Origin of the sequence: Pseudomonas sp. GL-R-26, from assembly GCF_019947365.1 — a bacterium.
Taxonomy (GTDB): Bacteria; Pseudomonadota; Gammaproteobacteria; order Pseudomonadales; family Pseudomonadaceae; genus Aquipseudomonas.
This window is the reverse complement of record NZ_JAGYGI010000007.1, coordinates 1-115,343: the sequence shown is the minus strand read 5'-3', so window position 1 is coordinate 115,343 and position 115,343 is coordinate 1. Positions and strand designations below refer to the sequence as shown.

Annotated in this window: 99 protein-coding genes and 1 pseudogene (1 of these 100 running past the window's edge); 40 read left to right on the top strand and 60 right to left on the bottom strand. The window is 60.0% G+C overall.

Annotated elements, in window-relative coordinates; genetic code table 11:
• The 4 genes in view from KGA96_RS09775 to glgA are tightly spaced (at most 12 nt apart) and all read right to left on the bottom strand, a layout consistent with a single transcriptional unit that may run on beyond the window.
• Positions 1–208, bottom strand: the 5' portion of a protein-coding gene (locus tag KGA96_RS09775) for a malto-oligosyltrehalose synthase (RefSeq protein ID WP_223512597.1). It extends 2,588 nt beyond the left edge of the window; only the first 208 of its 2,796 coding nucleotides appear in the window; its start codon is at positions 206–208; its stop codon lies beyond the left edge, outside the window.
• On the bottom strand, positions 205–2,283 hold the full coding sequence (malQ, locus tag KGA96_RS09770; RefSeq protein WP_046037111.1) for a 4-alpha-glucanotransferase: 2,079 nt from the start codon (positions 2,281–2,283) through the stop codon (positions 205–207). The genes KGA96_RS09775 and malQ overlap by 4 nt, the downstream gene beginning before the upstream one ends.
• Complete coding sequence (treZ, locus tag KGA96_RS09765) at positions 2,280–4,076, bottom strand: malto-oligosyltrehalose trehalohydrolase (protein WP_223512595.1); 1,797 nt, start codon at positions 4,074–4,076, stop codon at positions 2,280–2,282. Before treZ ends, malQ begins: the two co-directional genes overlap by 4 nt.
• Positions 4,077–4,088: 12 nt before the next feature.
• Complete coding sequence (gene glgA, locus KGA96_RS09760) at positions 4,089–5,672, bottom strand: glycogen synthase GlgA (protein ID WP_223512593.1); 1,584 nt, start codon at positions 5,670–5,672, stop codon at positions 4,089–4,091.
• 558 nt (positions 5,673–6,230) lie between these two features.
• Here glgA and KGA96_RS09755 point away from each other — a divergent pair.
• A complete protein-coding gene (locus KGA96_RS09755; RefSeq protein ID WP_223466990.1) occupies positions 6,231–7,043 on the top strand; it encodes a crotonase/enoyl-CoA hydratase family protein in 813 nt (270 codons plus the stop codon).
• A gap of 6 nt (positions 7,044–7,049) precedes the next feature.
• Positions 7,050–7,880, top strand: coding sequence for an NAD(+) diphosphatase (nudC, locus tag KGA96_RS09750; RefSeq protein ID WP_046037107.1), 831 nt, complete (start codon positions 7,050–7,052; stop codon positions 7,878–7,880).
• Here the strand turns inward: nudC and KGA96_RS09745 are convergent.
• The 3 genes from KGA96_RS09745 to KGA96_RS09735 form a co-directional block, all read right to left on the bottom strand.
• Positions 7,848–8,627, bottom strand: a complete 780-nt coding sequence (locus KGA96_RS09745) for a TSUP family transporter (protein WP_046037106.1) — start codon at positions 8,625–8,627, stop codon at positions 7,848–7,850. The genes nudC and KGA96_RS09745 overlap by 33 nt on opposite strands.
• Before the next feature lie 189 nt (positions 8,628–8,816).
• Positions 8,817–9,293: a DUF1348 family protein gene (locus tag KGA96_RS09740; RefSeq protein WP_046037105.1), complete on the bottom strand. Its 477-nt coding sequence runs from the start codon at positions 9,291–9,293 to the stop codon at positions 8,817–8,819.
• A gap of 55 nt (positions 9,294–9,348) precedes the next feature.
• On the bottom strand, positions 9,349–9,912 hold the full coding sequence (locus KGA96_RS09735) for a TetR/AcrR family transcriptional regulator (RefSeq protein WP_223512591.1): 564 nt from the start codon (positions 9,910–9,912) through the stop codon (positions 9,349–9,351).
• A gap of 214 nt (positions 9,913–10,126) precedes the next feature.
• On the opposite strand from KGA96_RS09735, the gene pssA reads away from it, so the two are divergent.
• Positions 10,127–11,470: a CDP-diacylglycerol--serine O-phosphatidyltransferase gene (pssA, locus tag KGA96_RS09730; protein WP_223512589.1), complete on the top strand. Its 1,344-nt coding sequence runs from the start codon at positions 10,127–10,129 to the stop codon at positions 11,468–11,470.
• A 126-nt stretch (positions 11,471–11,596) separates the two neighbouring features.
• Complete coding sequence (locus KGA96_RS09725) at positions 11,597–12,613, top strand: AraC family transcriptional regulator (RefSeq protein ID WP_046037102.1); 1,017 nt, start codon at positions 11,597–11,599, stop codon at positions 12,611–12,613.
• 35 nt (positions 12,614–12,648) lie between these two features.
• Here the strand turns inward: KGA96_RS09725 and KGA96_RS09720 are convergent, their stop codons facing one another.
• From KGA96_RS09720 to arnB, 13 genes are all read right to left on the bottom strand, one after another.
• Positions 12,649–13,119 carry an LEA type 2 family protein gene (locus tag KGA96_RS09720; protein WP_046037101.1) on the bottom strand — a complete coding sequence of 157 codons (471 nt, stop codon included), beginning with the start codon at positions 13,117–13,119 and terminating at the stop codon, positions 12,649–12,651.
• Between the two features lie 57 nt (positions 13,120–13,176).
• Positions 13,177–14,649, bottom strand: coding sequence for a nucleobase:cation symporter-2 family protein (locus KGA96_RS09715; RefSeq protein WP_046037100.1), 1,473 nt, complete (start codon positions 14,647–14,649; stop codon positions 13,177–13,179).
• A 97-nt stretch (positions 14,650–14,746) separates the two neighbouring features.
• Positions 14,747–15,454: an HPP family protein gene (locus KGA96_RS09710; RefSeq protein ID WP_046037099.1), complete on the bottom strand. Its 708-nt coding sequence runs from the start codon at positions 15,452–15,454 to the stop codon at positions 14,747–14,749.
• A gap of 158 nt (positions 15,455–15,612) precedes the next feature.
• A complete protein-coding gene (locus KGA96_RS09705; protein WP_046037097.1) occupies positions 15,613–16,824 on the bottom strand; it encodes an MFS transporter in 1,212 nt (403 codons plus the stop codon).
• Between the two features lie 56 nt (positions 16,825–16,880).
• Positions 16,881–18,464, bottom strand: coding sequence for an ArnT family glycosyltransferase (locus KGA96_RS09700; protein ID WP_185754720.1), 1,584 nt, complete (start codon positions 18,462–18,464; stop codon positions 16,881–16,883).
• A 5-nt stretch (positions 18,465–18,469) separates the two neighbouring features.
• Positions 18,470–19,849, bottom strand: a complete 1,380-nt coding sequence (locus KGA96_RS09695) for a UDP-glucose dehydrogenase family protein (protein ID WP_046037094.1) — start codon at positions 19,847–19,849, stop codon at positions 18,470–18,472.
• On the bottom strand, positions 19,846–20,247 hold the full coding sequence (gene arnF, locus KGA96_RS09690) for a 4-amino-4-deoxy-L-arabinose-phosphoundecaprenol flippase subunit ArnF (protein ID WP_046037093.1): 402 nt from the start codon (positions 20,245–20,247) through the stop codon (positions 19,846–19,848). Before arnF ends, KGA96_RS09695 begins: the two co-directional genes overlap by 4 nt.
• A complete protein-coding gene (arnE, locus tag KGA96_RS09685) occupies positions 20,244–20,588 on the bottom strand; it encodes a 4-amino-4-deoxy-L-arabinose-phosphoundecaprenol flippase subunit ArnE (RefSeq protein ID WP_046037092.1) in 345 nt (114 codons plus the stop codon). Before arnE ends, arnF begins: the two co-directional genes overlap by 4 nt.
• The gene (gene arnT, locus KGA96_RS09680; protein WP_046037091.1) at positions 20,585–22,234 is read right to left on the bottom strand and encodes a lipid IV(A) 4-amino-4-deoxy-L-arabinosyltransferase; all 1,650 of its coding nucleotides are present in this window, start codon (positions 22,232–22,234) and stop codon (positions 20,585–20,587) included. Before arnT (KGA96_RS09680) ends, arnE begins: the two co-directional genes overlap by 4 nt.
• Positions 22,231–23,115 carry a 4-deoxy-4-formamido-L-arabinose-phosphoundecaprenol deformylase gene (gene arnD / locus KGA96_RS09675; protein ID WP_223466995.1) on the bottom strand — a complete coding sequence of 295 codons (885 nt, stop codon included), beginning with the start codon at positions 23,113–23,115 and terminating at the stop codon, positions 22,231–22,233. Before arnD ends, arnT (KGA96_RS09680) begins: the two co-directional genes overlap by 4 nt.
• Positions 23,115–25,106 carry a bifunctional UDP-4-amino-4-deoxy-L-arabinose formyltransferase/UDP-glucuronic acid oxidase ArnA gene (arnA, locus tag KGA96_RS09670; protein WP_046037089.1) on the bottom strand — a complete coding sequence of 664 codons (1,992 nt, stop codon included), beginning with the start codon at positions 25,104–25,106 and terminating at the stop codon, positions 23,115–23,117. The genes arnD and arnA overlap by 1 nt, the downstream gene beginning before the upstream one ends.
• Complete coding sequence (arnC, locus tag KGA96_RS09665) at positions 25,103–26,122, bottom strand: undecaprenyl-phosphate 4-deoxy-4-formamido-L-arabinose transferase (RefSeq protein ID WP_046037088.1); 1,020 nt, start codon at positions 26,120–26,122, stop codon at positions 25,103–25,105. The genes arnA and arnC overlap by 4 nt, the downstream gene beginning before the upstream one ends.
• Positions 26,119–27,267 carry a UDP-4-amino-4-deoxy-L-arabinose aminotransferase gene (arnB, locus tag KGA96_RS09660; protein WP_046037087.1) on the bottom strand — a complete coding sequence of 383 codons (1,149 nt, stop codon included), beginning with the start codon at positions 27,265–27,267 and terminating at the stop codon, positions 26,119–26,121. Before arnB ends, arnC begins: the two co-directional genes overlap by 4 nt.
• 392 nt (positions 27,268–27,659) lie before the next feature.
• Between arnB and xerC the strand changes: the two genes are divergently transcribed.
• Entirely contained in the window at positions 27,660–28,598 is a 939-nt protein-coding gene (xerC, locus tag KGA96_RS09655; protein ID WP_046037086.1) for a tyrosine recombinase XerC, read from the top strand.
• A gap of 4 nt (positions 28,599–28,602) precedes the next feature.
• Here xerC and KGA96_RS09650 read toward each other — a convergent pair whose 3' ends face one another.
• The 9 genes from KGA96_RS09650 to KGA96_RS09610 form a co-directional block, all read right to left on the bottom strand.
• A complete protein-coding gene (locus tag KGA96_RS09650; protein ID WP_223512586.1) occupies positions 28,603–29,673 on the bottom strand; it encodes an ABC transporter ATP-binding protein in 1,071 nt (356 codons plus the stop codon).
• The gene (locus tag KGA96_RS09645; protein ID WP_223466996.1) at positions 29,670–31,268 is read right to left on the bottom strand and encodes an ABC transporter permease; all 1,599 of its coding nucleotides are present in this window, start codon (positions 31,266–31,268) and stop codon (positions 29,670–29,672) included. The genes KGA96_RS09650 and KGA96_RS09645 overlap by 4 nt, the downstream gene beginning before the upstream one ends.
• A 4-nt stretch (positions 31,269–31,272) precedes the next feature.
• On the bottom strand, positions 31,273–32,286 hold the full coding sequence (locus KGA96_RS09640; RefSeq protein ID WP_046037084.1) for an iron ABC transporter substrate-binding protein: 1,014 nt from the start codon (positions 32,284–32,286) through the stop codon (positions 31,273–31,275).
• 437 nt (positions 32,287–32,723) lie between these two features.
• Positions 32,724–34,445, bottom strand: coding sequence for a lipid IV(A) 4-amino-4-deoxy-L-arabinosyltransferase (gene arnT / locus KGA96_RS09635; protein ID WP_223512585.1), 1,722 nt, complete (start codon positions 34,443–34,445; stop codon positions 32,724–32,726).
• Between the two features lie 176 nt (positions 34,446–34,621).
• Positions 34,622–35,278 carry a histidine phosphatase family protein gene (locus KGA96_RS09630; RefSeq protein ID WP_223512583.1) on the bottom strand — a complete coding sequence of 219 codons (657 nt, stop codon included), beginning with the start codon at positions 35,276–35,278 and terminating at the stop codon, positions 34,622–34,624.
• A 284-nt stretch (positions 35,279–35,562) separates the two neighbouring features.
• The gene (locus KGA96_RS09625; RefSeq protein WP_046037081.1) at positions 35,563–36,120 is read right to left on the bottom strand and encodes a membrane integrity-associated transporter subunit PqiC; all 558 of its coding nucleotides are present in this window, start codon (positions 36,118–36,120) and stop codon (positions 35,563–35,565) included.
• Between the two features lie 17 nt (positions 36,121–36,137).
• Entirely contained in the window at positions 36,138–37,814 is a 1,677-nt protein-coding gene (locus KGA96_RS09620) for an intermembrane transport protein PqiB (protein WP_046037080.1), read from the bottom strand.
• Entirely contained in the window at positions 37,795–38,451 is a 657-nt protein-coding gene (locus KGA96_RS09615; protein WP_046037079.1) for a paraquat-inducible protein A, read from the bottom strand. Before KGA96_RS09615 ends, KGA96_RS09620 begins: the two co-directional genes overlap by 20 nt.
• Complete coding sequence (locus KGA96_RS09610) at positions 38,448–39,044, bottom strand: paraquat-inducible protein A (RefSeq protein ID WP_046037077.1); 597 nt, start codon at positions 39,042–39,044, stop codon at positions 38,448–38,450. Before KGA96_RS09610 ends, KGA96_RS09615 begins: the two co-directional genes overlap by 4 nt.
• A gap of 370 nt (positions 39,045–39,414) precedes the next feature.
• Between KGA96_RS09610 and KGA96_RS09605 the strand changes: the two genes are divergently transcribed.
• Positions 39,415–41,067 (top strand): arylsulfatase, encoded by a 1,653-nt coding sequence (locus KGA96_RS09605; protein WP_223512578.1) that lies wholly within the window; start codon positions 39,415–39,417, stop codon positions 41,065–41,067.
• Between the two features lie 94 nt (positions 41,068–41,161).
• Here the strand turns inward: KGA96_RS09605 and KGA96_RS09600 are convergent, their stop codons facing one another.
• The 3 genes from KGA96_RS09600 to KGA96_RS09590 all read right to left on the bottom strand — a co-directional run bounded on the left by KGA96_RS09600 (position 41,162) and on the right by KGA96_RS09590 (position 45,051).
• Entirely contained in the window at positions 41,162–42,463 is a 1,302-nt protein-coding gene (locus KGA96_RS09600) for an NAD(P)/FAD-dependent oxidoreductase (RefSeq protein ID WP_223512576.1), read from the bottom strand.
• Positions 42,460–43,548, bottom strand: a complete 1,089-nt coding sequence (locus KGA96_RS09595; RefSeq protein ID WP_223512572.1) for a polyamine ABC transporter substrate-binding protein — start codon at positions 43,546–43,548, stop codon at positions 42,460–42,462. Before KGA96_RS09595 ends, KGA96_RS09600 begins: the two co-directional genes overlap by 4 nt.
• A 144-nt stretch (positions 43,549–43,692) precedes the next feature.
• The gene (locus KGA96_RS09590; protein WP_046037073.1) at positions 43,693–45,051 is read right to left on the bottom strand and encodes a glutamine synthetase family protein; all 1,359 of its coding nucleotides are present in this window, start codon (positions 45,049–45,051) and stop codon (positions 43,693–43,695) included.
• A 162-nt stretch (positions 45,052–45,213) separates the two neighbouring features.
• Between KGA96_RS09590 and KGA96_RS09585 the strand changes: the two genes are divergently transcribed.
• The gene (locus tag KGA96_RS09585; protein ID WP_046037072.1) at positions 45,214–46,146 is read left to right on the top strand and encodes a helix-turn-helix domain-containing protein; all 933 of its coding nucleotides are present in this window, start codon (positions 45,214–45,216) and stop codon (positions 46,144–46,146) included.
• Here the strand turns inward: KGA96_RS09585 and KGA96_RS09580 are convergent.
• Both KGA96_RS09580 and KGA96_RS09575 read right to left on the bottom strand, forming a co-directional pair.
• Entirely contained in the window at positions 46,143–46,739 is a 597-nt protein-coding gene (locus KGA96_RS09580; protein WP_046037071.1) for a cupin domain-containing protein, read from the bottom strand. The two genes, KGA96_RS09585 and KGA96_RS09580, sit on opposite strands and share 4 nt — an antisense overlap.
• Before the next feature lie 165 nt (positions 46,740–46,904).
• Entirely contained in the window at positions 46,905–48,866 is a 1,962-nt protein-coding gene (locus tag KGA96_RS09575; RefSeq protein WP_046037070.1) for an FAD-dependent oxidoreductase, read from the bottom strand.
• A gap of 187 nt (positions 48,867–49,053) precedes the next feature.
• Between KGA96_RS09575 and KGA96_RS09570 the strand changes: the two genes are divergently transcribed.
• The 17 genes from KGA96_RS09570 (at position 49,054) to aspT (ending at position 70,898) form a co-directional block, all read left to right on the top strand.
• A complete protein-coding gene (locus KGA96_RS09570) occupies positions 49,054–49,842 on the top strand; it encodes a class II aldolase/adducin family protein (protein ID WP_046037069.1) in 789 nt (262 codons plus the stop codon).
• A gap of 244 nt (positions 49,843–50,086) precedes the next feature.
• Entirely contained in the window at positions 50,087–50,734 is a 648-nt protein-coding gene (locus KGA96_RS09565) for a TetR family transcriptional regulator C-terminal domain-containing protein (protein WP_046037068.1), read from the top strand.
• A 92-nt stretch (positions 50,735–50,826) separates the two neighbouring features.
• Entirely contained in the window at positions 50,827–51,543 is a 717-nt protein-coding gene (locus tag KGA96_RS09560) for a response regulator (RefSeq protein WP_046037067.1), read from the top strand.
• 5 nt (positions 51,544–51,548) lie between these two features.
• Complete coding sequence (locus tag KGA96_RS09555; protein WP_046037066.1) at positions 51,549–52,322, top strand: substrate-binding periplasmic protein; 774 nt, start codon at positions 51,549–51,551, stop codon at positions 52,320–52,322.
• Positions 52,319–54,574 carry a hybrid sensor histidine kinase/response regulator gene (locus KGA96_RS09550; RefSeq protein ID WP_046037065.1) on the top strand — a complete coding sequence of 752 codons (2,256 nt, stop codon included), beginning with the start codon at positions 52,319–52,321 and terminating at the stop codon, positions 54,572–54,574. The genes KGA96_RS09555 and KGA96_RS09550 overlap by 4 nt, the downstream gene beginning before the upstream one ends.
• A 208-nt stretch (positions 54,575–54,782) precedes the next feature.
• Positions 54,783–56,195 (top strand): amino acid permease, encoded by a 1,413-nt coding sequence (locus KGA96_RS09545; RefSeq protein WP_046037064.1) that lies wholly within the window; start codon positions 54,783–54,785, stop codon positions 56,193–56,195.
• Between the two features lie 331 nt (positions 56,196–56,526).
• Entirely contained in the window at positions 56,527–57,318 is a 792-nt protein-coding gene (locus KGA96_RS09540; protein ID WP_046037062.1) for an enoyl-CoA hydratase/isomerase family protein, read from the top strand.
• A 40-nt stretch (positions 57,319–57,358) separates the two neighbouring features.
• On the top strand, positions 57,359–58,519 hold the full coding sequence (locus KGA96_RS09535) for an acyl-CoA dehydrogenase family protein (RefSeq protein WP_046037060.1): 1,161 nt from the start codon (positions 57,359–57,361) through the stop codon (positions 58,517–58,519).
• Positions 58,520–58,537: 18 nt separating this feature from the next.
• The gene (locus KGA96_RS09530; protein WP_223467011.1) at positions 58,538–60,637 is read left to right on the top strand and encodes an acetate--CoA ligase family protein; all 2,100 of its coding nucleotides are present in this window, start codon (positions 58,538–58,540) and stop codon (positions 60,635–60,637) included.
• Positions 60,638–60,647: 10 nt separating this feature from the next.
• Entirely contained in the window at positions 60,648–62,255 is a 1,608-nt protein-coding gene (locus KGA96_RS09525) for a 5-guanidino-2-oxopentanoate decarboxylase (protein WP_223467063.1), read from the top strand.
• Positions 62,256–62,279: 24 nt separating this feature from the next.
• Positions 62,280–63,470, top strand: coding sequence for a pyridoxal phosphate-dependent aminotransferase (locus KGA96_RS09520; RefSeq protein WP_223467012.1), 1,191 nt, complete (start codon positions 62,280–62,282; stop codon positions 63,468–63,470).
• A complete protein-coding gene (locus tag KGA96_RS09515; RefSeq protein WP_223512571.1) occupies positions 63,463–64,878 on the top strand; it encodes an aldehyde dehydrogenase family protein in 1,416 nt (471 codons plus the stop codon). The genes KGA96_RS09520 and KGA96_RS09515 overlap by 8 nt, the downstream gene beginning before the upstream one ends.
• Positions 64,879–64,965: 87 nt before the next feature.
• Positions 64,966–65,676, top strand: coding sequence for an NAD(P)H-dependent oxidoreductase (locus KGA96_RS09510; protein ID WP_223512570.1), 711 nt, complete (start codon positions 64,966–64,968; stop codon positions 65,674–65,676).
• 488 nt (positions 65,677–66,164) lie between these two features.
• A complete protein-coding gene (locus tag KGA96_RS09505; RefSeq protein WP_223467015.1) occupies positions 66,165–66,527 on the top strand; it encodes a DUF6124 family protein in 363 nt (120 codons plus the stop codon).
• A 276-nt stretch (positions 66,528–66,803) separates the two neighbouring features.
• Positions 66,804–67,259, top strand: coding sequence for a YMGG-like glycine zipper-containing protein (locus tag KGA96_RS09500; protein WP_046037420.1), 456 nt, complete (start codon positions 66,804–66,806; stop codon positions 67,257–67,259).
• 311 nt (positions 67,260–67,570) lie between these two features.
• The gene (locus tag KGA96_RS09495; protein WP_223467018.1) at positions 67,571–69,181 is read left to right on the top strand and encodes a mechanosensitive ion channel family protein; all 1,611 of its coding nucleotides are present in this window, start codon (positions 67,571–67,573) and stop codon (positions 69,179–69,181) included.
• A 25-nt stretch (positions 69,182–69,206) separates the two neighbouring features.
• Positions 69,207–70,898: an aspartate-alanine antiporter gene (gene aspT / locus KGA96_RS09490; protein ID WP_046037050.1), complete on the top strand. Its 1,692-nt coding sequence runs from the start codon at positions 69,207–69,209 to the stop codon at positions 70,896–70,898.
• Between the two features lie 154 nt (positions 70,899–71,052).
• Here the strand turns inward: aspT and KGA96_RS09485 are convergent, their stop codons facing one another.
• From KGA96_RS09485 to KGA96_RS09445, 9 genes are all read right to left on the bottom strand, one after another.
• Positions 71,053–71,553: an outer membrane beta-barrel protein gene (locus KGA96_RS09485; RefSeq protein ID WP_046037049.1), complete on the bottom strand. Its 501-nt coding sequence runs from the start codon at positions 71,551–71,553 to the stop codon at positions 71,053–71,055.
• A gap of 70 nt (positions 71,554–71,623) precedes the next feature.
• Positions 71,624–73,219, bottom strand: coding sequence for an EAL domain-containing protein (locus KGA96_RS09480; RefSeq protein WP_223467022.1), 1,596 nt, complete (start codon positions 73,217–73,219; stop codon positions 71,624–71,626).
• Positions 73,220–73,483: 264 nt separating this feature from the next.
• The gene (locus KGA96_RS09475) at positions 73,484–74,497 is read right to left on the bottom strand and encodes a helix-turn-helix domain-containing protein (RefSeq protein WP_223512568.1); all 1,014 of its coding nucleotides are present in this window, start codon (positions 74,495–74,497) and stop codon (positions 73,484–73,486) included.
• A 127-nt stretch (positions 74,498–74,624) separates the two neighbouring features.
• A complete protein-coding gene (locus KGA96_RS09470; RefSeq protein WP_046037046.1) occupies positions 74,625–74,957 on the bottom strand; it encodes a hypothetical protein in 333 nt (110 codons plus the stop codon).
• Between the two features lie 177 nt (positions 74,958–75,134).
• The gene (locus tag KGA96_RS09465) at positions 75,135–75,425 is read right to left on the bottom strand and encodes a hypothetical protein (RefSeq protein ID WP_046037418.1); all 291 of its coding nucleotides are present in this window, start codon (positions 75,423–75,425) and stop codon (positions 75,135–75,137) included.
• A 192-nt stretch (positions 75,426–75,617) separates the two neighbouring features.
• On the bottom strand, positions 75,618–76,100 hold the full coding sequence (locus tag KGA96_RS09460) for a hypothetical protein (RefSeq protein ID WP_046037045.1): 483 nt from the start codon (positions 76,098–76,100) through the stop codon (positions 75,618–75,620).
• Positions 76,097–76,918, bottom strand: a complete 822-nt coding sequence (locus KGA96_RS09455) for a transcriptional regulator (RefSeq protein ID WP_046037044.1) — start codon at positions 76,916–76,918, stop codon at positions 76,097–76,099. Before KGA96_RS09455 ends, KGA96_RS09460 begins: the two co-directional genes overlap by 4 nt.
• A gap of 684 nt (positions 76,919–77,602) precedes the next feature.
• Positions 77,603–78,064 (bottom strand): YMGG-like glycine zipper-containing protein, encoded by a 462-nt coding sequence (locus KGA96_RS09450; protein ID WP_080925220.1) that lies wholly within the window; start codon positions 78,062–78,064, stop codon positions 77,603–77,605.
• Positions 78,065–78,178: 114 nt separating this feature from the next.
• Positions 78,179–78,859, bottom strand: a complete 681-nt coding sequence (locus KGA96_RS09445) for a DUF3313 domain-containing protein (protein ID WP_046037042.1) — start codon at positions 78,857–78,859, stop codon at positions 78,179–78,181.
• Positions 78,860–79,145: 286 nt separating this feature from the next.
• Here KGA96_RS09445 and KGA96_RS09440 point away from each other — a divergent pair, with 286 nt between their 5' ends.
• Together KGA96_RS09440 and KGA96_RS09435 are read left to right on the top strand one after the other, a co-directional pair.
• Positions 79,146–79,967: a hypothetical protein gene (locus KGA96_RS09440; RefSeq protein ID WP_046037041.1), complete on the top strand. Its 822-nt coding sequence runs from the start codon at positions 79,146–79,148 to the stop codon at positions 79,965–79,967.
• A 34-nt stretch (positions 79,968–80,001) separates the two neighbouring features.
• On the top strand, positions 80,002–80,394 hold the full coding sequence (locus KGA96_RS09435; protein WP_223467026.1) for a GFA family protein: 393 nt from the start codon (positions 80,002–80,004) through the stop codon (positions 80,392–80,394).
• 11 nt (positions 80,395–80,405) lie between these two features.
• On the opposite strand, the gene KGA96_RS09430 is transcribed toward KGA96_RS09435, so the two are convergent.
• Positions 80,406–80,828: an MAPEG family protein gene (locus KGA96_RS09430; protein WP_223467028.1), complete on the bottom strand. Its 423-nt coding sequence runs from the start codon at positions 80,826–80,828 to the stop codon at positions 80,406–80,408.
• A 78-nt stretch (positions 80,829–80,906) separates the two neighbouring features.
• Positions 80,907–81,860: a diiron oxygenase gene (locus KGA96_RS09425; protein ID WP_223512566.1), complete on the bottom strand. Its 954-nt coding sequence runs from the start codon at positions 81,858–81,860 to the stop codon at positions 80,907–80,909.
• Positions 81,861–82,059: 199 nt separating this feature from the next.
• On the opposite strand from KGA96_RS09425, the gene KGA96_RS09420 reads away from it, so the two are divergent.
• Complete coding sequence (locus KGA96_RS09420) at positions 82,060–83,016, top strand: AraC family transcriptional regulator (RefSeq protein WP_046037037.1); 957 nt, start codon at positions 82,060–82,062, stop codon at positions 83,014–83,016.
• Positions 83,017–83,070: 54 nt separating this feature from the next.
• On the opposite strand, the gene KGA96_RS09415 is transcribed toward KGA96_RS09420, so the two are convergent.
• Both KGA96_RS09415 and KGA96_RS09410 read right to left on the bottom strand, forming a co-directional pair.
• Complete coding sequence (locus tag KGA96_RS09415; RefSeq protein ID WP_223467034.1) at positions 83,071–83,742, bottom strand: DUF4157 domain-containing protein; 672 nt, start codon at positions 83,740–83,742, stop codon at positions 83,071–83,073.
• 165 nt (positions 83,743–83,907) lie between these two features.
• Positions 83,908–84,729, bottom strand: a complete 822-nt coding sequence (locus KGA96_RS09410; RefSeq protein WP_223512691.1) for a helix-turn-helix transcriptional regulator — start codon at positions 84,727–84,729, stop codon at positions 83,908–83,910.
• A 96-nt stretch (positions 84,730–84,825) separates the two neighbouring features.
• On the opposite strand from KGA96_RS09410, the gene KGA96_RS09405 reads away from it, so the two are divergent.
• Together KGA96_RS09405 and KGA96_RS09400 are read left to right on the top strand one after the other, a co-directional pair.
• Positions 84,826–85,782, top strand: a complete 957-nt coding sequence (locus KGA96_RS09405) for a threonine dehydratase (protein WP_223467035.1) — start codon at positions 84,826–84,828, stop codon at positions 85,780–85,782.
• 111 nt (positions 85,783–85,893) lie between these two features.
• Entirely contained in the window at positions 85,894–86,589 is a 696-nt protein-coding gene (locus tag KGA96_RS09400; protein WP_317850342.1) for a tRNA (adenine(22)-N(1))-methyltransferase, read from the top strand.
• 30 nt (positions 86,590–86,619) lie between these two features.
• Here the strand turns inward: KGA96_RS09400 and KGA96_RS09395 are convergent, their stop codons facing one another.
• Positions 86,620–87,033 carry a helix-turn-helix domain-containing protein gene (locus tag KGA96_RS09395; protein WP_046037032.1) on the bottom strand — a complete coding sequence of 138 codons (414 nt, stop codon included), beginning with the start codon at positions 87,031–87,033 and terminating at the stop codon, positions 86,620–86,622.
• A gap of 194 nt (positions 87,034–87,227) precedes the next feature.
• Between KGA96_RS09395 and KGA96_RS09390 the strand changes: the two genes are divergently transcribed.
• A complete protein-coding gene (locus KGA96_RS09390) occupies positions 87,228–88,019 on the top strand; it encodes a cysteine hydrolase (protein ID WP_185754719.1) in 792 nt (263 codons plus the stop codon).
• A 124-nt stretch (positions 88,020–88,143) separates the two neighbouring features.
• Here the strand turns inward: KGA96_RS09390 and KGA96_RS09385 are convergent, their stop codons facing one another.
• On the bottom strand, positions 88,144–89,577 hold the full coding sequence (locus KGA96_RS09385) for a DUF2252 domain-containing protein (protein ID WP_223512564.1): 1,434 nt from the start codon (positions 89,575–89,577) through the stop codon (positions 88,144–88,146).
• A 714-nt stretch (positions 89,578–90,291) separates the two neighbouring features.
• On the opposite strand from KGA96_RS09385, the gene KGA96_RS09380 reads away from it, so the two are divergent.
• The 4 genes from KGA96_RS09380 (at position 90,292) to KGA96_RS09365 (ending at position 94,526) form a co-directional block, all read left to right on the top strand.
• Positions 90,292–90,942, top strand: coding sequence for a hypothetical protein (locus KGA96_RS09380; protein WP_080925219.1), 651 nt, complete (start codon positions 90,292–90,294; stop codon positions 90,940–90,942).
• 587 nt (positions 90,943–91,529) lie between these two features.
• On the top strand, positions 91,530–91,982 hold the full coding sequence (locus KGA96_RS09375) for an Ohr family peroxiredoxin (protein WP_046037030.1): 453 nt from the start codon (positions 91,530–91,532) through the stop codon (positions 91,980–91,982).
• Positions 91,983–92,109: 127 nt separating this feature from the next.
• On the top strand, positions 92,110–92,568 hold the full coding sequence (locus KGA96_RS09370; RefSeq protein WP_008051025.1) for a MarR family winged helix-turn-helix transcriptional regulator: 459 nt from the start codon (positions 92,110–92,112) through the stop codon (positions 92,566–92,568).
• A 449-nt stretch (positions 92,569–93,017) separates the two neighbouring features.
• Positions 93,018–94,526, top strand: coding sequence for a multiheme c-type cytochrome (locus tag KGA96_RS09365; protein ID WP_046037029.1), 1,509 nt, complete (start codon positions 93,018–93,020; stop codon positions 94,524–94,526).
• Positions 94,527–94,585: 59 nt separating this feature from the next.
• Here the strand turns inward: KGA96_RS09365 and KGA96_RS09360 are convergent, their stop codons facing one another.
• The gene (locus KGA96_RS09360; RefSeq protein WP_223467037.1) at positions 94,586–95,611 is read right to left on the bottom strand and encodes an AraC family transcriptional regulator; all 1,026 of its coding nucleotides are present in this window, start codon (positions 95,609–95,611) and stop codon (positions 94,586–94,588) included.
• Between the two features lie 108 nt (positions 95,612–95,719).
• Between KGA96_RS09360 and KGA96_RS09355 the strand changes: the two genes are divergently transcribed.
• Positions 95,720–96,757, top strand: coding sequence for an alpha/beta fold hydrolase (locus KGA96_RS09355; protein WP_223512562.1), 1,038 nt, complete (start codon positions 95,720–95,722; stop codon positions 96,755–96,757).
• Positions 96,758–96,819: 62 nt separating this feature from the next.
• Here the strand turns inward: KGA96_RS09355 and KGA96_RS09350 are convergent, their stop codons facing one another.
• The 5 genes and pseudogenes from KGA96_RS09350 to KGA96_RS09325 form a co-directional block, all read right to left on the bottom strand.
• Complete coding sequence (locus KGA96_RS09350; protein WP_223467046.1) at positions 96,820–97,299, bottom strand: 2,4'-dihydroxyacetophenone dioxygenase family protein; 480 nt, start codon at positions 97,297–97,299, stop codon at positions 96,820–96,822.
• Between the two features lie 107 nt (positions 97,300–97,406).
• The gene (locus KGA96_RS09345) at positions 97,407–98,279 is read right to left on the bottom strand and encodes a TauD/TfdA dioxygenase family protein (RefSeq protein ID WP_223467066.1); all 873 of its coding nucleotides are present in this window, start codon (positions 98,277–98,279) and stop codon (positions 97,407–97,409) included.
• Between the two features lie 545 nt (positions 98,280–98,824).
• The gene (locus tag KGA96_RS09335) at positions 98,825–101,743 is read right to left on the bottom strand and encodes a multicopper oxidase domain-containing protein (protein ID WP_223512688.1); all 2,919 of its coding nucleotides are present in this window, start codon (positions 101,741–101,743) and stop codon (positions 98,825–98,827) included.
• Between the two features lie 454 nt (positions 101,744–102,197).
• A pseudogene (locus tag KGA96_RS09330) lies at positions 102,198–102,323 on the bottom strand (LysR family transcriptional regulator); the annotation flags it as partial.
• Positions 102,324–102,908 (bottom strand): isochorismatase family protein, encoded by a 585-nt coding sequence (locus KGA96_RS09325; RefSeq protein ID WP_046037025.1) that lies wholly within the window; start codon positions 102,906–102,908, stop codon positions 102,324–102,326. It abuts the pseudogene before it with no gap.
• A gap of 108 nt (positions 102,909–103,016) precedes the next feature.
• Between KGA96_RS09325 and KGA96_RS09320 the strand changes: the two genes are divergently transcribed.
• The gene (locus KGA96_RS09320) at positions 103,017–103,898 is read left to right on the top strand and encodes a LysR family transcriptional regulator (RefSeq protein WP_046037024.1); all 882 of its coding nucleotides are present in this window, start codon (positions 103,017–103,019) and stop codon (positions 103,896–103,898) included.
• Positions 103,899–104,269: 371 nt separating this feature from the next.
• Positions 104,270–104,971, top strand: a complete 702-nt coding sequence (locus KGA96_RS09315) for a response regulator (protein ID WP_046037023.1) — start codon at positions 104,270–104,272, stop codon at positions 104,969–104,971.
• Here the strand turns inward: KGA96_RS09315 and KGA96_RS09310 are convergent.
• Both KGA96_RS09310 and KGA96_RS09305 read right to left on the bottom strand, forming a co-directional pair.
• The gene (locus KGA96_RS09310; RefSeq protein ID WP_223512559.1) at positions 104,968–106,455 is read right to left on the bottom strand and encodes an ATP-binding protein; all 1,488 of its coding nucleotides are present in this window, start codon (positions 106,453–106,455) and stop codon (positions 104,968–104,970) included. The two genes, KGA96_RS09315 and KGA96_RS09310, sit on opposite strands and share 4 nt — an antisense overlap.
• Positions 106,456–106,630: 175 nt before the next feature.
• Positions 106,631–107,548 (bottom strand): LysR family transcriptional regulator, encoded by a 918-nt coding sequence (locus tag KGA96_RS09305; RefSeq protein ID WP_223467054.1) that lies wholly within the window; start codon positions 107,546–107,548, stop codon positions 106,631–106,633.
• An 83-nt stretch (positions 107,549–107,631) separates the two neighbouring features.
• Between KGA96_RS09305 and KGA96_RS09300 the strand changes: the two genes are divergently transcribed.
• A complete protein-coding gene (locus KGA96_RS09300) occupies positions 107,632–109,422 on the top strand; it encodes an acyl-CoA dehydrogenase C-terminal domain-containing protein (protein WP_223512556.1) in 1,791 nt (596 codons plus the stop codon).
• Positions 109,423–109,490: 68 nt separating this feature from the next.
• On the opposite strand, the gene KGA96_RS09295 is transcribed toward KGA96_RS09300, so the two are convergent.
• The 3 genes from KGA96_RS09295 to KGA96_RS09285 form a co-directional block, all read right to left on the bottom strand.
• Positions 109,491–110,756 (bottom strand): MFS transporter, encoded by a 1,266-nt coding sequence (locus KGA96_RS09295; protein ID WP_223467057.1) that lies wholly within the window; start codon positions 110,754–110,756, stop codon positions 109,491–109,493.
• A 51-nt stretch (positions 110,757–110,807) separates the two neighbouring features.
• Complete coding sequence (locus KGA96_RS09290; RefSeq protein WP_223512554.1) at positions 110,808–111,878, bottom strand: sugar phosphate isomerase/epimerase family protein; 1,071 nt, start codon at positions 111,876–111,878, stop codon at positions 110,808–110,810.
• Between the two features lie 112 nt (positions 111,879–111,990).
• Positions 111,991–113,499 (bottom strand): PLP-dependent aminotransferase family protein, encoded by a 1,509-nt coding sequence (locus tag KGA96_RS09285; RefSeq protein WP_046037015.1) that lies wholly within the window; start codon positions 113,497–113,499, stop codon positions 111,991–111,993.
• A 330-nt stretch (positions 113,500–113,829) separates the two neighbouring features.
• Here KGA96_RS09285 and KGA96_RS09280 point away from each other — a divergent pair, with 330 nt between their 5' ends.
• The gene (locus tag KGA96_RS09280; protein WP_046037014.1) at positions 113,830–114,702 is read left to right on the top strand and encodes a DNA/RNA non-specific endonuclease; all 873 of its coding nucleotides are present in this window, start codon (positions 113,830–113,832) and stop codon (positions 114,700–114,702) included.
• Positions 114,703–114,901: 199 nt separating this feature from the next.
• A partial coding sequence (locus KGA96_RS09275) for an Orn/Lys/Arg decarboxylase N-terminal domain-containing protein (protein WP_317850341.1) occupies positions 114,902–115,343 on the top strand: 442 nt, incomplete at its 3' end.

The window sequence follows — 115,343 nt, the reverse complement described above, 5'->3', positions numbered from 1 at the left end:
CCAGCTCCGGGTTGACCCTGGTCGGGTCCACCACGTCGTAGCCATGCATCGATCCGGCGCGGGCGCGAAGCAGCGGGGAGGCATAGACATGGCTGATGCCGAGACGGGCGAAATACGGCACCAGTGGCACCGCATCTTCCAGCGTGAAGCCTTTGTGAAATTGCAGGCGCAAGGTGGCGCGCAGTGGACGGGGCGGCACCTGGGTCATCGATCACGCTCGGCCGCCTGGAGTCGCGCACAGGCGAGCAATTCCAGGCGTCGCGCGGCATCCGCTCCGTCGAGCAGGGCTTCGCTGTAGCCCGGCAAGCGCCGCGACCAGTTGGGGTGGGTGTCGATGGTGCCGGGCAGGTTGGCCTGTTGTTCCACACCCAGGGCATCCTCCAGCGGCAGCAGCACCAAGGGGGCCCGGGTATGACCGAGGAAGCGCACGCTGGCATCGAGCACCTGGTCGGTTTCGTGGGACTCTTCGCGAAAGTTCTGCGGGTCCTGGCTCAACGCCCGGCGCAGGCCTTCACGCTCGCGTTCGCGGTGCTGGCGCCATTCGATTTCACCGCTGGCATCGACCATGCCGAGCCGGGCGTTCCAGTCTATATCGCGACCATGCCACCAGCCGTTGAGGGTGGGCAGGTCATGGGTGCTGGTGGTGGCCAGGGCGTTGTCCGGCCAGTCGAGGATTGGCTTGAAGTGCGTGTTGTCCTGTTCGAACAGCAACACCCGCATGCCGAGTATCGAACGGGCGATGAGTTTTTCCCGCAGGCCATCCTGCACGGTGCCGAGGTCTTCGCCGAGGACGATGGCCTGGTGACGATGGGATTCCAGGGTCAGCAAACGCAGCAGATCGTCCACCGGGTAGTACAGGTAGGCGCCGTCGGCCGGCGGCGAGCCATTGGGGATTACCCACAAACGTTGCAAGCCCATGACGTGATCGATGCGCAAGCCACCGGAGTGGGCGAAGTTGGCCCGCAACATTTCGATGAAGGCCCGGAAACCATTGCGCACCAGGCCTTCAGGGGAGAACGCGGAAATCCCCCAGCCCTGGCCCGTGCGGTTGAGAATATCCGGCGGCGCACCGACGGTGAGGGAGGCGAGCAGTTCGTCCTGACGGCTCCAGGCCTGGCTGCCGCCGCCATCGGCGCCAACGGCCAGGTCGGCGATCAGGCCGATACTCATGCCGCTGGCGCGGGCGGCGGTTTGCGCGCGCTCCAGGCAGCGAGTGATCAGCCACTGACAGAAGGCGAAGAAGCCGATGCGCCCGGCATTCTCTTCGGCGAATGCCGCCAGTTCGGCGCTGCGCGGATTGCGCCAGGGTTCGGGCCACTGCCGCCAGTCGAGGTGTTCACCCCGGGCGGCGCGCGCCTCCTGGATGGCTTCGAAGCGACAATGATTTTCCAGCGCTTCGCCGGCGGCGTGACGAAAGCTGCTGAAGTCTTCGTGCAACGGGTGTTCGCCCTGGACGAAACCTTCGTACAGCGACTGCAACAGCCGATGCTTGGCTTCGGCGGCGGCCGGCCAGTCAATCAGCGGACGCTCTTCCAGTGCCTGGAGTTCAATGGCCAGTCCGGTTGCATCGATGGCGGTACGCAGCGCGCGCTCGCCAAGAATGGTGCCGGGGGCGCAGTAAAGGCTGTTGAGAAACAAACGGCTGGACGGCGAATACGGGCTGTAGCGTTGAGTGTCACTGGAAAACATCGCGTGCAAGGGGCTGATCGCCAGTGCCTCGGCGCCACGCTCGCCGGCCACCCGGGCAAGGTCCTCCAGCGCCTGGGTGTCACCAAAGCCGCCATCGCCGGCGCGGCGCAATCCATATAACTGCACGCTCAGGCCCCAGGCACGCGGGATGGGGTTGTTCACGGCATCGGCCACGCTGTAGCAACGAGCCGGGGCCACGGCCAGGGTGAAGTTTTGTCCGTCGATGCTGACCTGTTGATAGCCGACCGGTACCAGCCCTGGCAGCACCGAGTTGGCGTCCAGTTTCAGGTTGAGCCGCGAACCGTCTTCGAGGTGGATTTCGCAAGGGGTCCCGGGCTCGAAAAAACGCGCCAGGTCCAGGCCCTTCCCGACATCGGCGGTGATCAATGGCGGCAAGTGATGGGTCTGTTGCGTCTCTTGCAATTCCAGCAGGCTGGCATCGATTTCCTGAGCGCCGCCGGCCGGGTGGCCAAGGCCGGTCAGCACGTTGCGCAACACGGACGGCGCGACTTTTTGCGGGCGGCCGTTGGCGTCGATCCAGTCGACGGCGAGGCCGGCACGGCTGGCCAGGATTTCCAGTTGCGCATCACTCATGGACGCTCTCCAAACGAGGTAGCAAAGGGGGCTGCGGCGGCGAGGCTGACGAGCGCGCAATACGGGGCAAGGGTGTTCGGGGCCGGCAGGTCGGGATTCTGTGGCGGGTATTCGAACAAGGGCATGGCACCGGTCTGTGAGGTGTGGACTACGGGCCTGGCGCCGAGGTTCAGGTCAATGCGCAGTTGGCTGCCATCGCCCAAGCGCCAGGAGGCACTGATCGCGGCTTCGCCCAGCACGTCGGTGCCCAGTGCCTGGGCGCCCGGCAGGCGCGGGATGATGTGCCGGTGACGGATCTGCAACAGTCGGCGATACAGGTCGTACATCTCGCAATGGCCGGTCGATGGCAGGACCGGGCGGGACGCTGCAAACGTCTGCGGATCGTTCGGGTCCGGAATGTATTCACGCTGCAGCTGATCGGTAAAGGCGCTGAACGCCGCGAACTCGTTGCGCCGGCCGTCGCGAACCTGTTTAGCCAGTTCACCGTGATGGCTGGTGAAAAACAGAAAGGGTTGCTCGACGGCAAACTCGTCGCCCATGAACAGCAGCGGAATCATCGGTGACAACAGCAGCAACACCGTGGCGGCCCGCAGCGCTTGCGGGTGGGCGAGTTGATGCAGGCGCTCGCCGAAGGCCCGGTTGCCGATCTGGTCGTGGTTCTGCAAAAACAGGATGAATGCACTGGGCGGCAGATGCCCGCTGGGTTCACCCCGCGCCACACCATGGCGGTTGAGATGGCCCTGGAACACGAAGCCCTGGCTCAGGCAGCGCGCCAGTTGTTCGGTGGGGTTTTGCGCGTAATCGGCGTAATAAGCCTCGGTTTCGCCGGTCAGCAACACATGCAGGGCGTTGTGGCCGTCATCGTTCCACTGCGCGTCGTAACCCTGTTCAAGCAAGCTGGCCTGGTTGTGTTCGTTCTCCACCATCAGCCAGACATGCCGCGCCGGTCCGGTCTGCTGGCGCACCCGTCGCGCCAGTTCCTGGAGGAAATCCGGGTCTTCGATCGCGTGTACCGCGTCCAGGCGCAAACCGTCGAAGCGGTATTCGAGCAGCCACATCAAGGCGTTTTCGATGAAGAAGTCCCGCACTTCGCGACGGCGCAAGTCGATGGCCGCGCCCCACGGCGTGTGCTTGTCTTCGCGAAAAAAGCCCTTGGCATAACGATGCAGGTAATTGCCGTCCGGGCCGAAGTGGTTGTAGACCACGTCGAGAATTACCGCCAGGCCGTGGCCGTGGGCGGTGTCGATCAAGTGCTTGAGCTGCTCGGGGGAGCCGTATGACGCCTGTGGCGCGTAGGGCAGGACGCCGTCATAACCCCAATTACGCTCGCCGGGAAACTGCGCGACGGGCATCAGTTCGATGGCGGTGACACCCAGTTCGACCAGCCGCGCCAGATGCTGCTCGACGGCGCTGAAGCCGCCGAGCGCACCGACATGCAATTCGTAGATCACCGCCTCGTTCCACGGCCGCCCCAGCCAGGCGCTGTGTTGCCACGCATAGGCCAGCGGATCGACCACCACGCTGTGCCGGTCGATGTCGCCGGCCTGAGCACGGGAGGCCGGGTCGGGCACTTCCAGTTCGCCGTCGATGCTGTAGCGGTAACGCGTGCCCGCCGCGCATCGGATGTTGCTCACGAACCAGCCGTCGGCCTGGGGCAGCAACGGCAAGGACTGTCCATTTTCCAGTTCGACACTGACGTAGAACGCATCTGGCGCCCACAACGCGAATCGCGTGTGCTCTGCGTCCAGCATGATTGCGCCGTGGGGCCAGGTCTCAAGGGTCCGTAACGGCATCTTGAAAGCCTCTTACTGTTTGTTCGATTTCCCCAATGCTTTCGCCACAAGCTGTTCGTAGAGCTCGGCGTAGGGTTCGACCGCCTTGCACCAGTTGAACGGCGCCGCCATGGCCCGGCAGCGCATGGCGTGCAGCAGGTCGGGAAAGGCGAACACCTTGAACGCGCGGCTCAGGGCTTCCTGGTAGCTCTGCACCGTGGATTCATCGAACAGGAAACCGGTCAAGCCGTTTTCGATGGTGTCGGCCAGGCCGCCGGTGTTGCGGGCCACCGGCAACGAGCCGAAGCGCTGGGCGTACATCTGGCTCAAGCCGCATGGCTCGTAACGCGAAGGCATCAGCAGGAAGTCGCTGCCGGCGAACATGCGCCGGGCGTCGGTTTCGTTGAAGCCGATGCGCACGCCGATCTGCCCGGGGAAACGCAGGGCCAGTTCGCGCATCGACTGTTCTTCTTCCGGCTCGCCACGGCCGATGATCGCGATCTGGCCGCCGTTTTTGACGATGTACTCGGACACCGCCTCGGTGAGGTCCAGGCCTTTCTGATAAACCAGCCGCGAGACCACCGCAAACAGGGGACCTTCGGAGTCTTCCAGGCCGAACAGCTCGCGGACATGGGCGGCGTTCACGGCCTTGCCATCCCAGTCGCCGATGTTGAACGGGCAGAACAGGTGCGGATCGGTCGCTGCATCCCAGCTTTCATCGATGCCGTTGGGAATGCCGCTGAGCAGGCCTTGCTGGGTCTTGGCTGCAAGAAAACCGTCGAGACCGCAGCCGAAATCCGGGGTGGTGATTTCCTGGGCGTAGGTCGCGCTAACCGTGGTGATGTGGCTCGAATAGGCCATGCCGGCCTTGAGGAACGACATCTTGCCGTAGAACTCCATGCCTTCCTGTTGCAGCGCGTGATGGGGAATGCCCAGTTCGGGGCACGAGCCCAGGCTGGTCACGCCTTGATACGCCAGGTTGTGAATGGTGAACAGCGTCGGCGTGCGCTGCCCGCGCCAGTGCATGTAGGCGGGGGCCAGTCCGGCGGGCCAGTCGTGGGCGTGCACCAGGTCCGGGCACCAGTGGATCTGCGCGAGGTTGGCGGCAATATCGGCAGCCGCCAGGCCCAGGCGGGCAAAACGGATATGGTTGTCCGGCCAGTCGCGGCCGTTGTTGGCGCCGTAGGGCGAACCTTCGCGCTCGTAGAGTTCGGGGCAGATCAGTACGTAAATGACCAGGCCATCGGGCATGTCCATGCGCCCGATCTTGCACGGTGGCAGCGCAGCATGACCGCCAAGCTCGCCGATGATATGAATCGGGTTTTCGCTGTGCAGCACCTGCGGGTAACCGGGGATCAACACCCGTACATCGTGCAGATGGGCCATGGCCCGTGGCAGCGCTGCGGAAACGTCGCCCAGGCCACCGGTTTTCACCAGGTCGGCAATTTCCGAGGTGACGAACAGGACTTTTTTACGGTTCGGATTCTGGTTGGCTGCCGGGGTCAGGGTCCTGGTGCCTGGAACGCTGACGGGTTGGGTGTTTGCGGCAGTAACGGCGCTCGATTCGCCGACCTGATGAGCACGCTCTCCCTGTATTTCCAAAGCCGTACTGATCATATGAATCTCCCGTGTTGTTGATCTAATTCTTAGGTCTGGCAAACGGTGTTCCATGGCCAATTCCCGTGGCCGGCGCAAACGCGCTGCGCATCAGTGAGCAAGCGCTGCCCAATGCGTCGAAGCAAAAGGGTTGAATCAGCCGTTGCAAAGATTGCACCAGTCGCAACGCACCTTCTTGTCAGAGGACCGATCGGGATTGGAAAAAGTTTCGACTATTTTTCCATTTTGTGACCGACCGGTTTCGCTTTGAGAAAATGAGTCTAGGCCAGAACTTAGAGCGGTAAAGGGCAGATGGCAAAATTGTTCGACAATCGGTTTGTAGCGGTACGGACGTGCCTGATCGAGGTGCAAACGCCCCGACGAAGTGCATGTTTTTTTGCGTTTTGGCCTCAAAAAGTCACTGGGCAGTCACATAAATGTGCGACGTGATTTATCAGGTGTGCACTGTTATGGTGCGCATCATTGAGTCCCGCATTTGGCCGAACCGCTGCCTTACTGCCCACCTTGGTGCCTTGTTATAGTTCGGGCCTCATTTTTGCCCGCTAAAGGATCACTGGCATGTCTCAGTACACTGCGTTCAACGTCGAACTGGCCGATAAAATCGCCCATGTGCAGATCAACCGCCCGGAGAAGATCAACTCGATGAACGCGGCGTTCTGGAGCGAGATCGTCGAGATCTTCCAGTGGATCGACGACACGGATGAAGTGCGCGTGGTAGTCCTCAGCGGCGCAGGCAAGCATTTCTCCTCGGGGATCGACCTGATGATGCTGGCCGGTGTGGCCAATGAACTGGGCAAGGACGTGGGCCGCAATGCGCGCCTGTTGCGGCGCAAGATCCTCACCCTGCAAGCGTCGTTCAATGCCGTCGATAACTGCCGAAAACCGGTGCTTGCGGCCATTCAGGGTTACTGCCTGGGGGGCGCCATCGACCTGATTGCAGCCTGCGACATGCGTTATGCCGCCGAGGATGCACAGTTCTCGATCAAGGAAATCGACATCGGCATGGCCGCCGACGTCGGCACGCTGCAACGCTTGCCGCGAATCATCGGTGACGGCATGCTGCGTGAACTGGCTTACACTGGTCGCACGTTTGGCGCCGACGAAGCGCGGAGCATGGGCCTGGTCAATCGCGTCTACAGCGACAACGCCAGCCTGCTCGACGGCGTCATGGGCATTGCCTACACAATCGCCAGCAAGTCGCCGATTGCCGTCACCGGCACCAAGGAGATGATCAGCTACATGCGTGACCATCGCATCGATGACGGCCTCGAATACATCGCCACCTGGAACGCCGCCATGCTGCAATCCACCGATCTGCGCGTGGCCATGGCCGCCCATATGAGCAAACAGAAACCCGAATTTCTGGATTGATTAACCATGATTCCTCGCTGGACCACCGCAGTACTGGACACCGATCAACCCGGCGGCTGGGCTATCGCGCGCAGCCCCGAAGGCTTTCTGTTCGATGACAATGGCGCACTGTTCGCTCGCGAATGGCTAAAACGTCAGGACCTGTCGATTCTTGCCGAACATGGCATCGGTCATCTCGATGGCGAGCCGGTCTATCTGCTGGAGCTGCGCAGTCACAGCGAAGTGCCGGGTTGCAACTGGAAAGGCCTGCGGGCGTTCATGCTCGAAGGCGATCACACGCTCTACAAAGTGCTCGGTTACGCCGCACAGATCGGCACCTGGGCCCGCGAGCACCGTTTTTGCGGTAACTGCGGTCAGGCCATGACCCAGGTGCCACGCGAACGGGCGATGTATTGCCAGCCGTGCGATCTGCGCAGCTATCCACGGATTTCGCCGAGCATGATCGTACTGGTGACCCGAGGTGATGAAGTGCTGTTGGCACGCTCACCGCGTTTTGTCAGCGGTGTCTACAGCACGTTGGCGGGGTTTGCCGAGCCGGGTGAATCAGCCGAGGACTGCCTGATTCGCGAGGTTCGTGAAGAGGTGAGCATCGAGGTCAGGAATATCCAGTACATGGGTAGCCAGTGCTGGCCGTTCCCGCACTCGATGATGCTCGGCTTTCACGCCGAATATGCCGGTGGCGAGATTGTCTGTCAGGAAGACGAGATCGAGGACGCCCAGTGGTTCAACGTGCACGAGCTGCCGCCGTTGCCGGCGTCACGCTCGATTGCCCGTTACCTGATCGACGTCTATGTGGCCCGGCGTTTAGGCCACGCTGAACCAGTGCTGCCAGGCTAGGCGCACGGTCAGGCCCAGCACCACGGTGATGAACACCGGACGAATGAATTTCGCGCCGCCGCTGATGGCGGTGCGGGCGCCGAAGAAGGCGCCGACCATCAACGACGAGCCCATGCACAGGCCGATGATCCAGTCCACCTGACCGGAAAAGATGAAGATCGACAGCGCCGCCACGTTGCTGACAAAGTTCATGCTGCGCGCCACACCGCTGGCTTTCACCAGGTCGATGGGGTAGAGCAGCAGGCTGCTCACGGTCCAGAACGCGCCCGTGCCCGGACCGGCCACGCCGTCATAGAAGCCGAGGCTGAAGCCTTGGGTCGACTGCCACTTTTTCTTGATCGGTGCGTTGCTGTCCAGTGGCGCTTTCGGCGTGCCGCCAAACAATAGATAGACACCGCAAGCGAAAACGATCACCGGCAGCATTTTGTTCAGCCATTCCGCTGGCAGGTAATGGGCGACCACGGCACCGGTCAGCGCGCCGACCAGGGTGCCGACGATGGCGTGCACCCATTGCTCGGGGTGGAACAGCTTGCGGCGATAGAAGGTGTAGCTGGCAATGGCCGAGCCGAAGGTCGAACTGAGCTTGTTGGTGCCCAGCACCAGGTGCGGCGGCAGGCCGGCGGTCAGCAAGGCCGGGGTGGTCAACAGGCCGCCTCCGCCAGCGATGGCGTCGATGAAACCGGCAACAAAAGCGACAAGGGCCAGGATGGCCAGGGTGGAAAGGTCAACACTGAGTTCGAAAGGCATGGGGTCGGCTTATTCGGCGGGTGCAGAAAGAGGCTGCGGGGAAGGGCTGCATCTTAACCACCTGCACAACACAAAACCATTGTGGGAGCGGGCTTGCTCGCGATGGCGGTGTGTCAGCCACATCAATGTTGAATGTGCCGTCGTCATCGCGAGCAAGCTCGCTCCCACAGGGATTAGTGCGAATTCAAACTACAGGCCCAGATCCGACAGCCCCGGATGATCATCAGGCCGACGCCCCAGCGGCCAGTGGAACTTGCGCTCGCTTTCCTTGATCGGCATGTCGTTGATGCTGGCGAAGCGGTGGGCCATCAGGCCGTCCTCGTTGAACTCCCAGTTTTCGTTGCCGTAGGAGCGGAACCAGTTGCCCGAATCGTCGTGCCATTCATAGGCATAACGCACGGCAATGCGGTTGCCGGTGAACGCCCAGAGTTCCTTGATCAACCGATAATCCAGTTCCTTGGCCCATTTGCGGGTCAGGAAACCCTTGGCTTCTTCGCGGTTGTGGGCGAACTCGGCGCGGTTGCGCCATTGGGTGTCCAGGGTATAGGCCAGGGACACACGCTCGGGGTCGCGGGAGTTCCAGCCGTCTTCGGCCAGGCGAACTTTTTCAATGGCCGATTCACGGGTGAAAGGGGGTAATGGCGGACGAACTTCGGCATTAGACATTTCAAGTCTCCGTATCAAGTTAATGATTAAACAACTGTCGAGCTTGATTGAGTTGCTACAGGTCCAATAACTTTCGCGCCATGCATTGCGCATTATCGGCGGCACTGTGATCACCCATTACAAGCGCCACGGTAATGGCACCGTCGATCAGGATCAGCAGCTGTCTGGCCAGCAGCTGCGGATCCTCGGCGCCATGTTCGGTACACAGCTCGCACACGTAGTCGAGCAGCTTCTGTTTATGCTCTTTGGCGACCAGGCGCACCGGGTCCTGCGGGTCGCCGGTTTCGCCACTGGTGTTGATGAAGGCGCAGCCACGGAAACCTTCCGAGGCGAACCACGACTTGAGTACGGTAAACAGGTTGAGCAGTCGCTCGGCCGGGGTTTCTGCCTGGCCGACTGCGCCTCTGTACCAGTGCATCCAGCGCTGGTCGCGGCGTTGCAGGGCCGCCACCACCAGTTCGTCCTTGTTGGCGAAGTAGCGGTAGATGCTTTTTCTGGAGACGCCGGCGGTTTTCACCAGAAGATCCATGCCAGTGGCGGCTATGCCACTTTTGTAGATCAACTTTTCGGTGACATCCAGAATAATGTCGCGTGTGTCATTGCTGGTGATTTCGTTCATGTGGCAAACAGTAGAACGATCGTTCTCCTTGGTCAAACGGTTTTTGTGGTGTTTGACAAAAGGTCTTCGCGAGCAGGCTCGTTCCCACATTGAAATGCATTCTCCTGTGGGAGCGAGCCTGCTCGCGAAGGGGACATTACAGACGGTAACAAGACCCGAACCTTTGCATGGTGTAAGCTCTCGGGTTCTTCGGATTCGACCCATTGCGAGCCCTATGCCGTCGCTTTTCAAACGCTCCCTGCTGCCCAAGTTGCGCAGTTTTCCGCTGGCGGCCGATGCCGTTGGCGTCCTCTCCGGCGCTGCAGAATTCCGTCATTGCCTGCTGGAGAAAATCGCCAGCGCGACCCGGCGCATTTACATCGTTGCGCTGTACCTGCAACAGGATGAAGCCGGCCAGGAAATTCTCGATGCCTTGCACGCGGCCAAACTGGCGCGTCCGGAACTGGATGTGGTGGTGGTCGTAGACTGGCTGCGCGCCCAGCGCGGCCTGATCGGTGCCGGCAAGCAACCGGGCAACTCCGCCTGGTATCAGGAAATGACCCGCACCCATGCCAGCGAAGTGCCGATCTACGGCGTCCCGGTACAAACCCGCGAACTGTTCGGTGTGTTGCACCTTAAAGGCTTCGTGATCGATGACTGCGTGATCTACAGCGGCGCGAGCCTGAACAACGTCTATCTGCACAAGTTCGACAAGTACCGTTACGACCGCTATCACGTGCTGCACAATCGTGAACTGGCCGATTCGATGCAGCACCTGGTGCAGCACGGCCTGGTGGCGTCCAAGGCGGTGCACCGCCTCGACCTGCCGAACCTGCCGACCACCCGCAGCCTGCGCAATGACATCGGTGACCTGCGCAGCCGCCTCAAGCACGCGGCGTACGACACCACGCGGGGCACCACCGACAGGACCGGTTTGTCCGTCAGCCCGCTGCTCGGCGTCGGCAAGAACAATCCGCTGAACCGGGTGATCTGCGAACTGATCGCCAGCGCCCAGCAGCAACTGACCATTTGCACCCCGTACTTCAACCTGCCGCTGGCGATCATCCGCGAGATCAACCGCGCGCTGGCCCGTGGGGTGAAGATCGACATTGTGGTCGGCGACAAGACGGCCAACGACTTCTACATTCCGCCGAGCGAACCGTTTCGGGTCATTTCGGCGCTGCCGTACCTGTACGAAATCAGCTTGCGCCGGTTTGCCAAGCGTCATCAGCGCAACATCGACAGCGGGCAGTTGAACCTGCACCTGTGGCGTGATGGTGACAACACCTATCACCTCAAGGGCATGTGGATCGACCGGCGTTACACCTTGCTGACCGGCAACAACCTCAACCCGCGGGCATTTCGACTCGATCTGGAAAACGCCTTGTTGATCGATGATCCCCATGGCGAACTGCTGGAGCCGCGTCGCAAAGAGCTGGCAGAGATCTTTCAGCACACCCGTCGCATCGAGCACTTCCAGAACCTGGAAACCCTGGCCGAGTACCCGGCGGGCGTGGCCAAGTTCCTCAAGCGCGTGAGTCGTGTGCGTATCGAGCGGCTGCTCTATCGCATTCTGTAAAGTCGGTGGATCTCAGGAAAGCCATCGCGAGCAAGCTCGCTCCCACAGGGTTATTCGATCAGCGTTGAGCGGGTGGTTTCAGCTAATATGCCCCCACTCGAACAAGAACAGGGCTTGCCGCGATCCATGTCGGAAAAAGACACCATCTCCATCCAACTGGTGCGTGAAGCACTGTTGCAAAGCTGCGCGCCAGGAACCGCCACGGATGAGGTGTTGAGCAAGGTCGGCATCGACCCGCTGCTATTGGGCAGCACCGACGCCCGTGTTCCGGCCACGGCTTATGCGCGCCTGTGGCGGTTGCTGGCACGACGCGGCGATGATGAGTTCTTTGGCATGGACCCACGCAAACTCAAATCCGGCAGCTTTGCGTTCCTGTGTCGCAGCGCCATGCTCCAGCCCAACGTGGCGGCGGGAGTGGCCGGCGGCCTGGGGTTCCTGTCGTTGATCCTCGAACACCTGCCAGCGCAGTTGGTGCGTCAGCAAAGCCTGGCGGAAATCGTCCTGCTGGAGGACGACAAGGATCCGCGCCGGGCCTTCACCTATTTCACCTACTGGATGATCGTGCACGGTGTTGCCTGCTGGCTGGCAGGACGGCGAATTCCGATCCTGGCCATCGAACTGCGCTGTTCGAAGCCGGATTTCTGCGATGACTATCAGGTGATGTTTTCCGAGAACCTGCGTTTCGACCGTCCACGCACGCGGATGATTTTCTCCGCCGATTGCCTGGACCTGCCCATCAAGCGCAGCCCTGAAGAACTCGAGCGATTCCTGGCCCGTGCGCCGGCGAACATTCTGGTGAAGTACCGCGATCCGCAGAGCCTGGCCAGCCGGATCAAACACGACCTGCGCCACCTGCCGGCCGAACACTGGCCGGAAACCGAAGCCCTGGCGCAACGCCTGTGCATGTCGGCTTCAACCTTGCGCCGCCGACTGGCCGAAGAAGGGCAAACCTACCAAGGCCTCAAGGACGGCGTGCGCAAGGAACTGGCGATTGTCTGGCTGGCCGAGCCGGCGATCAGCTTCAGCGAAATCGCCACGCGGCTGGGGTTCGCTGACGTCAGTTCGTTCTACAAGGCATTTCGCAAGTGGTCGGGGTCAAATCCGGGGCATTACCGCAGCCTGATTCTCAATGACACCGAGTAAGTTCAGCGGCGCAATGACCCTTTCTTCCCAGGCGTTTAACGGCTGCCAGTGATCGGCCCTGGCAGATTGAGTGTGCCACTGTCCACGAAACGCATCGTGTTGAACACCCCACCCGATAGCTTGCCGTGCAGGACATAAGGCATGTTGTTGAGGGTTTTCATCTGGCTGATGCCATAGGTCTGGCGGATCACCGAAAACGCCGAAACGCTGACCGGCACGCTGACGACGGTGTCGGAAAAACGCCCGATCGTACCCCGCTCATCGGTGACGCCAGAGGCGAAGGGCTGGCCGTTGATGTCCAGGTCCAGCGCGACACCGCTGTAGGTGACGGTGGTGTCGTTGGGGTTCTGCACTCGGATTCTCACGGCAAAGCGCACTTCCATGCCTTCGCCTTGGAGGGGCTCGACACCCACGACGTTGATTTTCAACGGGTCTCGATTGGGCAGCGAGGAACAGGCGCTCAGGCAGAGCAGGAGGGAAATCAGGACTGCGTGGAGGCTGCGCATGGACGTGCTCTCATCTGAATAGGGCTGAACCGCCAGCGGCTCAGCCCTTGAGTCCGTCTAGTGGTTCGACTGTGCGACCATCGCAGGCTTTGCGGGTTCATCCCTGGCGGTCACATCTGGGTTCTGCATCACCTGAAGCACGGAGGCCTCCGGATCGAATTCGTCCTCTTCCAGTTCGATGAATTCCTCGGGCAGGAAGATATTAAGAACGATAGCGCACAGCGCGCCGACGGTGATGGGCGATTCGAAAATGTTGTGCAATGCCTTGGGCAGCTCACGCAAGACTTCCGGCACGGCGGCCACGCCCAGGCCCATGCCGACGGAGATTGCCACGATCAGCATGTTGCGCCGATGCAGGCCGGCCTCGGCGAGAATCTTGATCCCGGCCACGGCGACGGTGCCGAACATCACCAGTTCGGCGCCACCGAGCACCGGTTTCGGCATCAGTTGCAGTACCGCGCCGATCATCGGGAACAGGCCAAGCACCACCAGCAATCCGGCAATGAAAAACGCCACGTAGCGGCTGGCCACGCCGGTGAGCTGGATCACCCCGTTGTTCTGGGCGAAGGTCACCATCGGCATGCTGTTGAACACCGCGGCCATGGCCGAGTTGAGGCCATCGGCGAGCAGGCCGGACTTGATCCGGCGAATGTACACCGGGCCTTTGACCGGTTGCCGGGAGATCATCGAGTTGGCCGTGAGGTCGCCGGCGGCCTCAAGTGGCGACACGAGGAAAATCACCGCCACCGGAATGAACGCCACCCAATCGAAGGAGAACCCGTACTTGAAGGGTACCGGTACGCTCATCAGCGGCACTTCGGGCAGGCTGTTGAAATCCACCTGGCCCAGGAGCCATGCCACCCCGTAGCCCAGGGTCAGGCCGATGACAATCGCCCCCAGGCGCAGAAACGGTACGTCCACCCGGTTCAACACCACGATGGTGCCCAGCACCAGCGCCGCCAGGGCCAAGTGACTGGCCGCCCCCAGATCCGGGGCGCCGAAGCCGCCGGCGATGTCGGTCATCGCCACCTTGATCAGCGACAAACCCATCAGCGTGATGATCGTCCCGGTCACCACCGGGGTGATCAGCATGCGCAGTTTGCCGATGAACTGGCTCAACACCACTTCAATGAATGCGGCGAAAAAGCACACGCCGAAGATGGTTGAGAGAATTTCATCGGTGCCGCCACCCCGGGCCTTGACCATGAAGCCGGCGCTGAGAATCACACTGATGAACGAGAAACTGGTGCCTTGCAGGCACAACAGGCCAGAGCCCACCGGACCGAAGCGCCGCGCCTGCACGAAGGTGCCCAGGCCGGAGACGAACAGCGCCATGCTGATCAGGTAGGGAATTTCGCTTTGCAGGCCCAGGGCGCTGCCCATGATCAGCGTCGGGGTGATGATGCCGACGAAACTTGCCAGCACATGTTGCAGGGCGGCGAAGACGGTGGCGGTCAGATGCGGGCGGTCATCGAGGCCGTAGATCAGGTCGCTGTGGCGTGGAGCGGGGGCTTTTTCGGAGGCGGTCATGGTGGTTTGCGTGCCAGAAGGCGGGCCGGGTCAGAAAATGGAGGCGCAGGATGCCAGAACCGCCCGGCCACGGCAAAAGAACCTCCAAAACAGCGACTTACAGTCGTGGGGCGAGCACCTCGCCCACGCTGCGGCGTTTGGCGTGCAGTTGGCTGGCCTGGATCAACTGTTCGAGGTCTTCAGGCGTGACGTCGTAGAACGCTTCCATGTCGGCCAACGCCAGTTTCAGGTCTTCGGCGGTGATGGCCTGACGGTCGACCGGCGGGTGATCGGCATGAATCCTGGCCACCGGTTCGCTGGCACTCTTGGGGTAACGAACGCGGGTCAGGTTGTTGTAGGCCAGGGCGCAGAGCAGCATCGTCGCCGCGCTGAGCATCACCGGTCCGATGGCTTTCCAGTCCATGGCGATGGTTGCCGGATCGGCCAGCACCAGGGTCAGGGCCAATGCACCGGCCGGTGGATGCAGGCATCGCAGCCAGCACATCAGGATCAACGCCATGCCCGCCGCCAGGCAAGCGCTACCGAGGGTTCGGCCCAACACATGGGCCACCAGCAAGGCAATCACCCCGGCGCTCAAGTAACCGCCGAGAATCGACCAGGGTTGGGCGAGCGCGCCCGATGACACCGCAAACAACAGCACCGCCGATGCCCCCAGCGGGCCGATCAGGTGCTGGGCCACCTCGATGCCGAATACCTGGCTACAGAGCCACACGCTCATCAGTGTCCCCAAGGCCATGCCGATGGCGGCGCGGCTCCATTCGGTGGGGCGGGTGTTGATGGCGGCGGGCAACCAGCGAGCAAGCATTCCGAGAAAACTCCGGCAGAAAAAATCGAGGTAAAAAAAGGGCTTAACTGGGGAACCCAGAAAGCCCTTGAAGGTGTTCCAACTGTTGGGGAAGAACGCGCACAGTGTGCCGTTCAATCCAGCTACTGACAAATTCATATTAATGAGCTTTCAGTGCATTAATTTTGCTTTAAGTTGCCCCGTCGGCCGCTTGTGTAGCACAGCAAACCGCCCAGGGCCGCGAGTGTACTCAAGGCATAAAACATCGTCGGCGCCGGGGTGTGCATCAACATGAAGCCGCAAATCACCGGGCTCAGCGCACCGCCAAGTGCAGCAAGGTTTTGCGCGCCGTAGTAGCTGCCCCGCAGTTCTTCCGGCGCCAGAGTGTCGACGAAAAGAAACTCGGCCGGGTAAATGATGATTTCACCGAGGGTGAAGATGAACATCGCCACGCACCAACTCACCAGGCTGTCCGCCAGGCTGAAGCCGATCAGCCCGAGGATGAACAGGCCAGTGCCGGCAACGATCCATTGGCGCAGTTGCTCACGCTTGAGAAAACGCCCGATCTGGTATTGCAGCAAGATCACACTGATGGCGTTGCAGGCGAGCAGGGCGGCCATGATTTCCATGGTGTGCCGGGGATTGCTGGTCACCAGCAGGTACTGCGACAGGTAAAAGGTAAATCGCCCGTGCACCACGGTGCTGAGCAGGCAACCGCCGGTGAACAGGATCAGGGTGCGGTCGTTTTTCAGGGTGATCAGGGTCTTGAGAAAACTCTGCGCCTGGCCACTGACAGGCGAGCGCGCCGGGTCCTTCGCGATCCCGGTCATCAGGAAAATACTGAAAAAAGCGATGGCCGCAGCGATCAGGAAGGGTGCACTGGCAAAGGCCCCGGCAATCAGCACACCGAGCATCGGCCCGACGGCGTAGCCAATGTTGGTCAGCGTATAGCTCAGGGAAAACGCCTTGGCGCGCTGGCCCACCGCCAGGTTGTCGCTGAGGATCGCTTTCGAACCGATCAGGAACAGCGATGAGGCGGTTTCGGTGACGATCAGGGTGATCGTGGTCAGGTAGAGGTTTTCAGCAAAGGTCAGCAACACCAGGCCGACAGCGCTGGATGCCATCGAGAGAATCAGCAACCGGCGTTTTTCGAAGCGATCGATGATGTAGCCGCCGTAGAGGGAGAGCAGGGTGGCGATGAACACCGCAATGCCCAGCAGCAAGCCAACGTCCTGTTGGTTGAGGCCAAGCTTGTCGCTGACGAACAGTGTGAGCAACGGGCTGGTGATGGCGCGGCTGACGACGATGGTCAGCGAGCAGATCAGCAGGCGGCGAATGAGGGGGGAGTAGCGGGTCACGGCGCGAATATCCTTATTCGATCGGGCCGGCATCAGCCCGATCGTGAGCGCTACTCTAGCAGTCGGACACTCGGTCGTTGCAACGGGATTTAATCGAGGTGCAGCAGCACGAAATCATTCTTGTCGAACCGCCCGCTCAGCACGGGTGGCAATGCACCTATAGCCGTGCCTTGCAGAGTCTTGTAGACGTTCAGGTCCATCATCAGCCACGCCGGGCCCTTGAGGGCCTCAAGCTCCTGGGGTGAATCGGTGAACTCCGGTTGCAGGCCTTGATTGATGTTGACCATGAACTTGATGGCTTTGGCATCCTTGCCCATCGCGTGCATCACCAGTGGTGCGGGGGCTTTTTGCACGAGTTCAAACGCTTCGTGGCTGAAGGTCCGGGTGTCGTAAAGCTGTCGCTGGATCGGCTCGAACTGCAGGATATATACCGACCACAGCGCCAGGACCGCGCAAAGGGCGAGAGTCTGCGCGCGCCAGCGGGGCTGCCTGAGCGCTACGACGGCGACCGCTTGCAGCGCGCCTAGAATGATGAACAACGACGTGAGATGGGCCACGTCTTCGGGGAATCTTCGCTGTATCACCAGCAAGGTCACGATCAGCAGCCCCGGAATCAGCAGCCATAAGCCTTGCATCAAGACGCGCAGCCAACCGAACAGTCGACCTTGCACGGCGTAAAACGGATAAGCCGCCATGATCGCCGCCATGGGCAGCATCGGCAGCAGGTAACGGGCCTTTTTCGCCTGCGGGACGGAAAGGCCCACCATCACGATCAATCCAGCAACTGCGCAGTACAGCGTCAGACGCAATGCCGGGCCTGACTGTTGTCGGCCAGAAGCGGCGACCGCCACCAGCGCCAGCACTGCCAGTGGCCAGGCCAGTGCGTAGTTGCCTACCGAACTGGTGAAGTAATACAACACCTCGTTGGAGCCTTCGCTGCCGTCCATGCGCCCCATGAACTGCATGCGAATCACGTCCTGCAAGAAGGCCGCGCCGCCACTGACGTCCGCCAGCCACAACAAAAGCCCGACGCACACCGCCAGCAGCATCGCTGCCAGCAATCCGAAGACGATCAGCCGTCGCCATTGGCAATTGACCAGGAAATAGCTGCACAGCATCCCCGTAGGAATGACCAGGCCGATTGGCCCACGAATCCAGAAACCCAGCATCAGCAAGGCAAAGATCAGAACCCAGCGGCGCGGCGCCGCGAAGTGATCGGCCGCATAGCCCAGGTAGAACACGCTGAACGCGACGGCCGCCAGCATCAGGTCGAGGGAAACGGCGCGGGTTTCCGTGATGAAGGTGTTGGTCAACAGCATCAAGGCGATGCTCAACAGCGCCCAACGCGTGGAGTAGGGTGCCAGCAGGCGGTACATCAAGGTGACTATGACCGCTGCGGCGATGGCGCTCGGCAGCCATGCGGTCAGGCTGGTGACCTGGCCGAACGGCAGTGAAAGCAGCCAGATGAATAGCGTTGAAAGTCCCGAGTAGTCTGCGTAGGGCTGGCCGTAGGTCGTCGGAAAAAACGACGGCCCGTTACGCAGCATCTCCTGGGCGAACAGCACGAAGCGCGAATCGAAGCCGATGGCCGACTGCTGGTACATCCCGGCGCAGAACAACAACAGCGCCAACAGACCCAGCGCGAGGGACTGTTGGCGGATGTGATGGATCATGGGGTTCAGGCGACCACGGCTTCGGTTGACCATTGCTGGTAAGGAATCGGCAATTTGCGCGATTCGCCACGGCCGATCGGGAAGTAGGTGAAACCGATGCGTGCCAGGCGGTCCGCGTCGTACAGGTTGCGGCCGTCGAAGATTACCGGGGCGTTGAGCCGCTGCTGGATCAGTTCGAAGTCCGGCGCCTTGAACTGTTGCCATTCGGTGCAGATGATCAGTGCATCGGCACCGGACAAGACCGACTCGGGCGTACCCATGAGCATCAGTTTCGATTCATCGGGATACAGCTTCTGGGTTTCCTGCATGGCTTCCGGATCGAACGCGCGGACATTCGCCCCGGCGGCCCACAAGGATTCGAGCAACACCCGGCTCGGCGCATCGCGCATGTCGTCGGTGTTTGGCTTGAACGCCAGGCCCCACAAGGCAAAGGTCCTGCCACGCAAGTCGCCCTTGTAGAACGCGTTGATGCGCTCGAACAGCTTGTGTTTCTGCCGCTCGTTGATGGCTTCCACCGCTTGCAGCAGGTCACTGGAGCAATGGGCCTCTTCGGCGCTGTGGATCAGGGCGCGCATGTCCTTGGGGAAGCACGAGCCACCGTAGCCGCAACCGGGGTAGATGAAGTGGTAACCGATGCGGGAGTCGGCGCCGATGCCCAGGCGTACCGACTCGATATCGGCACCCAGGTGTTCGGCCAGTTCGGCGATCTGGTTGATGAAGCTGATCTTGGTCGCCAGCATGCAGTTGGCAGCGTACTTGGTCAGCTCGGCGCTGCGCAGGTCCATGAACATGATGCGTTCATGGTTGCGGTTGAAGGGCGAGTACAGGTCACGCATCACCTCACGCACTTCTTCGCGCTCGCAGCCCACGACGATACGGTCCGGGCGACGGCAATCGGAGACGGCCGAGCCTTCTTTCAAGAATTCCGGGTTGGAGACGATGTCGAACTGCAACGCGCGTCCGGCCTCGGCCAGGTATTTGTCCATGTGCGCGCGCAGGGCGTCGCCGGTACCGACTGGCACGGTGGATTTTTCCACCAGGATGGCCGGTTTTTCGCGATGGCGTGCCACGGCCTCGCCCACCGACATGACGTAACGCAGATCTGCCGATCCATCTTCCCGGGACGGCGTACCCACTGCGATGAACAGCACCTCACCATGCTGAACGGCGAATTTTTCGTCGCTGGTGAACTGCAGCCGCTTGGCATCCAGGCCTTCGCGTACCAGACTGGCCAGCCCGGGTTCGAAGATACTCACGTGGCCCTGCTTGAGCAGTTCGACCTTTTTCTCGTCTACGTCCATGCAGACCACATCGTGGCCGACTTCCGCCAATACCGCTGCCTGCACCAGGCCAACATAACCGCTACCAAACACACTGATTTTCATGGGGCACTCCTTGATTCGGGCGCACGAGCAGGTCGAGAATTGATGGTGATGACGCCGAGGATGACAAATGCCACGCCAAGGCTTTTTGAAAGGCTGAACGTTTCGTTGAACAGCGGCAGGCTGGCGGCCAGCAGGTACACCAGCGCGTAGCTGATACTCAGCAACGAATAGGCGCGGCCCAGGGGCAGGTCCCGCAGGGCGACGAGCCAGCAGAGCATCGACAGGGCGTAGGCGAAGATGGCCAGGAGCACCACGGCAATCGCTGTCAGGTCGATGTGAGCGCTGAGCCATTGTTCGGGTTGTGGCAGGTGACTCATGCTCCAGCGCATGCCCAGTTGGGCGGCGCTGACCAGTAACACGCTGCCCAGAGCGAAGGTGATACCGCGACTCAGGTTCATGCGTGTTGCCCCAGCAATGCCACGCCGCCGATCACCAACGCCACACCCAACCAGTGGCGGCGGTCGATGGTTTCGTGGAACACGAAACGCGCCACCAGAGTGATCAGCACGAAGTTCAGGCTCAGCATCGGATAGGCAATCCCGACTTCCAGGCGTTGCAGCACCAGCAACCACACCAGCAGGCCCAGCCCTAGAGAAGCCAGGGCCAGCCAAAGCCAGGGCGAACGCAGTTTGTCCGTCCACCCGGAAGGTTGGCCGCGCCAGCTTTCTACCGCATATTTCTGGGCGATCTGGCCCAGGCAGGTCAGCAGACAGGCCACCAGTAGCAAAAGCAGGCTCATGGTGTCGCCTGAGGGATAATCAAAATCACCAGATTGCCTTGTTCATACCGCTTGCCCTCTTTGGGCAACTGTTCAAGTTCGCGCAGCTCTTCTTCGCCCTTGACCCGCATGACCACACCGACCGAGCCTTGCTGGCGGGCGTCGTGCATCCACTGTTGCACCTGATCGGTGTTGACGCGCTGCTTAAGCGAATCAGGATAGGCGAGGCCATATTTCAATTCGCCTATCGTGTTGAAAAAAGCCACTTCCGGCCGTTTCACCCGCCAGGACAACGCCGACGCGGCCCCCAGGTCGTTGCTCAACAACTTGGCACTTTGGCCGAGCTCCTGGGCGTGATCGAGGATGAATTGGTCAGGCGTCTTATTGGCGACTACGGAGTTGGGCAGTCCGGCAGGCAACAAACCGACGAGCAACAAACTGCCAAAAGCCGGGGCGGCCCAGCACTGCAACGGGCGGAAGGCTTGCAGCAGGTTGGCCATGATCCAGCCGATCAAGCCGATGAACACCAGCACCAGGTTGTGCAGTTCATGATCGTAAATCGGCTTTTTCAGTTGCAGATAAACCAGGGCCAGCAGGATGACTACACCCACCACCAGGTTCAGCAGGCCGTTGATGCCCGGGACGCGACCTTGCTCCAGCTTCAATCGGTCAGCCAGTGCATGGCCGAGCAACAATGCCAGGGGTAACAGGCACGGCAGGATGTAGGCCGGCAACTTGCCCTTGCTCAGGCTGAAGAAAAACAACGGCATCCACAGCCACAGCAGCAGGAACGCGATATTGGACTGGCGTCGGGTCTGCCAGGCTTGCTTGAGCGCGGGCGGCAACAATGCAACCCACGGCATGCTGAAAGCCACCAGCAACGGCAGGTAGTACCACCATGGTGCGTCATGCTGGGCATCGTCCCCGGCAAAACGGCGAATGTGTTCGTGCCAGAAGAAAAACCGCCAATAGTCGGGCTCCTGGGCGTGCACTGCCAGTGCCCACGGCAGGCTCACGACGATGGCGACCACCACCGCTACGGGGCCGTAGACCAGCAGTTCACGCCAGCGTTTTTGCCAGATCATCCAGGGCAGGGCGATCAGCACCGGCAGCAACCAGGCCAGGAAGCCCTTGGTCATGAAGCCCATGCCGCAAGCCAGACCCAGCACCGCCCACGCGATCAGGCGTTGCCCACGGCTCGTGCTGTCGAGCGCGAACCATAGCGCCACCAGGCTCAGACTGACCCAGAAGGTGAATTGCGGATCGAGGTTGGCATACCCCGCCGAAGCCGCAATGACCGTGAAGCTCATGTACAGCAGCGCGCAGGCGAAACTTTTGCGTGGTTCGTTCCACATCCGGCGGGCGACCAGGTAGCACAGCAGCACGCTCAAACCGGTGCTCAGTGCCGAGGCGAAGCGCACTCCGAAGAGGTTCTGGCCGAACAGCGCCTGCCCGATGGCAATCATCCAGTAGCCGGCCGCGGGTTTTTCGAAATAGCGCACGTCCATGAAATGCGGCGACACCCAGTTGCCGCTCAGGAGCATGCCCTGGCTGATCTGGGCGTAGCGGGTTTCGTCGGGAATCCATAAGCCATGACTGCCCAGCGGCAGCAGGTACGCCAGCGCCATCAAGGCCAGCAATAACGGCAAAGCCCAGCGTTTGCTCATGCGCCTTGCACTCCCAGCCAGCCTTCGCGACCTTCGAGCGCACCGCGTACCACGCGACCGATCGGCAAGCTGTCAGGGGTCTGGGGCAACAAGTCGCCCAAGGGTTTAAAACGGATATCCCGCTGATGTGCGTCGCTCAGCAGTTGACGGAAATCGTTGGCCATCAGAATCCCTTCCACCTCGGCATGGATCGTGTAGACATTGAGTTTTTCCGGGGTGAACCGGTCCAGGATGAACGTGTTGAAATCCTTGGCTGCAACGGTCGGCCCGACCACTTCGTCGAAGGTCGGCAGGTCCACCGGGATTTGCGGTGCGCCCAGGCGACCATCGGCCAATTGCGGCTGGAACAGGCTCTGGCCACGACAATCGCTGTTGTAGCGAAAGCCGAACCCTTGCTTGGCTTCGATCACACGCTCGTCGGCACGCCAGCCGGCGGACGCCGAGCAGGTGATCTTTTCCCCGAGAATGTCGCTGAGGGTGTCCACGCCACGGCGTATCTGTTCGACCAGTTGTGCATCGCTCCAACGCCCGGCATTGGCCTGCCAGCCATGGTGATCCCAGGCGTGCAAACCCACCTCATGCCCGGCATCCCGGGCCTGGCGCATCAAATGCCCCAGGTCGCGGCCGATCGGTTTTCCGGGCCATGCGGTGCCGGCCAGCAGGATGTCCCAGCCATACAGGCCGGCTGCGTTGGAACGGAGCATTTTCCAGAGAAACTGCGGACGGATGAGGCGCCACAAATGGCGCCCCATGTTGTCCGGCCCGACACTGAAGAAGAACGTCGCCTTGACCTGTGCCTCATCAAGGATTTCCAGCAGCCGGGGCACCCCTTCACGGGTGCCCCGGTAGGTGTCGACATCGATCCGCAGTCCCGCCTGCATCAGCGCTTGTCCGCGATTTCGAGCATGGCCTCGCGCAGGAAGAAGTCCAGGGTGTTGCCGATGGTTTCGCTCATCTCAACGGTTGGCGTCCAGTCCAGCAGGCGCTTGGCGTTGGCGATGCTTGGCTTGCGGTGCGACACGTCCTGGTAGCCGGTGCCGTAGAAGGCCTTGCTCTCGATGTCGCGGAAACCGGCGAACGGAGGGAAGTTGGCGCGCAGCGGGTGAGCTTCGAACTGACGCAGCAGCTCTTCGCCCAACTGACGGATGCTGGCCTCGTTTTCCGGGTTGCCGATGTTGATGATCTGGCCGTTGCAGACATCGTTGTCGTTGTCGATGATTCGCGCCAGTGCTTCCACACCGTCGGCGATGTCGGTGAAGCAGCGTTTTTGCTCGCCACCGTCGAACAGGCGAATCGGCGTACCTTCCACCAGGTTCAGGATCAGCTGGGTAATCGCACGGGAGCTGCCGATACGGGCCGAATCCAGACGGTCCAGGCGCGGGCCCATCCAGTTGAATGGACGGAACAGGGTGAAGTTCAGACCCTTCTGGCCGTAAGCCCAGATCACACGGTCCAGCAATTGCTTGGAAACCGAGTAGATCCAGCGCTGCTTGTTGATCGGGCCGACCACCAGGTTGGAGTTGTCTTCGTCGAAATTATTGTCCTGGCACATGCCATAGACTTCCGAGGTCGAAGGGAAGATCACGCGCTTGTTGTACTTGACGCAGTAGCGAACCAGTTTCAGGTTCTCTTCGAAGTCCAGTTCGAATACACGCAGCGGGTTACGGGTGTATTCGATTGGCGTGGCGATGGCCACCAGCGGCAGCACCACGTCGCACTTCTTGATGTGGTACTCGATCCACTCGGAGTGGATGCTGATGTCACCTTCGACAAAGTGGAAATTCGGGTGGCTGCGCAGGCGCTCGATGGCGTCCGAACCGATATCCAGGCCGTAGACTTCGTAGCGGTCGTCGCGCAGCAGGCGCTCGGACAAGTGGTTGCCGATGAAGCCGTTGACACCGAGGATCAGTACGCGGGTGCGACGCGGGGCACGACCGGATTCGGCGCCGCGCAGCACGGAACCATCCACCAGGCCGAGTTCGTTGGCCAGTTGCGGGCCGCTCAGGTACAGACCGTTGTCGTTGCGCTGGCCGGCGTTGATGATCAGCGAGTCTTGACCGCAGGCGATGCGCAGCGGGTCGACGCTGATGACGCGGCCTGGCGCCAGGCCTTCGTTGCCCTTGGCGATTTCGGCGCTCCAGACAATCAGCTTGTGCTCACCCACCGCGCAGAAGGCGCCCGGGTACGGCTGGGTAACCGCGCGGACCAGGTTGAACAGTTCTTCGGCCGGCTTGGCCCAGACCAGTTTGCCGTCGGCCGGGGTGCGACGGCCGAACACCGTGGCTTTGGATTCGTCTTGCGGTGTTTCACTGGCTTTGCCTTGCAGCAGCGCCGGCAAAGTGTCGCGCAGCAGGTCAGAGGCCGCTGTGCGCAATTTACCGTGCAGGCTCAGCGCCGTGTCGTTACGCTCGATCGCGACTTTCTGCTGGGCGACGATGGCACCCGCGTCGGCACGCTTGACCATGCGGTGCAGGGTCACACCGGTTTCGGTTTCGCCGTTGACCAGCACCCAGTTGGCCGGTGCGCGACCACGGTAGCGTGGCAGCAGGGAGCCGTGCAGGTTGAACGCGCCTTTACGCGCCGTGGCCAGTAGTGGTTCGCTCAGCAGGTTGCGGTAGTAGAAGGAGAAAATGTAGTCGGGGTCGAGCTTGGCGATACGCTCGATCCACAGCGGATGGTTGGCATCTTCCGGTGCATGCACGGCAATACCGTGGCGGGCGCACAGTTGCGCGACGGAGCCGTAGAACGCGTTCTCCTTCGGATCGTCGGCGTGGGTGAACACCGCAGCGATCTCGAAACCGGAGGAAAGCAGGGATTCGATGCCGGCGCAGCCAATATCGTGATAGGCGAAGACAACAGCTTTTGCACTCATGAAGGAACCTGATCTGAAGAAGTGGAAGTTAGGCCGTCGACAGTAACAGCGGAAGTTGGGGAGGCGGGCTGGCTACGCAGCACCTTTTCAATGAAGAAGCGCGGGCGTGCGCGCACGTCGCTGTACATGCGGCCCAGGTATTCACCCAGCAGGCCCATGCCGATGAATTGCCCGCCGGTAAAGACGAACAGCACGGCGAACAGTACGAAGGTGCCGCCACCGGCCCAGCCGGCGCCGAACACCAGGCGCAGCAGGACCAAGGCTATGGCGAACAGCATGCCCAGGGCCGCCATGCCGACGCCGACGATGCTCAGCAGTCGCAGGGGCGTGGTGGTCATGCAGGTGACCAGGTCGAACATCAGGTTGATCAGGCGCATGGGGCTGTACTTGGAATCGCCGTGTTCACGCTCGGCGTGGGTCACGAGGATTTCCGTGGTGTGGCGGGCAAAGCTGTTGGCCAGGATCGGAATGAAGGTGCTGCGTTCACGGCAGGCAAGCATGGCGTCGACAATGGTGCGACGGTAGGCCCGCAGCATGCAGCCGTAGTCGCTCATGGCCACACCGGTGGAACGTTGCACGGCGAGGTTGATCAGCTTCGATGGCCAGCGGCGCAAGGCCGAGTCCTGGCGGTTGTTGCGCACGGTCGCGACGACGTCATAGCCAAGTTCGGCCTGCGCTACCAGCCGCGGGATTTCTTCGGGCGGGTTTTGCAGGTCGGCATCGAGGGTGATGACGACATCGCCCTTGCACTGCTCGAAACCGGCCATGATCGCTGCGTGCTGGCCGTAGTTGCGGTTGAGGATGACCGCCACCACAGGGCTGCCTTCGCGGGAGGCGGCATCTTCCAGAATCTGTGCGGAGTCATCTCGGCTGCCGTCGTCGACCAGAACGATCTCGTAGGGATGGGTCAGTTGCTGACACGCTGCTTCGGTGCGGCGAAGCAACTCGGGCAGGCTTTCCTGTTCGTTGTAGACCGGAATGACGATCGACACGAAGTTGATTGGGTAAGGTCTCAAAGGCTTCTGTCCATGCAGTTTTCAATGGCGCCGACGACACGCTCGACATCATCGGTGGTCATGTCGGGGAACAACGGGATCGAACACAGCCGCGCCGAATTCCATTCGGTGTTGGGCAGGTACAGGTTGGGGTAACGCTGGCGGTAGTAAGTGTGCAGGTGCGTTGCAATGAAGTGAATACCTGTGCCGACATTCTGTTCCTGGAGGGCTTTCATGAACGCTTCGCGATCCAGCCCGCAGCGCTCGGCATCGATACGCAGGATGAACAGGTGCCAGGCGTGCTTTTGCGAGTAAGCGGGGACGGCCAGCGGCTGCACTGGCAAGCCTTCCAGGCGCTGCAAGTAGGTCTGTGCCAGTTGAGTGCGCTTGGCGTTGATCTCGTCCAGGCGTTCCAGTTGCACCAGCGCGATGGCCGCGTTGATGTCGGCCAGGTTGTACTTGAAGCCTGGCTCGATCACTTGGGCCTGGGGCTTGCGGCCGTGGGTCAGGCGATCGTAGGCATCAACCCCGAGCCCGTGAAACTTGAGCATGCGTACTCGCGAGGCCAGGGCTTCATCGTCACTGACGAACATGGCGCCTTCGGCGCAGGTCATGTTCTTGATCGCGTGGAACGAGAAGATCGCCGTGCCTTTGGAACCGACATGGCGACCTTTGTAGAGCGTGCCAGCGGCATGGGCGGCGTCTTCGATCACGGCAATGCCGTGTTTGTCGGCCAGGGCGTAGAGCGGATCGAGGTCGAATGCCGCACCGGCGTAATGCACCGGGATGATGGCTTTGGTGCGCGGCGTGATCGCGGCTTCGATAGAGGCCACGTCGGTCATCAGCGTGTCGCGGTCGACGTCGACGAACACCGGTGTGGCACCCAGCAGGGTGATCATGTTGGCAGTGGAAACCCAGGTCTGCGACGGGGTAATGACTTCATCGCCGGGACCGACACCCAAGGCCAGCAGGGTGATATGCATCCCGCCGGTGGCCGAGGAAAGTGCCACGGCATGTCGACAACCGACGTAGTTGGCGAAGTGTTCTTCCAGTGCCTGGTTCTTCGGCCCGGTAGTGATCCATCCGGAGCGCAATACTTGCTCTACGGCTGCGATTTCTTCGTCGCCGATACTGGGACGGGAGAAAGGGAGAAACGCCTGACTCATGGGCACCTCAGGGGCTGAAAACGTAAATAGCCTTTGAGGCTAAAAGGGATCCAAAAATCATCATAGACGCTAAATCAGAATCTGCATCAAATCAACTAGTTACTGGATGGAAGCAAAAAACTGCGTCAGTTGACTTTTTTCGCGATGGCCGGCAGGTTGGGCATCCGTATGGGCAGCGCCGAGTTTATAGAAGGTTATGCCCGATTTTGTGAAAGGAACATGAAAAAACGGTTGGGGAATCGTTTTATCTGAAGGCTATTAAGCCGCTGTTCAGACTTCTTCCGGTTATCGCGTTTTTTAGGAAAAGTCCTACAGAAGTATTGTCATTTATTTGATGGTTATTTCACTTCTTAGTTGTTTCATTGAACTGTTTACATTCAAGGCCGTTTCGTTTGATTGACTTACCTGTTACTGACTCACGCTCACCCCTCACCAATCCGCTGACCCTGTATCTGGCGCGACTGGCGCCATCCAGCCAACTGACCATGCGTTATGTGCTGCAGGATGCCGCCGACCGCCTGGGCTTCGAAGACCACGATATCGAGGAAATCCCCTGGCACAACCTGCAGCCCGAGGACGTCATTGCGCTGGTGGCCACCTTGCGTTCGGACGGCTATGCGCCGAACACGTCTTCGCTCTATGTCAACGCGGTGCGCGGGGTGATGAACGAAGCGTGGCGCATGAGCCTGATCTCTCAGGATCACCTGTTGAAGATGCGTTCGGTGAAGGGCATGGCCGGTACACGGCTGTCCCAGGGGCGCAATCTCAGGCGCACGCTGATCCAGGAGCTGATGGCGGTCTGCGCCGCCGATCCACGGCCGCAAGGTCTGCGGGATGCGGCGATCATCGGGATTTTGTACGGTTCGGGAATGCGCAAGTCCGAATCGGTGAACCTGGAGCTGAACCAGGTCGATTTCACCGAGCGCAGCCTGCGGGTGACGGCCAAGGGCAACAAGCAGTTGATCAAGTATGCCCCGGCCTGGGCCTTCGCCAAGCTTGAAGCCTGGCTTGAGCTGCGCCGCTCGCTGCTCAAGGAAGGGGAGTCGGACGACACGTTCCTGTTCAACCGCATCCGCCGCGGCAGCCATATCACCCGTGAGCGCATCACCAAACACGCGATTTACTACATCGCCCGGCAACGGGGCGCGCAGGTCGGGGTGAAAATCATGCCCCACGACTTCCGGCGTTCATTTATCACCCGGGTAATCGAAGAGCATGACTTGTCGATTGCGCAGAAGCTGGCGCACCACAGCAACATCCAGACCACGGCCAATTACGATGTACGCGATGACAACGAGCGGCGTCGGGCAGTGGATCGATTCGACCTGTGAACGATCACATTTCGCTCAGTACATGGGCATGGCCGATGGTCGAGACTTGAACCGAGCTACCGGCCGGTGGCGCATACATGCCTGAACTGCGCACCAGCATGGATCGACCCGGTTGCTCGCTATGGGCCAACGGCTGGAGCTCCACCGTCAGCGTGCAGGTGTTGCCGCTGAAATCCCGATCGGTGACCAGGGCCCGGCAACCGCTGGCTTCCGGGTCGCTGGGGTGGACGCTTGCCAGTTGCAGCTGTTCGGGTCGCAGCATGATCTGCGCCGAGCGGTTGTTGCGGTGGTTGTTGACCGGGATCCGCCCCAGGTCGCAATGGGCCCAACCGGCCTCGATGCGTGCGGGCATGACCACGGCATCCCCCAGGAACAGCGCAGTCTGTTCGTCTTCTGGATAACGGTAAAGGTCCAGCGGGTGCCCCGACTGTACCAGTCGGCCATGACGCATCACCGCCAGCTGGTCGGCGAACGACAGGGCTTCACTCTGGTCATGGGTGACCAGGATGGTGGTGACGCCCGCGTCTTCCAGCAGTCGCGCAACCATCTTGCGCATCGCCGCACGCAATCCGGTATCGAGCGCCGAAAAAGGTTCGTCCAGCAGCATCAGTCGTGGCTGTTGCGCCAACGCCCGGGCCAGGGCCACGCGCTGTTGCTGGCCGCCGGACAATTCATGGGGCCAGCGCCCGGCCATCTTCGCGTCCAGGGCCACGCTGTCCATCAGTTCGGCGACGCGCTGCTGTTTTTCAGTGCCCTTGGTCGCCAGGCCGAAGCCGATGTTCGCCGCCACGGTCATGTGCGGGAACAGTGCGCCGTCCTGCGGCACGTAGCCGATCAGGCGTTGATGGGCCGGCACTTCGTGGGTACCGTCGACCAGGGTCTGACCATTGAGCGAAAGACGTCCGGCATCGGGGAATTCGAAGCCGGCGATCATCCGCAGCAACGTGGTTTTACCCGAGCCGGACGGGCCGACAATGACCGTGCGACTGCCGCTCGGCACCGACAGGCTGACGTTGTCCAGGGCGCAATGGGCGCCATAGGACTTGTAGAGGGCATTCAATTCAAGAGTGTTCATCGGCCAGCCGTTTTTTTCGATTGGTGATAAAGAAGTCCGGTCAACGGCAGCGACAGCACAACCATCAATACGGCGTATGGCGCAGCGGCCGCGTAATCGATTTCGCTGGTCATGGCCCAGAATCCGGTCGCCAGGGTGCGCGTACCATTCGGGGCCAGCAGCAGGGTGGCGGTCAATTCGTTGGTGATCGCCAGGAACACCAGCGCCGCGCCGGCGGCTGCCCCCGGTGCGGCCAGGCGCAAGGTGATCAGCCACAGTGCCCGGGCCGGCGAGCGGCCAAGGCTGCGGGCAATGTTTTCCAGTTCCACCGGGGCCTGGGCAATGCCTGCGCGCAGGCTCACCAGGGCGCGGGGCAGGAACATCAACAGGTACGCCAGCAGGACGGTGAAGGTGGTCTGGTAGATCGGCCGGGCAAAATGGATCGTGACGGTCACCAGTGCCAGCGCCACGATAATGCCCGGCAAGGAACTGGTGATGTAGTTGCAGCTTTCCAGTACCCGTTGCATTCGGCCCGGGTAACGGATCGACAGCCAGGCAATCGGGATCGCCGCGCAGGTGGTCAGCGCCGCGCCCGCGATGCCGAGCAACAGGGTTTGCTCCAGCGCGGGCAACAATTCGGCCATGTCCCAGACTTCCACACCGCCGGCAATGAGCCATTTACCCAGAGTGATCAAGGGTACGCCCAGGGCCAGGGCGCAGGTCACGATTTGCAGCGTCAGCGAGAACAGGGTGGATACCGGTTTCAGGTACACGACCCGTTGCTCCCGGGCGCTTCCGGAACCGACCCGAGCGTAACGCGCGGAGCCCCGTGCGGCGGATTCGGCCGTCAGCATTGCGAGGCAACACAGCGCCAGCACACTGGCCAGCATGTGTGCAGCCGCACCGTTGAAGGTCGATTTGAACTGATCGAAGATCGCGGTGGTAAAGGTGTCAAAGCGGATCATCGCGTACAGGCCATATTCGGCCAGCAGGTGCAGGCCGACCAGCAAGGCGCCGCCGCAGATCGCCAGGCGCAATTGCGGCAATACCACACGGAAAAACACTTTCCAGGGCTTGAGCCCCATGGATTCGGCGACGTCTTCGATGGCCGGATCGAGCCGACGCAAAGTGGCCGCCACCGGCAAATACAGGAAGGGGAAGTAGGCGATGACCGAGACCAGGACACCGGCAAACAAGCCGTGAATCGGTGGCACCAGGCTGACCCAGGCGTAGCTGTGAACGAACGCAGGCACCGCCAGCGGCGCGGTGGCCAGCAACGACCACCAGCGCCGCCCCGGCAGATTCGTGCGTTCCGTGAGCCACGCCAGCGTCACCCCCAGTGCGACGCACAAGGGAATCGTCAGCAGCACCAGCAACACGGTGTTGACCAGCAGTTCACCGACACGAGGGCGGAACACCAGGGCCACAACGGTTGACCAGCCTGTCTGCAGGGACACGCCAATAACGTAAGCGATCGGTAGCAGTGCCAGTAATGAAACCAGCACCGACAAACCGATCACCCATACACCGCCACGTCCCGCAAAGACTCCGCGGGATCGTCGACGCAAATGTGCGGGTGTCGCCTCAGCGACCTCCGCAGGCAGGGTTTCTGGCATCAATTTAGAGCAGTCCGGCCTGTGTCATCAGCTCTACGGCTTTTTTGCTGTCGAGCTTGGAAGCATCGACAGTCGGCGCATCGAGTTGATTCAGAGGCACCAGTTTAGGGTTGGATTCAGCGTTCTTGCCCACGGCGTACTCAAACGACTTGCCGTTCTTCAGGACAGCCTGGCCATCCTTGCCGGTAATGTATTTGAGGAACGCCTGGGCTTGTTCTTTGTGTTTGCTGGAAGCGAGGACGCCGCCGCCGGAGATGCTAACAAAAGCGCCCGGGTCTTTGTGCTTGAAATAGTACAGGGCAGTGTTCTTGCTGTTTTCGCCGGTCTTGGACTGATCGACCAGGCTGTAATAGTGGTAGATCACGCCGCTGTCGATCTGCCCGGCATTCACCGCTTTGAGTACCGAACTGTTGCCACGGTAGTTGGCGTAATTGGTTTTCATCGCTTTCAGCCATTCCAGCGTGGCGGCTTCACCCTTTTGTTCCAGGATGGCAGCGACGATGGCCTGGAAGTCAGCACCGCCTGGCGACGCGGCCCAGCGTCCTTTCCAGCTTGGATCGGCCAGGTCCATGATCGATTTCGGCAGATTGGATTCCGACAGTTTGCTTGGGTTGTAAACAAATACCGTGGAGCGCGCGGCAATCCCGACCCATTTGCCGTGGGCCGGGCGGTAGGCGGAGTCAATCTGTTCCAGAGTGTTTTTGTCGACTGGCGTAAACAGCCCGGCGTTGTCGACCAGGACCATGGCCGGGGAGTTTTCGGTCAGGAACACGTCCGCCGGAGAAGCCGCGCCTTCCTGCACGATCTGGTTGCCCATCTCGGTGTCATCACCGTTGCGCAGGGTGACAGGAATACCGGTCTCCTGGGTAAAACCCTCGACCCAGGCCTTGGTCAGGCCTTCGTGTTGCGCGTTGTACACCACGATGCCGACGGAGTCAGCGGCATAGATCTGACCAGCGCTCAGCAAAGCGGTGGCCAGCAGGGCTTTTTTCAAGAACGAAGGGATGTGGGGAATCATTCTGCGGGCTGCTCCTGGTGCATTTTTTTGAAAGTCATACGCATTGAAACGCTTGTAAACCAATGCGAATCATTTGCATGTTTTGAATGGCAGGGAATGTAGAGATCCAAATGAGAAAATAACGTCAAAAAAACCGTTAATACATGTAATTTTCATTCAGATTAGCAGCACTGTGCCCACAGTGGATCGACTCGTCCATAAAACGATGTCGTCGATCTGAATATGGCGCTGCCCCGGCTGCCTTTTGTCGTGTCTTCGACGCACCTGACGGTGCCAGTTGCTGCTGGCCCCCGCTGGGTTCACCAGGGTTGCGAAAGGACAGCTCGGCGATTGCCGGTGCGCCGAGGAACTGGTCCACCCAGTTCAGCTCGTCGTCAACGGCCCAACCGGGGGAGATATAGCGGATGCCTTGCCGGCGATTTTTTGTGTCCTGCCAGTCAGGGCTGGATTGGCGGGAAGATCAGGACCTGCATATCGCCGCGCTGATAGCGTTTGCCGTCGGTGGGCAGCGCCTCGACTTCCTGAATCTCGGCGACGCTGTTGACCCTCATCACCACCCCGACCGAGCCCTTCTTACGCGCCTCGGTCATCCATTGGCCGACATCGTGCTGTGTCACTTTGCGCGAGGCCGCAGCTGGATCCGAAAGGCCGTACTTCATCTCGCCGATGACGTTGTAGAGCGTTACTTCCGGTCGCCTGGTCAGCCACGACAGGGCCGAGGCCGCCCCCAGGTCGTTGCTCAGCAGCGTGGTGGTCTGGTTCAGGCTGTCCAGGTGTTCGGAGATAAACCGGTCGGGCATCTTGCTGTCGACGATCTGGCTCGGCATAGCGGCAGGAAGCAGCGCCACCAGCAGCCAGATGCCGAGGGCCGGCATCGCCCATAACGTCAATGGCCGCAGGATTTGCAGGGCGTTGGCGATGATCCAGCCCAGCAGCACGATGAACGCCAGGGACAGGCTGAACATCTCGGTATTTTCGAAAATCTCTTTGCTCAATTGCAGGTAAAGCAACGCAATCATGGCCGTCGTGGCAATGATGACGTTGAGCCAACCGTTGAAACGAATTGTCCGTGATTTGGATTGTTCCAAAAGACCGGTCAGCGCGTGACCCATCAGCAGCGCCAGGGGCAACAGGCAAGGCATGATGTAGGTCGGCAGCTTGCCGCTGCTCATGCTGAAAATCGCCAGCGGCAGCAACAACCAGAGCAGGAGAAAACCGCTGACGGGTTGGCGCTTGTTTTTCCAGGCCTGGATGAACGTCGTCGGCAACAACACAGTCCAGGGCAGGGCGCAAACCACCAGCATCGGCAAGTAGAACCACCACGGACGGGCGTGTTGCGCATTGTCGGCGGCAAAGCGGCGTACGTGCTCGTTCCAGAAGAAGAAATTCCAGAAATCCGGTTCCTGATGATGGATGGCCAGCGCCCAGGGCAGGCAGACGGCCGCGGCGACCACAACAGCCAATGGCCCGTAACGCAACAGCTCGCCAATGCGGCGCTGCCAGACCATATAGGGCAGGGCGATCACCGCCGGCAGCAGCCAGGCCAGAAAGCCCTTGGTCATGAAGCCCATGCCGCAGGCGATGCCCAGGACCGCCCAGGCACCGAGGCGGGCACGCGTGGTGCGGCTGTCGATGGCAAACCACAGGGAAACCAGGCTCAGGTTGACCCAGAGGGTGAACTGCGGATCGAGGTTGGCGTACCCGGCCTGACCGGCAATCAGCCCGAAGCTCATGTAGAGCAGCGCGCAGGCGAAGCTTTTACGTGGGTCGCCCCAGAACCGGCGGGCAATCAGGTAGGTCAGCCACACGCTCAGCCCGGTACTCAGCGCTGACGCGATGCGCACCCCGAACAGATTGTCACCAAACACCGCTTGGCCGATGGCAATCATCCAGTACCCGGCAATCGGTTTCTCGAAGTAACGAAGGCCCATGAAGTGCGGCGAGACCCAGTTCCCGCCCTGCAGCATTTCCTGGCTGATCTGGGCATAACGGGTTTCATCGGGAATCCACAGGCCGTGGCTCATCAGCGGCAGCAAGTAGAACGCGATGAACGCGAGTACCAAGGCGAACAGCATCCAGCGCTCGTTGGCAGGCGCCGTTGGGGCGTGCAGGCGGAAAGAATGGCCAACAAAATCTGGCAATGGCTGATTTGACGTCATGACTCGACCTTGCGCTGAGAAAGGCTGCTTGAAGAGTGGTATGCAACTTGTCAGAGAGAAAACCGGAATGATACTGAACGGCGAGAAGTTCAATCACACTTCTCGCTGTTCTGTTCAGGTTTTATTCAGTCCGGCTTGAAATACCTTAGAACCAAAGTTCTCGATCCGTAGTGACTTCAGTTTTTTTCTTGTAACAGAGCGTTCCAGTCTTCGGCATTCACAATGCCGAGTACTTGCAATTGACCATTGCCATCGATTTGGACAAACAACGCGCTGCCGTACTCGGCGTCTTTCGCCGAATGCTTGAGGCCGGTCTGCTTTTCAAAGTCAGCGATGCAACCGCTGTGGGTCACCAGCACCAGGTTGCGATGGGCCACCTTGTGTGCCACGACATCGTTACGCAGAGTCGTGCCGCAGGTCGCCAGCCACTCCTGGGTCCGTGGGTCGCTATTGAACATGTAATGCGCGGTTTGCACCGTGCGTGTAACGGGGCTGGTCAGGATATCGGTCTGTGCCAGGCCCAGGCGCGCCAGGCCCTGGCCAACACCGGCCGCCGCTTCACTGCCGACACGGGTAATGCCGTCAGCCGGGCCCAGGCATGGGTTGCTGGAACGGTCGCAACGTTCGGCATGACGAACCAGCACCGCGATCTCGCCGGCACTCCAGTGTTGCAGCAATCGAGCCCGGGCTTGCGCGTCCTCCTGGGCCAGGTTGGTCGGGGATTTGGGCCACAGGAAAAAAACGGTGGCCAGCACGGCGACGGTCAGTGCACCAATGGCCACGACCGATCTGGACAGGCGCGAAGACGGTTTACGCGAGACAGAGTTGACCAAGTTTTTCCACCATTGGAGCGCCAGGGAAGTGCTGTCGACAAAGCCTGAAACAGCACAAAAAAATCCACCGAGACTAAGTTCGGCGAATTAACTGCAGCGAAAGCTACATCTCTGCAAGTGTCAGAGCAGTGAAAGGAATGTGAAAAAATTGCAGGAGAGGGTACCTCTAGTATTAGTCGGTAACTGGGAATTGTTATCTTTTTCTGTTGCTGAGAATTACAGCGAAAAACAGAAGGGCCGGATCAACGGCAAATTTGTCGCCGTTAATCCGGGGGCGAAGGTGTTCAGGGCGCAGGGCAACTCGCCTGTGGTCTGACGGCCGCCTGGCTGATCAGCGCGGCCAGGCGTTTGACGTTGTTTTGCTGGGCAAGCACCAGGTCATCGATGCTCGCGCCCGAGGGCGTTTGCAATGTGCTGCGGCAAATCAACCGCGCCGTGTCGCCGCTGCTGGCACTGCGAAGGCGCCATTCCACGTCCATCAAGGCGTACTGGCCGGGCACCGAGTCAAAACGCTGCACATCGATACGCACCGAATGTCGACCTTGTACAGGACTGTTGCTCAGTTGATCGACCAGCGCACTGCGCAATTCGTCCACGAGGGTGGCGCCCCACCATTGGGTTTCCAGGATCGCCAGGCCACTGTTGCCTTCGCGAATGACGATCTGCGCACGATCGACCTGGGGCGGCACACTGATCGTCTCGATCTGGATCACCCCGATGGTGGTCCTTGAGTGATTGCCCTGCTGGGTCGGGGTCAGGGTATGGAATTGAATCGGATCGCTGCGGCAGGCGGCGAGCAGCAACATCGCGGTGACCAGGGTGAACTTCAGCGGTAAAGCCATGGGTGTTGCTCCTGTGTTCAATTGCGCGGTGGCCCTTGCAGATCCACGGGCGCGGCATTGTTCGGACGACCGCGAAGCAGCGATTCCGGATGCCGTCCCAGGTAATCCGAAAGATCACGCAAGGATCTCGACGTGCGTCCCAGTTCATCCAGGGTTTGCCCCAGTTTTTCCCGTTGCGGCGAATCCTCGGCCAAGGTCGAACTGGCCGATTGCAGGGTCGAATTGGCGGTTTCCAGGGTCTTGCTGACATCCGACAGGGTGGTTTGCACGCCAGGCAGGATCTTGCCGTTGAATTGCATCATGCCTTTGCGCAGTTCGACGAGGTTGCCATCGAGATTGCCGGCGATACGCTCGATCGGCAGCTTGTTGATCTTGTCGACCATGGATTCGAGTTTTTCCTGCAATTGCTCGAGGCTGCCGGGAATGGTCGGAATCACGACCGGGCGTGCGTTTGCATCGAAGGCGACTTTGTCGGCCTTGGGGTAGAAGTCCAGGGCAATGTACAACTGGCCGGTCAGGAAGTTGCCGGTGCGGGCCTGGGCACGCAGGCCGTTTTCGATGAAGGTGCCGATCAAGCGTACGCCAGCGGCTTCGTTATTAGGGTCATGATTGAGCGCCTTGAGCATTTTGATGTGGGCCTGGCCCAGGCGCTGCGGGTAAATCACGATACCGACGTTGATTGGAAAGGAGCGTTTTTTCTCGTCGTAATCCAGATTGACCGCCACCACCTTGCCGATTTCAACACCGAGGAATTCCACCGGGGCGTCGACCTTGAGCCCGCGCAGTGCCTGGTCGAAGCGCATGGCCAGGTACTGCGGCTTGCCGTTTGGCGGGGCGAGGGCGGTTTGTTGGTCTTCGAACAGTTCGTAGGCGTACTCCGCGGCAGCAGGCTTATCGTTGGGGCTGTAGTCGGGCGCACGGAAGGCAATGCCGCCCACGAGCAAAGCAGACAAGGATTCGGTCTTGACCGCAAAACCATTGGCGCCGACGTTCACGTCAATGCCGCTGGCGTTCCAGAAACGGGTGTTTTCGGTGACGTACTTGTCATTGGGGGCATGGATGAACAGTTCTATGTTCACGCCCTTGCCATCCGGGTCCAGCGCGTAGGCCACTACCTGGCCTACGGGGATCTTGCGGTAGTAGACGGGCGAGCCGATATCCAGCGACCCCAGGTCCTGGGTGAACAGGGTGAAACGCTTGCCCGGCTCGCCGTAGGTGATGGGCGGCGGGTTCTCCAGCCCCGTGAAGTGCTTTGCCCGGCCGTTGGCCTGGCCGATATCGGCACCGATGTAATCGCCCGACAGCAACGTATCGATACCGGACACACCGCCCGCGCCAATGCGCGGCCGCACGACCCAGAACTGCGAATCTTCGCGGGTAAAGCTTTCGGCCTGCTTGGCCAGCTTGATGGTGGCGTTGACGCTCTTCTGGTCATTGGCCAGCTCCACATCGGACACATGACCAATCACGACATTGCGGTATTTGACCTCGGTCTTGTTCGCGGTCAGGCCGTCCCCGGTCTTGAACGTGATAATGATGGTCGGACCTTGCTGCAGAATGCTGTGAACCACCAGCGAAATACCCACCAGCACCGCTACGATCGGGACGATCCAGACCAGCGAAACGCTGAAGCGGCGGGTCTTGATCGGCGCCGGCCCGGGGGCTTGCGGCCCGTCAGTGGCTTGTGACTTCATCCGTGACCTCCTCATTGTGTGGGTTTTCCCGTTCTTTATCCCAGATCATGCGTGGATCGAAACTCATTGCCGACAGCATGGTGAACACCACCACCAGTCCAAAAAACAGAATGCCCGGGCGCGGTTCGATATCGGCCAGGGCCTGGAACTTGACCAGCGAGGCCACCAGGGCGACCACGATCACATCGAGCATCGACCAGTAACCGATGACCTCGACGAAGCGGTACAGCGTCGACCGTTCTTTACGTGCCCACTCGCTGTCGCGTTGCACGGTGACCAGCAGCAATGTGATGGCCACGAACTTGATGCCCGGCACCGCGATACTGGCAATGAAAATGATCAGGGCGATGTCCCAGGCCCCGGCTTCCCAGAACTCCAGCACGCCGCTCATGATCGTGCTGTCGGCGCCATGGCCGACCATTTCGGTGTTCATTACCGGCAACAGGTTGGCCGGGATGTAGAACACCAGGGACGCGATCATGAAGGCCCAGGTGCGGGTCAGCGAATTGGTTTTGCGCCGGTGCAGCGGGGCACCGCAACGCTCGCATTCGTGGGGCTTGAAGGTCATGTCGCAGGCCAGCCCGCAGGTGTGGCACAGGCACAGGTTGAGCTCGTCGGCGTAAGGAGGCGTGCTCATACAAGGTCCCATAGTTCGCGGATGTCGCGCCCGGCGATGCGGATCATCATCAGGCTCAGCGCAGCCAGGGCGAACAACCCGATGCCGGGCAGCACATCGAGCAGTCCGGCGAGCTTGATCACCGCGACCATGGCACCCAGCAGGCAGACTTCGAGCATGCTCCAGGGCCTCAGGGTTTCCAGCCAGCGCATGCAGAATTTGAATCCGGGCGAGCGTCGCCCGCTGAGGGCGAAGCCCAGTACCCAGATCAGCAGCATTAACTGGAAAATCGGCGCGATGATCATGGCGATTGCCGCCACCATGGCGATGAAGGTGATAGGCCCAAGGCTCAGGGCCAGCACCGAGTCCCAGAGCGTTGCGCTGTTCTTCACGCCTTTGAGGCTGATGCTCATCACCGGATAGAAATTGGCGAATATCCAGAGCATCAACGCGGTGAAGGTCAACGCAAGACGCTGTTCCACCGTGAGGCCGTTATAGCGCTGAAGCACGCCGCCACAGCGCGTACACAGGGTTTTTTGATGTTTGGCGAGCGTTACTTTTTGGTACACGCTGTCGCAGTGCTCGCAGATGATCAGCTGATCAGTAGTTGCCATGGGTCAAGCTCAACAGAAGGCAGGAAGTTCAGAGCACCCCCTCAATATAGAAGTGACTCGCAATTGAGCAAATCGAAAGTCGCAACCTGAACACTATCCGCCGCCGGGGGATGACTCGACCCAGGTATTTCACGGGAAGCAAGCGACGAACGACTTCGAATTCCACTTCCTGTAAGGCGCGTTTTTAAAATAACCGTACTAGGCTGACTCGGGTGCCTTGAGTAGCTACAGGAATTCAATTGCCTGGTCAGTTGAACACCTGGAACTAACAAGAGGGCATGGTTTGGGGGTAACTCACCAGGGTCCGGTCACGGATTACTTGAAAACAAGTGCCGGCCACAAGGATCCGTCCCGAAAAAGGAAGGTCGCCATGAAAAGACTCTCGCATCGCTCAAGGTTCTACATTGCAGGTTCATTACTGATAGCGCTTAACGGTATGGCCCAGGCTGCACAAACAGAAAAGCCCAATATCCTGTTCATCGTGTCCGACGATACCGGCTACGGCGATCTGGGTCCGTATGGTGGCGGCGTCGGCCGCGGCATGCCGACACCCAGCATCGACGAACTGGCCGCTGAGGGCACAACTTTTTACTCGTTCTACGCGCAACCGAGCTGCACGCCCGGGCGAGCCGCCATGCAGACCGGGCGCATCCCCAATCGCAGCGGCATGACCACTGTGGCCTTCCAGGGCCAGGGCGGTGGTTTGCCCGCCGCCGAGTGGACGCTGGCCTCGGTGCTCAAGACCGGCGGTTACGAGACCTACTTCACCGGCAAGTGGCACCTGGGTGAAGCCGACTATGCGCTGCCCAATGCCCAGGGTTATGACGTGATGAAATACGTCGGCCTCTATCACCTCAATGCCTACACCTACGCTGACCCGACATGGTTCCCCGACATGGACCCGGAAACCCGGGCGATGTTTGCCCAGGTGACCAAGGGCGCACTCTCGGGCAAGGCGGGAGAAAAGGCCGTCGAAGAGTTCAAGATCAACGGCCAGTATGTTGATACGCCGGTCATCGATGGCAAACCCGGTGTAGTCGGAATTCCCTACTTTGACGGTTATGTGGAAAAAGCCGCACTGGAATTCCTCGACACTGCCGCCAAATCCGACAAGCCGTTCTTCATCAACGTCAACTTCATGAAAGTGCACCAGCCGAACCTGCCGGCACCGGAGTTCGTTCACAAGTCGATCTCCAAGTCCAAGTACGCCGACTCGGTGGTCGAACTGGATACGCGCATCGGCCATATCATGGACAAGCTCAAGGCGCTGGGCCTGGATAAGAACACGCTGGTGGTCTACACCACCGACAACGGCGCCTGGCAGGACGTTTACCCGGACGCCGGCTATACGCCATTTCGTGGCACCAAGGGCACCGTGCGCGAGGGCGGTAACCGGGTCCCTGCGATCATGACCTGGCCCGGCAAAATCAAGCCCAATGCCAAGAACCACGACATTCTCGGCGGACTCGACCTGATGGCGACCTTCGCCTCGGTGGCCGGCATCAAGTTGCCGGAGAAGGATCGCGAAGGCCAGCCAATCTATTTCGACAGCTACGACATGACCCCGGTGATAACCGGCACTGGCCCCGACCCACGTAAAGAATGGTTCTACTTCACCGAAAACGAGTTGTCGCCGGGGGCTGTCCGCGTCGGGAGCTACAAGGCTGTATTCAACCTGCGGGGCGACAATGGTGCGCAGACCGGCGGCCTGGCGGTGGACTCCAACCTCGGCTGGAAAGGTGAAGCGAAGTACGTGGCGATCGTGCCGCAAGTGTTCGACCTGCTGCAGGACCCGCAGGAACGCTACGACGTCTTCATGAACAATTACACCGAGCACACCTGGACCATGGTGCCGATCAGCCAGGCGATCACCAAGTTGATGCAGACCTACGTCAAATACCCACCACGCAAACTGCAAAGCCTGGGGTACGACGGGCCGATCGAATTGTCGAAGTACCAGAAATTCCAGTCGATACGGGAAAGCTTGCAGAAGGAGGGCGTCAATATCTCTGTGCCTAACTAGCAGTGCGGCAGCGGTCTTGTTCAAGACCGCTGCTTTTCTCTCAGCCAGGTTGACTCATGTGTGGCGCGGGAACTTCCTCGCCACAGCTACCCGGTCAACCCAGCACTTCCCGCATCCGATACCAGAACATGCCAAGGGCCAGCAACGGTGAACGCAGGGCGCGTCCGCCGGGGAAGGTCATGTGCGGCACGGCACTGAACACGTCGAAGCCTTTGCTGTGGCCAGCATGGATCGCTTCGCCCAACAACTTCGCGCACCAGTGGGTCACGTTCAGGCCATGGCCGGAATAGCCCTGGGCGTAGAACACGTTCGGGTGCTGGCTCAGGCGCCCGACCTGGGGGAAGCGGTTGGCCGAAATGCCGATCTTGCCGCCCCACTGATAGTCGATGCGCACATCGGCCAGTTGCGGGAACACCTTGAGCATTTGCGGACGCATGTAGGCGCTGATGTCCGAAGGATCGCGCCCGGAGTAATGGCAGGCACCGCCGAACAGCAAACGCCGGTCAGCCGAGAGCCGGTAGTAATCCAGGCCGACCTTCTGGTCGCACAGCGCGACGTTGTGCGGGATCAGTTTTGCAGCGGCGTCTTCCGACAACGGTTCGGTGGCGATGATGTAGCTGCCTGCCGGGAGCACCTTGCCACTGAGCTTCGGTTCGAGCTCTTCCAGATGGGCATTGCAAGCCAGCACCAGCGTGCCTGCATTCACAGTGCCACCGGCACAGCGCACTTGCACCGTGCTGCCATGAATCAACTCCAGCACCGGGCTCTGCTCGAAAATTTGCACCCCTAGGGACTCGGCAACTTGCGCCTCGCCAAGGACCAGGTTCAGCGGATGCAAATGCCCCGAGCCCATGTCCACCAAGCCACCGGCATACACACCGGAGTTCACCACCTGTTCGCGGATTTGCTGCGGCGCGACCAGTCGGGTTTCAAAGGCATAACCGGAGTCGATCAGTTCCGCCTGCTCGGCCTTGAACGCTTTGAACTGGGCCGGGGTATTGGCCAGTTCGCAAAAGCCCCAGCTCAGGTCGCAATCGATGCCGTGCTCGCGGATGCGATTGGCCACGACTTGCACCGACTCGGTCCCGGCGTGTTCCAGGTATTGCACGCCATCGGCGCCGATGTGCTTGGCGAAACCGCTGACGTCATGGCCGATACCACGAATCAACTGGCCACCGTTGCGCCCGCTGGCGCCCCAGCCGACTCGCCGGGCTTCCAGCAGGACCACCGAGAGCCCACGCTGGGCCAGCTCGATGGCGGTGTTGATGCCGGTGAAACCCGCGCCGACCACGCAGACATCGGCCGTAAGGTCCGAGGCCAGCGCGGGACGCTGCCTCATGCCCTTGGCGGACGCCGCGTAATAGGAGTGGGTGTGTTCCTTGGTGTACTGATTCATTTGTTGGACTTCACTTTGCTCCACGAACGGGTCATCAGGCGCATGATCGACTGCGACGGCGTGGTGGAGATGTAGAGTTTGTCGAGGACTTCCTGGGACGGATAAACCTCGGGGTTGCTGACCAGCTCAGGGTCCATGTACTGCTTGGCGGCCGGGTTCGGGTTGGCGTAGCCGACCGAAGCGCTGACCTTGGCAATCACTTGCGGGTCCAACAGGTAGTTGACGAAGGCGTGGGCTTCTTTCGGGTTGCTGGCGTCGGCGGGGATGGCCAGCAGGTCGAACCACAGGTTGGCGCCTTCCTTGGGAATGGCGTAGGCGATGTTCACGCCGTTCTTGGCTTCCTTGGCGCGGTTGGCGGCCTGAAACACGTCGCCCGAGTAACCGAACGCCACGCAGATGTCGCCGTTGGCCAGGTCCGAGACGTACTTGGAGGAGTGGAAGTAAGTGATGTAGGGGCGGATCTGCAGCAGCTTGGCTTCGGCCTTTTTGTAGTCCTCGACACTTTCGCTGCGCGGGTCCATGCCCATGTAATTGAGCATCGCCGGGAACACTTCGTCCGCCGAGTCCATCATCGACACGCCGCAGGCGCTGAGCTTCTTGATGTTTTCCGGTTCGAACAGCACGGCCCAGGAGTCGATGTGATCGATGCCCAGCACTTGCTTGACCTTGTCGACGTTATAGCCGATGCCGTTGGTTCCCCACAGGTACGGCACCGAGTGCGAGTTGCCCGGATCGTTTTTCTCCAGTAGCGCCAGCAGTTTCGGGTCGAGGTTCTTGAAGTTCGGCAGTTGCTCGCGATCGAGCTTGAGGAACGCGCCGGCCTTTACCTGGCGGGCGAGGAAGTGGTTGGACGGCACCACCACGTCATACCCGGTACGACCGGCAAGCAGTTTGCCTTCCAGGGTTTCGTTGGAATCGAATACGTCGTAGATCACCTTGATCCCGGTTTTGGCCTGGAAGTCGACGAGGGTGGTTTCGCCGATGTAGTCAGTCCAGTTGTAGACACTGACCTGTGGCTGAGCCTGGGCAACGGCACTGAACAGAACCGCCAGTGCGGCCGGGACCACGGATTTCAAAAGACGCATGTCGATACCTCTTGGAATTATTGGGTTATACCGATGTTTCTTTGGTGTTCTGGCGGCCGTCTTCGCGAGCAGGCTCACTCCTACATGCATTCCCCTGTAGGAGCGAGCCTGCTCGCGATGAGGTCGTTATGGGCAGCGAAGATTTCAGACGCTGAGCATCAGGAACTCACGCTCCCACGAACTGATCACCCGTTTGAAGTTCTCGTGCTCGGCGCGTTTGACCGCGACATAGCCCCGCACGAACTTGCTGCCCAGGTAGCAGCTGATGGTGTCGCACTCTTCCATCTGGGTCAGGGCGTCCTCGATGGTGATCGGCAGGCGCAGGTTGCGACGCTCATAGGCGCGGCCCTGTACCGCAGCGCTCGGCTCGATACGCTCGACCATGCCCAGGTAACCACACAGCAGGCTGGCGGCGATGGCCAGGTACGGGTTGGCGTCGGCGCCCGGCAGACGGTTCTCGACGCGCATGGCGTCGGGGCTGGAGGTCGGTACGCGCAGGCCGACGGTGCGGTTTTCTTCGCCCCATTCGACGTTCACCGGTGCCGAGGTGTCCGGCAGGAAGCGGCGGAACGAGTTGACGTTCGGCGCGAACATCGGCAGCACTTTCGGGATGTACTTCTGCAGGCCGCCAATGTGGTGCAGGAACAACTCGCTCATGTTGCCATCGGCATCGGCAAAGATCGGCTGGCCGGTGGCGATGTCCACCACGCTCTGGTGAATGTGCATGGCGCTGCCAGGCTCGTCGCCGACCGGTTTGGCCATGAAGGTTGCCGCCACGTTGTGCTTGAGCGCCGCTTCACGCATGGTGCGTTTGAACACGGTGATCTGGTCAGCCAGGTCCAGGGCGTTGCCGTGACGGAAGTTGATTTCCATCTGCGCCGGGCCGTCTTCGTGGATCAGCGTGTCGAGGTCCAGACCTTGCAGTTCGCACCAGTCGTAGACGTCTTCGAACAGCGGGTCGAATTCGTTGGCCGCGTCGATGGAGAACGACTGACGACCGCTTTCGGCACGGCCCGAACGGCCCATCGGCGCCTTGAGTGGCAGGTCCGGGTCTTCGCAGCGCTGGGTCAGGTAGAACTCCATTTCCGGCGCGACAATCGGCCGCCAGCCTTTGTCGGTGTACAACTGCAGCACTTTCTTCAGCACGTTGCGCGGCGACAGTTCGATCGGGTTGCCGAACTTGTCGAAGGTGTCGTGGATCACGATGGCGGTCGGCTCGATGGCCCATGGCACCACGTAGACGGCGTCGGCGTCCGGCTTGCAGACCATGTCGATATCGGCCGGGTCGAGCAGGTCGTAGTAGATGTCGTCGTCGACAAAGTCCCCGGTTACCGTTTGCAGAAGGACACTTTCCGGCAGGCGCATGCCTCGCTCATGCAGGAACTTGTTGGTCGGTGCAATTTTGCCGCGTGCAATGCCGGTCAGATCGCTGACGACGCACTCGACTTCGGTAATCTTGTGATCTTTCAGCCAAGTGAACAGCTGATCGAAAGGGACATTCATAAAGACCTCGTTATTGGTTTTATTAACGCCAGGAGAGACCGGTTTCATCCGCCGGACACTTCCCCTGTAGCGCGTTGACGACTATCTTGTGCGAGCCTTGCAGTTCCATCTATCCACTTTAAGCAGCACAAAGCGCACCAAAAGAGTGCGTAAGGTCGCCCCATGACAGGTTCCAATTCCCTCCAGGTCCAAGCGTTCAACACCGCCGATGTCGCCGAGCAAATCCGCGCCACGCCGGGCTGGGTGCAGCAATACCAGCAGATGTCGCCGGGGCATTTCGCGGGCTTGGTGCGCTATCTGGATCTGCAGGGCGTGGAGATTTACGAAGAGTCGATGAACACCCGGGTCGAGCAGAATTTCAGCGCGCCCCAGGGTTCGTTGTCGTTCTGTTTCGATCGCGGCGACAACGCGCTGTACGTGTTGAATGGCGAAAGCCGCAACATCTGGATCACCCCGGAGAACTATCAGGAAATCGCCGTGGTGTTCGGGCCGGAGTTTGTAAAGCGCCACAGCCTCGACATCTCCAGGCTCGAAGGGCTGTTCATGGCACCGCTCAACTCCCAGCAGAACGCGCTGTTCTGCCGTTGGCTCAGCGGGACCCTGACGCGGCTGTCGCAGACCTTCGATCCACCGAGCCGCGAAGCGCTGACCCAGCAACTGCTGGAAGATTGCCTGTTCATCCTCGACAACGCCTGTGTCGGCCTCGACCAGGGGTCCCTGCAGCGTCGGGCCGGGGAGCGGTCGATCATGAAGCGGGTAGGGGAATGGGCCGCGGACACCCCGGAAGAACACCTCAATCTGCTGGAGTTGTCCCAGGTCGCGGGGGTTTCACTGCGCCAGTTGCAGCATGCGTTCAAGACCTACACCGGCATGTCGCCGACCCAGTGGCTGCGCCTGCGCCGCCTTAATAGCGCCCGACGCGAACTGCTCAGCCGCACGCCCACTCAAACCACCGTGGCCGAGGTGGCGATGCATTGGTCGTTCTGGCATCTGGGGCGGTTTTCCAGCAGCTACCGCGCGTTGTTCAACGAGCTGCCGAGTGACACGCTCAAGCGTGCGAGTACCAGTCAGGCAAGCGGTCGCCGCCGACGTTAGAACGTCGGCGGTGTAATCACCCAGATCACCACTGCATCGACATCGCCGGGGTTGCCGTAGCGGTGCGGTTCCTGGCTGGAAAAACTGAAGCTGTCGCCTTCATTGAGCTGGAAATGGCGTTCGCCGACCCACAACTCGAAACTCCCCGAGAGCAAGTAGCCGGCTTCTTCACCGTCGTGGCTGTAGCTCTGTTGGCTGTAGGTGCCGGGCGGGAAACGCGAGTGGAGCATTTCCAGTTGGCGGTTGGCCTGCGGCGTCAGCAACTGGTCGACGATGCCGTCTTCGTAATGCACGTTCAGGCGGCTGTTCTTGCGCACCACGACACCATCGTCTTCGGGCGCGGTGACCGCTTCACTGGCGAAGAACCACTGGATGGTGACGCCGAGGCTGCGGGCAATGTTGAACAGCGCCGGAATCGACGGGTAGGCGAGGTTGCGTTCCAGCTGGCTGATGTAGCCGGCGGTGAGTTCGCTCTGTTGCGCCAGTTCCGCCAGGGTCATGCCCCGGCGCTTGCGCAGGCCGCGAATGCGCGTGCCGAGAAAATGCGGTTCGGCGCGGCCTGATGCGGGCGGGGTCTTGCTGTTGTTGCTCATGGAAAATTCCGAACCGGGAAGAGGATCGCATCCCCTGTAGGAGCGAGCCTGCTCGCGATGCGGTGGGTCAGCCAACATTGATGTTGAATGCACTGACGCTATCGCGAGCAGGCTCACTCCTACAGGGGCGGTGTGAGCCGTTAAAGCCCCGGAGTATAAACAGCCTTAAAGCTCCCACGCGACTTTCAGGCCTTCATAAATCGCCTCTTCGGCGGTACGCGGCGCCAGGCAGTCGCCGATCCTGCGAAACTCCACCAGCCCTTGCAACTCCGCACCCAGGGTATCCACCGGCTGATGGCCCTGGCACAGCACCAGCGTATCGATGTTTTCCATCAGCATCGGTTCGCCACTGGCGGTGTGCTGCAGGTACACCGTGTTGTCATCGCAGCCATACAGCCGCGCATACGGCGTGATCGGCACGCCCAGCTTATGCAGTTCGCCGGCCAGTTGATCGCGCACGTACAGCGGCAGGTTTTCCCCGCAATGGGTGCCGTTGACCGCCAGTTGCACCTGGTGCCCGGCGCGGACCAGACGTTCGGCGATGCCGGGTCCGATCCAGTCGCAGCGCCAGTCGACCACCACCACCGAACGGCCGATCTGCACCTCATCGCGCAGCACTTGCCAGGCGTCCACCACCTGCAACTCACCACCGCGCTCAAAGGGCGGCCAGTAGGGCTCGGCACCGGTAGCGACGATCACCACGTGCGGTTTTTCCTGCTCCACCAGTGCCCGGTCGACTCGGGTATTGCGCACCACGCGCACGCCGGCCAGCTCCATTTCCCGCTGCAGGTTGGTGCTGGCACCGCCGAACTCGCTGCGCCGTGGCAGCAACTGCGCGAGCAACACCTGACCGCCCAGTTGTGAACTGGCTTCGTACAACGTCACCTCATGCCCGCGCTGGGCCGCGACGGTGGCGGCTTTCATCCCGGCCGGACCACCGCCGGCGATCATGATGCGTTTGCGCTGTGGCGCTTGTCGGCGTTCACCGAAGATCAGTTCGCGCCCGGTTTCCGGGTGCTGGATGCAGGAAATCGGCAAGCCCTTGTGGAAGTGGCCAATGCACGCCTGATTGCAGGCAATGCACGCCCGCACGTCTTCGACGCGGCCGGTGTCGGTCTTGTTGGGCATTTGCGGATCGCAGATCAGTGCCCGGGTCATGCCGCACACATCGGCCTGGCCGCGAGCCAGGATCAGCTCGGCTTCCTGAGGCTGGTTGATGCGCCCGGTGACGAACAGCGGAATGTTCAAACCGGCTTTGAACGTTCCGGCTTCTTTGGCCAGGTACGCCGCTTCGATCGCCATGGGCGGCACGATATGCACCGCGCCACCCAGGGACGCCGAAGTGCCGGCGACGATATGCACGTAATCGAGCTGCGCTTGCAGTGACTGCACGGCGGCCAGGGATTCGTCCTCGGTCAGGCCTTCCGGGTCGCGCTCGTCGGCGGAGATGCGCAGGCCGACGATGAACTGCTCGTCGGTCGCCGCGCGCACGGCGGCAATGACTTCGCGTAGAAAACGCAAACGCTGTTCCAGCTCACCGTTGTAGCCATCGGTACGCCGGTTGACCCGCGGATTGATGAATTGCGCCGGCAAGTAACCATGGCTGGCCACGACCTCAACGCCGTCGATGCCTGCCTGGTGCAGGCGGCGGGCGGCAGCGGCGTAACCGGCGACGATTTCGTCGATCATGGCCTGGTCCAGCGCGCGGGGCATCACCCGGAAGCGTTCGTTGGGCACCGAGGATGCGGAGTAGGCCACCGCCAGCAGGCCATCGCTGGACTCCATGATTTCCCGCCCCGGATGGAACACCTGGGACAACACCACGGTGCCGTGGGCATGGCAGGTTTGCGCCAGTTTGCGGTAGCCCTCGATGCAAGCATCGTCGGTGGCCATCAGCACGTGGGAGGTGTAGCGCGCACTGTCGTGCACGCCGGCCACTTGCAGCACGATCAGTCCGGCACCGCCTTCGGCACGCGCTCGGTGATAGGCGATCAATTGTTCATTGACCAGGTTGTCGGTGGGCATCGAGGTGTCGTGTCCGCTGGACATGATGCGATTCTTCAGGCGCTTGCCACGGATCTCCAGGGGTTCGAACAGGTGCGCGAAGGCAGGTGTCGAGGTCGGCATGGTGCGGGTACTCCTGGCAGGCTGAGGCCGAAAGGCCGAGTTTCGGCGTTGTTATTATTGTGCTATAGAAATTTACCTTCAGTAAAAAATCAACAGATAATTTTACTTTAAAGCAAGGGGCGGCTGGACGTTCGCAGCGACCAGCCTTACTGTCTGCCCCAGCCGATCAGCCTGGAGAACCACAAGAATGAACAACATCGCCACCCACCTGGCACCCGAACGCAGCGCCACCGAGCAGCGCCTGCGTGAGGAACTGGCGGCCTGTTACCGCTTGATTGCGCACTTTCGCATGACCGATTTGATCTTCACCCACATCTCGGTGCGCATTCCGGGGCCGGAGCATCACTTCCTGATCAACCCTTACGGGCTGATGTTCGATGAAATCACCGCGTCCAATCTGGTGAAGATCGACCACGATGGCCATGCCGTGGAGCCGTCGCCGTACCCGGTCAACCCGGCCGGTTTCGTGATCCACAGCGCCATCCACGGCGCCCGTGAAGATGCGCAATGCGTGCTGCACACCCACACCAAATCCGGGTGCGCGGTGGCGGCGTTGAAGTGCGGGCTATTGCCGGTGAACCAGATCTCCATGGAGTTCTATGGCCGGGTTGCCTACCACGACTACGAGGGCGTGGCGCTGGACCTGAGCGAGCAACAACGGCTGGTGGCGGACCTGGGCGACAAATCGGTACTGATGCTGCGCAACCATGGGTTGCTCACCGTTGGCGAGACCGTGAGCCAGGCGTTCCTGCGCATGTACTACCTGGAAAAGGCCTGTGAAATCCAGTTGGCCGCCCAAGCCGCCGGTGAAGTTGTGCTGCCGTCGCACGAGGTCTGCGCGCACACCGAACGGCAATTCAATGATCCGGGGCGACCGTTGGAGGAGGGGGAACTGAGTGACCCGGATGCGATGCAACTGGCCTGGGCGGCGTTGTTGCGGATGCTGGAGCGGGTGGCGCCGGGGTATCGGGGCTGATCCAGGCTCCCGGTTGTTTGGGCTACCGTCATCGCGAGCAGGCTCACTCCTACAGGAGAAGAGGGTGTACGCAAAATCTGTGAACTACCCAAATACTGTAGGAGTGAGCCTGCTCGCGATGGGCCCGCCGCGGTCTATCAGACCGGCGAGTGACTAGAGACATGGCCCGCTCTTGCTGTACAGTCGTTCAGCCCAGCGTTTACCCGCGCAGGCCTAAACGATTGAACCAAGGAGCGTGTCGCCCATGAATCAGGAAGCCCGTTTTTCCCGCATGGAACCGGAGTTGCGCAAAGCCAACCTGATCGAGGCGACGCTGGTGTGCCTCAAACGTCACGGCTTTCAGGGCGCGTCAATCCGCAAGATTTCCGCCGAGGCCGGAGTCTCGGTGGGGCTGATCAGCCATCACTATTCCGGCAAGGACGAACTGGTGGCCGAGGCCTACATGGCGATCACCGGGCGGGTCATGACCTTGCTGCGCGACGCCATGGAGCAAGCCGCGCCGAATGCCCGGGAGCGTTTGTCGGCGTTTTTCCGCGGATCGTTTTCCGCCGAACTGCTCGATCCGCAACTGATCGATGCGTGGCTGGCGTTCTGGGGCGCGGTGAAAACCGCCGAGGCCATCAACCAGGCCCACGATCATTCCTATGGCGAGTATCGCGGCATCCTGCGCAAGGTGCTGGCGGAACTGGCCCGGGAGGAAGGCTGGGAAAACTTCGACGCCGACCTGGCCGCCATCAGCCTCAGCGCCTTGCTCGACGGCTTGTGGCTGGAGTCCGGGCTGAACCCCGGCACCTTCACCCCGGAGCAGGGCATCCAGATTTGCGAGGCCTGGGTCGACGGTTTGCAGGCCGGCGGAAGACGGCGTTTCTGCGTGCAGACGAGCGACTGTTGATCAGTCGTTCAGCAATCGATACTCTCTGGCGCCGATGCAGGAAAACACTCTAATAAGAAACTGGCCTTCGGGCCTATGCCGGACACCAAGCGATGACTCCTCGGGTATTGATCGTCGATGACGATCCGCTGATTCGCGATCTGCTGCACGCCTACCTGTCCCAGGAAGGCTACGACGTCCATTGCGCCGCCACGGCGGAACTGGCGGAAACCTTCCTGGCCAGCCAGAGCGTCGACCTGGTGATGCTCGACATCCGCCTGCCGGGCAAGGACGGCCTGACCCTGACCCGCGAGCTGCGGGTGCGTTCGGAAGTCGGGATCATCCTGATCACCGGGCGCAACGACGAAATCGACCGCATCGTCGGCCTCGAATGCGGCGCCGATGACTACGTGATCAAACCCCTCAATCCACGGGAACTGGTGTCCCGGGCGAAAAACCTGATTCGCCGGGTACGTCATGCGCAAACGCCAGCGCCTGCGGTCGCGGTGGCCAAGCCGGTCAAGCAGTTCGCCGACTGGTCACTGGACACCGACCGTCGTCGCCTGATCGATCCGTCCGGCAGCGAAACCCTGCTGACCCACGGCGAATACCAGTTGCTCAGCGTATTCCTGCGCAACAGCGGCCACACTCTCAGCCGCGATCAGTTGATGGACCAGATCCGCAACCGCGAATGGGTGCCCAACGACCGTTCCATCGACGTGCTGGTCGGGCGCCTGCGCCGCAAGTTGCATGACGATCCGGCCGAACCGCAGTTGATCATCACCATTCACGGCGCCGGTTACCTGTTCACCGCCAGCGTGGCGGCCTGAAGCTGATGGCGCGATGGCTTTGCCTGCTGGCGCTGCTGGTGGCCGGCCATGCCGTCGCGGCGGACAAGGTTCGCTATTGCGATTACCCGGTGTACCCGCCAGTGTCCTGGAGCGATGGCAAGCAGGTGCGCGGCCTGGCGCCGAACGTGGTGAAAAACCTGTTTGGCCAGTTGGGTTACGAGGTCGAGATGGTGGTGCTGGGCAACTGGAAACGCTGCCTGCTGGACGCCGCCGAAGGCCGGGTCGATGTGGTGCTGGCCTACAGCACTGCGCAGCGGGAGCAAAGCATGCTGTTCTCGACGGTGCCGGTCTTGCGTGAAGAGGTGGCGTTGTTCATCAACCGCCAACATCCGGTGAAATTCGAACAGCTGGACGACTTGGCCCGTTACCGTGGCGGCCTGTTGTTCGGCGAGAGCTACGGCGTGGAGTTCGATCGCATGGTCGCGCGCAATAACAATATCGAATGGGTTTCCGACAGCCACCAGAACTTCGGCAAGCTGATTCGCGGGCGCATCGATTTCATCACCCAGGAGCGACGCACCGGCCAGCTGTACGTGGAAAACCTGCCCGGCGGCCAGGACATCGTTGCCTTGCCCAAAGCCTTGAGCGTGGATTATCTGCGGGTTGCCGTGTCACGGCGCTCGCCGTTGGCCGCTCGCATGCCCGAGATCAATGCGCAGTTGCAGCGCATGGTCGATACCGGTGACATCGAGCGCTGGCTCAACGAAAGCGAAGTGACCTACCGCGACATGATCAACCTGCCGGCGGATGCGCAATGATTCGCGCCCGTCCCGGTGGACTGTTGCGGCGCCTGTTGCTGTTCATCCTGTTGTTCAGCCTGTGCTTCACCGTGCTGGCCAGCAGCGTGCAACTGTACATCGAGTATCGACGGGAAATGCGCGACATCGAGTCGCGCATGGAGCTGATCCGCGCTGGTTACCTGGCCAGCCTGGAACGCAGCCTCTGGGACTTGAACCAGGAACAGCTGAACGTGCAGTTGCGCGGGCTGGTGGACTTCTCCGACGTCGCGCGCGTGCACTTGACCAGCGCCGATTTCGACCTGGTACAGGGTAATCCGCACCCCACGGGACCGCTGCGCATCGAGCGCTTTGCCCTGGACTATCAGCCGCCCTCCGGCCCGTTGCGCAACCTTGGCGAGCTGGAGGTCAGTACGGATCTGGGGGCGGTGTACCAGCGTCTCTACGCCACCGGTTTGACCAGCCTGTTGTGGATGGCGGTGTTCCTCTGCGGTCTGGCCGTTGCCTTGTCGGGCTTGTTTTATCGACTGGTAACCCGGCATTTGAAGGTCATGGCCGAGTTTGCCCGGCGCATCGCCGCCGGTGAATGGCACGAGCCCCTGCACCTGGACAAGCGTCGTGGCAGCGACGAAATCGACACCGTGGCCCATGCGCTGGACGACATGCGCCGGGCGATCCTGCGGGACATCGAGCGCCGGGAAACCGATCGCCTGGCCTTGCAGGACAACCGTGACGAGCTGCTGAAAATGGTTGAGCGCCGCACCGCCAGCCTGATGCGCGCCAAAGACGAGGCGGAAGCGGCCAACCTTGCCAAGTCGCGCTTCCTGGCGACCATGAGCCACGAACTGCGCACGCCCCTCAATGGCATCCTCGGCATGGCCGAATTGCTGCGCGGCGCGCGTCTGGATGCCCAGGACGGTAAACGCCTGGATGCTTTGCACAAGGCTGGCGAAGGCTTGCTGACGATCCTCAACGAAGTGCTGTATTTCGCCAAGCTGGAGGAGGGCGTCAGTCATCCCGAACCGGTGGATTTCTCGCTGCGCCAGTTGCTCGATGAGGTGCTGACACTGTTGGAACCGAGAGCGCTGAACAACGACACGATCCTCAGTTGCCGCATCGATCAGCGGATTGCCGAGCATCACCACGGCGCCGAGCAGTTCCTGCGTCAGGTGCTGAGCAACCTGCTGGCCAACGCGATCAAGTTCACCGAAGGCGGCGAAGTCAGCGTCGAGGTGGCGCTGCTCAGCGAAACCGGAGAACAGACCGGGCAGCGCCTGCGGGTCAGTGTCACGGACGACGGCATCGGCATTGCCCCTTTGATGCAGGCGAAGATTTTCGAGCGGTTCACCCAGGCCAGCGAAGAAGTCGCGCAACGTTTTGGCGGTACGGGGTTGGGGTTGGCGATCTGCAAACATCTGGTGGAGCAGATGGGCGGTTGCATCGGCGTGGACAGTGAAGAGGGGCGCGGAAGTTGCTTCTGGTTCGAGCTGTCCTTGCAGCCGGCCAGTGCTGTGGTTGAAGTCGCGCCGGTTCGCGCGGCGGGGCCGGCACTGAACATCCTGGTGGTCGAAGACGTGGAACTCAATCGCGAAGTGGCCAAAGGATTGCTGCAACGGGACGGCCACCGGGTGTGGCTGGCCGAAGAAGCGGATCAGGCGCTGCAACAATGCGCGGCGCAGGTGTTCGACCTGATGCTGCTGGACGTGCATCTGCCGGGCATCAGCGGTGTCGAGCTGTGCCGGCAGATCCGCCACAGCGACGGGCCGAACCGCCATACGCGCATTTTCGCCCTGACCGCCAGCGTGCAACCGGCACTGTTGCGCGGTTATCTGGAGGCCGGGATGGACGGTGTCCTGGCCAAGCCCTTGAAGCTGGAAAACCTGCGCCAGGTGCTGGAAGGGCATGCACCTGTGGCCGAGTCGCTGCCGAGCGATGAGGCAATGGACTGGCCGCTGTTGCAGACCCATCGCAGCCTGCTCGGCGTGCAAAAGGTCCAGGGCCTGCTGGCGGTGCTGCGTGACTCGATCCTTCAACACCGCGACGCGCTGCATGAAGCCATGGCCGCCGACGACTGCACAGAGGTCGCGCAACTGGCTCACCGCCTGGCCGGTAGCTGTGATTCCCTGGGTTTTCGGGCCTTGGCCAGCACGTTGAGGGCGCTGGAGACCTTGGCGCTGGCAAACGATGAATCGGCGATCCAGCGCATGGGGCCGGTGCTGGATGAGCAATTGCAGCACTCGCTCGATACCCTCGAAGGCCTGTTGCAGAGCTGACGTACAAGTTTGTTACGACTTTGTACAACTTCGATCTTTACGGTCAACGCGAACTTACATGGCTTTCCAATAATCGACGCAACCGCCGCAGCGCGGTCTTCGAAGCTTATTGGAGATAATAATAATGAATTGCCGTAAAGCTGATCCCTCCCTGCGCCGTGACGTCCTGTCGCGCGCTGCACACCTCACTGACTGCTGAGGTGTCGACATGAACGAAAATACTGATCGTAAAGGCATACAGCTGACCCGCGCCCTGAAGAGCCGGCACATTTTCATGCTGTCCCTGGGCGGCGTCATCGGCACCGGGCTGTTCATGGGCTCCGGCGTGACCATCAATCAAGGTGGCCCGGTGGGGGCGATCCTGGCTTACCTGTTCGCCGGTTTCCTGATGTACCTGGTGATGGTCTGCCTGGGTGAACTGTCGGTGCAGATGCCGGTGTCCGGTTCGTTCCAGACCCACGCCACCAAATTCATTGGCCCGGCCACCGGGTTCATGATCGGCTGGGTGTACTGGATGAGCTGGGCCACCACCGTCGGTTTGGAGTTCACCGCCGCCGGCATGCTGATGACCCGCTGGTTCCCGACGGTGCCGATCTGGTACTGGTCGGCGCTGTTCGTGGTGGTGCTGTTCGCTATCAATGCCATGGCAACCCGCGCCTTTGGTGAAGCCGAATACTGGTTCTCGGGGATCAAGGTCGCGGCGATTCTCGGTTTCATCGTGGTCGGCGTGCTGGTGATCTTCGGCGTGATGCCCCTGAGCAGTGGCGCACCGGCACCGATGGCGACCAACCTGATCGGCGATACGTTGTTCCCCAACGGCCTGTCAGCCGTGTTCGCGGTGATGATGACCGTGGTCTACGCATTCCAGGGTTGCGAAATCATGGGCGTGGCCGCCGGTGAAACCGATCAGCCGGAAAAAAGCATTCCCCGGGCCGTACGCAACGTGGTGTTCCGCGTGCTGATTTTCTACGTGCTGGCGATCATCGTGCTGTCGGCCATCGTGCCGTGGCAGCAGGCCGGCCTGATGGAAAGCCCGTTCGTGCAGGTGTTCGACATGGTCGGCATTCCCTACGCCGCCGACCTGATGAACTTCGTGATCCTCACCGCGATCCTGTCGGTGGGCAACTCCGGCCTGTATGCCTCGACGCGCATCCTGTGGGCGATGTCGAAAACCGGCATGGCGCCGAAAAGCCTGTCGCCATTGAGCAAGCGTGGCGTGCCATTGCGCGCCTTGAGCATCACCCTGTGCTTCGCACTGGTGTCGCTGATGACCAGCTTCGTCGCCGCCGACACCTTGTTCATGGTGCTGATGGCGGTGAGCGGCATGTCCGGCACCGTGACCTGGATTGTCATCGCGCTGGCTCAGTACAAGTTCCGCAAGGCGTACTTGCGTGACGGCGGCAAACTCAGCGACCTGAAATACCGCGCGCCGTGGTTTCCGGTATTGCCGCTGATGTGCATCGCGCTGTGCTGCTCGCTGTTCGTATTCCTGGCCCTGGATGAAACCCAGCGTCCGTCGCTGTATTGGGGTTTTGGATTCATTGCGCTGTGCTATGGCGCGTACTTCCTGATTCATCGCAAGCGCCAGGGCGTGTTGGCGCCGAGCTTGCCGACTGCATAACACCTCCAGCTAACCGTTTCCCCTGTAGGAGCGAGCCTGCTCGCGATAGCGGTGGATCAGTCAACAGAAATGTTGACTGTGATTCCCTCATCGCGAGCAGGCTCGCTCCTACAGTTGTTTTGTGCTGGGCGTAGGCAGTTGTTCGAAGTTGTAACAGCGCCAACAGCCATTGCTCGCCATTCTTGAAATAATTCAATAAAACCAATGTGTTGCGAAGTTTTTTGGCTTGTTACAGCCAATTTCCAAGCCGATTGCCGCCTTGCTGAACACTCGTTTAGTATGGCCTCAAATCGCATCACCTCAGACCAATCACAATAATTCGAGGATTCCCATGACCACTCAATCGTCGCTGCTCAGCCAGGTCGAAGCAGGCGTTGCCTGGATCACCCTCAATCGCACTGCCCAGCGCAATGCGCTGGACATTCCGACGCTGAAAAACCTGCACGGCTTGCTCGACGCTTTCAACGCCGATCCAGCGGTGCGCGTGGTGGTGCTTACCGGCAGCGGCCGCAGCTTCTGCGCCGGCGCTGACCTCGATGAATGGGCCGACGCCGAAGCCCGTGGCGCGCTGGAAACCTACGGCTGGACCGAAACCGCCCACGCCTTGATGACCCGTCTGCACAGCCTGGAAAAACCCACCATCGCCGCCATCAACGGCACCGCCGTCGGCGCCGGGATGGACCTGACCCTGTGCTGCGACCTGCGCATCGCCGGGCAATCGGCACGCTTCAAGGCCGGCTACACCAGCATGGCGTACTCGCCGGATGCCGGCGCCAGTTGGCACCTGCCGCGTCTGATCGGCAGCGAACAGGCCAAGCGCCTGCTGTTCCTCGATGAATTGTGGGGCGCTGACCGTGCCCTCGACGCCGGTCTGGTTGGCGATGTCTGCGCCGACGATCAACTGCTGACGGTCACCAGCGAATTGGCCGCACGCCTGGCCGCGGGCCCGACCTTCGCCTTCGCCCAGACCAAAAAACTCATGCGCGAAGGCGCCGAGCGCAGCTTGGCCGAACAACTGCAAGCCGAACTCGCCGCCGGCCTGCTCTGCGGTCGCAGCGAAGACGGCACCGAAGCCCTGCGCGCCGCCATGGAAAAACGCCCGGCACGCTACATCGGTCGTTGATTCCTCTCCATCTCCCAGAACACGAACAACAGGTAGCAGCATGAATTTCCAACTGACCCAAGAACAAGAAATGTTGGTGGACTCGGTACGCAGCTTCGTCGAGAAGGAACTGCTGCCCTATGAAGAGCAAGTCGACCGCGCCGACGAGGTCTCCCCGGAACTGGCGGCGCAGATTCGCGGCAAGGCGATTGCCGCCGGCTTCTACGCCTTCAACATGCCCGAAGAAGTGGGCGGTGGCGGCCTGGACTACCTGTCCCAGGCGCTGATCGAACGTGAGCTGTCCAAGGTGTCCTGGGCGCTGCACGTGTTCGTCGCGCGGCCGTCGAAGATCCTCATGGCCTGCACCGGCGACCAGATCAACGACTACCTGTTGCCGAGCATCCAGGGCGAAAAAATCGATTGCTTCGCCCTGACCGAGCCGGGTGCCGGCTCCGACGCCAATGCGATCAAGACCCGCGCCGTGCGTGAAGGCGACGACTTCATTCTCAACGGCAGCAAGCATTTCATCAGCCACGCTGGCCATGCCGATTTCGCCATTGTCTTCGCCGTGACCGACACCTATGAACACAACGGCAAAAAGCGTAACGCCGTGACCTCGTTCCTGGTCGACCGCAACACCCCGGGCATGACCATTCGCCGTGGACCGAAGTGCGTGAGCAACCGTGGTTACCACACCTTTGAAATGTTCTTCGACGACTGCCGTGTGCCGGCCAGCAAAGTGCTGGGCGAAGTCGGCAAGGGTTGGGAGGTGGCCAACGCCTGGCTGACCGCCGGCCGGGTGATGGTCGCGGCCAACTGCGTCGGTCAGGCCCAGCGCGCACTGGACGTGTCGCTGCAATGGGCGGCGGATCGCAAGCAGTTCGGCCAGCCGATCGGCACCTACCAGGGCGTGTCGTTCAAATTGGCCGACATGGCCACACAGATTCGTGCAGCTGAACTGCTGACCCTGCACACCGCCTGGAAAATGGACCAGGGCACCATGACCGATGGCGAGGCCGGCATGGCCAAGCTGTTCGCCAGTGAAGTGCTCGGGCGTACTGCCGATGAGGCGGTACAGATCTTCGGCGGCATGGGCCTGATGGACGAAGGTCCGGTGGAGCGCATCTGGCGCAACGCGCGGATCGAACGGATCTGGGAAGGTACTTCGGAAATCCAGCGCCACATCATTTCCCGCGAGCTGCTGCGGCCGCTGCTGCGCTGATCGGCCCGGAGAATTCCCATGTCCCAAACCATTCGTGACAACCTCAAACGCATGCTCGCGCCGCAACATGTGGCGTTCGTCGGCGGCCGCAGCATGGCCCGCGCCCTCAAGCGCTGTGCCGAAGGCGGCTACCAAGGGCAAATGTGGCTGGTCAATCCGCAGCACGACAGCCTTGAGGGCGTGCCGTGCGTGCGCAGCGTTGCCGAGCTGCCTTGCGGCCCGGACGCGGTATTCATCGCCACCAACCGCGAACTGACGCTGACCTGCGTCGCCGAACTGGCCGCCATCGGCGCGGGCGGGGCCATCTGCTACGCCTCCGGCTTCGCCGAGACCGGCGCCGAAGGCCAGGCCCTGCAACAGCAACTGCTCAAGGCCGCTGGCGACATGGCCTTGCTCGGCCCCAACTGCTACGGCCTGCTCGACTACCTGCACAGTTCCGCGCTGTGGCCGGTGGCCCATGGCGGCAAAGCGGTGGAGAAGGGCGTGGCGGTGCTGACCCAGAGCGGCAACTTCGCCTACAACCTGTCCATGAGCGACCGCTCGCTGCCGGTGGCCTACATGGCGTCGGTGGGCAATCAGGCGCAACTGGGCGTGGCTGAACTGATGGACGTGTTGCTCGACGAGCCGCGCGTCACAGCCATCGGCCTGCACCTGGAAGGCCTGAAGAACGTGCCGGGTTTTGCCCGCGCCGCGCACAAGGCGCTGGAGAAGGGCATCCCGATCATCGCCCTGAAAACCGGTGTGTCGCAGATCGGTGCCGAACTGGCCTTGAGTCACACCAGTTCGCTGTCCGGCTCCGATGCGCTGTATGACGCATTGTTCGACCGTCTCGGGGTGATTCGCGTCAGCGGCCCGGTGAGTTTTGTCGAAACCCTCAAGGCCGCCGCCTGCGGCAACCTGCCGGCGGGCAACAGCCTGATCGCGCTGGCCTGTTCCGGTGGCGATGCCGGGCTGATTGCCGACTACGCCGAACGCAACGACCTGGGCCTGCCGAAACTCGATCAAGGGCAGGTCGGCGAACTCGCGCAAGTGCTGCCGACCTACGCCAACCTGGTCAACCCGCTGGATTTCACCACGGCGATCTGGGGCGACGGCGAAGCCTTGAACCGCATGCTCGACAGCGCGCTACGCACCGAAGCCGACGCGGCGATGCTGGTGCTCGACTACCCGTCGGAGTTCACCGGCGAGCGCAAGGAATGCGACCTGCTGCTGGAGTTGTACTGCGCGGCACTGCAACGTCACGGCAAGACCGGTTTTGTCACCTCGGCCTTCCCTGAGCTGCTGCCGGCCCATGCCCGTGAGCGTCTGCACGCCCAAGGCGTCGCGGCCTTGCAGGGCGTTGAAGACGGGTTGGCCGCGTGGGGGCGCATCGCCGGTTATCAGCGCAACCGCCATGCCTTGCTGGCGCTGGGGGAATCGGCGCTGGTGCCGTTGTGCCCGCATGCGCTGGAAGGCGAGGGGCGTTTGCTCAATGAGTGGGATTCCAAACAGGCGTTAAAAGCCTTTGGCTTGCCGACGCCCAACGGCGTATTGAGCACCCCGGACAAGGCCCTGAAGGACGCCGAAGCGTTGGGCTATCCGCTGGTACTCAAAGCGGTCAGCGCTCAACTGCCACACAAGACCGAGGCTGGCGCCGTGGCGCTGAACCTCAAGGACGGCGCGGCATTGAGCGCTGCGTTGGAGAAGATGCGCAGCAGCATCGCCGCTTACGCCCCGGGCGTACCCTTCGATCAACTGCTGCTCGAACCCATGGCCAAACCGCCACTGGCTGAGCTGATTGTCGGCATCAAGCGCGAAAACGATTTCGGCCTCGCGCTGGTGATCGGTGCCGGCGGCATTCTGGTGGAGTTGCTCAAGGACAGTCGCAGCCTGTTGCTGCCGACCACCGACGGCGCGATCCGCAATGCCTTGCTCAGCCTGCGCAGCGCGCCGTTGCTGCAAGGTTTCCGTGGTCGCGAGTCTGCGGACCTGGACGCCTTGGTGATCGCCATCCGCGCCGTGGCCGACTACGCCTGCGAGAGCGCCGCACACCTGCTGGAACTCGATGTGAACCCATTGTTGGTTGGTGCCCATGGCACGACGGCGGTCGATGCGTTGATTCGCCTCGGTCAGGAGTGAGGACATGAAAATGCAAAGCAAAACATTGACCGGTGGCCAGGCCCTGGTGCGCCTGTTGGCCAACTACGGCGTCGATACTGTGTTCGGCATCCCCGGCGTACATACCCTGGAGCTGTATCGCGGCCTGCCCGGCAGCGGCATCCGCCACGTGCTGACCCGCCATGAGCAGGGCGCCAGTTTCATGGCCGACGGTTATGCCCGGGTCAGCGGCAAACCCGGCGTGTGCTTCGTCATCACCGGCCCCGGCGTGACCAACGCCGCCACCGGCATCGGCCAGGCCTACGCCGACTCGATTCCGATGCTGGTGATTTCCAGCGTCAACCACAGCGCCAGCCTCGGCAAGGGCTGGGGCAGCCTGCACGAGTGCCAGGATCAGCGGGCGATGACCGCGCCGATCACGGCGTTCTCCGCAGTGGCGTTGACTGCTGAAGACCTGCCGGAACTGATCGCCCGCGCCTACGCGGTGTTCGACAGCGAGCGCCCGCGTCCGGTGCACATCTCGGTGCCGCTGGACGTGCTATCGGCACCGATTGCCCGTGACTGGAGCAATGAGGTGGTGCGTCGTCCGGGTCGTGGCCCGGCATCCGCCATCGTCATCGGTCAAGCCGTGGCCAGGCTCAAGGCTGCCAAGCGACCGATGATCATCGCCGGTGGTGGTGCGCTCAATGCCGTTTCGCAGCTGCAAGAGATCAGCACCCGGCTCGCTGCGCCGCTGTTCACCAGCGTCGCCGGCAAGGGCTTGCTGCCGCCGGATGCGCCGCTCAACGCTGGCTCATCCCTGTGTGTGGAGCCGGGCTGGAAGCTGATCGCCGAGGCCGACGTGGTACTGGCGGTCGGCACCGAAATGGCCGATACCGACTTCTGGCGCGAACGCCTGCCGCTCAATGGCGAACTGCTGCGCGTCGACATCGACCCGCGCAAGTTCAACGACTTCTACCCATGCGCCGTGGCGTTGCATGGCGATGCACAACAAACCCTCAGTGGTTTGCTTGAGCGTCTGCCGTCTGATGTGCGCGACGCCGGCGCTGCGATTGCCTCGGTCGCCGCCCTGCGTGAAGCGGTCAAGGCCAGCCATGGCCCGTTGCAGTCGATCCATCAATCGATTCTCGACCGTATCGCTGCGGAGCTTCCGGACAACGCCTTCATCAGCACCGACATGACCCAACTGGCCTACACCGGCAACTACGCCTTCGACAGCCTGGCCATCCGCAGCTGGCTGCATCCCACCGGCTACGGCACTTTGGGTTATGGCCTGCCGGCTGGCATCGGCGCCAAGTTCGGCGCGCCACAGCGGCCGGGCCTGGTGCTGGTGGGCGATGGTGGTTTCCTCTACACCGCCCAGGAACTGGCCACGGCTGTCGAGGAACTGGACAGCCCGCTGGTGGTGCTGCTGTGGAACAACGACGCCCTGGGGCAGATTCGCGACGACATGATCGGCCTGGATATCGAACCCATCGGCGTGCTGCCGCGCAACCCGGATTTCGCCGCCCTCGCTCGTGCCTTTGGCTGCACCGTGACTCAGCCGCAAAGCCTGGCCGAGTTGCAGACCGACCTGCGCCAAGGCTTCAAGCGTAACGGCGTGACTTTGATCGAACTCAAACATGCCTGTGCACATTGATCTGCATTTCAAGGGGATGAAGCCATGCGCTTTTCCGATCTGACTCAACGTATCTCCGGTGACGGCGCCGCCGCGTGGGACATCCACTACCGCGCCCTGGCACTGCGCGAGCAGGGTGAAGACATTCTGCTGTTGTCCGTGGGCGATCCGGATTTCGACACGCCACAGCCTATCGTGCAGGGCGCCATCGACAGCCTGCTGAGCGGCAACACTCACTATGCCGAGGTGCGCGGCAAGCGTGCCCTGCGTGAAGCCATCGCCAGGCGTCATCAGCAGCGCAGCGGCCAATCCGTTTCGGCGGATCAAGTCACCGTGCTGGCCGGGGCGCAATGTGCGCTGTTCAGCGTGGCCCAATGCGTGCTCAATCCGGGTGACGAAGTGATCGTCGCCGAACCGATGTACGTCACCTATGAAGCGGTGTTCGGTGCTTGTGGTGCCGTGGTGGTGCCGGTGCCTGTGCGCTCGGAAAACGGCTTCCGTGTGCTGCCCGAAGACGTTGCCGCGCGCATCACCCCGCGCACCCGGGCGCTGGCACTGAACAGCCCTCACAACCCGTCGGGCGCGAGTCTGCCGCGCAGCACCTGGACTGCCTTGGCTGAACTGTGCATCGCCCACGACCTTTGGCTGATTTCCGATGAGGTCTACAGCGAATTGCTGTTCGAAGGCGAGCACGTCAGCCCGGCGAGCCTGCCGGGCATGGCCGAGCGCACCGCAACCCTCAACAGCCTGTCGAAATCCCACGCCATGACCGGTTGGCGCGTCGGCTGGGTGGTGGCGCCGCCATCCTTGGCCGCGCACCTGGAAAACCTCGCGTTGTGCATGCTCTACGGCTCGCCGGATTTCATTCAGGACGCTGCCGTGGTGGCCCTGGAAAGCAACCTGCCGGAACTCGAAGCCATGCGCGAAGCCTATCGCCAGCGTCGCGATCTGGTGTGCGACAGCCTGGCCGATTGCCCCGGCGTGCGGGCGTTGAAACCTGATGGCGGGATGTTCGTGATGCTCGATATCCGCCGGACCGGGCTCAGCGCCCAGGCGTTTGCCGACCGGTTGCTGGATCGCCACGGCGTGTCGGTCCTGGCGGGCGAGGCCTTTGGTCCGAGCGCGGCGGGGCATATTCGCGTCGGTCTGGTGGTCGGCGCCGAACCGCTGCGCGATGCCTGCCAGCGCATTGCTCGTTGTGCTCAAGAATTGATGGAGGCCCAGGTTCATGCTTAATCACAAGACACTGTTTATTGATGGTCGCTGGCAAACTCCGTCGGGGCAGGGCATCGCCGAGGTGATCAACCCGGCCACCGAAGAAGTCTGCGGCAGCGTTCCGCTGGGTGATGAACTCGATGTCGAAAACGCCGTGGCGGCTGCACGCAGGGCCTTCGCTTCATGGTCGCGCACACCGTCCAGCGTGCGTGCCGGCTACATCCGCGCACTGGCCGATCAACTGCGCAATCGTGCCGATGAAATGGCCGCGGTCATCACCACGGAACTGGGCATGCCGGTGCAATGGTGCCGCTCGGTGCAGGTCGATGGGCCGATCACTGGCCTTGAGCAGTACGTCGAACTGGCTCATCTCATGGACGAGGTGCGCGAAGTCGGCAACTCGCTGGTGATCCGCGAGGCCGTGGGTGTCTGCGCGTTCATCAACCCGTGGAATTACCCGCTGCACCAGCTGATCGGCAAACTCGCTCCAGCACTGGCCGCCGGTTGCACGGTGGTGGTCAAACCGAGTCAGGAAACCCCGCTGCATGCCTTCCTGTTGGCGCAAATGATCGAGGACATCGGCCTGCCGGCGGGTGTGTTCAACCTGGTCAGCGGCCCGGGTTCGAAAGTCGGCGAAGCGCTGGCCAAACACCCGTACGTGGACATGGTGTCGTTTACCGGCTCCACCGGCGCCGGCGTTCGCGTCGCGCAGGCGGCGGCGCCTTCGGTCAAGCGCGTGTGCCTGGAACTGGGCGGCAAGTCACCGTTGCTGATCGCCGAAGATGCCGATCTGGCCGCTGCCGTGCGCTACGGCGTGCAGGACGTGATGATCAACTCCGGCCAGACTTGCACTGCGCTGACCCGCATGCTGCTGCCGGCCAGCCGCTACGCCGAAGCCGTGGAACTGGCGCTGGCGGAAACCTTGAGCCTGCGCATGGGTGATCCCCTCGACCCGCAAAGCTTCCTCGGCCCGATGTGTTCGGCCGGGCAAAAACGCACCGTGCTCGACTACATCAAGGTCGGTCAACAGGAAGGCGCACGACTGCTATGCGGCGGCGACACGCCGTCGACTTTCGAGCGCGGGTTCTATGTCAGCCCGACGCTGTTCGCCGATGTCGACAACCGCATGCGCATTGCCCAGGAAGAAATCTTCGGCCCGGTGCTGTGCCTGATTCCCTACACCGATGAGGCGCAAGCGATCCAGATCGCCAACGACTCGCCGTTCGGCCTGTCCAGCGGCGTCTGGGCCGGCAGTGCCGAGCGTGCCTTGCACCTGGGGCGGCAGATGCGCGCCGGTCAGTGCTTTCTCAATGGCGCGGCGTTCAATTATCAGGCGCCGTTCGGTGGCTACAAACAATCGGGTAACGGTCGCGAATGGGGTGAGGAGGGGTTGAACGAATTCGTCGAAGTGAAGGCGATCCAGGTGTGACGGTTGGCGACTCAAACTGTAAACCACCCACGATGTTGCTACTCCACACCTTCAATCGATACGCTGGAACAAGTCTAAGGAACCACCATGAAAGTACTGATCGTCCACGCTCACCCGGAGCCGCAATCCTTCACCGCCGCCCTGCGTGACCAAGCTGTCGCCACCCTCCAGGCTCAGGGCCATGAAGTGCAGGTCAGCGACCTGTACAAAATGAACTGGAACCCGGTGGCCAGCGACGCGGACTTCTCCAATAGGGAAGACCCCGAGTACCTGGTCTATGCCCTGGAACAACGCCTGGGCGTGAAGAGCCAGTCACTGGCGCCGGACATCCAGGCCGAACTGGACAAACTGCTGTGGGCCGACCTGCTGATCCTCAACTTCCCGATCTTCTGGTTCTCCGCCCCGGCCATGCTCAAGGGCTGGATCGACCGGGTGCTGGTGTCCGGCATTTGCTATGGCGGCAAGCGCTTCTATGATCAGGGTGGTCTGGCCGGGAAGAAGGCGCTGGTGACCGTGACCCTCGGCGGTCGTGAACACATGTTTGGCGACGGTGCGATTCATGGGCCATTGGAGGACATGCTGCGGCCGATCCTGCGCGGCACGTTGGCCTATGTCGGGTTCGATGTGCTGGAACCCTTCGTGGCTTGGCATGTGCCGTACATCAGTGAAGAGGCGCGCCAGCAATTTCTGGTTGATTACAGCCAGCGTTTGCAGCACTTGAGCGACGACCAACCACTGGTATTTCCGAAGCTGTCGCAGTTTGATGAGCAGCTGTATCCACTGACCACCAATGCCTGACTAACACCACATACCCTGTAGGAGCGAGCCTGCTCGCGATGGTGGCTCAGCCAACATGGATGTTGAAGCTGATACCCTCATCGCGAGCAGGCTCGCTCCTACAGTTCTTTGTATTGGCTGTCCTATTGGTGTGTGTTTAAGGGGTTGTTTAGCGGCTGTCAGCGTTACTTCCCGCAAGCTACGACGGCTTGCGTCATTGCCTACAGCTACGCCAGAATCCGCCGGCTTGTGCGTCTTGGGGGTGGGATTTATCGTTGGCCGGTCGCTGCAAAACAGCAGCGATCGGGTTTGGTAGCCCGTCTCGAACAAGCGTAGCGCCGCCTTATTCAGTCGCTTTCATTGGACTTTATTTATGGTGGCCATGCGCAGGGCTCCTTCGGGAGCGCCGGGTTCTTGTGCGACCGGTCTACCAACCTTCGTATGGCCACCACCCTTCGTTTGGTAGCGATGGTGATGGCTCCTTTGTTCTTCGCATAAGGAGTTTCACTATGTTCAAAGTCACACCCAACCCGCCGGACACCGATCCCACTTCCCCGTACGAAAGCCTCGACTCCCAAAAGCTCCACGAAGCCGCCGAGCGCGCCCTCGATCATTACCTCAACCCCGGTCCCGGCATCATGGCCACGCCGCGTAAACCCAGTTCCATGTTCATCGTCAATCCCGAACTCAATGTCGAGACCTTACTGGTGCATGCCTGTGAATCGCTGGCGTCGGCCCATGTCATGGCCAACGATCTGGTGGATCATCTGCAAGGAACCAGTCGCAATGCGCTACTGGGCATTGCGCAAGTGATCATGCTCGGCGAACTGGCGGTGAACCGGGCGCTGGATCAGCTTGATCCGCCTGAGTAACCACAAGTCTCCAGATCACCGATAGACCTGTAGGAGCGAGCCTGCTCGCGATGGCGCCAGTACTCCCGGCATAGATGCTGGCTGGTCGACCGCCTTCGCGAGCAGGCTCGCTCCCACACAACACCCACCGCTTGTTCGGAAGTCCTTCTCGGCGGGACCGTTGAACTACACTTTTCAGTTGTTCCACCCGATCGGCAAGTCGATGCAAGTCGTCGCTTGCTGCCCGCCAGTCGACCCAAAGGCTTGCCCGTTGCGGCAAGCCTGTCGGAGGTCATCATGAAAAGGTTTTCACCGGTCTGCCTGTGCATCGCATTGTCGGTTTTGAGTAGCCCGGGATGGGCACAATCAGTAGTGCCGATGAAAGGGCAAAGTTCGCAACAAACCCAGGCCGACATCAACGAATGCAACAGCATTGCCAACAGTCAGGCTTCATCGACGTCCTCGCAGCCATCCGGCGGGCGGGTCAAAGGGGCGGCGGTGGGGGCTGCAGCCGGCGCCGTGGCGTCTGGTGTGCGCAGTAATCAGCACGATGCGTATGATGATCGTGTCGACAGTGACGTGAAACAGAACGTCCGCCAGGACCGCGCCAAGGAAACCGCCGCGGCCGGTATGGTTGTCGGTGGTTCGCGCCAGCGTCAGGAGCGCCGGGCGGACGAGAAAACCACCCAGGCGAATACCGCTTCGGCCTACAGTAGTTGTTTGCAGGGCAAGGGTTATCAGGTCAATCCTTGAGTCAGGTACGAAACACACTGTGGGAGCGAGCTTGCTCGCGATGGCGTCGGCACATTCGACATCCCGGTGCCTGACCCACATCTATCGCGAGCAAGCTCGCTCCCGCAGGGATCTTCAGTGTTTTCGGGATCGAGCCAGGAACGCACTTTCTGCTGCTTGAGCCACTTTCATGGGCGGGTGTCGGGGCATTGTTTCAAGGGAAAAGACCCATGGGGAAACTGCCTGTAGCTCAAATCTGACAACCGTTCATCGGTGAACTACGCTGCGGTACGTACCCTCGATTTGAATTTTGTGAAGTAAGGATCCGACACATGCGGAGCAGGCTGCTCGCTGTAATGTTTACTGTTTTCGGGATGTTTTGGTCGGTGCAGCTGTGGGCCGAGGACGCGCCGAAAGTGGTTGATGCTCCCGTTGAATTGAAAGTGGCCAACCGCAGCATCATGGTGTTTCGCGCGACCATCCTCGGTGAGGCCCCGGCCTCCCGGGTCAAACGGGCGAAAGCGGTGATCGGTGAAGAGCTGGACGACGCCGACGACCTCAATGTCACCATCGACCCGATCATGAAAAGCTACATGGTGCTGCTGGGTAGCCGGCGCGCTTTTATCGTTTCGCCCAAGGATTTCGACGAGACCGAGTACGACACGGTACAGCAGGCCGCCGAAGCCGCGGCCGATCGGCTGCGCCAGGTTGTGGCCGAAACCCGGGAGGCCCGTAGCCTGCAGTTGATCCTGCGCTCCGTGGTCGCCGCGTTGATCGCCACCGGCATTTACATCGCGCTGCTGTTCGGCATGTCGTACCTGCGGCGCAGAGTGCTGAAGAAACTGCCCGAGCTGATGCATCGGCACACCCAGGCCCTGAAAGTCGGACGGGTGCCGCTGGTCGACGCCAATTACCTGTATCCGCTGGCCAGCCGCCTGCTGGAACTGGTGCGCTGGATCGTCGTGTTGCTGCTGACGTACGAATGGCTGGGCTTCGTCCTGTCGCGCTTTCCCTATACCCGTCCCTGGGGCGAGAGCCTCAACAACTATCTGCTGGAGCTCGGCGACTATCTGCTGCAAGGCATCGTCGGTGCCATACCCGGGCTGGGCGTGGCGCTGGCGATCTTCTTCATCGCCCGCGGCGCAACCGCGTTCATGCGGCGGATACTGCGGCGCATGACGGCACCGGGAACCCTCAGCTGGCTCAACCATGAAACTCTGCAACCGACCCAGCGCCTGACGTCCCTGGCGATCTGGCTGTTTGCCCTGGCCATGGCCTATCCGTACCTGCCGGGCGCCGGCACCGATGCCTTCAAAGGCTTGTCGGTGTTGATCGGCCTGATGATTTCCCTGGGCGCCACCAGCGTGGTGGGCCAGGCGGCGGCGGGGTTGATCCTGACCTACACCCGAACCCTGCGCCCCGGCGAATTTGTGCGCATCGGCGACTACGAAGGCACGGTGACCGAACTGGGCATGTTCACCACCAGCATTCGCACCGGCCTGGGCGAGGTGCTGACCCTGCCCAACTCGATGATCACCGGCACCGTCACCAAGAACTACTCGCGGGTGGTACAAGGCCCCGGCTACGTGGTCGACACCATCGTGACCATCGGCTACGACACGCCGTGGCGGCAGGTGGAGGCGATGTTGCTGGAGGCCGCGAAACGCACGCCGGGGATTCTCGAAGTACCGCCGGCCCAGGTGTTCCAGACGGCATTGTCGGACTTCTACCCGGAATACCGGCTGGTGGCCCAGGCCATTCCCAGTCAGCCTCGGCCGCGCGCCGTGCTGCTGAGCATGCTGCACGCTAACATCCAGGATGTGTTCAACGAGTACGGCGTGCAGATCATGTCGCCGCACTACCTGGGCGATCCGCAACAAGAGAAATGGGTGCCCAGGGACAAGTGGTACCCGGCCCCGGCACAAGAACCGAAGGAATCCTGATTTCGCCTGAAAGGGAGTTCGCACCATGCTTGAGTTCATTCTCCACGCCCTGCGGACCGACCCGGAAATCGCGGTGTTCCTGGCCATTGCCCTGGGCGTGTTCATCGGGCGCATCCACATCGGCAGTTTTCACCTCGGTTCCGTGGCCGGTGCGCTGCTGATGGGGCTGCTGATCGGCCAGATCGGGCTGGAAGTGCCGACCGGATTGAAGTCGGTGTTTTTCGTGATGTTCATCTACGCGGTCGGCTTCAAGAGCGGGCCGGAGTTTTTCGGCAGCCTCAATCGCGGGACGCTGAAACTGGTGGTGTTGAGCGTGGTGCTGTGCGGGACGGCGCTGGCGGCGATCCTGCTGATGAATGCGGTGTTCGACTTCGACGCCGGTTTCACCGCCGGGCTCGGGGCCGGCGCACTGACCGATACGGCGATCATGGGCACCGCCACCAGCGCCATCAATCAACTGTCGATCGACACCGCGGCCAGGGCCCAACTCAACAGCCACATGGCGATTGCCTACGCGATCACGTACCTGTTCGGCACCATCGGCCTGATCGTCTTCGTCGGCAGCATTGCTCCGAAGCTGCTGGGTGTGGACCTCAAGGCGTCGGCACGGGAGCTGGAACTGGAGCTGGGTATCGCCAAGGAAGAAGACGCGATCACCGTGCCTTACACCCGCATTGTCGTGCGTGCCCATCAGGTGGCCGCCAACGGTTCGGCGAATGGGCAGCGCATTGCCGATGTGGAGAAACAGTACGAGTCGCTGACTGTCGAGCGCGTGGTGCGTGCAGGCAAAGTCTTCGAGCGTGACGAGGCTTTCACGCTGATGGCCGGGGATATCGTCGGGGTCTACGCCTTGCGCGAAGCCGTGGGCACGCTCACCCAGTGGATCGGGCCGGAAATCGACCATGCCGAATCCTTGTCTTTCCCCACCCGCGAGGTGGACATCGTCGTGACTTCGCCTGAGTTCGCCGGCAAGACAATCCATCAGGCAAAAAGCCGGTTGGAAAGCGCCAGGCGTCTGGGCTGCTTCATCAATACCATCACCCGCCAGGGCTACGAGTTGCCCTTGCTGCCCAACACCGTGCTGCGTCGAGGCGACGTGATCACCCTGACCGGCCGCACCGCCAGTGTCGAGGCGGTGGCCAAGCGGTTAGGGCGGATTCGCGAGAACAACTACAAGAGTGACATCGCCGTGCACGCCCTTGGCATGGTGCTGGGCTCGTTGCTGGGGCTGTTGTCGACCCATGTCGGGATGATCCCCGTGGAGCTGGGCATCGGTGGCGGAGTGTTGGTCGCCGCGCTGGTGATCGGCTGGTACAACTCGCGCCACCCGGAAATCGGCGCGTTGCCGCCCGCCGCGCAATGGGCGTTTTCCGAATTCGGCTTGACCGCGTTCGGCGCGGTGGTCGGCCTGCTGGCGGGCCCGGCAGCATTTGCCGCGATGAAGGAACAAGGCCTGGCATTGCTGCTGTCCGGCGCCGTGGTCACCATCGTGCCACCGCTGGTGGCGCTGTACTTCGGCCGCTATGTGTTGCGCCTGCCCCCGATGATCCTGTTCGGCGCCCTGGCCGGTGCGCAGACCGAAGCGGCGTCGATGAACAAGATCATCGAACAGTCTGGCAGCAACACCCCGGTGATTGGTTTTACCGTGTGTTATGCGATTTCCAATGTGTTGCTGGCGGTGTGTGGGCCGATCATTGTGTTTGTGGTGGCGGGGTAGCGATTTTGCAACCGTAGTGACTGCTGTGGCGAGGGAGGGTGTATTGCGGGAGCAAAGGCACACTTGAGCACCGGTTATCGGGCCCGGTGCCAGGGCGGGGGACGTTGCGCAGGGTGCGTTGAGCGACCCGCAAGGCCGCTCAGTTGTAGCGGTGTCAGAAAAGCATGTAGGCGGATGCGGTCGTCTGGTTCAGGTCGATCTCTCCGACCTCCAGAACTTCGTATTCAGCGCGCAGGCCGATGTTGCGAAAGACATCGACCTCCAGGCCGACACCGTAGGTCAGATCAACCCCGGTATCGTCGTCGGTGGCATTGCCGTCGGCGTCCCAGGCATGAGCACCGACACTGCCGAACACCCGCATCCGATCACCCAGCGGAAAGCCGACATGGGCGGCAGCCTGAGCCGATTTGCCTTCGAAATCGACATTTTTGTCCTTGAATTGACCGAGATCGACGTAGGCGCCCTCGAAGGCCAGGTAGCTATTGACGCGATACCCGGCATAAACCTTGTAGCTGGTGTCGTCGTCGTCCAGTCTGGATTCGTCGGTCTGTATGCTGCTTACGCCCGCTCCAAGGTATAAACCTTTGTCATCAGCGAGCGCCTGAAAAGACAGCAGCGATAGCAGTGAAGCGAAGCCAAGGTTTCGAAGTAGCATGTGTGGTGGAGTCCTTGTACAGGGTTGTCTGGTGTTAGGGTTCGGCGAGCATTTGAGGGGCCATCAGGGGTTAATAGAAGTCATTGATTGATATTTTGGGGTCGTAGGGCGGGATGTTTGCCGGGCATTGAAAGTAGCGTCTTGCCAACGCCTGGATTGGCAGCGCTTTGGAGAACAACCAGCCTTGCGCCAGTAGAACCCCCTCCGAAACCAGATGCGGCAGTTGCTCCTGAGTCTCTACACCTTCGGCTACGACCTTGAGTCTCAGCGACTTGGCCAGATGGGCAATGTGGCGCCACAGGGCATCCTTGGCCGCGATCTTGTCGTCTGCGATGAACGAGCGATCTATTTTCAGAATGTCGAAAGGCACCGAATCCAGAAGCGAGAGGTTGGAATAGCCGATACCGAAGTCGTCCACGGCAATGCGATGTCCACACGCACGAAGCCGTCGCAATTGCATGGCGGCAGGCTTCTGATCGAGCAAGGTCCTTTCGGTGATTTCAAACGTCATGGCGGACGCAGGCATGTTGTAGGTTGCGAGCACGCTGGCCACATAGTCGGGGAAGCTCGGGTCCTGAATATCCTGGGCGCAAAGATTGACCGTAATGTAAAAGTCCTTGCAGGCCCAAAGGTAGGTGCTGTAATCCTCGGCCACTTGTCGAATCACCGAACGCGTAAGTTTGCGGATCAGGTCAGACTTCTCCGCCACCGCAATGAAAACATCCGCAGGCACTTGGGTGCCGTTGTCGTTCCAGTGGGAAAGTGATTCGGCGCCCACCAGATAGCCGGTCTTCAAGTTGACGATTGGCTGGTAGTGAACACCCAGCGTGTTGGCTTTCAGGGCATTGCGAAGCCGTACGGCGGTCGAGGTGTAATGCCGTTGAGCACACCTTGCGAGCAAGAGCAGCGCTACGAACACGCACGCAAGACCAATGAATAATTTGAATTTGAGGACCGTCAGGTAGCTCAGCGGAAGAGAAATGACAGCGATCAGTTCATTTCGGTTGCCCGCAAAGGCGATGAGGACCTTGTCTGCCGAGGTAACCAGTTCTTCCAGGTGGAATGGCTTCTGCACCGTCAGCGGCCTGGGGCCCGTAGAGGCAATGGGCACTGCACCGCCGGGGCCTATGAGGTCCAGTTGCAGGTCCTCGGGAAACTTCAAATTGTCGAGCAGGATTTTCTTGTTTGCCCAGACGTAGGTTGACTGTTCCGACACAATGATAAAGTCGGTGTCCGCAGAATCCGTGTGAGCAGAGTCCACCCAGTAGGTTCGCTTTCCAACGGAGAACTTGCGTTTCTCGCTACCGGCCAGTATCGACGGGAGTTCTTGTCCGTAGGAGGAACAGATCTTGCCATTGGGCAACTGGATTGCCGCTTGATCAACAAATCGCAGGTTTTTGACCAGGTCAGCCAGTTGCGAGTATTGCTCGGCGGAGCATTCCTGACCCGAGCGATCAAGATCGTCGAGGGTTTCCAGTACTTTGTCGATCTGCGCATTGGGCTCCACTTGAGCAGCACGTAGATCGGCATAAACGTTATTCAACTTCCGTGAAATGAATTGTTCCGCGAGCCCTCCAGCACAGAACCATGCGGCCCAGCCTGCTGCAGCAATCAGACAGACAGTGACTGCGTGCCTTCCAAGTAACGCTTTATATGCGGCAACCATCGAAAAACCCCGAGGTATCATTATTTCACTGTGCATCCTGTAGTCGCGGATTAAACGACTTCAGTACCAGTCAATGACCCAGGCCAATAGGATGCCACCTGCATAGACGGTAATGCACAGTGCGATTTTCTGCTTGAGTGGCAGCGTGTTTATTCGATGTTGCATGCTTATCTCCTTGAATAGGCAAATAAGCAATTCTGGATACCTGCGGTTAATCAAGGAAAATCATTAATCATCATTTGCGGAGCATTTGATAAATGCCTGTTAACGATAATTTCTAACCCCGGCGACCTGATTGTAAACGGGTGAGGTCGTGTTCCTGGGCCTGGCGGTGTTGCGCCTGGCCGTTTCCGACGGCGTCTCTCCGTAAGCGATCTGATACGCCTTGGAAAACCGGCCAAGATGGTGAAAGTTCCAGAACATCGCGGTTTCTGTCACGGTGGGCCAGGTTTTATTGATCAGGTCGCGACGGGCACTGGCGAGTCTCAAGTTTCTGATGTATGCGATTGGCGACATCCCGAACGTTTCAATGAAGCCAAAATGCAGAGTGCGTGTGGTGGTTTCAAGTTGCCTTACGAGCGACTTTATAGTGAGCGTTTTTTTTGTGTTTTCATGAATGTACTGTATGGCTTCTATCGCCACCTTTCTTCTTGTCGGGACTTTGCGCCTGACACCGCCTGCGGGTGTCAACGATTGCAATAGTGAAGCAAGCACCGCACTTCCAATCGCAGAGCATTGTGCTTCATCGCGTTCTGCTGAAGCCGTGTCGTTGATATCGACACAGCAAGCACTGATGGCTTGAATGGCCGATTGAATGAATTGAAAGTTTTCAGCCTGATAGCTGTGGTTTGTCCGGTTTGCAAGGATATCTATGACAGAGTGATCTTGGCGGCATCGGTCATAGTGCCCCAGTGTCGTGGTGATGGTGAAAAGTGTTTCATTCGGTTCGCAGGTGTAATGCACTGATTCATCGCTGTGCAATACGATGACTTCGTCAGGCCGTAGTTTGTGATCGTTTACGACGGGGCGACCAATCGGGGCCTGGGAGATGGCGAATGTCACGAATCCGGCAGGAACAGAACTGACCAGGGTCACGGATGAGTCGAACTCAAGGCGACTGCACTGCAGTTCGGGGCTGTGAAAGAGTTTGTGTTGCCGAATGCGCGCCTCATGCTCAATCGGGATAAGGCTCATTTCCCAATTGCCTATTGTTCTATTCAGTTGGCTCGGCAAGGCAGAAGACAAATGAAAGATCTCGTCGGGCGGTGCGATAGTCATGAATTTTAAGGCTCATCTGTTAAATGATTAGGGTCAAGCCTGACGGGCAGTCATGGAGAAGATACGCGATTGGGCGTTCTTTCTGTCGGTAAGTTCGACCCCGTTTCCATCGGCTTTGATCGGGTTGTCAGAGTCCCCGGATCAGTTCCAGCTCCGCCGAAAATGCGTACTTGCAGTCCAACGGTGAGTCGTCCATGTGTTGAACGTTGCGCGGATCGATTTTCGAACTGAAGATCTGCGATTGGGGTTTCATCGGGTCAATGGCTGCAACGGTAAAGGAGTAAAAGTCGTCAATACGATAACCGGTTTTTACCTGATAGCCAGTTTTCACGGTACTTGGGGCCTTCTTGTTGGTTTCGACACTCGTCAATTTGGCACTGTAGACGCCCTTGTCGTCGGCCATGGCCTTGAGGGAAAGCAATAAACCAAACGATACGGTGACGAAATTTTTCAGTAGCATCGAGGCGATTCCTTATTAACAGTTGATTCAGGCAGAGCAGAATGTCAGCTGCATCTCTGCCACGACTTGGGCTGCAAATAATCTCACTTCGATGGTGCCTGCCAAAGTCAATAACTCATATTTGCCAGGTCGCCGGAAGAGGTCAGTCACTGCTTGCCCCTGCGAATACAACGCTGCTCAGAGTAGTATGAGCCTGTTGGCGTAGCTCATGCCGGCATCACTTTGTGGCGGGGCAGGGAGAGCAGAATCACTGTTCTGTTCGTCCGTTTGATACTCATTATCACTGTGGATTTTCAGATGCGACAGTTTCTGGCTGTCATCCGGGCTTGTTTCAATTTCATAATATTCAATGGTCGTGCTTTCGACGGAACGCTCGTCGTGTGCCAACGAATAAAGTGGCATGGCAGACAGAAAAAAGACCGCCAGGAATCCGAAAGTCGTCGATTTGCGGGTACGCAGGAAATGCATGGTTTTCACTTGATTCTCCTGTATAGGGCATTGTCCCGGGCGAGAGTCAAGCAGGCTCGATTCCAAGGATTATCGGCGAGGGATTTTTGGCAGGAGGGACGTTTGATTCAAATCAATAAGTATTATTTTTGTTTGAAGAATCTTTGATGAGAACCTGTGCCAGGCGGGTGTCGAGTCGGTTCGGGAGGCTGATTAATGGTTCATGCAGCGCAAGCGGCCAAGTTCATGGATGTAAAAACACACGGCGCTTTTATCCTGGGTCGGGATCAATTCGTAGTTTAGAATGGCGCCTTCCTGCAAGACGTATTGACGCCTGAAGAACAGGTCAGGGGTCTTTTCAATGGCAAAAAGTTCATTGTCCTGGCTGAGTTTGATATTGCTGACTTTGATCTCGACGTGTGTATTGCTTTCTCCGATTATATTGGCCGAGATGGTCGCATTGCGGATTTTTCCATTCAGGCTTTCCAGCGTGGTTCCAGTGAGCCGGCCATGCCCGATAGTGAGGTACTCTTCGGTGTTGAGTTGGTTGAGATCCTCCAGCCATTGTCGGGATTTTGTCTGGTAGCTGATATTTTCCATGTAGTGCGAAGGAGAGTAGACAAGAAAAAAAATGCAGATCGCATTGATCAAGCCTATAAGAGGCCAGTGAACGGCTTGCGGAAATTCAAACTTCATAAGGTGACTTCCAAACATTGACGAATCATCAAGGCGAGGTCTCTTTCACTGCTGTTCAATTGCAGATTTGCAGTGCTTTGATCCTGGCGGATGCACGAAACGGAATAATTGGCTTTATACAGGTTGATCCAGACCTGGCCCTTCAGGTTTGGCGGTAGCTGTTCAGTTTGTTTGACCGACAGATCCATCAGCGTTTGAGCCTCGGCAAGATCGCTGCCCACGGCGTGTATGACCAGTCCATTCTTGTCGATACTGGAAATTTCAATTTTTGGCGCGTCGAAGTCGAATTGAAAAATAGTAAAGGCAACGACTGCCAACGTAACGACATAAGCGATCAGTTGGGCCTTTGTAATGCGGGTGGATTTACTGATTTTACCTGAAGGTGCCAGTATTTCATCACCACCCGGTGGCGGTAGTTGCTCAGTGATGGGCGCGGGTGGCTGCGCTGTTTCCGCTCCGGGTGCTGGTACATCTGCTTGTGCATCGACGACACACTGCCGGTTGAAGCAATATCCTCGTCGAGGAACAGTCATCAAGATCTCGTGATCCCGACTGTCATTGAGAATATTGCGTAGTGAGAAAACCGTTTGGTTCAAACTGCCGGAGGCAACCACGCGGTCATTCCAGGTGTAGTCGATGATTTCATCGCGGCTTTTGGTGACACCTGGCTCCATGAGCAGCAGGTCCAACAGACGCGACTCAGCTCTACCTAGCGTGGAATTCTGTACATCTCCATGGGGTGTTGTAATGGAAAGCATGGCGTTGTCGGGGTCGAATACCGCCACGGCGCCATTTTTCAACTTGAAGGTGTAGCTCATAGAAATCTTCCGTTCAGGCGGTGCTGGCCTGAGTATAGGGGCCGGATTTGGCTCGGTACATTCTGGTCTGGGAAGTGAACGAAGATGAGGGCCAGGCGGAAGGAGCACTGTGTGTTGCATTTACAATGCTGGAATGTCTCGTTTCAGAGGCGTGCGGTTCGGCAAACAGCCCTGCCTGTCAGAGGTATCAGTTCAATCATACAAAGGAAAAGCATTGCTGGTTGACCCATGGTTTTCGATTTGGACACCGCGAATAATGCTTGGAATGGATTAACTGCGCTATCCGAAAACTGCAAGCTGGGGCAGGTGGGTTTGCGCGCAGCCACGCCTGAATGAACTAACTTGGCTGTTTCGACAGGCTTCAATTGCAGCCTGAACTATCAGGATACAAATAAATGATTGTGTTTTTGTGTGCGTGGCTTGTTAAGGATTATTTTTGATTCTTATTAGCTTTGAACCAGGGACGTTACCGATTTAAATGGATCTCGAGGAGCGTTGACGCACATCGCGGTCTTGGTTTGTTTGTCGCGGCGTAAACGATCCTCACCTCTCGTTCTACGGCTTTGCCCCGGGTCCTTTCATAAAGGGCCCGGGGTTTTTTTTTAAGAAGGCGCAGGCGGCCAGAAACCAGGAAGAGAGCATGACTACAGGGAGACAAACGCTTCACGCCATTGTCGTCGCCGATCAAGGCAAGACATCGTAGCCACGTTGTTGCAGGCAGCTGCTGTAGACGGAGTTGTTGGCGGTAACGCTTTGTTCGCTCTCACTCAGATTCTGCCGGCGCTCCTGGCGTTGCCTGGAGCCCCCCACGACGGCGCCGGCAACTGCGGCACTGTGTGCCCGGTTCTGGCGATAGTCTTGCTTGGTATCGTCGTCGATCTGGTCATAGAGGTTTTCATGTTGACGACCGCGAACTTCTGCCGCCGTCGCACCGGCTACCGCTGCGGTTGCGGCGCCCTTGACCCGGCCACCGGAGGGCACGGTGCTTTGCACCGGATGTTGCGCGTTGGCCTGGGACTGGCAGGCACTGGTGTCCTGCTGGATGGTCTGGGAGGTCTGACCTTTGAGGGGAATCACTGTCGCCGCCAGGGCGCTGGTGCTCAGCAACAGCATCAGGATCGCCAGGGTATGGGCCGGTATTTTCATCATGAGTCTCGCGTCAGGCGTTGGCACGGCTAACGGTTTGTCAGAGGGAAAACGCGGCGGGGTATCACATTGAAACCCCATGCCGGTCTGCTTGCGATGGGGTCTGCCTGAGCGTCAACGCTTGAGGAGGAGGGCCTGCATATCGTCTGTCATGCCTTTGAGTGCAACCTTGAAGTCATTGGCAACAATCGGCTGCTCGGCATTCTTGACGGTCTCGCCGAATACCTTGCGCACGATCTTCGCGACCGGCATACCGGTTTTGGCGTCGATCAGGTTGGCTTCGATGTACATCTCGGCGGTCTGATCCCGATGCCCGGTGGCTGCTTGTGTCGCCCCGACAATGGCGCCGATCGGAACAGCCTCATACCAGTGCATGCCTTCATTATTGGCGCTGACGTGAGTGATCGCCGCTTGCAGGATCAGCGACCGCGAATCGGTCGGCGCCAGCTGCGGATAAGGGACGATCGTATAGCGGCGGGCAAAGGCGAGCTTGACGCTGTCGCTGGCCATCAATTGCAGGTCTTGCAGGGTCTTCAGGCTGACGCGCGCGGTCGGCTGCGGCGATGGGTACAGTTCCATCTGCCTGAACACCACAGTGGAGTACGCACGAGGATCGAACCCGGGCGATACCCAGCGCAATACTTTCTGCTCACTCGGCGTAGTTTGCTCCTCCAGGCCCTGGTAATTGCCCAGGAAGCCCGAGTATTGCTCTTGCTGCGCGACTTTCGAGACACAGCCGACCTGAAATACACAGCTCAAAGCAATACCCGCAATCCATTTGTTCGACATGCCCATGTGTTTGGTTCTCAAGTGATGAAAGTTGTCATTCGGGTTCCGACCTGGCCCCGGGCATTGGTCCGGGTGCCTTGTATTCAGGCACTGATACTCGCCGGTCGGTTACGCAAAGCAGGTGCTTGCACGCCGGTCAATGCGGGCCGAATGCTGCCCGTAGCGGCGGGATAATCCGAATCAATAACTCTCAAAAACTGTTAAACACGGAGCCGGGAAAAATTGCACATCGATCACAGTCGCCTACGCTAACCCTTTGCAACGCCGGTTTTGGCGTCTACAGGTGAGTGAGATGGATTTGAAAGAAGGATGGATGTGTACCGCGTCGACACTCGTCGTTGCGTTGGGCTTCATCCCGATGGCTCAGGCCGAAGATTCGGCAGAGTTGGCCAAGAAAGCCCTTAACCCGGTCGCCGCGATGTACAGCCTGCCGGTGCAGTACAACTGGGACCAGAAGATGGGGCCGACCGGGGAGGGCATGCACAGCGTCACCAATATCCAGCCTGTGCTGCCGTTTGCCTTGAACGAAGACTGGAACCTCATTTCCCGGACCATTCTGCCGATCATCGACCAGCACGGCCTGGCCCCCAATGGCGCGGCGGACAAATCCGGCAGCGGCGATATCACCCAGAGTTTTTTCTTTTCACCAACCAAGCCCACGGAAAGTGGCTGGATACTCGGTGGTGGCCCGGCGTTATTGATACCGACCGGCAGTGATGAATTGCTCGGCAGCGAGCAATGGGGCCTCGGCCCGACGGCGGTGGCGTTGAAGCAGTCCAATGGCTGGACCCGAGGCATTCTGGCCAACCATATCTGGGGCCTGGACGACAGCCCGCCGGACAACAAGGAAAAGGTCAACCAGACCTTCCTGCAACCCTTCCTCTCGTACACCACCCATACGCTCACAACCTACGGGGTGAACACCGAGTCGACCTACAATTGGCAATCGCGCGAATGGTCGGTACCGGTCAACCTCACAGTCACCCAACTGTTGAAGATCGGCGGTCAACCATTGACGGTGCAGGCCGGCCCGCGCTACTGGCTCGACAGCCCGGAAGACGGCCCGCAAGGCTGGGGCTTTCGCGCCGCCGTGACGCTCCTGTTTCCACGCTGATACGCCGTTTCGGACGGCCTGGAGGAGACACCCCATGGACCGATTCACCGGCGGTTGTTTGTGCGGCAAGGTGCGCCTTGTTGCGTCGGGGCGTCCGTTCCGGGTTGGCGTTTGTCACTGTCTCGACTGCCGCAAGCATCATGGGGCGCTGTTCCACGCGTCCGCGATATTTCATCAGGATGCTGTGACGATCGAGGGCGAAACCCGTGACTACGCCGGGTGGCATTTCTGTCCGCAGTGCGGTTCGTCGGTGTTCTCGCGCAGCGCAGACGAAATCGAAGTGAACCTGGGATCCCTGGATGCCCCTGACCAGTTGACGCCAACCTACGAGAGCTGGACTGTACGGCGCGAGGCTTGGTTGCCGGCGTTTGCGCTCACTCGACATTACGAACGCGATCGAGACAGTACGGGGCGTTTTGAGGACTAGCGGGCAGATACTCATATTCCATAACAAGCGGCTATGACAATGAGCGCAAGAAAACACACCAGTTGAACGCTGAAGAAGGTAAACCGAACCGCCACGAACGCATTGGTTTGCTCATGGGATACGTGAACCAGTGACTGGCACACGCGAGCGATCAGGACGAGCGTGGACAAGTAGTTCACTGCTGAGCCATTGACATCAAGGGCTGTAATCACGAATACGATGACGCCAAAGACAGGCAGGTTTTCCACACAGTTGGCGTGTGCCCTGGTCCCGCGCCGATACCAATCCTCGCCTTCGAGCCGATCGCTGCGGAAAGAGGCGATCGGAACACTGGAGAACAGGATCCCGACCCAGCGATAGACCCCGACGGTTGCCATCAACAGCAGCAAGGTCCAGGTCGCAAACCCGAGCAGCATCCACATCGGTATCGTCATGGCCGCCATCCTCAATCAATCATTATCAGCACGTCATCCCGCAGCGCGACCGACTCGCAGTCGGTCGCACGCTGTCGGTCAATTGCTCATGATGGGTGCCAGTGCAGTCTGAATCCGGGACATCTGTGCGGGCGTTGTCATCTGCGTCAGCAGTCGGCCGAAGTGTGGATGCCGTACGCCCGAGATAATGTATTGCCAGCGGTAGGCGCTCAGCACGCAGGCTTTGATTTGCGCCGTCTCATCGACACTGAACGATCGTGAAACATTGCTGATGAAATAGTCGGCATCGGTTGCCGATTGTGCCTGCAGGATTGCGTCCACGGCCGCCACCAGCGCAATCAGATCAGTCACTGCCAGGTCGCGCTCGGCGGGCGAGAGTTTCGCGTGTTCGTCCCGCCACTCCAGTTCATCGAGTACGACGTGGCGGCTTTCATCCTTCCAGTGGAATTTGAAGACATCCTTGAACAGCGGGCACAACTCCTCGCGCGGGGCGATGCTTTGCACGTAGTGCGCCTGAACGAACAGCTCGATATGACAGGTCAGCGCCAGCACCGACCAGGTGCTGGCCGCCAGTACCGCACGCGCCACCTCGTTTGGATCGGCAACCTGACGATATCCTGCTGGCAAATGCGAACTCATCATCGTCTCCATGCGCCGGAACAGTTCCTGATGCTTGATCTCGTCGTTGGAAAAACGCACCAGCGCTTCAAGCGCCAGTTGATTGTCAAATACATGGGCCCGACCCTGATCGAGCATCTTGGCACTGATGAAACGCTCGACCAGGCCAAAGATGTACGCATAGGTCCGGCCCTGAATCTGGCTGAGCAGGCGCGCCTCGGCCCCATCGAGAAAGGTCAGGCGATCGATCTGCGACAGTCCGTCGGGGAGGAATTTGCGCGAGAAGTCGAAACTGCGGTCCTGGAGCAGATCGCGATCGATCTGCCATTCGGACTTTTTCGAAGAGCTGACCATTTGCGCATAACGGGCGGTGGTGCCTGACGCTGAGCCGGCTAGGGTAACGACGCTGTTCATATGGATCTCCTGCTGCCCTGGTTGAGTTGGAATGGGGCAATTTCGGGTGACGTCGGAGCCAATGACCTCAGGTGAAACCTCTGGGGACAATCTCGATCGCTGAGTCCGCGTTGGTGCTAATCTAGGCGTCGCAGTTCAGGCGGTGAATGACCGGTGCGCCTGAATACCTGCTCCGGACTCCGGAAAGGAGGGCGGTCAAGTGTTGGATGCGCTTTCTGATGTCTTGCGTGTGATTCGGTTGTCTGGAGGGGTCTTCCTCGAGGCGGAACTCACTGCGCCCTGGTGCATCAACGGCAGAATCTCGGCGGATGATTGCAAACCGTTCCTGGCGGCCCCTCGACACATCATTGCGTCGCACTTTGTCGCCGCGGGGTGCATGCAAATTCAAATCGACGGTGGTGCCGCCATCGAGGTAAGGGCTGGCGAACTCGTTCTGCTTCCTCGCAACGACGCTCATTCCTTTGGCAGTGACCTGGGCATTGCGCCCATGCCGGCCAGAGAAGTCATCCAGCCGCCAGAAGTCGGCGGCATTTCGAGGATCAAGTACGGCGGGGGCGGCGAGGCCACGCAGTTGTTGTGCGGGTTCCTCGGTTCGGAAACTCCCTTCAGCCCGCTGCTTTCGTCGCTGCCTTCCTTATTGAAGCTGGACCTGCGGGCGACGGCTTCAGGCATCTGGATCGAAAGCTCCTTCCGTTTTGCTGTCAGTGAAATCGCGGCGGGACGCGTTGGCTCGACAACGGTCATCGCCAAACTATCCGAACTGCTATTCGTCGAGGCTGTCGGCCAGTATGTCGCCAGCCTTCCCGCTGAGCGGCGCGGGTGGCTGGCGGGTTTGCGCGATCCGCATATCGGGCGCGCCCTGGCGCTACTGCATGCTCGCCCAACCGAAGGCTGGACCGCAGAAGCCCTGGCGCTCGAGGTGGGCATGTCGCGCTCGGTGTTCGCCGAGCGCTTCACGGCATTGGTCGGACAGCCACCGATGCAATACCTGACGCTGTGGCGCATGCACGTGGCGGCTCAACAGTTGCGCGAAGGTCGCGGCAATGTGGCGCAAATCGGCTTTGCCGTTGGCTACGATTCCGAAGCCGCGTTCAGTCGCGCATTCAAACGCCAGTTCGGTACATCCCCCGGCACCTGGCGCAGACAATCCGCATGAGTGGGGCCGGTGCCAGCTCTGCATGGTTACCTGGCCAGGCTTGACCCTTTGAACTCAAGGAAGCCGAGGCGATTCTGCCCGAGCCTGGCTGGCTCGCAGCGTTTTGGAGACCTGGGCTTGGATCTCGTAGGCAGGCGCCTCGACGGCTTCGTAATCACGGGTATAGCGAGTGGCAAACTCGCGATTACCCCATTGCTGATACTGCTGCACGTGCTTCAATTCATGCGCCCACAGCGCGACATCGTTCAGTGCATCTTCGGCACGTCTAAAGACGATGATGTCGATAAGGGTGACCGCACGGATATCGGGATTCTGCAGCATGGTGTTTGCGGCGTTCAGTTCCACATCATCGCCGACCTTGTAGCGCGCCGAATCGAGCACTTGAATGTCGTACCAGGGTTCGAGCTGGGCCCGAATATTCAGCGGAATTGGCCGGATATCGCCCGTTGCCGCAGAGTCGCGCGATTGCACAATCCAGCTCTGCAACCCAGAGGCCGCCATCTGGTTCATGTCGTCGAAGATTGATCCCGCTTCCTCTTCGGAACCTGGAGCACAAAAACAAGCGACCATGCAGACCTGGGACTGCCCGGCCGGGCAGGCGAAAACCGAGGACGAGGTGCCTGCGCAAAAGAGCACGATCGCTAACCGGAAAACTTGACGCAAAAATACAGCTGACAATGGGTTCTCCCATGGGCAATGGCGGTCGGCAGGCGATACGTTGGGCATCTTGCACCCATTGTCCTGCCGCGTGTTGGACCGCTGCGACACTGTTCGATTCCCTGGGTTCCACAGTTTCTTTTGGGCGTTTCCCTCAATGCCTGTAAGGCCCTGCCTGGCCGAAAGCAGCACGGTTGAGTCGCCAATCGGTAAAAACCGGCTGATAACCTGGCGCTAACGTAACCCCAAAGACTGACGCAACTGCGCCGGACTCACTCCAAGGCGTTGCTTGAAGGTGGTCGCCATGTGCGCCTGGGAGTTGAAACCACAGGCGTAGGCGATCTCCGTCAGGGTGGCGGTGGAATCGCGCATCAGGGCGCGGGCCTTGGCTAGGCGTCGGTCGATCAGGTAACTGTGCGGGCTTTTGCCGGTGGCGTTTTTGAAGGCCCGCATGAAATATCCTTCGGACAATTCGAGCAGGCCCGCCATCGCCGGTACGCTCAACGGGCCATCGAGGCCTGCATCAATGAACTCATCGAGCAAGCGCATCCGGCTGCCGGTGATCGAGCCATGGGGTGCAGTCGACTCCGCTTCGCTACCCGTCGCCCGCTCGGACAACGCCAGTGCCCAGGCTTCCCAATCGTCCTCCACAGAGGCCAGCAACAGCGCGGCGCGCATTCGCCACGCGAGGGCAGAGGCCTGCCGGTCGATGCGATTGTTGAAGGCACGATCCCCGACCAACGCCATACCGTCGGTGCGTATCACCCGCAGATATTCACCGCCCTGGGGGGATTCGGACAACACGTCACACCCGGCGGGAACGAACGCCAGGCCGTTGGGCACGGCATCGAAGGGGCGTATTCGGTCACTGCCGATGGCGTGCAGGCCTCGCTGGCTGTCGAAGGCGAAGCCGATTCCCGCCTGGGTCGCGACATAGCGGGTCGCGTAGGCGCTACCGGGGAGCAATTCGATCGCCCAAGGGCCGGCCTCGATACGACGGACCGGTTCGGACAGCAGTGGCGGCGGCGGGCGATTTCGATGACTCATGGACACCATAGTAGTGAAGAGAGGGGACAAAAGTCAGGTCAGTTTTTTGAAAGCCGGTATACGGCGCCGTTGTTCAAACTGGGCAAAATCTCAGGGGGACCCCTCATGCACAGACTGACTCGCGACGATATCGAACAGGCCGCTCGCCAGGTTTACCAGGTCATGCCCGCCACCGCCCAGTACCCTTGGCCCTTGCTGGCTCAGCGGTTGGGTTGCACGGTGTGGGTCAAACACGAAAATCACACGCCTACCGGTGCTTTCAAAGTGCGCGGCGGTATCACGTTCATGCACTGGCTCAAACGCGAGCACCCGGGCGCGAAGGGCATTGTCAGCGCTACCCGCGGCAACCATGGGCAGAGCCTGGCACTGGCGGCTCGCACACTGGGGTTGCAGGCGTTGATCGTCGTGCCGCAAGGTAACTCGGTAGAAAAGAACAACGCCATGCGCGGTTTTGGTGCTGAAGTGGTCGAGTATGGCCGCGATTTCGATGATGCCCGTGAGGAGGCTGCCCGCCTGGCGCAAGCGCATGACCTGTTCCTGGTTCCGCCGTTTCACACCGAATTGGTCAAAGGCGTCGCCACTTATGCGCTGGAGCTGTTCACCGCAGCGCCGGACCTGGACACCGTTTATGTGCCGATTGGTTGTGGATCGGGGATTTGCGGGGTGATCGCCGCCCGAGATGCGCTGGGACTGGAAACAGAGGTGGTTGGCGTGGTTTCCACGGAGGCGGCGGCCGCACAGTTGTCGTTTGACGCTGGCGCGATTCGCGAAACCGCCTCGGCCAATACCTTTGCCGACGGCCTGGCCGTGCGCAAGCCGATTCCCGAAGCCTTTGCCGTCTACGCGGCAGGTGCGGCGCGGATCGTATCGGTCAGCGATGACCAGATCGCCGAAGCCATGCGCGTGTATTACACCGATACCCATAACCTTGCCGAAGGAGCCGGTGCGTCAGCGCTGGCAGCGCTGATCTCGGAACGTGAAGCCATGTCGGGAAGAAGGGTGGGGGTGATTCTGTCCGGTGGCAACGTCGACAGATCGGTGTATGCACGAGTGATTGCGTGAAAGGGGCCATGGCCCTTGTCACATAAATTTGAAATGCACGGCATTGCTCCGCAGAATCACGCCCCGATCCGGCCAAAGGCGCCGGACGTTCGTGGTGAATAGGGGCCGCAGTTGAACGAACAGACATTGTCCATGCGCCTGGAGCGCGTGGCGGCATATGTGCCAGCCGGTGCGCGCCTGGCCGATATCGGCTCGGATCACGGTTACCTGCCGGTGGCATTGATGCGCCGTGGCGCCATCGCGGCGGCGGTGGCCGGCGAAGTGGCGTTGACGCCGTTCCACGCGGCCAACCGCACCGTGCGCGAGAACGGCCTGGATTTGCAAGTTACAGTGCGCCTGGCCAATGGCCTGGCGGCAATCGAGCCGGAAGACGGGATTACGGCGGTCAGCCTCTGCGGCATGGGCGGCGAAACCATCCGCGACATCCTCGACAGCGGCAAGGCGTACCTGAGCGGTCAGGAGCGCCTGATCCTGCAACCCAACGGTGGCGAGCAGCCACTGCGCCAGTGGCTGATGGACAATGGTTACCGCATCCTCTGCGAGGAAGTGCTGCGAGAAAATCGTTTCGACTATGAAATCATCGTCGCCGAGCACTCCGGACCGGTGATCTACACCGCCCAAGAGCTGTACTTCGGTCCGTTGCAGATGCAGGCCCGTACTCCGGCGTTCCTGCTCAAGTGGCAGCGCAAGTTACGCCAGAAACAGAAGACCCTGAGCCACGTTGCCCGGGCGCAGCAGGCCGTGCCCGAGGAAACGGTGCAGGACATCGCGCGGCAGGCCCGGTGGATCACAGAGTTGCTGGCTTGAGCCAGGTCCGGGACTTGTAAACGTCTTCGATTACGCGGGCGATGGATCGGCGTTTTTCCCGGAACCATTGCCTTTGGCCTGACGGGCGCTGCGCCGCAGTTCCTGTGGCGTGCGCCCCACGACTCGCACGAAGCTGCGAAGCATGTGGTCGGCATCGCCGAATCCGAAGCACCTGGCGATCTCTTCGAATGTCTGCAGGCCGTCCTCGACCAGTGGCCGCGCCGACTCGATACGCAGGCGCTCCAGTTGGTCGACCACCTGCAAGGCCTCGGTCGCGACTTGCAGTCCACTCGAAGCGCTGATCAATCCGCCCTCAAGGGACGCGACAGTGAATCGATAGCCGGGAGGGCGTGCGCGATTGGCGTTGGAGAAGGCTTCGAGCGGGCCACTCAGATCGAGCAATACGAAGCCCGGATAGACCAGGAAACATATGTGACGCTGCATGCACGGAACATCCACAGTCTGAATGGGGTCATGGTACGCGCTTGCTGTCGGGAAGGTCACGTGGGGGCATTGAACCCAACCGCCTCATGCAAGGTGCCTGGGCTTGTCGGCCGAAATCCAGGGATATATGTCCATTTCGTGCCGTCTTCTCGCCGTACCGTAATTGCACCACCCCCACATTGCGGACGTGCAACATGACCTTCAACCGAATTCATCCTGCCAGACTCATCTCCTGCGCCACCTTGCTGGGGGCGATCCTGATGGCGCCCGGCATCGGTTTCGCCGCCGAGAACCCCTACGCCGATCCAGCCAAACCGGCGCTGCCAGCTTCCACTTTTCAATGGGATTCCAGTCGAACCGCGCTGGTCGTGATCGACCCGCAGATCGACTTCATGAGCCCTGAGGGAGCGGGCTGGTCGGTCTTCGGCCAGAGCGTTACCGAGCAGAATCTGGTGCCAAATCTGACCCGGCTTTTCACGGCGTTCAAGCAGGCCGGAGCGACCGTCGCCATCTCGCCACACTACTACTATCCCCAAGATCATCAGTGGAAGTTTGAGGCGCCAGCGGAGACCGTTCAGCACAAGCTGGGTATGTTCGACCGCAAGGGCGCTCTGACGCTCGATGGATTCCGCAATTCGGGTGCCGACTTCATGAAGGAGTTCAAACCCTTCATCGAAGACGGCAAGACCCTCGTCGCCTCACCGCACAAGTTGTATGGCCCGCAAAGCAACGACCTGATGCTGCAGCTGCGCAAGCAGCGGGTCGACAAAATCATCCTGGCGGGCATGGCCTCCAACCTGTGCGTCGAATCGCACCTTCGCGAGTTTCTGGAGCGCGGTTTCGAGGTGGTTGTCGTACGTGACGCCGTCGCCGGCCCGAAGCTGCCTGACGGCGATGGATACGGTAGCGCGCTGGTCAACTTCCGCTACATCGCCAACGGCCTGATGACGACCGATGAGGTCGTGAAAAAGCTGGAAGGGCGCTGACCTTGGGCATGACCAGACAGGGGAGTACCCGCACAGGATCTGCTGACGTTCATTCGCGGCTGATCCGGCCCATCCATGGCTCTGCTGCTCGCAGGGCCATGGATAGGCTCTTGGGTCGGCCTCATTACTCTTCTTCCCTGAGCGCATGGATCCGCCCTGATTTTTCTGCAGCTATCAACGCAGCATGATCTTTCGCATTTTGATTGGCATAAGCGATGGAAAATTTGCCGATGGCCTGGTCGAAAGAGTCCAGCTTGCCCAAGTAACCACTGATGAGCGCCGCATCCCCGGATTTGGCATGGGCACGGGCGAGGGTATGACCACACCACTCGGCGTACATCTTCATCCGTGCCGCGGAAACGCCTTCGATGGGCGCTGACATTTTCATGTCCCGCAACTGGCGTACAAAGAAGTGCCGGCCATTTTGTCCGCGTGTCCAGCCCAGGAAGATGTCGCTGGAGGACTGCATCAGTCGCTGCCCCGTGACAACACGCTGCCCCTGGTTCTCGTAGTCGCTGTTGCCTGCATAGGGTGCCAATACCGAGGGACAGGCCTCCTTGAATTGCAGGAGCAAGGGGTGGTTTTCCGCGGAAAAGAACAGCCCGACGAAACAATAGGTCCCCACGCTTCCGATCCCGACCGCTTTGACGGCAATGTCTTCGAGACGGTAACGATCGAAGAGCACGCGTCGTTCATGGGGCAGCGACAAGCGATAATCATGCAATGCGCTACGGACTCGCTGCTTGAAGCCCTTTTCATACACATGAAAAAGCAAAGGCGGCTGATCGATCAGTCGCCGCCGCCCTCCAACTTCGCTGCTGATCTTGGGGTAGAGGTAATCACCGAGACGCAACCTGGCCTTTGCGATCACTTGCTCGCGAATTTTCTTGATCTCGGCATTGGGCGCCATATCGATGATCGTTTGGGCATCCAGGCGGTCATACCAGACATCCAGCGGGCCCATTTTCGAAAATTTGCGCAGGCCCTCGCGGTAAGCGCAAGCGCATTTGACGGCAATGTCCCGTGCGTCTTTATCGTTGAGTCGGTTATCGCGCGCGGCCACGGTAAAACTGATCGCCAGGCGTTTGACATCCCATTCCCAGGGGGCCGGGAGCGTTTCGTCGAAATCGTTGATGTCAAAAATCAGGTTGCGCTCAGGTGTCGCGAACAACCCGAAATTCATCAGGTGGCAATCCCCGCAGGCTTGCACCTTTACGCCAGTGGTTGGGGTCGTGGCCAGGTCATGCGCCATCAACCCCGCGGAGCCGCGTAAAAAGGTGAATGGACTGCGCAGCATACGCCCGTAGCGCAGTGGCACCAGGTTGGGCAGTCGAAAGCGGTTGGACTCTTCGAGCAGTTCGATAGGGTCGCGGCGCTTGCCGGGTGGTTTCCATTCGGCGTGAACCGAATGCGGCAGGCGTTCGCGTAGTTGCTCGCCTGCGAACAGACGCTCCTTGCGCGAGAGAAAGACCGAATCGTCACCGGTGTCGTCCGATGGCTTTGCCAGGCCGTCGGCAGATTTGCTTTTGCGGGGGGGCATGTCCACTCCTTTGCTCAACGAAGTCTGACTCGCTCGGGCACAGGATCTGGTAATGCGACTGTTCCATCAGCCCCCAGGGCGCGCGTGCACTGGCATCCTGGAAAGTGTCGAAGCTGTTTTTCAAGCGTAGCAGCTCCGATTCTGGATGCTGTATTGCCAGTACTGAATGAGCGCTCAATTCGAAGTGGTTTGCGGATGACTGCAGGCGACTCGAACTTGCCGGTAACCGGTAGGAAATTGAGCCACTGGTCGGGTCTGGCGACGAAAGTTCAGCGCAATAGCGGTTTTTTTTCCCGCATGGAACAGGAAACGATTCAGCTGCGTAGCGACGCGGGTTTCAGCCGAAGAGGCAGGCGTTCCCAGGTGCTGGAAACAGTACCGTTTGTCGATGTTTTTGCTCAAAAAATGAACGATCGGGATATGCTGGGCTCTGATTTCCCAGCAGGCGGATCCTTAGGTTCCCGCTGCACTCACTAGAAAAATGGACGTATACCTCATCTGCATTGAATGGAATGCACATGGGGATTTTTTTTACCTGAGACCTGGAGTGATAGTATGCCGTCATCACTGACTCGCTGGGCGAGTCGCTCTCTCTTGTAATACCAAATTATTTAGTTGCTTCAATCTTTGCCAACTTGACCTTGCAGGTGCGAATCAATAATCCGCATGCCTGGGGCATGGTCAATTTGCACTGCTGCTATAAGTGGAGATGTAGTCTTGGATATTAATACAATGATCGGCCTGATCGGCCAGAAAGAATCCATGGAGTTTTTGCGTTTAGGCGTTGTGTACGTTCATCTGTTGGCTTGCTGCGTAGCGATTGGCCTGGTGTTCGCCAGCGATGCCGCAATGGTCAAGGACTTACTGAAAGGTCGTGTGTCGTCGGGGCACGATAATGAACATATGGCCAGTCTTCAGAAGTCTGTTGCCAATGCGTTGATATTCTTGTGGGTCACCGGAGCTGCGATTATAGGCATTGATTACCTTGATAAAGGCATGACCTATTTTGCCAATCCGAAACTTCAAGCCAAAGTTATTATTGTATTGTTGCTGACGTTCAACGGCATGTTGTTGCACCGCTACGTATTGCCTGCAATGTTGAAGGCCAGTTCGTTGCTTGATCTTAAGGTCAATGTACGAATGTTTGCCCTGTTCTCTGGCGCACTGTCGGGCGTGTCCTGGTTGTATGCCGCCATGCTCGGTGTCGGTCGACCGCTGGCCTGGAAGTATTCGCTCACCGAGTTGCTGATGGCCTATCCGGTGTTGATCGTGCTCGGCTTTGCGATGATGGTGGCGCTGACCGAGTGGGCGCGTAAACGCAACGAAGCGACTCCGGTTCAAGAGTCTTCGTGGCTGTTTGCGGGTATTCCTGCGCTGCGCTGAGCTGACGAAATTCCGGGAAGAGGCGGGTGAAACCGTCTGAACCGCTCAAACATCAGACCCCCTCCTCGTGAGGGGTTTTTTGTGCGTGTGGATATCAGAGTTCAAAGAAAACCGGCTCGAATGGCCGGTTTTTTTCGTGTGAAATACGTCCATTTCATTTCAGCGCCAACGCGTTGATCGTCGCGCGTGAAAGCGATCCGAAGCGCTTAACCAACGGCCCAAACGCTGAGAAGCCCCTCATCCTTTCGACAAGGAGGAGGGCAGCGGGGTTGGTCTCGCGTCTACCGCTCATCGCCAAGGCATAAAATAGGCTTTGACATCATTGGGGCTTTGGTTGAGTATTAATGCATCGCATGCGATCTGATCGAAAGCGATAAAAAATAACGACAACCCTGACCGTTTGGAGATTCAGCCATGAACACCGGAAGCAGCCGCACAATGTTTATCTCGACCGCTCACGCTTCCCATGGCCAAAACGGCAACAACTGGATCATTGCACACGCCAATTGATGAACGTTGTCTTTTAATTATCACAAACGACGCATGCGATATAATCGCACGAAATATAAAGCCCTGAGGAAGTCCCCATGAGCAAGATCGAAAAAGTACTGGCCAGCGGCAAAACCCACACCACTCGAAACAGCGCAGGCAACACCTCGCGCGGCCATAACGGCAACCTCGACATCGTGCTGTCGTCCCCCGGCAGCGACACACCGGCACATGTGCTCACTGCCGTCCAGCCACACCCGAAAGCCGAGCAACTGTTCGCCGGAGCGTGGTCGGCCTGCTATATCGCAGCGGTGGGGCTGGCCGCCCAGCAGATGAAAGTGACACTGCCGACCGACACCGCCGTCGACATTGAAGTGGACTTGGGGCAGACCGGCGCGGCTTACTTCCTCCAGGCCCGACTGACCCTGCGAGTGCCGGGGCTTGACCAAGGGGTGGCGACTGAACTGGCCCACAACGCCGATTCCATCTGCCCTTACTCCAAGGCCACACGCGGCAACATTGATGTCGACATCAACGTCCTGACGGCATAACCCACTGCACGGCCGGCTCACCGGGGATCGTCCCGGTGAGCCGGCCGTCGGTGTTTATACGCACTACCGATACCATCGCGTACGACGTATAGTTTCAGCCTCGCCAGATTGAACCAAGAGAACGCCCATGAAAAACACCGACAAGACATCCGCCCTGGATCTCAAACTCTCCGAGTTCCTGTGTTTTGCGGTCTATTCCACCAACCTGGCCTTCGGCAAGGCCTACAAGCCGATGCTCGAACGGCTCGGCCTGACCTATACGCAATACATCACCCTGGTTGCGCTGTGGGAGGAAGACAACCAGACCGTTGGCAGCCTCGGCGAAAAGCTGTTTCTCGAATCCAATACCCTCACGCCGATCCTGAAGAAGCTGGAAGCGATGGGTTATCTGCTGCGCCAGCGCGACCCGGAAGACGAACGCCAGGTGCGGATCAGTCTCACCAAAGAGGGGCGAAAACTACGTGAAGGCCTCACCGAAGACGGCTTCCCGCAAACCGGACTTGACCCCGACGACTTCGTGCAGATGCAGAAGGCGATTGTGAAGTTACGGGGCAGTCTCATCCGGTCGACCAAGGACAGAGAGTAAGTCGTATCCAGTAAAGTGAGTGGCCCCGGATTTGCGAGGTGCACTGTGCGCAGAAACCCTTTGCGCAGGGTAATACGGCTATCGGATGTTGTGCGGCGGTTGTACCGCAGGACTGGCCATTGATCTGAATCCCCCCGATTTCGGCGTGAATTCCCCCCGCTAATGGGCGCGATTCCCCAGCAGGATTCGCGTCTCCATCAGCTCGGGAATTTCTAATTTCGAGCAATGTTTGCGGGGCGTTCAGGTGTGCCGACAAGTATTGTTACATCGATGGCAGGGTAATTGCTGAGCGAGGGTATCCCGTTCATGAAAGGTGTCGGGACGCCGTGGAGCTGTAAGTACCCCCCATTGAGTGATTGATGTAACCGTTGGGTTGCATCACGAAATACCCCTGGCTACTCAATGGAAGTGCCGCAGTCATCCTCTGCAACTGTCCAGGGGAAGTTGTTATGAAGCACTCCAAGCCAGCGCTGCACCCGTTTTCGGCCTTGATCATTCCATGGACGATGGTTTGCCTGCTCACGGTAACGCTGGTGGCGGCCGACGAACCTCAGGGCAATGACAATCAAAGTAACGATAAGTGGGTGGAGCCGGCACGCTCCAGGCTCATGCATGTGATTGGCGGGATGCCGTTCTTTCCCCATCGGGCCAACACCACCGGCAACCTGATCTTGAATGTGAAGGACTTTGACAATGCCCAGGTCTGTGGCGCTTGTCACACGGAGATCTACAAGCAGTGGCGCTCGTCGATGATGTCCCAGGCCTGGGATGAACCCATCTATCGGGCCTTGCTCAAGCGTGCGAGTTCAGCCACCGAGGGCAAGGTCGATAACTTCTGCACTGGCTGCCATACCCCGATCGGTCTCACGACCGGGCAGATCACTTCGCAAGTCAACCGCTCCTCGATTGAAGACAGTGCGAAGAACCATCCGATGCCCGGGGTCGATTGCGAGACCTGCCACAACATCAGTGCCCGCACGGGCCTCGACAACGGCGCCTATGTCCTGAGCCCGCGAGCACACGGCAAACCGACCAAGTTCGGCCCGCGCCGGGATGCCGTTTCGCCTTATCACGACACCGTGTATTCCGCTCTGCACACCCGCTCGGACTTTTGCGGCACCTGCCACAACGTCACGCACCCCTTCAGCAGCGTGGCGGTGGAGCGCACCTACGATGAATGGCAGGAGAGCACCTACAGCCTGAACAATGTGACTTGCCAGAGTTGCCACATGCCGGGGTTTGCGGGCAAGGCCGCGATCATGGGGCCTGACCGCGAGGAGGTCGCCTCGCATTGGTTCAGCGGGGCCAACGCGATGATGCTCAAGCATCTCGGTCAGGAGGAGGGCGCGCAACGCGCACGCGACATGCTCACGCGCGCCGGGGACATAAAGTTCGAGCAAGTGCCGACAGCCATGACGCCCGGGCAATACACCTCGGTAGCCGTCAAAGTGACCAACGTCGGCGCCGGGCACAAGCTGCCGACCGGCTTTCCAGAGGGTCGGGAGATGTGGATCGATTTTCGGGTGCAGGATGCCAGTGGTCGCGAGATCTATCGCCTGGGTTCGATCAAGGACGGCAAGACCGAGGTCAACACACGAAATTTCAAGGTGCACATAGGCGACAAGGACGGCAATCCGCTGGACGTCGAGGTCTGGAACGCCACGCAGATTCTCTCGGACAACCGCATTCTGCCCAAGGGCTACGATATCGGGGAGTTCTCCTTCCTGGTGCCGGCCGACGCCGTCGGGCCGCTGACCCTGACAGCCGATCTGAACTACTGGCCGTTTTCCCAGAAACTGGCCGACTACCTGCTCGGCAAGGATAAAGTGCAGGTGGAAATCACCCGGATGTCCAACGTCACGCAGAGCGTACCCCTGTCGACCGGATCCGAAACGGCGAAGCAGGCGGTACCCGCGAAGTTGAAACTCGACGACGCTAGCGCTTACTACAAAGAATGAACACGTCATTGCCATCGTCGAACAGGTAACGCGTCTCGGATTGGAGCATGGCAGGTGGGTTAATGCGCAGGTGTCGCCTTGCTCTCCCGGCAGGAGGCGGCCCAAGCCGAGGGTGTCTTGCCAAACTGGCTGCGGAACCAGCGTGAAAAGTCACCGGCCGAGGAAAAGCCAAGAAGTTCGGCCACCTCATACAGTCGGCGTTTGCTGTTGGCCAGATACTCTTCGGCGAGTTCAGCACGAACAGCATTGATGATCGTTGTGACACTCTCTCCCTCGGCCGCCAGGTGTCGGTTAAGGGTGCGTCGATGCATGCCAAGATGCTGGGCCACCCCATCGACAGAACACAGTCCGCCTGGCAGCAGCATCTTGACGATCTGGCGTACCCGCTGCGTCGGTTCGTCGCGCAGGTTAGCCAACTGCAGGTCCAGCGATCGCTTCACCTCACGATGCAACGCAGGGTCAGCCGCAGGGATTGGCATGTCCAGATCGCGGGCCCGACAAACGATGGCATTGAATTCCTGGGAAAACTCGATCGCTGTTCCCAACACGCGGTGGTGCACTTCAAGGCTGGAAGGACGTTCGTGGGTAAAACTGACCCTTACCGGGCGGAACGTATTGCCCGTGAGCACGCTCAAGGTCCGCAATCCAATGCCCGTCGACTGTTCGATGGCCTGGCGCCAGACACCGTGACCACCCTGCATATTCACACCCACATGCAGCAGCACCAGGTCGCCTGCATCTTCAAGTCGCAACTCCACTCCGGCGTTATGCAACCGCATGTAGCGCGCGCAGGATTGCAAGGCGGCGCGAAGTGTCGGTTCTTCGCGGATGAGCAGCGCGAGCATGCCGAAGTTGGACAGTTGCCGCGTTTGCGCGAGCAACAATCCGAAGGATTCTTGCCCGGACAGGCGGGCTGACTCCTCCAGCAGCCAACCCACCGAATCGATGCTGATCATGATGTTCGGATCGTCGAGGACACTGGCCGGCAACCTGGCCAGCCGCAGCATGCGAAATGGATCGAGCCCCACTGAGCGGGCAACCTGCTCATAGGCGGTAAGGCTGGCACTTCGCGTCAGGGTATACATGCGTCCCCGTGTCCCAATTTCACAAGATTGTGTCCTGAGGAGCTTAGTGCATGACAGCCTCCCAGGGCTACCTTCAAGTCGACAACTACAAAACGACGGAGGTAGATAATGGATACGCACACTGCAATGCGCGTCGGTCAGCCGCTCGCTGCAATGGAGCAGGTGGATGCCGACGACCCTGATGCATTCAACCACCGCTTTGCCGAACTCAACGGCATACACATGCATTACATCGACGAGGGACAGGGCCCGCTCGTCATCCTGCTGCACGGATTTCCTTACCTTTGGTACATGTGGCGGCGCCAGATCGTGGCGTTGGCCGAGGCCGGTTATCGGGTGGTGGTCCCCGATCAACGGGGTTTTGGCCAAACCGATCGACCCGATGCCATTGAAGCCTATGACATGAGTCAGGCCGTCGGCGACATGGTGGGCTTGATGGCGAGTCTGGGCGAAACATCCGCGGTGATTATCGGGCACGATCTGGGCGCCTGGGTGGCCCAGGCGGCGGCCATGTTGCGACCGGATCTGTTCCGTGGCCTGGTGATGCTCAATACGCCGGTGCCTCCGCGCGGCAAGGTCAAGCCGACCACAGGTTTGCAGGCAATGGCAAAGGGCAGGGTGTATCACCACCTGTATTTCCAGCAGCTCGACAAGCCGGACCGCGAGTTGGCCAGCGATCCGCGCAAGACTTTGCGCAGCGTCTTCTACTCGATTTCCGGCAGCGCTGTCGGCGCTGAACGCTGGCGATTGTTCGTCGAGCCTGGTGAGCCGATTCTCAACGCCTTCACTGAACCGAAGGGCGAGTTCCCGTCGTGGTTGAGCGTACGGGCGCTCGACTACTACGTCGCTGAATACACGCGCACAGGGTTTACCGGTGCCCTGAACTACTACCGCTGTCGCGACCGGAACTGGGAGATCACCGCGTTTCTCGACGGTGCGGTGGTACGCCAGCCGAGCCTGTTCATTGGTGGTGCCGCCGACCCGTCACTGGAGCCGGTCGAAATCCGCGCGCTCTACGAACAACTCGACACCTATCTACCCGGGTTACAGAAGAAGGTACTGCTACCCGGCGTGGGTCATAGCGCCGCGGAAGAAAGCGCCGATCATGTCAATGAACTGCTCCTGACGTTTCTCGAGCAGTTCTGACGATGGGGGCGCGCTTGAGTGCTCGCCCCCCCATTCGCTCCTTTCGCAGCAATGACTGTTACTCAGTTGAATGCCGTCAGGTCTTTCGGTGCGATGTCATGCTGCTCGCAATAAGCAAGATAGCGATGCAATCCAGACTTCCAGTTTTCGAGCGCGACGATGTTGTCGTTGCCGTCCAGGAACGCGAGATCGCCCGTCACATGAACCAGCGTGAGCACGTATCCGTCAGTGCTACCCGTGCTGACGACTTCAGGCGTGTGAGCCGATGCCGCCGTCTCGTAGACGATGCTGCCGGGGCCGGCGACCCAGTCATGCTCCTTGTATTTCCACTGGCCTTCGATCGTGTAGACCATGACAGTCCCCGTGTGATGGTGCCTGGGCAGTTGCATGTCCAGTGGCGCCTTCATCATGACGATCCATTCACCACGGATCGGGTCGAGCTTGAAGTACTTCAGCAGGACGTTTTGCGCATAGGGCGTAAAGGGTACCCACGGCAGCGATTGACCATCGATGACGGCGGTGTCGACGTGTTCGTAGAGCATGTCTATCTCCATTGATGCGGTTCAGATCGAGTATTCATCGGCAGCCAGGGCCACCCGACAATCGCTGATGGTCGGGTGCTCTGGTGGATCTGGGGAGACTGTTCGAATCAGCTGAGCGCGGTACCTGCGAGGGTGGCGCGCAGCATCTTTCTTGGCGCATTGCCGTAGTCGGCCACGGCGTAGTGCTGGACTTGCAGGTTGTCCCACATGGCAATCGTGTTGGTTCGCCACTTCAGGCGTACCTGGTACTCCGGAATTGCGGCCTGAGAGGTCAGGTAGTTCATCAGGTGATGAGCCTCCGGCATGAAGTCCTGGCCGTAGCGGATGTCCTCGAAGTTGAAGAAGTTCGAGAAATGGGTGGTGAACGCGGAGTTGACGAACAGCACCTTTTCGCCGGTTTCGGGATGAACAAGCACCACAGGATGTTCAGCGGCGGGATTCTTCGCGGCCATGGCGTGACGCTGTTCACGGGGCAACTGGGCGCCAAAGGTCTGGTCAGCACTGTGCTTTGCGTACAGACCTTCGATCCTTTGCTTGATGCTTTCGGGCAGGTTCGCGTAAGCCATCACCATGTTGGACCACAGGGTATCGCCGCCGGATTCAGGACCCTGTTCGCAGCGCAATATCGCTCCCCGAGGCGGTGCCTGCTTGAAGGTGACATCGGTGTGCCAGAGGTTTTCGCGGCTGGCCTTTTCGACAAAGCTCTTGGGCTTGCCCGGGTCAAGGTTGCGGTACAGCATCAGCAGTTTGTCCGCCTCCGGATGGCTCGGCGCCAGGGGATGACCTTCCAGTTCGCCGAATTGCGCGGCGAAGTGCTGTTGCTCCAGGGGGGTGATGTCCTGGTCGCGGAAGAACAGCACTTTGTGCTTCAACCACAGTGCCCGGATTTGCGCGATCAGTTCGGGGTCCTGGGCCGCATCGGCCAGGTTGATGTTGCTGAGTTCGGCACCGATGGCGGGGGAGCAAATCTGCACCTTGATCGAATGCTGGCGCACTGACGACCGGATAATGGCAGGTGCCGAGGGGGTGAGGGGTGTAGGAGTGTCTTGGGTTGCGGCGACTTTTGTCATTGTTGTCTCCAGTCCGTGCTTGTACGGCGGTGCGCAATATGTGCATCCGGTTATAGGTAACCGACCCTGCCGATTGGGCAGAGAGGCCGGTCCTATAGTAGGTATCGCGGGCGCGTTGCCATGGGCGCAGCGGGACAGTTTCTTCGCATATTGGGACGTCGCCGTTGCCTTCAACCGGGTCGCCCGGATCGACGTTTTCACTGATCCTGTGATGAATGCTGGCGAGAATCGCTGCCGCTGCCCTCAAGTGGGTAGGCGCGGCAACGGACGGGCCCGCACCTTCGGGAGGGAAGGGTGCAACTGGTGACGGATCAAGCGCGGGAGCGAATTCATGGCTCCAGATATTCCCACGCTTGAATGTTCATTAAGTCAGCATTTGTGAACCTTTGGTTATTGCTTGAATAAACAACTGCGGCAGTTCACTGACGACATAATCAGCCGTTTGATAGACGATGCTAGCCTTTGCCTCCGCTGACACGGCCACTGCCACTACCTCCGCTGCTGCTGCCGCTGCCGCTGCTGCTGCCGCTGCTGCTGCCGCTACTGCTGCCGCTGCTGCTGCCGCTACTGCTGCCGCTGCTGCTGCCGCTACTGCTGCCGCTGCCGCTGCCACTACCACTGCTATCTTCCTGGTCATTGTTGACCCCGGCCTGTGGCCCGACGCCATCTCCCGTACGGAATGTCGGTAACGCAACCGAGGCCACGAATTTCACGCCGTCCCAGCTAGGCAAGGGTGTGGGCATCAATTGGAACTGGCCCGGGTGCTCAGAGTCCCAGCGCAGCAGCATCGACGTGTCCTCATGCTGTGTGTTGTGGCAGTGCTCCATGTAGGTACCGGCAAACTCACGGATGTGTATGGCCATTTCGACATCGTCGAGGCTGTCGGAATCGCGGCCTACACGGTAGATATCCTTGCGCGCGCCTTTTTCCCATTCTGGCGGCGGTTTGCCACCTCGAGTGAGAATGACCCCTTCCTCGAAGTGCACATGCACCGGGTGAGTCCAGCCATTGCCGCCGTTCTGGATCTTCCAGATTTCCAGCGTGCCTTCACCCTTGAACCCTGCCGGTGTCGGGCCAGTGGCCAGTTGTGGCGCGGCTGAAATCCGGCGCGGGTCCATGCCGAAGCCTCTGCCGCCATCGGTCTTGATCGTCCAGGGCTTGAAGTCCGTGCCGTTGGAGCGGCCAAAGATAAAGGTGCGGTGCCGCGCCTGGGCAAGCCGGGCGATATCGGCAGGGTCATCACGATGCAAGGGCAAGGGGATCATGAACCTGCCCTCGGGCTTGCCAGGCTTGGCGGGCTCGAAGTCGACCGGATTCATGCTGACATCCTGGCCGGTGTAAGGCTGGACGTTGAGTTGCAGGAACAGGCCCACGCCCGGGTCACCGTTGACCCACTGTGGCCCGTTGCTGGTTTGCCTGACAACGGGCAGGTACTTCTCGGAGAGTACATCCGCCAATGGAATGTCACGTTTTGGACGCTTGCCGTCTTCATGCTCCTCAATGTTGACGAAGAAAATCTTGTCGCCCGGGTTGATGCCGTTTTTCGCGAAGTCGACGACGATGTCATAGCGTTCGGCAACGCCCAGCATCGGCAGAATGGCATTGTTGTCCTGTGTGTCGCCGTCGCCATCGAGGTCCAGGCTGCCATCGAACGGCACCGCGTGCTCCATGATATTGCCGTCGTTGGCAATCATGTGGAACGGCACCCGGTTATAGGAAATCCCGGAGTTGTTCGGGCCAGGAAACTCGCCACCATTACCATTGACCTGACGCACCAGCGCCAGCTTGAAGTAGCGAGAAACCGATCCGTCGAGAATGCGCAAACGGTAGCGGCGGGCACGTACGTCCAGGAAGGGTTTGTACTCCCAGTTGGTCAGCACCTGGTCACCGAGAAAACCGTCGGTGTTGAAGGGGTTGAACCACAACTGGCCGGCCTGGTCCCAGGCCTTGTCGGCGATCGTCAGGTTGACGTCATAGTCACGGTTACCCCAGCCCAACGCCGAACCGCTGGCCACGCGCAGGTTGACCCCGTCGTCGACCGACTCGTTGCCACGGTCCACGGCGCTGTAGTAGTTCATCATCGTCGCATTGCCCTTGTAGACATTCTGCGCGGTGAAATCGAGCATGTGGTCGTGGAACCAGTGGGTGCTCATGGTTTCGCGCCAGTCGCCACGGATCTTGATGGTGCCGTTGTTGCAGGTCTTGAAGCCGGGGCTGGCGTCGTTGACGAACAGGATTTCACCGGGGTCGCAGGGGAATGCCGCACGCGGATCCTCAGCGCTGGTATTGATGGTGTCGTAACCGGCCAACTGGATCGGCCAGCGATAGTCGTAGTACTGGCCCGGGAAGAAGAACGCGTTGGTAAAGCCGTCGCTTTCGGCGGGCGAGTGGCCGTTGTGTTCGTGGGTGGTGAGGGTGTGCAGGCCAAAGCCCCGGTTGGCCGATGGGTCAATGGGCAAGGCATCGTAATGACGCATCAGCATCGCTTGGCCATAGCGTACTAGAAGCAGTTTGGGCGGAAAGGTGCCATCGAATGTCCACAACGCATTATGGTCCTGGACAGGAAAGTTTTCGTGAAACTGCACTTGAATGCCCTTGGTCGTGCCCTCGTTGGCCGGGTTGCCGTTGGTGTTGTGATAGAGCCCGCCTGGCGCAAATTCCCCCACGGCGTAGTTATGCCGTTGCATACGATCACGGAAGCCGCTGTTGACGTGCGCGCCTGCTTGCACCGTCTTGAAGGCGTCGCGCGGGAAAAACTCATTGAAACGCTGGTGCGACCAGCCTTTTCCCGGCGGCCGGCCCTCTGCGGGCGAATCGACTCGGCGATTGAGGAAATCCTCGATCTGCGCCTTCCAGGGATTGCGGTCCAGTACATTGGAGAACTCTGTCGGGAAGGGCGTCAATGCCGGCTGCCTGAGAAAAGCGTCCAGCGCATCCGGCGACGGGCCGCTACGCGCCACCTTCAATGGATCTTGCGCCGGTGCGGGGCCCACCGTCGGAACCGGAAATGGAACAGGTGATGGCGGGTCGGTCGCATCCAGTTTGTTCGAGCCGAATTCCTCGAACAGTTCAAGCTTCTGTGTGAACGGTTGAACCCCGAACACCGGGCTGGGATTACCGTTAGTGGGGATATTGAAGCTGGTTTGCTGATCGGGTGGTAGCACATTGTCGACCAAGGGGGTCTTGCGGTTACCGGTCACACCATTGGGTAAGTCGAAGGCGCCGACGTTTGCGGGAGGCAGCTTGAGCAAGTCCCGCGATGCGGCATCGGGGTCGGCGGGCGGGTTGGTGAACGCCGATGGGTCGGTAGGAGGCGGTGGATCGGTGTTGTCGAGGGGGACTGCCTGGGTCTGGGACAAGCCCAGCCCCAACATGATCACGGCAGCAGAGATGCTCAGCGCCAGTCTGGTTTTGGACAATGCACTAGGTTTCGACCTTCCGGTATCTAGTTTCATCGCAAACACCTCTGACGGGTTCCTCGGAGCGTGGCAATGCATGGGCATCGAGCCACTGCCTCCAGCCCGGCTGGCGAAATGTCTGATGTCGAGCCGGGATGGGAGTGATGCATGTTTCCCGCCAAAAGTGACAGCAAGTGACTAATGGCTCTACGCCTCGCTCCCTTGCCTGCCGGCTTTAAACTGGCGTATGGGCAGCCAGGGTGAAGGCCCCCGATGGCGGGGAATATCCCCCAATACAGGGTGCGATTGTGCGGGGTGTCCGGGCCAAAAGAAGTGGCCGCTTTCTGAATGTATCGATGGCCGAATGCTGTCATTCACCCCGGCTTCATCGCTGCCCGCGGTTGGCCGAAGTGACTGCGGGCCAGGCTGTTCAGTCGTGCAGGCCTGCCGTTTCATCCAGGTGGTCAATGTGCCTGAAACGCTCAACCAGGAAATCGATCAGGCTGCGCACACGGGCTGACAGATGTAACTGTTGCGGGTACACCGCGTAAACGTCTTAACCTTGAAGCGCTTCCATCAGCACTTGTACCAACTGCCCACCTTCTGGAGTCGCCCAGCTGCCAGCCAGTTCGGCAATCAGTTGGTTGGTGGTGGTCAATGTCACGCCGCCCTTGTCCATCCGGCGCAGGGCGATGTCATCGGCCATGACGCTGGGTGAACCACCGCCATCAGCGACTACCTGAACTTCGAAGCCGTCACGTACCAGGCTAAGGGCCGGGTAAACGGTGCAGACGTCATTGGTGACACCGGCAATGATCAGTTTTTTGCGCCCGGTAGCCTTGACGGCGGCGGCGAAGTTTTCATCGTCCATGGCATTGACGATACCCAGGCGTTTGACTCGCGAAGCGAACTCGGCAGGCAGGATCTGCTCCAGTTCACTGAGTAGCGGGCCTTGTGCGTACTCCTCCATGCTGGAGGTCAGCACCACCAGCAGTTTCAGGATACTGGCCGCTTTGGCGAGCATCAGGGCATTGCGTTTCAACTCTTGGAACGGAATGGATTTGACCCAGCCCATTGTCCCCACCTGGTGATCGATCAACAGCAGGGCGGCATTGTCTGCACTGAATTTTTCGTAGCTCATGATGACTCTCCTGACAGCAAGTTAGGTGATGTGTTTATGATTGATCAATTCGAATTCGGGATAAATCCGCGAAAAAAGAAATGACTAATCCACTAATGGGATAATGCCGTGGAATATCTCAACGATATGGCGCTGTTTGTCGAGGTGGTAAAGGCGCGCAGTTTCAGTCGTGCGGCAGAAACCCTGGGGATCCCCAACTCGACCCTGTCCCGGCGTATAAGCGAGCTGGAGAAAGGCATCGGCTTGCGGCTGTTGCACCGCACCACACGCAAGATCGAACCGACCGAGGCTGGCCAGTTGTACTTTGAGCGCTGCAAACGGATCGTCGATGAAGCCCGTTTGGCGCACGAACAGTTGGGGGAGATGCTGGCCCGGCCAAGCGGGTTGCTCCGGGCTTCGTTGCCGGTGGACTTCGCCACTGTCTACCTGGCGCCATTGATCGCGGAGTTTGCCCGGCTTTATCCCGGTATCAGTTTTGAGTTCGATCTGAGCCCGCGCCAGGTGGATCTGATCAGTGATCCGGTGGACGTGGTGATCCGAATGGGAGAACCGCCGAACTCAAATCTGATTGCCCGCAAACTCGCCAGCTTGCGGCGCGGCCTGTATGCCTCGCCCAAGTATCTGGAAATGTCCGGTGCCCCGCAGCAGCCTCTGGATTTGAGCCGCCACGAGTGTTTGCGATTGCGCGGTCCAGGTGCAGACCGCTGGACGTTGTCCGGCGACGCAGGGCGCGTGGAGGTCGATGTGGGCGGACGATTCGAACTCAACAGCGTCGGTATGCTCAGACGCCTGGCATCACTGGACCTGGGTATCGTTTTGCTGCCTGAAGGCATCGCTGAACAAGACTTGATCAATGGAAAGCTGCTCAAGGTCTTGCCTGAATGGCACGCCACTGCGGTTTCAGTGTATGCGCTGACCGAGACGCGTCTGTTGCCGGCGAAAACCCAGCGGTTCATCGAGTTTTTGCGCGATCAACTTGAAGGGGCATAAAGGGGCGGATCTATTATTGGCTCCTCGAGGATTAGCGGAACGTCCGCGCCACCGGTTTTGTAAAACAGTGGCGATCCAGGGCTGTGCCTGAGGGCAGAAGAGCGACTGTTGGTCGGATGAAAGGCAGATCCGGGCTTTATCAAGCCCTTTGTTTGTTTATCTGTTTAATAACCTTTTAAAACAAATAGTTGAACTCTAAAGATAAAGTGTTTTGTAAGGTTAATTGCTGGATGAAGATCCGGTTTCATCCGACCTAAGTCTGACTTTCGAACGCCTGGCACCTGGGACATACGATTGGTGAGCGGCGTGACCCCCGGTTCCCTGCTATTAATCAATTAATGTTCGAGTGCTTATCCTTTCGGGAGCGGGTCATGAGTCCATCCATTCGCATCGGCATAGCCGACGATCATCCGATGTTGCGTGAGGGCGTTGCCAATACGTTGAGGAAACGGGCGGATCTTCAAGTCGTGGAGCAGGGCGCCAATGCGCAGGATGCCAGGGATATTGCCCAGAGGGTGCGCCCGGACGTGATGCTGATGGACGTCAATATGCCGGGGGATGTTTTTGCCGCGGTACGGTTCATTTCCTCTGAACTGTCGGATGTGAAGGTGCTGATGCTGACGGTTTCGGAATCCGAAGATGACGCCCTTCTGGCACTGGATGCCGGCGCGCGCGGGTATGTGTTGAAAGGCGTCAGCGGACCGGAACTGATCCTGGCAATCAGGGCGGTTGCCAAGGGTGAGACCTATATCACCCCCGAGTTTGCAGACAAACTGCTGAGTAACAGCAAGAAGCACGAAGCGCAAACACCCAATTTTGATCTGACCCACCGCGAGGAGGAGGTCATTCGAGAAGTTTCAAAGGGACTGACCAACAGGGAAGTCGCGACAAGGCTGTTGATCAGCGAAAAAACCGTCAAGCACCACATGGGCTGCGTGATGCACAAACTGCACGCCCGAAATCGCGTCGAAGCGGTCACGGCTCTACGGCGTCATTGGGAGCGCGAAGCCGTCGGGCGCCTTCACAACGGCGAAGGGAAAACACAAATGGATGCCCGCAGCGGCTCTGACTAGAGTTTGAACTGTGCATTGACCGACGTACCCGAGGCGCTGGAGTCGATGCTGAACAACCCGCCCAGGGATTCAACGCGATAACGCAAGCCGGCGAGCCCCAATCGGGTTCTGCCGGATGTCTCGAGCAGCATGGCGTCCTCCGTCATGCCCGGACCACCGTCCCTGACGCTGATGTTCAGTACCTCATCAACGTATTGCGCCCGGATGACCTGACCCTCGCCGTTGGCATGACGGTAAGCGTTGTTGAGGGTTTCTTGCACAAAACGGTACAAACAGAGTTTGAGCGGCAGTGGCGCGGCCTCCGGTAGCTGATCCATGGTTAATGTGACCCTGGTGCCAGTGCGTTGCTCGTGCCGTTGCGCGACCAGTTGCAACTCTTCCTCCAGGCTCAAGTCGTTGATTTCCGGAAGTGCCAGGCCTCGTGATAAATCGCGGACCTCACTCAATGCGTCGGTGGCGGCGCCACGAATGGTTTCCAGAGACTCCTGATCGACAGTGGAGCAGTTTTCGGCCAGGTCGTCGAGGCGGATCAGAATCAAGGTCAACAACTGCGCAGGCCCATCGTGCAGGTCTGCACCAATGCGCCGCAAGGTGAGTTCGTTGACCCGGGAAAACTCCTGGGTAGCCGTCGCCATCTTGTGCTGGAGTTCGGCATTGCTGATGTGCAAGCGGGTTTGCTCCTGCAGCCGCAAGCGCAATGCCACTTGCTGTCGCTGGATAATCTTGTCACTGCGTCGCACGATGAAGAAGAGCAGCGTCAGCATCGCCAGTGTCGCGGTGCCTACGTCCACCCATACCTGCTGCCGGACGCGATTGATCTCGCGCTTGAGGCTGTCGGCCTTTTCATAAAATTCGCCCACCGCGATGATCTCTCCGGTACGTGAGTCCCGCAGGGGCGCGTAGATCTCATAGAGCGGCATGTTGAGCTTGCGCTCGAACTCGTTTTCATCCTCGTCCAGGTCTTTGAGGTCGGTAACCACATTGCCCTTGAGTGCCTCGGTGATCTCATCGAGTGGGAATTTTCGGTCGGTGATGGCTTTGTTCGTACCGTAGATCACCGTGCCATCCGCTCGCCAGATCTTGATCGAGACAATGTGCTGTTTGAGCGAACGGTTTTCCGCGAGACGGTCCAGGGACTGGACACTTGCAGCCGAGAGGGCGTTGTCGCGGCTCATCTCCTGCACATAGGGCTCCAGAAACGTATCCATGTACTGGGCGGCTGCTTCTGCTGCGCTATGTACGGCGGCGTTTTCTATCCGTTCGCTCACCAGATTGCCGACGAAGAACATGGTCAGCCCCAGGATCACCGCGGCGGCAATGACAAACTGGGTCGAGTGGCTCAGGTTGCGCGCCTGGCCCCCGATGCGTGTGCGCCAGATGCCATTGCCAGCCACACCGGGAACAGGGGCTGGCTCGCCCGGGGCCTCAGTTTCCGGCGGGGTAAACGTCTGGTTTTTTGATTCGACTCTTGCATCTTTTTCCATCGGCCTGGTTCCGTGATCATCGTGATAAGTCGGTTGGAAACCCTGCAACTCAACGGATATCTGGAGATTGCCTGTGGGCGCCACGCCCATGACTGACAGTAGTTCACTGCATAGCGATCCGACAGTTTCACGGGTGTACCAGACACCACCGATGATCAGCCAGACCATCGTCCGTTCAAGTCGGCCGCACTGCCAGGATTTGCTCTATCAGCCACGCCAGCGCCGGCTCATGTTGGCGTTGCGCCAGATACACCAGTTCGAGGTGGAACGAGCCGACGTCGAACGGCAATTCGAACACCTGCAGCGGTAACAGCTGCGCGAATTGATTGGCCAACTGGGTCGGCAGGACGACGCTCAAGTCTGAATGGGCGACCAGGTGCGCCGCCTGCAGGTAGTTGGGTGTGGTGTAGACGATTTTCCTCGACAGGCCTTGCTTGCCCAGCCATTGATCGACCATGCCGCGCGACTGGCCGCCACTCACCCAGAGATGGCGCAGCCCCAGGAAGTCATCCAGTGTGAGTGTGTGATGTGCCAGCGGATGCTGTTTGCGCACCGCCAGTCGCAGGGTTTCGCTGTGCCAGGCCCGGCGGGTGAAACGCGCCGGCACTTCTTCGAAGCGTCCCAGAACCATGTCCAGTTCACCCCGGTCCAGCAGCTCGGCAGGAAGGCTGGGGGCGAGGTGAGCAACGTCGATTCGCAGGTTTGGCGCCAGTTCTCCCAGGCGCGCCAACAAGGGCGGCATGCACAGCTGTTCGACAAAGTCGGTCAGGGCGATGCGCACCTGCTGTTGGCTCAGGCGTGGGTCGAAGGTTTCCCCGGCATTGAGTGTCTGTTCGATCTGTTGCAAGGCCGCGCGAATCGGCCCCTCCAGCGCCAGCGCCCGGGAAGTGGGCTGCATGTGACGGCCAACCCGCACCAGCAAGGGATCGTCGAACAGTGAGCGCAGGCGGGCGAGGGCATTGCTGACGGTGGGCTGGCTGAGGGCCAGGCGCTCGGCCGCTCGCGACACGTTCTGTTCGCGCAGCAACATATCGAGCACCCGGAGCAAATTCAGATCGAAGCTTTTTAAATTCAAATTACAAATACCAGGCATATGAAAATGAAATTTCAAAAATAGTAGGCGCCTGCTTAGGGTGACGGCAATCTTTTCCACTCTGCCAACCCACGAGGCCTGCCATGAAGTATCAAGCTCCCCTGCGCGACATGCGATTTGTGCTGCACGAACTGTTCGATGTCAGCGGGCATTGTGAGCGGTTGAACAACGGCCTGGACCGGGAAACCATCGACGGCGTCCTCGAAGAAGCCGCCCGCTTCGCCGGCGAAGTGGTCGCACCGCTGAACCGCAACAGTGACGAGCAGGGTTGTCAGCTGATCGACGGCCATGTCACCACGCCCCAGGGATTTCGCGACGCCTACCGGCAGTACGTCGATAACGGCTGGGCCAGCATGACCGGGCCGCAGGAGTTCGCCGGCCAGGGTTTCCCGCAGCTGGTTTCGGCCAGCTTTCACGAGATGCTGATGGCCGCCTCATTGTCCTTTCGCATTTATTCCGGCCTCACCGAAGGCGCGGTGCTCGCTCTGCATCGTCATGGCAGCGAGTCGCTCAAACAGGCTTATCTGGAAAAAATGGTCAGTGGTGAATGGTCCGGCACCATGTGCCTCACCGAGCCCCAGGCCGGTACCGACCTTGCCCTGCTGCGCACCCGCGCCCAGCCTCAAGCCGATGGCAGTTATCAGGTCAGCGGCAGCAAGATCTTCATCAGCGGCGGCGAACAGGACCTGACCGCCAACATCATTCACCTGGTCCTTGCCCGTTTGCCGGATGCTCCGGCTGGGGTGAAGGGCATCAGTCTGTTCCTGGTGCCCAAGTTCATTGCCGCGGCCGATGGAACACCGGGGCCGCGCAATTCGCTGAGCTGTGGCGCACTGGAACACAAGATGGGCATCAAGGGTGCTTCCACCTGTGTGATGAACTTCGACGGCGCACAAGGCTGGTTGATCGGTGAAGCGAATCAGGGGCTGGCGTGCATGTTCACCATGATGAACGATGCACGCTTCCAGGTTGGCCTGCAGGGACTGGGCATCGCCGAGGCCGCCTTCCAGGGTGGCCTCGCTTATGCCCGCGAGCGTCTGCAATCGCGGGCCATCAGCGGTCCGGTGGCGCCGGACAAGAGTGCCGACCCGATCATCGTGCACCCCGATGTCCGGCGCATGCTGCTGACGCAAAAAACCTTGAGCGAAGGCTGCCGCTTGCTCGCGGCCTACACCGCCCTGCAACTGGACCTCGAACACGGCGACCCGCAACCTGAGGCTCGCCAGAAGGCGAGTCGTCGGGCGGCGCTGCTGATTCCGATCGTCAAGGCCTTCTTCACCGACGTCGGCCAGGAAGTCGCCAGCCTGGGCGTTCAGTTGTACGGTGGCCACGGTTACATCCGCGAGTGGGGCATGGAGCAGCTGATGCGCGACAGCCGCATCACCCAGCTATACGAGGGTACCAACGGTATCCAGGCGCTGGATCTGCTTCGGCGCAAGGTGCTGGGCGATGGCGCCACCGAGTTGGGTGCCTTGATCGATGAACTGGCCGTGCATGTCGATGCGGCCGGCTCGCAAACAGCGCTGAGGGAAATGGCCGAGGCAATGCAGCAGCGTCTCGCCGAGTGGCGTGAACTGGGTAACGAAGTGGTCGAGGCGTGTCGGCGTGATGTGCAGGAAATCGGCGCCATGTCGGTGGACTTCCTGGCGTACAGCGCTTACGTGCTGGTGGGCGGGCTGTGGTTGCAGGCGGCTGTGCGTGCCCAAGCCGCACTGGATGCAGGCACCGACGAACCTGGGTTCTACCGGGCCAAGCTGCAAGCGGCGGATTTTTACTGGCGCCGGGTGCTGCCCCGTGCCAGTGGCCACCGCGAAAGCCTGCGAGGCGGAGCCCATTGCCTGATGGCCATGGACGAGGCCGATTTCGCCTTTTGATGGCGGCACCGTGCGGCGGTAACCGAGGGGATTCGGTTACCGCCGCAGCGTATACACCCGGCCTATGTTCAGGCTTGCGCGGCGCTGACCTTGCCAGTGATCGTGGCATTCTTGCGGACCGCTTGATACAGCAGGCTGGACACCATGAACCCGACAATGGCCAATACGCTCATCAACGAGAACACGTAGTTGTAGCCCTGTTGACCCGGGAAGTGGTCAAGGATTGCGCCATAGATCACGTAGGCGAACATGCCCGGCGCATAGCCGATCAGGCAACCGATGCCGAAGGCTGAACCGGTGATGTGCTGGGGAATGCCGACTTCACCCATGGGGGCCCAGAACACGCCGCGCATGGAAAAGACAATCAGCGCGAAGGAGAGGGTGGCCGCCATGCCTGCGTAGATGTAATCCGGGCTTTTCGGGATGAGCATGATGGCGCCCATCAGCGGCAGCAACGCCAGGAATGCCCACTTCAGATAGCGGCTGGAACTCTTGAACTGTTTGTCGGCAATGAAGCCACCGGCAGGGCCGCCCAGGATTTTGAGGAAGTACTGGTTGATGATGCCGTAGGCGCCTACCAGGGCCACGGGCAGTTCGTACATTTCCTTGAGGTAGGGAATGAAATAGGTCAGGCCGCAGTAGACGATGTAGACCATGAACACGTTGAGGCTGACCAGCCAGATGCCCGGCACCTTGATGGCTTCGAGCAGGTTGGACAACCCGTTCTTCGGCTTGACGGTCGACTGGGTTTTGCCGCTCTTGAGCAGCAGCCAGGTCAGGGTGCCGGCAAGAATGTCGATGACCGAGTAGAAGAAGATCGCCGATTTCAGGCCGTTTTCACCGGAGCCCATGGCGACGAAGACGCCCAGCGCAGAGAAGGCGACCAGGGTATCGATGACGCCACGCCCACCTTCGAGCAAGCCGAACAGGCGCCCCTGTTCTTTGTCGTCACCCAGGTTGCGGATGGCTTTGAGCAGCGAAGGCCAAAAGAGGCAGTCGGCACACACGGCCAGCAGGCAGAACACAACCAGCAGATTGCTGAAGGGCGGAAAGGTCGCAAGGTAGAGCCCGAGGCCGCCGGTACCGATCAGGCCGAGGGGGATCAGCTTGCGCGTGTCGTACCGGTCGGCGAGCATGCCGCCCACCACGAACAGCGCGGTGGCGATGATGGCGTTGGCGCTCAGCAGCACGCCGATTTCAGTGTGGGACAGCCCCATGAACTCTTGCATGGGGATATAGAAGGCGTCTTTGAGATTCGCCAGCTTGTAGATGGTGCCGCCACCGAGGATGAGAATCAGGAATCTGAGCCATTTGGCCTTGTCGTGGGATGTCATTATTGTTCTCCAGGCTTGATTGGGTAGGCAGTGCCGATGGGCACGTCAGGTTCAGGCGTTAGCGCAATGGGCCAGGGTCAACTCGGCCAGGGTGCGGAACTCGGCCAGCAGACCGCGTACGTAGGCGACCTGGTTGTTTGCCCAGCGGTGCTCATCGGCCAGCATTCGCTCCAGCGAAAAGCCTTCCGGCAGCGCTGTTTCACTCATTTCCCGGTATGCAATGAACGGGTCGGCGGCTTCGTCGACCTGGCGGAACGCCGGGGCGACGTAGTGGTTTTCCTGCTCGAGAATGAAGGCGATCACTTGCGGGGTTGATTGGCCGAGCATCAGCAGTTCGAACAACATGCGTGCGCTGGGCAGGTCGTCTTCGTCACTGCCTTGCAGCACGCCGTAATGCCCGAAGCCGTTTGGCTCAGGCACGATGCGCACACCCTTGAGGTGGGTCTGGCGTATGTGCGGGGCCAGGGCGCGCAGTGCCGCCAGGGGCTGTTCGCAGGCATTGATCATGTTGCCGAAATCGAACAGGGCGTGCAGGCGAGGGTGGTTCAGCCGGCTCAGCAATTGCGCGATCTCGCCACTCTTGAGTTCTTCATGCTGCTCGAAGTCGAAGAACAGGTCGTGCTCGTCTGCCTGTTGCGCGAGGTAGTGCAGGTCTGACTCGATCACGTCCATGACCTGGGACAGCGCCCCTTCGTAGCGTGAGTAGACACGGATGTTGCGGGTGCCCAGCGCCCTGGCTATGGCGATCACTTGATCGACATCCTTTTTCAGGGTGCTGCTGATTTCCAGATGCACATCGAGCCCCAAGGCATTGGCCTTGGCAGCGAACGCCTGAAGCTGCGCGGCTGTCATTTGGCTCAGGCTGTTTTCCTCACCGTCGAGCAAGTGCAGGCTCAGGCCCTGCAGTTCGTGGCGATAGGCGAAGTCCAGCAGGTCGCCAGGGGTGACACGGCCGTGGGTCAGGTTGGTCAGCAAGGGGTAGGCATGGGCAAACAGGCGCAGTTGCGCCAGTCGGTCGAGCAACTGGCGGGCCAATGCCTCGGTCAGTAGGGGGGGAGCCTCGGCCTCGACAGCCTTATGGCTGAGCAGGGCGTTGAATCGTTCCTGGATCTTATTGTTCATTCGAGTCGTTCCTGGTTCAGACACCGGGTCTACCGGCGCAGCCTTTATCGCGCCAGTCAGGAACTCTCGATAGATCCATTATCAGTTAAATCATAAGACCACTTGCCTTGCGTCAAGTGGCCGGCTGCAGATAGCCCATCTTGTCCAGCGCCTGGGCCAGCGCTTCGACGCGCGCTTCGGCCTGGTCCTCAGGGGTGCTGGCAAAGCCGATCAACAGCGCCGGCGGCAACACATGTTCGACGCAGTAGTCGCTTAGGGGATAGGTATGAATGCCATGCTGGCCGAGTTCTCTGGCCAGGGCGTCGTCATCGAGATGCGCGGGTAGCCAGGCGATCAGGTGCATGCCGGCTTCCACCGGCGTGATCCTGAAGAAAGTCCCCAGCCGTTTCTGCAGGTGTTCGACCAGTGCCTGCTGGCGAGCCTGGTACAGGGCGCGCATTCGACGAATATGGCCGAGAAAGTGGCCCTCGCGCATGAAGTCCGCCGTGACGGCCTGCAGCAGTGTGGGCGGGCTGCGATCCATGACGGCCCGCAGGGTGCAGAAGGGTTCGATCAAGGCGTTCGGCAGTATCACGTAACCCAGTCGTAGCGAGGGGAAGAGCACTTTGCTGAAGGTGCCGGCGTAGATGACCCGGGCCCATTGGTCCATGGCATAGAGTGCCGGCAGGGGGCGGCCGTTGTAGCGAAACTCACTGTCGCAGTCGTCCTCGATGATCCAGCTTTGATTCTGGGCGGCCCAGTCGATGAGTTCCTGGCGTCGCCCATAACTCATGGTGACGCCCAGGGGGTGCTGGCGGGAAGGTGTGGTAAACACCAGGCGGGCGTCAGGACACAGGGTCAGGCCTTGCTGGACATCGATCCCCTGTTCGTCGATACGCAACGGCACGACCTGACCACCTTGGGCCTGGAGCGCAATGCGTGCCGCGATATGCCCCGGATCCTCCATCCAGAAACTGTCCTGCGGATTGAGCAGCAGCATGCCCAGCAGGTTGAAGGCTTGCTGGGCGCCGGACACGATGACCACCTGCTCGGCACTGCAATCAATGCCACGGGCATCGAAGACGTACTCGGCAATCGCCTCGCGCAGGGCCAGCAATCCCTGTAGTTCGCCATAGCCGAGCATGGCCTTGGTCGGCTTGTGCAGGTGACGGTTCAACAGGCGCTTCCAGACCGATTGCGGGAACGCATCGTAGGCGCTGTGACTGGGCAGGAACGAGGTCGGGCTCCCGGTCGCCCAGTCGGCATAGGAAACACCGCGGAAATGATCGCTGCGCAACGACAGCATGGACTGGCTCAGGTCGGACAGGCGAGGGGGCTGGCGCTTGTGCTCATCGTCATCGATACCGCGGCTTTCCCACTCATGGCCGACATAGGTTCCGGCCCCGGTCCGCGACGTCAGAAAACCTTCGGCAATCAGTTGATCGAACGCATTGAGAATGCTGATTCGCGACAGCTGCAGTTCCTTGCTCAGGGTCCGGGTGGACGGCAGGCGCACGCCTCCCTGAATTCTGCCACTGAGAATCTGTTTGCGAATCTGCAAGTAGAGTTGGCGGTACAAGGGGATGGAACTGGCACGGTCCAGCTCGATACCTGACAACAGCAAACCTGCGGAGGATTTCATTTTTGGTTCGTCTGGATGAAGTGTCGTTTGGCCTGAACGGCCGTCAGGCACCAGGGTGCGAAAGGGTATCGAGCGGTGCTGGATAAGTCATCCACCACAGCGTCACAATAATATGGCTGCTGAGTACGGCATTGCACTAACCGATCTTGTCGTGGTCCATACACCCCGCACGACCCTCAGCGGTCGAACCGACCGGCCCCGCATCGGTAACTTGATCAAGGACAGCGAAAGCATGATCGCCGCCACATAACAGGCAACGCCCCCCACCCGGTTCCGTGAATCGGGCCTCGCCGTACGTTTACCCCTCAATCCCATTCGAAGATTTAACCCATGTACCTACGCAAAATTGCAGTTGGGCTGTCGGCCCTTGTTTTGCTCTCGACCGGGGCACAAGCCCGTAGTCTGCTGGACCTCCTCAAGCCGCCCACCGCGCAACATGAACAAGCGTCCCGCTCGGGCTCGATCAGCCAGAACGCGGCCCTGGACCTTTATTCAAGCAAACAGAAACAGGCATCGTTTGACGGCTGCGCAGACCTGTTCCCGACAGCGAAACCGATCAACACGGCCACAGTACCAGCCTCCATGAAACCCCTGGCGCTGTGTTCCGACAACTTCGCGGTGCTGTACTCGCAAACCAGCAAGACCCCGCTGGTGGTGGTCGAACGCCTGAACGCGGCCCAGTTGCAGGATGCCAAAGGGGAGGAGCGCACCAACCAGTTCTACCCGGACCCACGCATTCCCAAGAGTGGGCGCGCCGAGTTGAGCGACTACCGCAGCCAGCACCCGGCCGTGGACCGTGGCCACCAATCCCCGGCAGCCGATGCCCCGAACCCCAATGCGATGGCCCAATCCTTTGCGCTGTCGAACATGGTGCCGCAAGACCCGACCAACAACCGCAAGATCTGGAGCAAGGTCGAGTCTGATGTCCGCAAGTTTGCCAAGCGCGCCGATGGCAACGTGTTTGTCTTTACCGGTCCGCTCTTTGACCCGGGCCACTCCACCATCGGCGACAACCAGGTCTGGGTGCCGACTCGCCTGTTCAAGCTGGTGTACGACGCGTCGTCCCAACGTGCCTGGGCCTACGTGCTGCCTAACGCAGAAACCCGGATCGAGAAGCCGATGGACTATGAGACGTTCGTGAAGAGCACCGGGCTCAAGCTGCTCGGGAACCTGCCCGTGACAGGTTCCGTCGGGCGCAGCTGATGGCTGGATGAGCAGCACCCCAAAGGTTGGAGGCAACCGATGGGGTGTTTCATTCACCGATAAAATTTCGACAAGGGGTAACAGATTGTAAAAATGAACTATACCCAATAGGGCAATCGCTCCGGACTCCGGGACATGATGCCACTGAAGGTGCTCGTCCCAGGAACTTCAACGTCAAGCAGACCGAGAGACTCTGGATATGAACGCTTTGAAAATCGCTGCCAGCGATGCGGTCCGGGAGTGTTTTCGTAATACCCGCGAAATCGTCCGATTCGATCAGACGGACTTTACCGATGTCGCTGTCGCCGTGCTCTGCGTTGATGACTTGGCCGCCGGAGTGCTGGATGCCATCAAGCGCACCGGCTTCGATATCCCGATCTTCCTGGTGGCCTCTCAGGGCCGCAGCAATCGCTCCCTGGCGATCTACAAGCAACTGCAGGATGTCATCTTGCAGGTCAATGGTGTCTTCGACTTATCCAGCAATAATGCTGAGTACCATGGCAACCAACTGGAAACCGCCGCCAAGGCCTATGAAGCAAGCCTGCTGCCGCCGTTCTTCGACGCGCTCAAACATTACACCGAGGCGGCCAACGCCACCTTTGCCTGCCCCGGTCACCAGGGCGGCCAGTTCTTTCGCAAGC

Bases quoted from the DNA above. Each gene is read 5' to 3' on its own strand.
- malQ (WP_046037111.1), bottom strand. From the start codon at position 2,283: ATGAGTGATGCGCAACTGGAAATCCTGGCCAGCCGTGCCGGCCTCGCC.
- treZ (WP_223512595.1), bottom strand. From the start codon at position 4,076: ATGCCGTTACGGACCCTTGAGACCTGGCCCCACGGCGCAATCATGCTG.
- glgA (WP_223512593.1), bottom strand. From the start codon at position 5,672: ATGATCAGTACGGCTTTGGAAATACAGGGAGAGCGTGCTCATCAGGTC.
- KGA96_RS09755 (WP_223466990.1), top strand. From the start codon at position 6,231: ATGTCTCAGTACACTGCGTTCAACGTCGAACTGGCCGATAAAATCGCC.
- nudC (WP_046037107.1), top strand. From the start codon at position 7,050: ATGATTCCTCGCTGGACCACCGCAGTACTGGACACCGATCAACCCGGC.
- KGA96_RS09745 (WP_046037106.1), bottom strand. From the start codon at position 8,627: ATGCCTTTCGAACTCAGTGTTGACCTTTCCACCCTGGCCATCCTGGCC.
- KGA96_RS09740 (WP_046037105.1), bottom strand. From the start codon at position 9,293: ATGTCTAATGCCGAAGTTCGTCCGCCATTACCCCCTTTCACCCGTGAA.
- KGA96_RS09735 (WP_223512591.1), bottom strand. From the start codon at position 9,912: ATGAACGAAATCACCAGCAATGACACACGCGACATTATTCTGGATGTC.
- pssA (WP_223512589.1), top strand. From the start codon at position 10,127: ATGCCGTCGCTTTTCAAACGCTCCCTGCTGCCCAAGTTGCGCAGTTTT.
- KGA96_RS09725 (WP_046037102.1), top strand. From the start codon at position 11,597: ATGTCGGAAAAAGACACCATCTCCATCCAACTGGTGCGTGAAGCACTG.
- KGA96_RS09720 (WP_046037101.1), bottom strand. From the start codon at position 13,119: ATGCGCAGCCTCCACGCAGTCCTGATTTCCCTCCTGCTCTGCCTGAGC.
- KGA96_RS09715 (WP_046037100.1), bottom strand. From the start codon at position 14,649: ATGACCGCCTCCGAAAAAGCCCCCGCTCCACGCCACAGCGACCTGATC.
- KGA96_RS09710 (WP_046037099.1), bottom strand. From the start codon at position 15,454: ATGCTTGCTCGCTGGTTGCCCGCCGCCATCAACACCCGCCCCACCGAA.
- KGA96_RS09705 (WP_046037097.1), bottom strand. From the start codon at position 16,824: ATGCCGGCCCGATCGAATAAGGATATTCGCGCCGTGACCCGCTACTCC.
- KGA96_RS09700 (WP_185754720.1), bottom strand. From the start codon at position 18,464: ATGATCCATCACATCCGCCAACAGTCCCTCGCGCTGGGTCTGTTGGCG.
- KGA96_RS09695 (WP_046037094.1), bottom strand. From the start codon at position 19,849: ATGAAAATCAGTGTGTTTGGTAGCGGTTATGTTGGCCTGGTGCAGGCA.
- arnF (WP_046037093.1), bottom strand. From the start codon at position 20,247: ATGAACCTGAGTCGCGGTATCACCTTCGCTCTGGGCAGCGTGTTACTG.
- arnE (WP_046037092.1), bottom strand. From the start codon at position 20,588: ATGAGCCTGCTTTTGCTACTGGTGGCCTGTCTGCTGACCTGCCTGGGC.
- arnT (WP_046037091.1), bottom strand. From the start codon at position 22,234: ATGAGCAAACGCTGGGCTTTGCCGTTATTGCTGGCCTTGATGGCGCTG.
- arnD (WP_223466995.1), bottom strand. From the start codon at position 23,115: ATGCAGGCGGGACTGCGGATCGATGTCGACACCTACCGGGGCACCCGT.
- arnA (WP_046037089.1), bottom strand. From the start codon at position 25,106: ATGAGTGCAAAAGCTGTTGTCTTCGCCTATCACGATATTGGCTGCGCC.
- arnB (WP_046037087.1), bottom strand. From the start codon at position 27,267: ATGAGTCAGGCGTTTCTCCCTTTCTCCCGTCCCAGTATCGGCGACGAA.
- KGA96_RS09650 (WP_223512586.1), bottom strand. From the start codon at position 29,673: ATGAACACTCTTGAATTGAATGCCCTCTACAAGTCCTATGGCGCCCAT.
- KGA96_RS09645 (WP_223466996.1), bottom strand. From the start codon at position 31,268: ATGCCAGAAACCCTGCCTGCGGAGGTCGCTGAGGCGACACCCGCACAT.
- KGA96_RS09640 (WP_046037084.1), bottom strand. From the start codon at position 32,286: ATGATTCCCCACATCCCTTCGTTCTTGAAAAAAGCCCTGCTGGCCACC.
- arnT (WP_223512585.1), bottom strand. From the start codon at position 34,445: ATGACGTCAAATCAGCCATTGCCAGATTTTGTTGGCCATTCTTTCCGC.
- KGA96_RS09625 (WP_046037081.1), bottom strand. From the start codon at position 36,120: ATGGCTTTACCGCTGAAGTTCACCCTGGTCACCGCGATGTTGCTGCTC.
- KGA96_RS09620 (WP_046037080.1), bottom strand. From the start codon at position 37,814: ATGAAGTCACAAGCCACTGACGGGCCGCAAGCCCCCGGGCCGGCGCCG.
- KGA96_RS09615 (WP_046037079.1), bottom strand. From the start codon at position 38,451: ATGAGCACGCCTCCTTACGCCGACGAGCTCAACCTGTGCCTGTGCCAC.
- KGA96_RS09610 (WP_046037077.1), bottom strand. From the start codon at position 39,044: ATGGCAACTACTGATCAGCTGATCATCTGCGAGCACTGCGACAGCGTG.
- KGA96_RS09605 (WP_223512578.1), top strand. From the start codon at position 39,415: ATGAAAAGACTCTCGCATCGCTCAAGGTTCTACATTGCAGGTTCATTA.
- KGA96_RS09600 (WP_223512576.1), bottom strand. From the start codon at position 42,463: ATGAATCAGTACACCAAGGAACACACCCACTCCTATTACGCGGCGTCC.
- KGA96_RS09595 (WP_223512572.1), bottom strand. From the start codon at position 43,548: ATGCGTCTTTTGAAATCCGTGGTCCCGGCCGCACTGGCGGTTCTGTTC.
- KGA96_RS09590 (WP_046037073.1), bottom strand. From the start codon at position 45,051: ATGAATGTCCCTTTCGATCAGCTGTTCACTTGGCTGAAAGATCACAAG.
- KGA96_RS09585 (WP_046037072.1), top strand. From the start codon at position 45,214: ATGACAGGTTCCAATTCCCTCCAGGTCCAAGCGTTCAACACCGCCGAT.
- KGA96_RS09580 (WP_046037071.1), bottom strand. From the start codon at position 46,739: ATGAGCAACAACAGCAAGACCCCGCCCGCATCAGGCCGCGCCGAACCG.
- KGA96_RS09575 (WP_046037070.1), bottom strand. From the start codon at position 48,866: ATGCCGACCTCGACACCTGCCTTCGCGCACCTGTTCGAACCCCTGGAG.
- KGA96_RS09570 (WP_046037069.1), top strand. From the start codon at position 49,054: ATGAACAACATCGCCACCCACCTGGCACCCGAACGCAGCGCCACCGAG.
- KGA96_RS09565 (WP_046037068.1), top strand. From the start codon at position 50,087: ATGAATCAGGAAGCCCGTTTTTCCCGCATGGAACCGGAGTTGCGCAAA.
- KGA96_RS09560 (WP_046037067.1), top strand. From the start codon at position 50,827: ATGACTCCTCGGGTATTGATCGTCGATGACGATCCGCTGATTCGCGAT.
- KGA96_RS09555 (WP_046037066.1), top strand. From the start codon at position 51,549: ATGGCGCGATGGCTTTGCCTGCTGGCGCTGCTGGTGGCCGGCCATGCC.
- KGA96_RS09550 (WP_046037065.1), top strand. From the start codon at position 52,319: ATGATTCGCGCCCGTCCCGGTGGACTGTTGCGGCGCCTGTTGCTGTTC.
- KGA96_RS09545 (WP_046037064.1), top strand. From the start codon at position 54,783: ATGAACGAAAATACTGATCGTAAAGGCATACAGCTGACCCGCGCCCTG.
- KGA96_RS09540 (WP_046037062.1), top strand. From the start codon at position 56,527: ATGACCACTCAATCGTCGCTGCTCAGCCAGGTCGAAGCAGGCGTTGCC.
- KGA96_RS09535 (WP_046037060.1), top strand. From the start codon at position 57,359: ATGAATTTCCAACTGACCCAAGAACAAGAAATGTTGGTGGACTCGGTA.
- KGA96_RS09530 (WP_223467011.1), top strand. From the start codon at position 58,538: ATGTCCCAAACCATTCGTGACAACCTCAAACGCATGCTCGCGCCGCAA.
- KGA96_RS09525 (WP_223467063.1), top strand. From the start codon at position 60,648: ATGCAAAGCAAAACATTGACCGGTGGCCAGGCCCTGGTGCGCCTGTTG.
- KGA96_RS09520 (WP_223467012.1), top strand. From the start codon at position 62,280: ATGCGCTTTTCCGATCTGACTCAACGTATCTCCGGTGACGGCGCCGCC.
- KGA96_RS09515 (WP_223512571.1), top strand. From the start codon at position 63,463: ATGCTTAATCACAAGACACTGTTTATTGATGGTCGCTGGCAAACTCCG.
- KGA96_RS09510 (WP_223512570.1), top strand. From the start codon at position 64,966: ATGAAAGTACTGATCGTCCACGCTCACCCGGAGCCGCAATCCTTCACC.
- KGA96_RS09505 (WP_223467015.1), top strand. From the start codon at position 66,165: ATGTTCAAAGTCACACCCAACCCGCCGGACACCGATCCCACTTCCCCG.
- KGA96_RS09500 (WP_046037420.1), top strand. From the start codon at position 66,804: ATGAAAAGGTTTTCACCGGTCTGCCTGTGCATCGCATTGTCGGTTTTG.
- KGA96_RS09495 (WP_223467018.1), top strand. From the start codon at position 67,571: ATGCGGAGCAGGCTGCTCGCTGTAATGTTTACTGTTTTCGGGATGTTT.
- aspT (WP_046037050.1), top strand. From the start codon at position 69,207: ATGCTTGAGTTCATTCTCCACGCCCTGCGGACCGACCCGGAAATCGCG.
- KGA96_RS09485 (WP_046037049.1), bottom strand. From the start codon at position 71,553: ATGCTACTTCGAAACCTTGGCTTCGCTTCACTGCTATCGCTGCTGTCT.
- KGA96_RS09480 (WP_223467022.1), bottom strand. From the start codon at position 73,219: ATGGTTGCCGCATATAAAGCGTTACTTGGAAGGCACGCAGTCACTGTC.
- KGA96_RS09475 (WP_223512568.1), bottom strand. From the start codon at position 74,497: ATGACTATCGCACCGCCCGACGAGATCTTTCATTTGTCTTCTGCCTTG.
- KGA96_RS09470 (WP_046037046.1), bottom strand. From the start codon at position 74,957: ATGCTACTGAAAAATTTCGTCACCGTATCGTTTGGTTTATTGCTTTCC.
- KGA96_RS09465 (WP_046037418.1), bottom strand. From the start codon at position 75,425: ATGCATTTCCTGCGTACCCGCAAATCGACGACTTTCGGATTCCTGGCG.
- KGA96_RS09460 (WP_046037045.1), bottom strand. From the start codon at position 76,100: ATGAAGTTTGAATTTCCGCAAGCCGTTCACTGGCCTCTTATAGGCTTG.
- KGA96_RS09455 (WP_046037044.1), bottom strand. From the start codon at position 76,918: ATGAGCTACACCTTCAAGTTGAAAAATGGCGCCGTGGCGGTATTCGAC.
- KGA96_RS09450 (WP_080925220.1), bottom strand. From the start codon at position 78,064: ATGAAAATACCGGCCCATACCCTGGCGATCCTGATGCTGTTGCTGAGC.
- KGA96_RS09445 (WP_046037042.1), bottom strand. From the start codon at position 78,859: ATGGGCATGTCGAACAAATGGATTGCGGGTATTGCTTTGAGCTGTGTA.
- KGA96_RS09440 (WP_046037041.1), top strand. From the start codon at position 79,146: ATGGATTTGAAAGAAGGATGGATGTGTACCGCGTCGACACTCGTCGTT.
- KGA96_RS09435 (WP_223467026.1), top strand. From the start codon at position 80,002: ATGGACCGATTCACCGGCGGTTGTTTGTGCGGCAAGGTGCGCCTTGTT.
- KGA96_RS09430 (WP_223467028.1), bottom strand. From the start codon at position 80,828: ATGACGATACCGATGTGGATGCTGCTCGGGTTTGCGACCTGGACCTTG.
- KGA96_RS09425 (WP_223512566.1), bottom strand. From the start codon at position 81,860: ATGAACAGCGTCGTTACCCTAGCCGGCTCAGCGTCAGGCACCACCGCC.
- KGA96_RS09415 (WP_223467034.1), bottom strand. From the start codon at position 83,742: ATGCCCAACGTATCGCCTGCCGACCGCCATTGCCCATGGGAGAACCCA.
- KGA96_RS09410 (WP_223512691.1), bottom strand. From the start codon at position 84,729: ATGGTGTCCATGAGTCATCGAAATCGCCCGCCGCCGCCACTGCTGTCC.
- KGA96_RS09405 (WP_223467035.1), top strand. From the start codon at position 84,826: ATGCACAGACTGACTCGCGACGATATCGAACAGGCCGCTCGCCAGGTT.
- KGA96_RS09395 (WP_046037032.1), bottom strand. From the start codon at position 87,033: ATGCAGCGTCACATATGTTTCCTGGTCTATCCGGGCTTCGTATTGCTC.
- KGA96_RS09390 (WP_185754719.1), top strand. From the start codon at position 87,228: ATGACCTTCAACCGAATTCATCCTGCCAGACTCATCTCCTGCGCCACC.
- KGA96_RS09380 (WP_080925219.1), top strand. From the start codon at position 90,292: ATGATCGGCCTGATCGGCCAGAAAGAATCCATGGAGTTTTTGCGTTTA.
- KGA96_RS09375 (WP_046037030.1), top strand. From the start codon at position 91,530: ATGAGCAAGATCGAAAAAGTACTGGCCAGCGGCAAAACCCACACCACT.
- KGA96_RS09370 (WP_008051025.1), top strand. From the start codon at position 92,110: ATGAAAAACACCGACAAGACATCCGCCCTGGATCTCAAACTCTCCGAG.
- KGA96_RS09365 (WP_046037029.1), top strand. From the start codon at position 93,018: ATGAAGCACTCCAAGCCAGCGCTGCACCCGTTTTCGGCCTTGATCATT.
- KGA96_RS09360 (WP_223467037.1), bottom strand. From the start codon at position 95,611: ATGTATACCCTGACGCGAAGTGCCAGCCTTACCGCCTATGAGCAGGTT.
- KGA96_RS09355 (WP_223512562.1), top strand. From the start codon at position 95,720: ATGGATACGCACACTGCAATGCGCGTCGGTCAGCCGCTCGCTGCAATG.
- KGA96_RS09350 (WP_223467046.1), bottom strand. From the start codon at position 97,299: ATGCTCTACGAACACGTCGACACCGCCGTCATCGATGGTCAATCGCTG.
- KGA96_RS09335 (WP_223512688.1), bottom strand. From the start codon at position 101,743: ATGTTGGGGCTGGGCTTGTCCCAGACCCAGGCAGTCCCCCTCGACAAC.
- KGA96_RS09325 (WP_046037025.1), bottom strand. From the start codon at position 102,908: ATGAGCTACGAAAAATTCAGTGCAGACAATGCCGCCCTGCTGTTGATC.
- KGA96_RS09315 (WP_046037023.1), top strand. From the start codon at position 104,270: ATGAGTCCATCCATTCGCATCGGCATAGCCGACGATCATCCGATGTTG.
- KGA96_RS09310 (WP_223512559.1), bottom strand. From the start codon at position 106,455: ATGGAAAAAGATGCAAGAGTCGAATCAAAAAACCAGACGTTTACCCCG.
- KGA96_RS09305 (WP_223467054.1), bottom strand. From the start codon at position 107,548: ATGCCTGGTATTTGTAATTTGAATTTAAAAAGCTTCGATCTGAATTTG.
- KGA96_RS09300 (WP_223512556.1), top strand. From the start codon at position 107,632: ATGAAGTATCAAGCTCCCCTGCGCGACATGCGATTTGTGCTGCACGAA.
- KGA96_RS09295 (WP_223467057.1), bottom strand. From the start codon at position 110,756: ATGACATCCCACGACAAGGCCAAATGGCTCAGATTCCTGATTCTCATC.
- KGA96_RS09290 (WP_223512554.1), bottom strand. From the start codon at position 111,878: ATGAACAATAAGATCCAGGAACGATTCAACGCCCTGCTCAGCCATAAG.
- KGA96_RS09285 (WP_046037015.1), bottom strand. From the start codon at position 113,499: ATGAAATCCTCCGCAGGTTTGCTGTTGTCAGGTATCGAGCTGGACCGT.
- KGA96_RS09280 (WP_046037014.1), top strand. From the start codon at position 113,830: ATGTACCTACGCAAAATTGCAGTTGGGCTGTCGGCCCTTGTTTTGCTC.